This window comes from Streptomyces sp. NPDC005794 (genome assembly GCF_042871445.1).
Lineage (GTDB): Bacteria > Actinomycetota > Actinomycetes > Streptomycetales > Streptomycetaceae > Streptomyces.
Genome location: NZ_JBIAIN010000009.1, coordinates 169,243 through 279,223, shown reverse-complemented (window position 1 = coordinate 279,223; position 109,981 = coordinate 169,243). Strand labels below are relative to the sequence as shown.

General features: G+C 71.3%; 111 protein-coding genes, 1 tRNA gene and 5 pseudogenes (2 of these 117 running past the window's edge). 46 read left to right on the top strand and 71 right to left on the bottom strand.

Annotation, left to right across the window (positions count from 1 at the left end; all coding sequences use genetic code 11):
- The 3 genes in view from ACFYQ5_RS17395 to ACFYQ5_RS17385 are tightly spaced (at most 28 nt apart) and all read right to left on the bottom strand, a layout consistent with a single transcriptional unit that may run on beyond the window.
- A protein-coding gene (locus ACFYQ5_RS17395) for a carboxyl transferase domain-containing protein (RefSeq protein WP_389198291.1) crosses the window boundary here: on the bottom strand, positions 1-983 show its 5' portion. It extends 352 nt beyond the left edge of the window; the window shows 983 of its 1,335 coding nt (coding positions 1-983); it begins with the start codon at positions 981-983; the stop codon falls past the left edge of the window.
- A gap of 16 nt (positions 984-999) precedes the next feature.
- A complete protein-coding gene (locus ACFYQ5_RS17390) occupies positions 1,000-2,463 on the bottom strand; it encodes an acyl-CoA synthetase (protein ID WP_389198244.1) in 1,464 nt (487 codons plus the stop codon).
- A 28-nt stretch (positions 2,464-2,491) separates the two neighbouring features.
- Positions 2,492-3,436: an SDR family oxidoreductase gene (locus ACFYQ5_RS17385; RefSeq protein WP_389198242.1), complete on the bottom strand. Its 945-nt coding sequence runs from the start codon at positions 3,434-3,436 to the stop codon at positions 2,492-2,494.
- A gap of 51 nt (positions 3,437-3,487) precedes the next feature.
- Here ACFYQ5_RS17385 and ACFYQ5_RS17380 point away from each other — a divergent pair, with 51 nt between their 5' ends.
- Positions 3,488-4,063: a TetR/AcrR family transcriptional regulator gene (locus ACFYQ5_RS17380; protein ID WP_389198240.1), complete on the top strand. Its 576-nt coding sequence runs from the start codon at positions 3,488-3,490 to the stop codon at positions 4,061-4,063.
- A 108-nt stretch (positions 4,064-4,171) separates the two neighbouring features.
- Here ACFYQ5_RS17380 and ACFYQ5_RS17375 read toward each other — a convergent pair whose 3' ends face one another.
- A complete protein-coding gene (locus ACFYQ5_RS17375) occupies positions 4,172-4,378 on the bottom strand; it encodes a hypothetical protein (RefSeq protein WP_389198238.1) in 207 nt (68 codons plus the stop codon).
- Positions 4,379-4,532: 154 nt separating this feature from the next.
- On the opposite strand from ACFYQ5_RS17375, the gene ACFYQ5_RS17370 reads away from it, so the two are divergent.
- The gene (locus tag ACFYQ5_RS17370; RefSeq protein ID WP_389198236.1) at positions 4,533-4,964 is read left to right on the top strand and encodes an Lrp/AsnC family transcriptional regulator; all 432 of its coding nucleotides are present in this window, start codon (positions 4,533-4,535) and stop codon (positions 4,962-4,964) included.
- Here ACFYQ5_RS17370 and ACFYQ5_RS17365 read toward each other — a convergent pair.
- From ACFYQ5_RS17365 to ACFYQ5_RS17355, 3 genes are all read right to left on the bottom strand, one after another.
- Positions 4,942-6,447, bottom strand: a complete 1,506-nt coding sequence (locus ACFYQ5_RS17365) for a GAF domain-containing protein (protein WP_389198234.1) — start codon at positions 6,445-6,447, stop codon at positions 4,942-4,944. The two genes, ACFYQ5_RS17370 and ACFYQ5_RS17365, sit on opposite strands and share 23 nt — an antisense overlap.
- A 17-nt stretch (positions 6,448-6,464) precedes the next feature.
- The gene (locus tag ACFYQ5_RS17360; RefSeq protein ID WP_389198232.1) at positions 6,465-7,502 is read right to left on the bottom strand and encodes a rod shape-determining protein; all 1,038 of its coding nucleotides are present in this window, start codon (positions 7,500-7,502) and stop codon (positions 6,465-6,467) included.
- A 133-nt stretch (positions 7,503-7,635) separates the two neighbouring features.
- The gene (locus ACFYQ5_RS17355; RefSeq protein ID WP_389198230.1) at positions 7,636-8,208 is read right to left on the bottom strand and encodes a hypothetical protein; all 573 of its coding nucleotides are present in this window, start codon (positions 8,206-8,208) and stop codon (positions 7,636-7,638) included.
- Between the two features lie 123 nt (positions 8,209-8,331).
- Here ACFYQ5_RS17355 and ACFYQ5_RS17350 point away from each other — a divergent pair, with 123 nt between their 5' ends.
- Positions 8,332-9,042, top strand: coding sequence for a hypothetical protein (locus ACFYQ5_RS17350; protein WP_389198229.1), 711 nt, complete (start codon positions 8,332-8,334; stop codon positions 9,040-9,042).
- Between the two features lie 44 nt (positions 9,043-9,086).
- Here ACFYQ5_RS17350 and ACFYQ5_RS17345 read toward each other — a convergent pair whose 3' ends face one another.
- The gene (locus ACFYQ5_RS17345; protein ID WP_389198227.1) at positions 9,087-9,962 is read right to left on the bottom strand and encodes an alpha/beta fold hydrolase; all 876 of its coding nucleotides are present in this window, start codon (positions 9,960-9,962) and stop codon (positions 9,087-9,089) included.
- A gap of 109 nt (positions 9,963-10,071) precedes the next feature.
- On the opposite strand from ACFYQ5_RS17345, the gene ACFYQ5_RS17340 reads away from it, so the two are divergent.
- Entirely contained in the window at positions 10,072-10,575 is a 504-nt protein-coding gene (locus ACFYQ5_RS17340; RefSeq protein ID WP_389198225.1) for a CGNR zinc finger domain-containing protein, read from the top strand.
- Positions 10,576-10,664: 89 nt separating this feature from the next.
- Here ACFYQ5_RS17340 and ACFYQ5_RS17335 read toward each other — a convergent pair whose 3' ends face one another.
- Complete coding sequence (locus tag ACFYQ5_RS17335; protein ID WP_389198223.1) at positions 10,665-11,126, bottom strand: MarR family winged helix-turn-helix transcriptional regulator; 462 nt, start codon at positions 11,124-11,126, stop codon at positions 10,665-10,667.
- A 112-nt stretch (positions 11,127-11,238) separates the two neighbouring features.
- Between ACFYQ5_RS17335 and ACFYQ5_RS17330 the strand changes: the two genes are divergently transcribed.
- Complete coding sequence (locus ACFYQ5_RS17330) at positions 11,239-12,258, top strand: NADP-dependent oxidoreductase (RefSeq protein ID WP_389198221.1); 1,020 nt, start codon at positions 11,239-11,241, stop codon at positions 12,256-12,258.
- Positions 12,259-12,312: 54 nt separating this feature from the next.
- Here the strand turns inward: ACFYQ5_RS17330 and ACFYQ5_RS17325 are convergent, their stop codons facing one another.
- Positions 12,313-12,783: an MSMEG_6728 family protein gene (locus tag ACFYQ5_RS17325; protein WP_389198219.1), complete on the bottom strand. Its 471-nt coding sequence runs from the start codon at positions 12,781-12,783 to the stop codon at positions 12,313-12,315.
- Positions 12,784-12,832: 49 nt separating this feature from the next.
- On the opposite strand from ACFYQ5_RS17325, the pseudogene ACFYQ5_RS17320 reads away from it, so the two are divergent.
- Positions 12,833-13,096: pseudogene (locus ACFYQ5_RS17320) on the top strand (Ohr family peroxiredoxin); the annotation flags it as partial.
- 184 nt (positions 13,097-13,280) lie between these two features.
- A complete protein-coding gene (locus ACFYQ5_RS17315) occupies positions 13,281-14,798 on the top strand; it encodes an alpha-N-arabinofuranosidase (RefSeq protein ID WP_389198217.1) in 1,518 nt (505 codons plus the stop codon).
- Positions 14,799-14,852: 54 nt separating this feature from the next.
- Here the strand turns inward: ACFYQ5_RS17315 and ACFYQ5_RS17310 are convergent, their stop codons facing one another.
- The 7 genes from ACFYQ5_RS17310 to ACFYQ5_RS17280 all read right to left on the bottom strand — a co-directional run bounded on the left by ACFYQ5_RS17310 (position 14,853) and on the right by ACFYQ5_RS17280 (position 23,377).
- Positions 14,853-16,010 (bottom strand): aldose epimerase family protein, encoded by a 1,158-nt coding sequence (locus tag ACFYQ5_RS17310; protein WP_389198215.1) that lies wholly within the window; start codon positions 16,008-16,010, stop codon positions 14,853-14,855.
- 27 nt (positions 16,011-16,037) lie between these two features.
- Positions 16,038-17,282 carry a multiple monosaccharide ABC transporter permease gene (mmsB, locus tag ACFYQ5_RS17305; RefSeq protein WP_389198213.1) on the bottom strand — a complete coding sequence of 415 codons (1,245 nt, stop codon included), beginning with the start codon at positions 17,280-17,282 and terminating at the stop codon, positions 16,038-16,040.
- Positions 17,279-18,829 carry a multiple monosaccharide ABC transporter ATP-binding protein gene (gene mmsA / locus ACFYQ5_RS17300; RefSeq protein ID WP_389198212.1) on the bottom strand — a complete coding sequence of 517 codons (1,551 nt, stop codon included), beginning with the start codon at positions 18,827-18,829 and terminating at the stop codon, positions 17,279-17,281. The genes mmsB and mmsA overlap by 4 nt, the downstream gene beginning before the upstream one ends.
- A 32-nt stretch (positions 18,830-18,861) precedes the next feature.
- A complete protein-coding gene (gene chvE / locus ACFYQ5_RS17295; protein WP_389198210.1) occupies positions 18,862-19,971 on the bottom strand; it encodes a multiple monosaccharide ABC transporter substrate-binding protein in 1,110 nt (369 codons plus the stop codon).
- Between the two features lie 140 nt (positions 19,972-20,111).
- The gene (locus ACFYQ5_RS17290; protein ID WP_389198208.1) at positions 20,112-21,095 is read right to left on the bottom strand and encodes a hypothetical protein; all 984 of its coding nucleotides are present in this window, start codon (positions 21,093-21,095) and stop codon (positions 20,112-20,114) included.
- 111 nt (positions 21,096-21,206) lie between these two features.
- Complete coding sequence (locus ACFYQ5_RS17285) at positions 21,207-22,226, bottom strand: zinc-binding dehydrogenase (protein ID WP_389198206.1); 1,020 nt, start codon at positions 22,224-22,226, stop codon at positions 21,207-21,209.
- A complete protein-coding gene (locus ACFYQ5_RS17280) occupies positions 22,223-23,377 on the bottom strand; it encodes a mandelate racemase/muconate lactonizing enzyme family protein (protein WP_389198204.1) in 1,155 nt (384 codons plus the stop codon). Before ACFYQ5_RS17280 ends, ACFYQ5_RS17285 begins: the two co-directional genes overlap by 4 nt.
- Before the next feature lie 111 nt (positions 23,378-23,488).
- Between ACFYQ5_RS17280 and ACFYQ5_RS17275 the strand changes: the two genes are divergently transcribed.
- Positions 23,489-24,280, top strand: a complete 792-nt coding sequence (locus ACFYQ5_RS17275) for an EI24 domain-containing protein (RefSeq protein WP_389198202.1) — start codon at positions 23,489-23,491, stop codon at positions 24,278-24,280.
- Between the two features lie 40 nt (positions 24,281-24,320).
- Here the strand turns inward: ACFYQ5_RS17275 and ACFYQ5_RS17270 are convergent, their stop codons facing one another.
- From ACFYQ5_RS17270 to ACFYQ5_RS17260, 3 genes are all read right to left on the bottom strand, one after another.
- Complete coding sequence (locus ACFYQ5_RS17270) at positions 24,321-26,249, bottom strand: flavin monoamine oxidase family protein (RefSeq protein WP_389198200.1); 1,929 nt, start codon at positions 26,247-26,249, stop codon at positions 24,321-24,323.
- 118 nt (positions 26,250-26,367) lie between these two features.
- Complete coding sequence (locus tag ACFYQ5_RS17265) at positions 26,368-27,360, bottom strand: aldose epimerase family protein (protein ID WP_389198198.1); 993 nt, start codon at positions 27,358-27,360, stop codon at positions 26,368-26,370.
- Positions 27,361-27,371: 11 nt separating this feature from the next.
- On the bottom strand, positions 27,372-28,286 hold the full coding sequence (locus ACFYQ5_RS17260) for an SGNH/GDSL hydrolase family protein (RefSeq protein WP_389198196.1): 915 nt from the start codon (positions 28,284-28,286) through the stop codon (positions 27,372-27,374).
- A gap of 360 nt (positions 28,287-28,646) precedes the next feature.
- On the opposite strand from ACFYQ5_RS17260, the gene ACFYQ5_RS17255 reads away from it, so the two are divergent.
- Positions 28,647-29,141 (top strand): DUF3145 domain-containing protein, encoded by a 495-nt coding sequence (locus tag ACFYQ5_RS17255; RefSeq protein ID WP_389198194.1) that lies wholly within the window; start codon positions 28,647-28,649, stop codon positions 29,139-29,141.
- Between the two features lie 94 nt (positions 29,142-29,235).
- Here the strand turns inward: ACFYQ5_RS17255 and ACFYQ5_RS17250 are convergent, their stop codons facing one another.
- The 6 genes from ACFYQ5_RS17250 to ACFYQ5_RS17225 form a co-directional block, all read right to left on the bottom strand.
- The gene (locus tag ACFYQ5_RS17250) at positions 29,236-29,847 is read right to left on the bottom strand and encodes a hypothetical protein (protein ID WP_389198192.1); all 612 of its coding nucleotides are present in this window, start codon (positions 29,845-29,847) and stop codon (positions 29,236-29,238) included.
- Between the two features lie 122 nt (positions 29,848-29,969).
- Positions 29,970-31,232 carry a beta-ketoacyl-ACP synthase II gene (gene fabF, locus ACFYQ5_RS17245; RefSeq protein WP_389198190.1) on the bottom strand — a complete coding sequence of 421 codons (1,263 nt, stop codon included), beginning with the start codon at positions 31,230-31,232 and terminating at the stop codon, positions 29,970-29,972.
- Positions 31,233-31,312: 80 nt separating this feature from the next.
- Complete coding sequence (locus ACFYQ5_RS17240; protein ID WP_014045780.1) at positions 31,313-31,561, bottom strand: acyl carrier protein; 249 nt, start codon at positions 31,559-31,561, stop codon at positions 31,313-31,315.
- A 63-nt stretch (positions 31,562-31,624) separates the two neighbouring features.
- Positions 31,625-32,626, bottom strand: a complete 1,002-nt coding sequence (locus tag ACFYQ5_RS17235) for a ketoacyl-ACP synthase III (RefSeq protein WP_389198188.1) — start codon at positions 32,624-32,626, stop codon at positions 31,625-31,627.
- Between the two features lie 13 nt (positions 32,627-32,639).
- The gene (locus ACFYQ5_RS17230) at positions 32,640-33,554 is read right to left on the bottom strand and encodes an ACP S-malonyltransferase (RefSeq protein ID WP_389198187.1); all 915 of its coding nucleotides are present in this window, start codon (positions 33,552-33,554) and stop codon (positions 32,640-32,642) included.
- Positions 33,555-33,643: 89 nt separating this feature from the next.
- A complete protein-coding gene (locus ACFYQ5_RS17225; protein WP_389198185.1) occupies positions 33,644-34,843 on the bottom strand; it encodes a PucR family transcriptional regulator in 1,200 nt (399 codons plus the stop codon).
- Positions 34,844-34,925: 82 nt separating this feature from the next.
- Here ACFYQ5_RS17225 and ACFYQ5_RS17220 point away from each other — a divergent pair, with 82 nt between their 5' ends.
- Positions 34,926-35,594: a pirin family protein gene (locus ACFYQ5_RS17220; protein WP_389198289.1), complete on the top strand. Its 669-nt coding sequence runs from the start codon at positions 34,926-34,928 to the stop codon at positions 35,592-35,594.
- Between the two features lie 4 nt (positions 35,595-35,598).
- Here the strand turns inward: ACFYQ5_RS17220 and ACFYQ5_RS17215 are convergent, their stop codons facing one another.
- Complete coding sequence (locus ACFYQ5_RS17215; RefSeq protein ID WP_389198184.1) at positions 35,599-36,087, bottom strand: hypothetical protein; 489 nt, start codon at positions 36,085-36,087, stop codon at positions 35,599-35,601.
- Between the two features lie 85 nt (positions 36,088-36,172).
- Here ACFYQ5_RS17215 and ACFYQ5_RS17210 point away from each other — a divergent pair, with 85 nt between their 5' ends.
- A complete protein-coding gene (locus ACFYQ5_RS17210; RefSeq protein ID WP_389198182.1) occupies positions 36,173-36,514 on the top strand; it encodes a PadR family transcriptional regulator in 342 nt (113 codons plus the stop codon).
- Positions 36,511-37,197 (top strand): permease prefix domain 1-containing protein, encoded by a 687-nt coding sequence (locus tag ACFYQ5_RS17205; protein ID WP_389198180.1) that lies wholly within the window; start codon positions 36,511-36,513, stop codon positions 37,195-37,197. The genes ACFYQ5_RS17210 and ACFYQ5_RS17205 overlap by 4 nt, the downstream gene beginning before the upstream one ends.
- A 106-nt stretch (positions 37,198-37,303) precedes the next feature.
- On the opposite strand, the gene ACFYQ5_RS17200 is transcribed toward ACFYQ5_RS17205, so the two are convergent.
- Entirely contained in the window at positions 37,304-37,969 is a 666-nt protein-coding gene (locus ACFYQ5_RS17200) for a DedA family protein (RefSeq protein WP_389198178.1), read from the bottom strand.
- Positions 37,970-38,135: 166 nt separating this feature from the next.
- Positions 38,136-38,540, bottom strand: a complete 405-nt coding sequence (locus ACFYQ5_RS17195) for a hypothetical protein (protein WP_389198176.1) — start codon at positions 38,538-38,540, stop codon at positions 38,136-38,138.
- A 140-nt stretch (positions 38,541-38,680) separates the two neighbouring features.
- Here ACFYQ5_RS17195 and ACFYQ5_RS17190 point away from each other — a divergent pair, with 140 nt between their 5' ends.
- Positions 38,681-39,706 (top strand): hypothetical protein, encoded by a 1,026-nt coding sequence (locus ACFYQ5_RS17190; RefSeq protein WP_389198174.1) that lies wholly within the window; start codon positions 38,681-38,683, stop codon positions 39,704-39,706.
- A 100-nt stretch (positions 39,707-39,806) separates the two neighbouring features.
- Here ACFYQ5_RS17190 and ACFYQ5_RS17185 read toward each other — a convergent pair.
- From ACFYQ5_RS17185 to ACFYQ5_RS17175, 3 genes and pseudogenes are all read right to left on the bottom strand, one after another.
- Positions 39,807-39,998, bottom strand: a pseudogene (locus ACFYQ5_RS17185) (hypothetical protein); the annotation flags it as partial.
- On the bottom strand, positions 39,995-40,261 hold the full coding sequence (locus ACFYQ5_RS17180) for a DUF397 domain-containing protein (protein WP_389198172.1): 267 nt from the start codon (positions 40,259-40,261) through the stop codon (positions 39,995-39,997). The gene ACFYQ5_RS17180 and the pseudogene ACFYQ5_RS17185, both read right to left, overlap by 4 nt.
- On the bottom strand, positions 40,221-41,069 hold the full coding sequence (locus ACFYQ5_RS17175) for a helix-turn-helix domain-containing protein (RefSeq protein WP_389198170.1): 849 nt from the start codon (positions 41,067-41,069) through the stop codon (positions 40,221-40,223). The genes ACFYQ5_RS17180 and ACFYQ5_RS17175 overlap by 41 nt, the downstream gene beginning before the upstream one ends.
- Before the next feature lie 83 nt (positions 41,070-41,152).
- Between ACFYQ5_RS17175 and ACFYQ5_RS17170 the strand changes: the two are divergent.
- Positions 41,153-41,563 (top strand): annotated as a pseudogene (locus ACFYQ5_RS17170) (ATP-binding protein); the annotation flags it as partial.
- Between the two features lie 14 nt (positions 41,564-41,577).
- Here the strand turns inward: ACFYQ5_RS17170 and ACFYQ5_RS17165 are convergent.
- Complete coding sequence (locus ACFYQ5_RS17165; protein WP_389198168.1) at positions 41,578-42,399, bottom strand: serine hydrolase domain-containing protein; 822 nt, start codon at positions 42,397-42,399, stop codon at positions 41,578-41,580.
- Positions 42,400-42,487: 88 nt separating this feature from the next.
- Here ACFYQ5_RS17165 and ACFYQ5_RS17160 point away from each other — a divergent pair, with 88 nt between their 5' ends.
- On the top strand, positions 42,488-42,949 hold the full coding sequence (locus tag ACFYQ5_RS17160; protein ID WP_389198166.1) for a MerR family transcriptional regulator: 462 nt from the start codon (positions 42,488-42,490) through the stop codon (positions 42,947-42,949).
- Positions 42,950-42,953: 4 nt separating this feature from the next.
- Entirely contained in the window at positions 42,954-43,970 is a 1,017-nt protein-coding gene (locus ACFYQ5_RS17155; RefSeq protein ID WP_389198164.1) for an aldo/keto reductase, read from the top strand.
- A gap of 92 nt (positions 43,971-44,062) precedes the next feature.
- On the opposite strand, the gene ACFYQ5_RS17150 is transcribed toward ACFYQ5_RS17155, so the two are convergent.
- Positions 44,063-45,085: an ABC transporter permease subunit gene (locus ACFYQ5_RS17150; protein WP_389198162.1), complete on the bottom strand. Its 1,023-nt coding sequence runs from the start codon at positions 45,083-45,085 to the stop codon at positions 44,063-44,065.
- On the bottom strand, positions 45,082-46,074 hold the full coding sequence (locus ACFYQ5_RS17145) for an ABC transporter ATP-binding protein (protein WP_389198160.1): 993 nt from the start codon (positions 46,072-46,074) through the stop codon (positions 45,082-45,084). The genes ACFYQ5_RS17150 and ACFYQ5_RS17145 overlap by 4 nt, the downstream gene beginning before the upstream one ends.
- 261 nt (positions 46,075-46,335) lie before the next feature.
- On the opposite strand from ACFYQ5_RS17145, the gene ACFYQ5_RS17140 reads away from it, so the two are divergent.
- Complete coding sequence (locus ACFYQ5_RS17140; protein WP_389198158.1) at positions 46,336-47,550, top strand: histidine kinase; 1,215 nt, start codon at positions 46,336-46,338, stop codon at positions 47,548-47,550.
- Positions 47,547-48,203, top strand: coding sequence for a response regulator (locus tag ACFYQ5_RS17135; RefSeq protein ID WP_389198157.1), 657 nt, complete (start codon positions 47,547-47,549; stop codon positions 48,201-48,203). Before ACFYQ5_RS17140 ends, ACFYQ5_RS17135 begins: the two co-directional genes overlap by 4 nt.
- Before the next feature lie 13 nt (positions 48,204-48,216).
- On the opposite strand, the gene ACFYQ5_RS17130 is transcribed toward ACFYQ5_RS17135, so the two are convergent.
- The 8 genes and pseudogenes from ACFYQ5_RS17130 to ACFYQ5_RS17095 all read right to left on the bottom strand — a co-directional run.
- Positions 48,217-48,963 (bottom strand): hypothetical protein, encoded by a 747-nt coding sequence (locus ACFYQ5_RS17130; protein WP_389198155.1) that lies wholly within the window; start codon positions 48,961-48,963, stop codon positions 48,217-48,219.
- Positions 48,964-49,781: 818 nt separating this feature from the next.
- Entirely contained in the window at positions 49,782-50,993 is a 1,212-nt protein-coding gene (locus ACFYQ5_RS17125; protein ID WP_389198153.1) for an acyltransferase, read from the bottom strand.
- Positions 50,990-52,033, bottom strand: coding sequence for an alpha/beta hydrolase (locus ACFYQ5_RS17120; protein ID WP_389198151.1), 1,044 nt, complete (start codon positions 52,031-52,033; stop codon positions 50,990-50,992). Before ACFYQ5_RS17120 ends, ACFYQ5_RS17125 begins: the two co-directional genes overlap by 4 nt.
- A gap of 166 nt (positions 52,034-52,199) precedes the next feature.
- Positions 52,200-52,880, bottom strand: a complete 681-nt coding sequence (locus tag ACFYQ5_RS17115) for a response regulator (RefSeq protein ID WP_389198149.1) — start codon at positions 52,878-52,880, stop codon at positions 52,200-52,202.
- Entirely contained in the window at positions 52,877-54,226 is a 1,350-nt protein-coding gene (locus ACFYQ5_RS17110) for a sensor histidine kinase (RefSeq protein WP_389198147.1), read from the bottom strand. The genes ACFYQ5_RS17115 and ACFYQ5_RS17110 overlap by 4 nt, the downstream gene beginning before the upstream one ends.
- 125 nt (positions 54,227-54,351) lie before the next feature.
- Positions 54,352-55,272, bottom strand: a complete 921-nt coding sequence (locus tag ACFYQ5_RS17105; RefSeq protein WP_389198145.1) for a DUF4429 domain-containing protein — start codon at positions 55,270-55,272, stop codon at positions 54,352-54,354.
- Between the two features lie 117 nt (positions 55,273-55,389).
- On the bottom strand, positions 55,390-56,601 hold the full coding sequence (locus ACFYQ5_RS17100) for an alpha/beta hydrolase (RefSeq protein ID WP_389198143.1): 1,212 nt from the start codon (positions 56,599-56,601) through the stop codon (positions 55,390-55,392).
- Positions 56,602-56,837: 236 nt separating this feature from the next.
- Positions 56,838-57,269: pseudogene (locus ACFYQ5_RS17095) on the bottom strand (TetR family transcriptional regulator); the annotation flags it as partial.
- A 364-nt stretch (positions 57,270-57,633) separates the two neighbouring features.
- Here ACFYQ5_RS17095 and ACFYQ5_RS17090 point away from each other — a divergent pair.
- Positions 57,634-58,062 carry a peptidase inhibitor family I36 protein gene (locus ACFYQ5_RS17090; protein ID WP_389198141.1) on the top strand — a complete coding sequence of 143 codons (429 nt, stop codon included), beginning with the start codon at positions 57,634-57,636 and terminating at the stop codon, positions 58,060-58,062.
- A 71-nt stretch (positions 58,063-58,133) separates the two neighbouring features.
- Here the strand turns inward: ACFYQ5_RS17090 and aceE are convergent, their stop codons facing one another.
- Positions 58,134-60,875, bottom strand: a complete 2,742-nt coding sequence (gene aceE / locus ACFYQ5_RS17085; RefSeq protein WP_389198139.1) for a pyruvate dehydrogenase (acetyl-transferring), homodimeric type — start codon at positions 60,873-60,875, stop codon at positions 58,134-58,136.
- Positions 60,876-61,356: 481 nt separating this feature from the next.
- Here aceE and ACFYQ5_RS17080 point away from each other — a divergent pair, with 481 nt between their 5' ends.
- From ACFYQ5_RS17080 to ACFYQ5_RS17055, 6 genes are all read left to right on the top strand, one after another.
- A complete protein-coding gene (locus ACFYQ5_RS17080; protein WP_031092598.1) occupies positions 61,357-61,794 on the top strand; it encodes a DUF3052 domain-containing protein in 438 nt (145 codons plus the stop codon).
- A gap of 168 nt (positions 61,795-61,962) precedes the next feature.
- Positions 61,963-62,430: a peroxiredoxin gene (locus tag ACFYQ5_RS17075; RefSeq protein WP_389198137.1), complete on the top strand. Its 468-nt coding sequence runs from the start codon at positions 61,963-61,965 to the stop codon at positions 62,428-62,430.
- 240 nt (positions 62,431-62,670) lie between these two features.
- A complete protein-coding gene (locus ACFYQ5_RS17070) occupies positions 62,671-63,246 on the top strand; it encodes a TerD family protein (protein WP_389198135.1) in 576 nt (191 codons plus the stop codon).
- 148 nt (positions 63,247-63,394) lie between these two features.
- Entirely contained in the window at positions 63,395-63,970 is a 576-nt protein-coding gene (locus tag ACFYQ5_RS17065; protein WP_389198133.1) for a TerD family protein, read from the top strand.
- 69 nt (positions 63,971-64,039) lie between these two features.
- Positions 64,040-65,188 carry a DUF475 domain-containing protein gene (locus tag ACFYQ5_RS17060; RefSeq protein WP_389198131.1) on the top strand — a complete coding sequence of 383 codons (1,149 nt, stop codon included), beginning with the start codon at positions 64,040-64,042 and terminating at the stop codon, positions 65,186-65,188.
- A gap of 172 nt (positions 65,189-65,360) precedes the next feature.
- Positions 65,361-66,095 carry a Tellurium resistance gene (locus ACFYQ5_RS17055; protein WP_389198129.1) on the top strand — a complete coding sequence of 245 codons (735 nt, stop codon included), beginning with the start codon at positions 65,361-65,363 and terminating at the stop codon, positions 66,093-66,095.
- Between the two features lie 33 nt (positions 66,096-66,128).
- Here ACFYQ5_RS17055 and ACFYQ5_RS17050 read toward each other — a convergent pair whose 3' ends face one another.
- Positions 66,129-67,022 carry a TerD family protein gene (locus ACFYQ5_RS17050; protein ID WP_389198127.1) on the bottom strand — a complete coding sequence of 298 codons (894 nt, stop codon included), beginning with the start codon at positions 67,020-67,022 and terminating at the stop codon, positions 66,129-66,131.
- Between the two features lie 210 nt (positions 67,023-67,232).
- Between ACFYQ5_RS17050 and ACFYQ5_RS17045 the strand changes: the two genes are divergently transcribed.
- The 4 genes from ACFYQ5_RS17045 (at position 67,233) to ACFYQ5_RS17030 (ending at position 72,505) form a co-directional block, all read left to right on the top strand.
- On the top strand, positions 67,233-68,393 hold the full coding sequence (locus tag ACFYQ5_RS17045; RefSeq protein ID WP_389198125.1) for an HpcH/HpaI aldolase/citrate lyase family protein: 1,161 nt from the start codon (positions 67,233-67,235) through the stop codon (positions 68,391-68,393).
- Between the two features lie 89 nt (positions 68,394-68,482).
- Positions 68,483-70,924 (top strand): phosphoribosyltransferase, encoded by a 2,442-nt coding sequence (locus ACFYQ5_RS17040; protein ID WP_389198287.1) that lies wholly within the window; start codon positions 68,483-68,485, stop codon positions 70,922-70,924.
- A gap of 8 nt (positions 70,925-70,932) precedes the next feature.
- Positions 70,933-71,787 (top strand): HAD family hydrolase, encoded by an 855-nt coding sequence (locus ACFYQ5_RS17035; protein ID WP_389198123.1) that lies wholly within the window; start codon positions 70,933-70,935, stop codon positions 71,785-71,787.
- Between the two features lie 58 nt (positions 71,788-71,845).
- Positions 71,846-72,505, top strand: a complete 660-nt coding sequence (locus ACFYQ5_RS17030) for an O-methyltransferase (RefSeq protein WP_389198121.1) — start codon at positions 71,846-71,848, stop codon at positions 72,503-72,505.
- Between the two features lie 20 nt (positions 72,506-72,525).
- Here the strand turns inward: ACFYQ5_RS17030 and ACFYQ5_RS17025 are convergent, their stop codons facing one another.
- From ACFYQ5_RS17025 to ACFYQ5_RS17010, 4 genes are all read right to left on the bottom strand, one after another.
- Positions 72,526-72,747 carry a zinc ribbon domain-containing protein gene (locus tag ACFYQ5_RS17025; protein ID WP_389198119.1) on the bottom strand — a complete coding sequence of 74 codons (222 nt, stop codon included), beginning with the start codon at positions 72,745-72,747 and terminating at the stop codon, positions 72,526-72,528.
- Between the two features lie 9 nt (positions 72,748-72,756).
- Positions 72,757-73,365 carry a DUF4383 domain-containing protein gene (locus tag ACFYQ5_RS17020; RefSeq protein WP_389198118.1) on the bottom strand — a complete coding sequence of 203 codons (609 nt, stop codon included), beginning with the start codon at positions 73,363-73,365 and terminating at the stop codon, positions 72,757-72,759.
- Positions 73,366-73,517: 152 nt separating this feature from the next.
- Positions 73,518-74,885 (bottom strand): hypothetical protein, encoded by a 1,368-nt coding sequence (locus tag ACFYQ5_RS17015; RefSeq protein ID WP_389198116.1) that lies wholly within the window; start codon positions 74,883-74,885, stop codon positions 73,518-73,520.
- Between the two features lie 70 nt (positions 74,886-74,955).
- Positions 74,956-75,729, bottom strand: coding sequence for a DUF4097 family beta strand repeat-containing protein (locus tag ACFYQ5_RS17010; protein ID WP_389198114.1), 774 nt, complete (start codon positions 75,727-75,729; stop codon positions 74,956-74,958).
- A 199-nt stretch (positions 75,730-75,928) separates the two neighbouring features.
- Between ACFYQ5_RS17010 and ACFYQ5_RS17005 the strand changes: the two genes are divergently transcribed.
- Both ACFYQ5_RS17005 and ACFYQ5_RS17000 read left to right on the top strand, forming a co-directional pair.
- Positions 75,929-76,003, top strand: a tRNA-Val gene (locus tag ACFYQ5_RS17005).
- Positions 76,004-76,373: 370 nt separating this feature from the next.
- Entirely contained in the window at positions 76,374-76,895 is a 522-nt protein-coding gene (locus ACFYQ5_RS17000; protein ID WP_383172400.1) for a pyridoxamine 5'-phosphate oxidase family protein, read from the top strand.
- On the opposite strand, the gene ACFYQ5_RS16995 is transcribed toward ACFYQ5_RS17000, so the two are convergent.
- From ACFYQ5_RS16995 to ACFYQ5_RS16985, 3 genes are all read right to left on the bottom strand, one after another.
- A complete protein-coding gene (locus ACFYQ5_RS16995; RefSeq protein ID WP_244189907.1) occupies positions 76,882-77,052 on the bottom strand; it encodes a hypothetical protein in 171 nt (56 codons plus the stop codon). The genes ACFYQ5_RS17000 and ACFYQ5_RS16995 overlap by 14 nt on opposite strands.
- 228 nt (positions 77,053-77,280) lie before the next feature.
- Entirely contained in the window at positions 77,281-77,721 is a 441-nt protein-coding gene (locus ACFYQ5_RS16990) for a resolvase (protein WP_389198111.1), read from the bottom strand.
- Positions 77,722-77,845: 124 nt separating this feature from the next.
- Complete coding sequence (locus ACFYQ5_RS16985; RefSeq protein ID WP_389198109.1) at positions 77,846-78,196, bottom strand: putative quinol monooxygenase; 351 nt, start codon at positions 78,194-78,196, stop codon at positions 77,846-77,848.
- A 159-nt stretch (positions 78,197-78,355) separates the two neighbouring features.
- Here ACFYQ5_RS16985 and ACFYQ5_RS16980 point away from each other — a divergent pair, with 159 nt between their 5' ends.
- Entirely contained in the window at positions 78,356-78,730 is a 375-nt protein-coding gene (locus ACFYQ5_RS16980) for a MerR family transcriptional regulator (RefSeq protein ID WP_389198107.1), read from the top strand.
- 164 nt (positions 78,731-78,894) lie between these two features.
- On the opposite strand, the gene ACFYQ5_RS16975 is transcribed toward ACFYQ5_RS16980, so the two are convergent.
- The gene (locus tag ACFYQ5_RS16975; protein ID WP_389198105.1) at positions 78,895-79,923 is read right to left on the bottom strand and encodes an endonuclease/exonuclease/phosphatase family protein; all 1,029 of its coding nucleotides are present in this window, start codon (positions 79,921-79,923) and stop codon (positions 78,895-78,897) included.
- 283 nt (positions 79,924-80,206) lie between these two features.
- On the opposite strand from ACFYQ5_RS16975, the gene ACFYQ5_RS16970 reads away from it, so the two are divergent.
- Positions 80,207-80,452 (top strand): hypothetical protein, encoded by a 246-nt coding sequence (locus tag ACFYQ5_RS16970; protein WP_389198103.1) that lies wholly within the window; start codon positions 80,207-80,209, stop codon positions 80,450-80,452.
- Between the two features lie 194 nt (positions 80,453-80,646).
- Here ACFYQ5_RS16970 and ACFYQ5_RS16965 read toward each other — a convergent pair whose 3' ends face one another.
- The gene (locus tag ACFYQ5_RS16965) at positions 80,647-81,198 is read right to left on the bottom strand and encodes a hypothetical protein (RefSeq protein ID WP_389198101.1); all 552 of its coding nucleotides are present in this window, start codon (positions 81,196-81,198) and stop codon (positions 80,647-80,649) included.
- 72 nt (positions 81,199-81,270) lie between these two features.
- Entirely contained in the window at positions 81,271-82,005 is a 735-nt protein-coding gene (locus ACFYQ5_RS16960; RefSeq protein ID WP_389198099.1) for a MerR family transcriptional regulator, read from the bottom strand.
- A gap of 62 nt (positions 82,006-82,067) precedes the next feature.
- On the opposite strand from ACFYQ5_RS16960, the gene ACFYQ5_RS16955 reads away from it, so the two are divergent.
- On the top strand, positions 82,068-82,541 hold the full coding sequence (locus ACFYQ5_RS16955; protein ID WP_389198097.1) for a DUF6194 family protein: 474 nt from the start codon (positions 82,068-82,070) through the stop codon (positions 82,539-82,541).
- Here ACFYQ5_RS16955 and ACFYQ5_RS16950 read toward each other — a convergent pair.
- Positions 82,508-82,860: pseudogene (locus ACFYQ5_RS16950) on the bottom strand (MOSC domain-containing protein); the annotation flags it as partial. The gene ACFYQ5_RS16955 and the pseudogene ACFYQ5_RS16950 overlap by 34 nt on opposite strands.
- Positions 82,861-83,173: 313 nt before the next feature.
- Between ACFYQ5_RS16950 and ACFYQ5_RS16945 the strand changes: the two are divergent.
- The 5 genes from ACFYQ5_RS16945 (at position 83,174) to ACFYQ5_RS16925 (ending at position 85,976) form a co-directional block, all read left to right on the top strand.
- Entirely contained in the window at positions 83,174-83,389 is a 216-nt protein-coding gene (locus ACFYQ5_RS16945) for a hypothetical protein (RefSeq protein WP_389198095.1), read from the top strand.
- Positions 83,390-83,394: 5 nt separating this feature from the next.
- Positions 83,395-83,739, top strand: coding sequence for a hypothetical protein (locus ACFYQ5_RS16940; protein WP_389198093.1), 345 nt, complete (start codon positions 83,395-83,397; stop codon positions 83,737-83,739).
- Between the two features lie 115 nt (positions 83,740-83,854).
- Entirely contained in the window at positions 83,855-84,289 is a 435-nt protein-coding gene (locus ACFYQ5_RS16935) for a hypothetical protein (protein WP_389198091.1), read from the top strand.
- Between the two features lies 1 nt (position 84,290).
- Positions 84,291-85,670, top strand: a complete 1,380-nt coding sequence (locus ACFYQ5_RS16930; protein WP_389198089.1) for a DUF1254 domain-containing protein — start codon at positions 84,291-84,293, stop codon at positions 85,668-85,670.
- A gap of 84 nt (positions 85,671-85,754) precedes the next feature.
- Complete coding sequence (locus ACFYQ5_RS16925; RefSeq protein WP_389198087.1) at positions 85,755-85,976, top strand: DUF2277 domain-containing protein; 222 nt, start codon at positions 85,755-85,757, stop codon at positions 85,974-85,976.
- Between the two features lie 20 nt (positions 85,977-85,996).
- Here ACFYQ5_RS16925 and ACFYQ5_RS16920 read toward each other — a convergent pair whose 3' ends face one another.
- The 5 genes from ACFYQ5_RS16920 to ACFYQ5_RS16900 form a co-directional block, all read right to left on the bottom strand.
- A complete protein-coding gene (locus tag ACFYQ5_RS16920) occupies positions 85,997-86,656 on the bottom strand; it encodes a DedA family protein (RefSeq protein ID WP_389198085.1) in 660 nt (219 codons plus the stop codon).
- 220 nt (positions 86,657-86,876) lie between these two features.
- Entirely contained in the window at positions 86,877-87,335 is a 459-nt protein-coding gene (locus ACFYQ5_RS16915) for a DoxX family protein (RefSeq protein WP_389198083.1), read from the bottom strand.
- A gap of 112 nt (positions 87,336-87,447) precedes the next feature.
- Positions 87,448-89,124 (bottom strand): alkaline phosphatase D family protein, encoded by a 1,677-nt coding sequence (locus ACFYQ5_RS16910; RefSeq protein ID WP_389198081.1) that lies wholly within the window; start codon positions 89,122-89,124, stop codon positions 87,448-87,450.
- Between the two features lie 100 nt (positions 89,125-89,224).
- Positions 89,225-89,740, bottom strand: a complete 516-nt coding sequence (locus ACFYQ5_RS16905) for a DUF4396 domain-containing protein (RefSeq protein WP_389198079.1) — start codon at positions 89,738-89,740, stop codon at positions 89,225-89,227.
- 166 nt (positions 89,741-89,906) lie between these two features.
- A complete protein-coding gene (locus ACFYQ5_RS16900) occupies positions 89,907-90,551 on the bottom strand; it encodes an HNH endonuclease family protein (RefSeq protein ID WP_389198077.1) in 645 nt (214 codons plus the stop codon).
- A gap of 234 nt (positions 90,552-90,785) precedes the next feature.
- On the opposite strand from ACFYQ5_RS16900, the gene ACFYQ5_RS16895 reads away from it, so the two are divergent.
- Positions 90,786-91,520: an ABC transporter permease gene (locus ACFYQ5_RS16895; RefSeq protein ID WP_389198076.1), complete on the top strand. Its 735-nt coding sequence runs from the start codon at positions 90,786-90,788 to the stop codon at positions 91,518-91,520.
- A gap of 18 nt (positions 91,521-91,538) precedes the next feature.
- Here the strand turns inward: ACFYQ5_RS16895 and ACFYQ5_RS16890 are convergent, their stop codons facing one another.
- Both ACFYQ5_RS16890 and ACFYQ5_RS16885 read right to left on the bottom strand, forming a co-directional pair.
- A complete protein-coding gene (locus ACFYQ5_RS16890) occupies positions 91,539-92,201 on the bottom strand; it encodes an HAD-IA family hydrolase (protein WP_389198075.1) in 663 nt (220 codons plus the stop codon).
- Positions 92,202-92,391: 190 nt separating this feature from the next.
- Complete coding sequence (locus ACFYQ5_RS16885) at positions 92,392-93,366, bottom strand: peptidoglycan-binding protein (RefSeq protein WP_389198074.1); 975 nt, start codon at positions 93,364-93,366, stop codon at positions 92,392-92,394.
- A 138-nt stretch (positions 93,367-93,504) separates the two neighbouring features.
- Between ACFYQ5_RS16885 and ACFYQ5_RS16880 the strand changes: the two genes are divergently transcribed.
- Positions 93,505-95,550, top strand: a complete 2,046-nt coding sequence (locus ACFYQ5_RS16880) for a DHA2 family efflux MFS transporter permease subunit (protein WP_389198073.1) — start codon at positions 93,505-93,507, stop codon at positions 95,548-95,550.
- 16 nt (positions 95,551-95,566) lie between these two features.
- On the opposite strand, the gene ACFYQ5_RS16875 is transcribed toward ACFYQ5_RS16880, so the two are convergent.
- On the bottom strand, positions 95,567-96,043 hold the full coding sequence (locus ACFYQ5_RS16875) for a GNAT family N-acetyltransferase (RefSeq protein ID WP_389198072.1): 477 nt from the start codon (positions 96,041-96,043) through the stop codon (positions 95,567-95,569).
- A 50-nt stretch (positions 96,044-96,093) separates the two neighbouring features.
- Here ACFYQ5_RS16875 and ACFYQ5_RS16870 point away from each other — a divergent pair, with 50 nt between their 5' ends.
- On the top strand, positions 96,094-97,188 hold the full coding sequence (locus ACFYQ5_RS16870) for a serpin family protein (protein WP_389198071.1): 1,095 nt from the start codon (positions 96,094-96,096) through the stop codon (positions 97,186-97,188).
- A 190-nt stretch (positions 97,189-97,378) separates the two neighbouring features.
- A complete protein-coding gene (locus tag ACFYQ5_RS16865) occupies positions 97,379-99,433 on the top strand; it encodes a bifunctional glycosyltransferase 87/phosphatase PAP2 family protein (protein ID WP_389198070.1) in 2,055 nt (684 codons plus the stop codon).
- Positions 99,434-99,663: 230 nt separating this feature from the next.
- Here ACFYQ5_RS16865 and ACFYQ5_RS16860 read toward each other — a convergent pair whose 3' ends face one another.
- A complete protein-coding gene (locus ACFYQ5_RS16860) occupies positions 99,664-101,031 on the bottom strand; it encodes an MFS transporter (RefSeq protein WP_389198069.1) in 1,368 nt (455 codons plus the stop codon).
- 229 nt (positions 101,032-101,260) lie between these two features.
- On the bottom strand, positions 101,261-101,923 hold the full coding sequence (locus tag ACFYQ5_RS16855) for a TetR/AcrR family transcriptional regulator (RefSeq protein WP_389198068.1): 663 nt from the start codon (positions 101,921-101,923) through the stop codon (positions 101,261-101,263).
- Between the two features lie 164 nt (positions 101,924-102,087).
- Between ACFYQ5_RS16855 and aroQ the strand changes: the two genes are divergently transcribed.
- From aroQ to ACFYQ5_RS16840, 3 genes are all read left to right on the top strand, one after another.
- Complete coding sequence (aroQ, locus tag ACFYQ5_RS16850; RefSeq protein WP_389198067.1) at positions 102,088-102,558, top strand: type II 3-dehydroquinate dehydratase; 471 nt, start codon at positions 102,088-102,090, stop codon at positions 102,556-102,558.
- On the top strand, positions 102,555-103,418 hold the full coding sequence (locus ACFYQ5_RS16845) for a shikimate dehydrogenase (protein WP_389198066.1): 864 nt from the start codon (positions 102,555-102,557) through the stop codon (positions 103,416-103,418). Before aroQ ends, ACFYQ5_RS16845 begins: the two co-directional genes overlap by 4 nt.
- 102 nt (positions 103,419-103,520) lie before the next feature.
- Entirely contained in the window at positions 103,521-105,350 is a 1,830-nt protein-coding gene (locus ACFYQ5_RS16840) for a bifunctional sugar phosphate isomerase/epimerase/4-hydroxyphenylpyruvate dioxygenase family protein (protein ID WP_389198065.1), read from the top strand.
- Here ACFYQ5_RS16840 and ACFYQ5_RS16835 read toward each other — a convergent pair whose 3' ends face one another.
- The 5 genes in view from ACFYQ5_RS16835 to ACFYQ5_RS16815 are tightly spaced (each overlapping or abutting the next) and all read right to left on the bottom strand, a layout consistent with a single transcriptional unit that may run on beyond the window.
- Positions 105,351-106,169, bottom strand: coding sequence for an ECF transporter S component (locus ACFYQ5_RS16835; RefSeq protein WP_389198064.1), 819 nt, complete (start codon positions 106,167-106,169; stop codon positions 105,351-105,353). It abuts the gene before it with no gap.
- A complete protein-coding gene (locus tag ACFYQ5_RS16830; RefSeq protein WP_389198063.1) occupies positions 106,166-107,881 on the bottom strand; it encodes an ABC transporter ATP-binding protein in 1,716 nt (571 codons plus the stop codon). The genes ACFYQ5_RS16835 and ACFYQ5_RS16830 overlap by 4 nt, the downstream gene beginning before the upstream one ends.
- Positions 107,878-109,023: an energy-coupling factor transporter transmembrane protein EcfT gene (locus tag ACFYQ5_RS16825; RefSeq protein ID WP_389198062.1), complete on the bottom strand. Its 1,146-nt coding sequence runs from the start codon at positions 109,021-109,023 to the stop codon at positions 107,878-107,880. The genes ACFYQ5_RS16830 and ACFYQ5_RS16825 overlap by 4 nt, the downstream gene beginning before the upstream one ends.
- On the bottom strand, positions 109,020-109,694 hold the full coding sequence (locus ACFYQ5_RS16820; protein ID WP_389198061.1) for an SCO2322 family protein: 675 nt from the start codon (positions 109,692-109,694) through the stop codon (positions 109,020-109,022). Before ACFYQ5_RS16820 ends, ACFYQ5_RS16825 begins: the two co-directional genes overlap by 4 nt.
- Positions 109,691-109,981, bottom strand: partial view of a prenyltransferase/squalene oxidase repeat-containing protein gene (locus tag ACFYQ5_RS16815; RefSeq protein WP_389198060.1) — the end only. It continues 963 nt past the right edge of the window; the window shows 291 of its 1,254 coding nt (coding positions 964-1,254); the start codon falls outside the window, past its right edge; its stop codon occupies positions 109,691-109,693. Before ACFYQ5_RS16815 ends, ACFYQ5_RS16820 begins: the two co-directional genes overlap by 4 nt.

The window sequence follows — 109,981 nt, the reverse complement described above, 5'->3', positions numbered from 1 at the left end:
GTGAGCACGGGCAGGCCGAGCCGGTCCGCGAGCCGGATCACCCGGGCCGCCGTGCGGTAGCCCGCCGGGCGGGTCGCGGTGCCGCACTGGGCGGCGTACGCCACGGGCCGTCCGGCGTGCAGACCCACTCCGCAGAGCAGCCCCGGGTCCCTGCCGCCGCAGCGGTCACCGTTCAGCGGCAGCCGGTGCGCGAAGTACGCGTCCAGATAGGCCTCGGCCCGTGGCCGCGCCGTCGACCGGGCCTGCTCCACCGCGTCCCATCCCGTCGCCGGCAGGCCCGTGTCCGACAGCGCGCCCGGCACCGGGGCTGCCTGCGCCGGGCCCGTGACCGTCAGCGCCGTCAGCCAGCGGCCCAGTGTCCCGGGCAGTTCGTCCGGCGCGACGACCGCGTCGATCTGGCCGGCCGCCAACTGCCCCTCGGCGGTGTACGCGTACGGATCCGCGTCGGCGGGCCGCACCCGGGAACCCGCGAACCCGATCTGAGCCCCGGGCAGCGCCAGCACCACGTCGGAGCCCGCCCCCACGGTGGCCCAGCCGCCTCCGGTCGCCGGATCCCGCAGGACGGCGATCTGCGCCTGCCCCGCGGCCCTCAGACGTGCGGACGCGCGGGCCACCCGCTGGAGCTGTATCAGCGCGATCATGCCCTCCTGCATCCGGCTGCCCCCGGTGGCGACGAGCGAGACGAGCGGCAGACACCGCTCACCCGCCAGTGCGTACGCGGCCTCCAGACGGTCCCCGGTGTGTCCTCCCAGCGAGCCGCCCAGGAAGCCGAATTCGAAGGAGACCAGGACGCACTCCCGCTCGCCGACGACGGCGGTCCCGTACAGGACGGACTCCTCCTCGCCGGTCCGCTCCGAGGCGCGCGCCCTGGACTGCGCGTAACCGCTCCAGCCGAGCGGGCCGTCCGGGAGGACCGGGCGCGTGGCCGGACGGTGTTCGGTGAAGCTCGCGGTGACGGCGGCGATCGCCTCCCGCGCCGACATGCGGTGGCACCGGATGTCAGACACCGAGCGACCTCTTCATGATCTTGCCCAGCTCGTTGCGGGGCAGCGCGTCGAGGTGTCGGACGACGCGCGGGCGCTTGTGCGGTGCCAGCAGGTTCGCCACATGGTCCGCCAACTCCCGCTCACCGGGCGGCGACCCGGGGTCGGCCGGCACCACCCAGGCGACGATCCGCTCGCCGAGGTCCGCGTCGGGCTCGCCGGTGACGGCCGCCTCGCGCACGCCCGGATGCTCCAGCAGGGCGTTCTCGATCTCGCCCGCGCCGATCTTGTAGCCGCCGCTCTTGATGAGATCGGTGGCCTTGCGCCCGACGATCCGCACATAGCCGTCGGGGTCGATCGTGGCCATGTCGCCCGTACGGAAGAAGCCGTCCTCGGTGAAGGCGGCGGCGGTGGCGTCCGGCCGGTTCAGATAGCCGGTGAAGAGGTTCGGGCCGCGCACCTGGATCTCGCCGATCGACGTGGTGTCCTGGAGCACGGTGCCGTCCTCCTCGACGAGCCTGAGCTCCACGCCCGACAGCGGCGGGCCGACCGTCCCGGCGCGCGGGGCGCCGTCGGCCCGTACGCCGGTGTTCATCAGGGTCTCCGTCATCCCGTACCGCTCGATGACCCGGCGGCCGGTGGCCGCGGCGATCCGTTCGTGGTCGTGGACCGGCAGCGCGGCTGAGCCGGAGACCAGCAGCCGGGCGCCCGCCAGCGCCTTCGTGAGGCTTTCGGAGGTGGCCGGACCGGCCAGATCGCCGGCCAGCCGGTGGTACATCGTGGGTACCCCGAACAGCATGGTGCCCCCGGAGAGCAGCTCCCGGGCCACGCCCTCCGTGGAGAACCGGCCGAGGTGGCGCACGGAGCCGCCCCGGCGCAGCGGGCCCAGGACGCCCAGGATCAGCCCGTGCACATGGAACAGCGGCAGGGCGTGGACGAGAACGTCCTCGCCGGTCCACTGCCAGGCGTCCTCCAGCGCGTCCAGCGACGCGGCGATCGCCCGGCGGGGGAGGACCGCGCCCTTGGGCGGGCCCGTCGTGCCGGAGGTGTAGACGACGAGGGCGGGGGACCCGTCGGGAGGCTCGGGGAAGTCCCTCTCCGGGGACCGGCCGGTGGTGGCGGTGCGGACGTCCAGTCGCTCCAGGCCGTCGAGGGCGGGCGGAAGCGTGTCCGCCGCCCCGGCCAGCACCGTCGAGGGCTCGCTGTCGGCGACGATGTGGGCGAGTTCGCGCTCGCCGGTCCTCGGGTTGAGCGGTACTGCGGGCACCCCCGCCCGCAGGGCCGCGACGACGGCGACCACCGTCTCGGGGGTGGACGTCGCCCATACGGCGACGCGTCCCGCCTCCGCGATCCGGGCGGCGAGCGAGGCCGATGCCTCGTCCAACTGGGCGTAGGTCAGGACGTGTTCGCCGAACCGGACGGCCTCCGGGGAGTCCGTCCGGCGCGACGCTCCGCTCAGCGCGGGCAGAAGAGAGGTCACGCGTCGAACCCTACGGGCTGCCCCGTGATCACCGGCGGGCGCGCAGCGAAGGCCATGGCATGCGCCGACCCTCCGCCGATACGGCCTCTGCCTCCCGACGCGCCCCACCCGACGGCGCCGGGGAGTGACGGCGCAGGTTGGCGGCGAGGATTCGGTCGAGTGCGCGGTCGGACAGGAACGGTCCCAGACGCATGATCAGGGCGGCATCCCGGCCCGCGGTGTAGCGGGTGCGCGGTCGGCGGGTCGTCACAGCCTTCGCGATGACCCGGGCGGCGGCGTCGGCGGTGAGCCCCGAAGCGGTGCCCGAGGCCATCAACGCGTTGTTGGCCTGGACCAGGTCTCCGTAGCGTTCGCCCTGCTCCGGTGTCATCCGGGCGGCCAGGTCGTTCGCCGTCGCGATGCCGCGTGCCGCGATCTCCGTGCGGACCCCACCGGGCTCGACGACGACGACCTGCACGCCGAGCGGCGCGACCTCCCGGCGGAGCGAGTCGCTGACCGCTTCCAGGGCGAACTTCGCGCCGGCGTACGCGCCATAGGTGGCCATGGCGTACTTGCCGCCTATCGAGCTGATGTTGATCACGCGGCCCTTGCCGCGCAGCAGTGCGGGCAGGAGTGCCTGGGTGACGGCGATGTGGCCGAACAGGTTGACGTCGAAGACCCGCCGCCACTCCGCCATCGGCAGCGCTTCGACCGGGCCGTTCACCTGGATGCCGGCGTTGTTGACGAGTGCGTGCAGCGCGCGCGGGTCGGCGGCGACGCGTGCCGCGATCGCCTCCACCCGCTCGGGCTCGGTGATGTCGAGGATGACCGGCTCGATGCCGGCCGATCGGATGGCGTCGGCGTCATGGTCGCGTCGGACCCCGGCCAGGACATGGAATCCCCGGCGGGCCAGTTCGCGGGCGGTCGACGCGCCCATGCCCGTGGATGCTCCGGTTACGACGATGAGCTTCTGGGCTTCAGATGACGTTGTCACCTGAGTCACGGTAGCAGTTCGGATGACACTGTCAACTATATGATGGGCGTCATGATCTGCCGTGTGGAGTCCGCCGCCGTCACCCGCCGCGCTCTGCTCGACGCAGCCGCAGCCCTTCTCGACCTGGGCGGTCCTGAAGCGGTCACCCTGCGCGAGGTGGGTGCGCGGGCAGGTGTGAGCCGAGGAGCGCCGTACCGGCACTTCGCGGACAAGGACAGTTTGCTGACCGCCGTCGCGGCGGAAGGCTGGGAACGGATCGGCGACCGGGTGCACGCCCTGCGGACCGACCCGGGTCTGTCGGCCTCCGAAAGGCTGCGCGGAGCACTCCGCGCGCTCATCGGCGTCGGCCGGGACCAGCCGCACCTGTACCGGATGATGTTCGGCGCGCCGACGGGCGACCCGGCCGCGACCGTACGAGCGGCCGGGCGCTTCCAGGACGAGTTCCTGGGCGTCGTCGCCGGGCTTGTGGGAGAGCGCGACGCCCGGCACCACGGCGCCCTGCTGTTCACCAGCGCGCATGGCATCGCGGGCATGGAGTTCAGCGGCCACCTGGCGACGGACACGTGGCGCACCACCGCTGACGAACTCGTCGACACCCTCGTCCGCACGGTCGCCGAGGCGGCCTAGCCTCGGATCTTTCAGGTCGGATCAGGTCGGATCGAGGTGCGGCACCAGGCCCCCGCGAGCCCGGCGTGCTCCGGACGAGCGGCCCTGGCACCCGTTCCGTCCGTACGGTCAGCCGTCGCGCCGGACGGTCCGCGTCCGGCCGTACGCGTACACACCGCTCGCGGTGCCGAGCCCGGCCGCCATGCAGAGCAGCGCGATCGTGCCGAGCGGATTCAGCGGCGGGTCGAAGGCCTGGAGGACGGCCGTCAGCGAGGCCGGCAGAAGCGCCCCGGCCGTGACCAGGGCGGGGGCCTCGCTCGGCGGTGGTGTCCACACCGCACGTCAAGGGCGGACGGCCGGGCCGGGCACGGCTGAGCCATCCGGGTAAGCCGTCGCACGGCAGACGCCCCTTGGGCAGAGGCCCTCTCCGCGGTCCCGGGAGGCGCCGCTCGCCCGCCCTTTACGGGCCCGGGCTGAGACAATCGCCGGTATGGACCGGCTGGACAGAGAGATCCTCGGAATCCTCCAGGAAGACGCCCGGATCTCGTACCGCGATCTGGGTGTACGCGTGGGGCTCAGCGCCAACGCGGCGGGCGACCGTGTACGCCGCATGCGCCGCGACGGAGTGATCCGCGGCTTCACGGTCATCGTCGACCCGGCCGCCGACACCCGGTCGGGCCTCGTCGTCTTCATCGACGTGTCGCTGCGTCTCGACACGACGAACGAGGAGTTCGAACGGTCGGTGCTCACCCTGCCCGGCATCACCGAGGTGGTGCACGTGACGGGCCCTCACGACTACCTCGTACGCGCCACGGCGGCCGACCCCGGCTCCCTGGACGCGCTGCTGCGCCGGCTGAAGAAGGACGCGGGCGTCGCCCACTCCACCACCCGCATCGCCCTCAGAGCGGCGCCTGCCAGATGACCGTCGGCGACCGGGCGCCGTTCTCGGCGCGCCCGTCGTCCGCGACCGCCAGCCGTACCGCCGCCCGCCCGTCGGGGAGCCGCGCCGTCGCGTCCACCTCCACCTCGACGGCCGACACCCCGGCCCGCCGCTGCGCGGCGGCCAGGGCGCCGCGCAGCACGTCGAGCAGTTCGCCGTCCACCGGTTCCGTCACCAGGGCGTCCACCGCCCCGGTGAACTGCACCGACGGCTGGAAACCGAGCGCCGACGCCGCGCCGCCCGTCTCGCGCAGGACACGGCCGCGGAACGTCGTGGGGGCGTCGGCGGGCGGCTGCTGGAGGGCGAAGATCGCGGTCCTGACCTCCTGGATGGTGGAGTCCAGCTCGTCGACCGCCTGCCCGAGCAGCTCGGCGGTTCCGGTGTCGCCCGCCAGATCCTTGCGGCGGGTCGACTCCAGCATCATCTCCGTCGCGAACAGCCGCTGTACGACGAGGTCGTGCAGGTCGCGGGCGATGCGGTCGCGGTCCTCGTAGACGGCCAGCTGTTTCCGGTAGTGCTGCGCGTCGGCCAGCACCAGGGCCAGTGCGGCCTGGGAGGCGAACTGGGAGGCCAGCAGCCGGTCCATCGCCGTGTACGGGGCCTCGCCGCGCCGCCGGGGAAGGGCGAGTGTGCCGACGAGCCTGCCCCCGCTCTGCAGGGGCAGCATCATGCTGGGGCCGAACCGGGACCGTACCGGGGTCGTCATCCGGTCGTCCGTCGCGGAGTCCTCGATGTAGACCTCCTCGCCGCCCAGCAACTGGACGAGGACGGGGGAGCCCGGCTCGATGGCGGTGCCGACGAGACCGGCCGGATCGTCGAGGGTGGACGCGGCGACGATCTCCATCCCACCGCCCGGGGTCGGCTGGAGGATCACTCCCGCCGCCGCGCCGGCCAGCATCCGGGCCCGCTCGGCGACGGTCGTCAGGGCGTCCGTCGTCCCCGCTCCGGACAGCAGCGCCCGGGTGACTGCTGCCGCCCCCTCGATCCAGTGCTCCCGCTGCCGGGCCGCCTCGTACAGGTGGGCGCCGCCGATCGCCGCGGCCGCCTGGGAGGCGAGCAGCCGCAGCAGCGCCGGCTCGGTGTCCGTGAAGCGCCCCGGCTCCTCCGCGGTGAGACAGAGGCTGCCGAGCACCTCGGTGTGCACCCGGACGGGCACCCCGAGGAAGGAGCGCGTCGGGAGGAGGGGAGCGGGCATGGCCCGGGGGTGCGGACCCGCCGTCAGATCAGCGACGCGCACGTCCTGCACGTCGTCCACGAGGGCGCCGAGGACTCCCGTGCGCCCGTCCAGGAGCGGGCCCACGGCGCGGCGTTCGCTGTCGGACATGCCCGTGGTGAACAGGTCGGTGACATGGCGGTCCTCGCCGTGGAGGAGGGCCAGGGCGCCGTAGCGCGCCCCGGCCAGCGCCGTGGCGGTGTCCACGATGTGCTGGAGGGTGGTGCTCAGGTCGAGATCCGTACCGTCCACCGGTGAGCCGACGGCTCTCAGCCGGCCAGCGGGGCGAGGACCAGCGGCTGGACCGTGCCGTCCAGCATCGCGCCGAGCCCCAGCACCGAGCACACGTCGGGCCGGTCGGCGATCTGCACCGGGACGCCCGTGGCGTCGCGCAGCATCTGGTCGAGCCCCGGCAGCAGCGCGCTGCCGCCGACCATCATGATCCCGGACTCCGCGATGTCCGCCACCAGGTCGGGCGGGCAGTCACGCAGCACCTTGCCCAGACCGTCGAGCACCGCGGTGAGCGGGGCGTGGATCGCCTGGCGGACGGCGGCGGTGTCGACCTGCACCGAGCGCGCCAGGCCGGTGGCCACGTCACGGCCGTGGATCTCCGTCACCGCCGGTCCGTTGAGCGTGAGCCCGTTGCCCCGGAGCGCGAGCTGCAGGGGGCGCACGGACTGGCTGGGCAGCATCAGTTCGTGGTGCTGGCGCAGATGCTGGATGACCGCGTGGTCGATGGCCTCGCCACCGATCGGGATGCGTACGGCCGTCACGATCGAGCCGAGCGAGAGCACGGCGATCTGGGTGGTGGCGGCCCCGCACACCATGATCATGGTGGCGGTCGGCTGCTCGACCGGGAGTCCGCAGCCGACGGCCGCGGCGATCAGGGTGTCGACCAGCTCCACCCGCCGGGCGCCGAGCCCCACGAGGGTCTCGACGGTCGCCCGCCGGGCCAGCGGATCGGCGTCGTGCGGGGTGCAGGCGGCGGCCCGCAGCCGGGGCTTGCGGCGCAGCTGGCGACGCAGCTTCTCACCGAGCAGATGGCGCAGCATGCGCTGCGCCATGTCGATGTCGACGACGGTTCCGCCGGAGACCGGGCGGGCCACCCGGATGTACGCGGGCGTACGGCCCGTCATCTGTTCGGCGAGCGCGCCGACGGCGATGAGCGAGCCGGTGCGCATGTTGACGGCGGCGACACTGGGCTCGTCGACGACGAGCCCCACTCCCTTGACGTACACACGGGTCCTCGCGGCCCCGAGATCGACGGCGACATGGCAACGGCGCAACTGATCGAGACTGACGGTCACGGCAGGTTCTCCCGAGAGCGCTGGCGGGGGGCACCGGCGGCAGCCGGCTCTCCTGGCATCGTCGCGCCGGTGCGGGGGCGGCGCGCGCTGAGTGAGCCGTAGGAGGGACCCGGAACTGACGGCGTGACAGATCTCAGGCGCCGCTGGGCAGCAGCCGCTGGAACAGCCCCCAGGTGAACTCGGCGACCTGCGGCCGGCCGTCGGCCGGGTCGGTGAAGGCCAGCGCCCAGCGGGTCGGCGCGCTGCCCTCCATGGGGCGCGCCGGGGCGAAGGCCCTTGCCACCTCGTCCACGGTGCAGGACCACGGGCGCAGGTCGGCGGCCGTACGCAGTTCGGGGCCCGCCACACCCGGGGCGCGGACCAGCCATTCGTTCCACACGGCTCCGCCGGGGCCCGCCATCACCTCGAACCGCAGGTCCGGCCAGAGCGGCAGCGGCCACAGCAGCGCGTCGCACTCCAGGTCGCCGACCGTGCGGCGTACGGACGTCTCGGGCTCGCCCAGCACCGAGCGGTAGCGGCGCAGCGCGCCACGGCCGCGCGGGGCGCGCAGCATCGCCTGCCAGCGGCGGTTCGCCTCCCGCGTCTCGGCGAGGGAAGCGCTCAGTTCATGCCGGGCGGCCTCGGCGAGGTCCGGCTGGTGGTCGGCCATCCGGCGCAGCAGGACGAGCTGGAACTGGAGCGGCCCGAACGGGGCGGGAGCGGTCATGGAACCCATCCTGCCGCTTACCGCACGTATCGGGAGGAGTTCACCGGAGTCCCGGATTCCACACAGGATCCTCACGCGTGCGGCTTCCTGCGTGGTTCCCCGCATGTCTACTCTTCGGGCGCCATGGATTACTGCCACCCGTGCCAACGACACCTCAACGGGGCGCTGGCCTGCGCCGGTTGCGGGACTCCCGCCGACGCGCTGCCCCCCTATGCCGTCGCGGACCACCCCGGCCGTGAGGCAGATCCCGCCGGCGAGACGCTGAAGGCCTCCGGGGCCGCCGGACGCCGCCGCCGTGCCCGCGGTGTCACCGAGCGGCGCGGCCGTCGTGCGCACCGGCGGCGCGGCCGCGCGCTGCTGCTGACGGCGGCGGGCGTGGTGCTGGCGCTGGGCGCGCTGAGCCTGGCCGAGCTGGCGATGGAGCCCGGGGGTGACGGCGGCGCGGCGGACTACGTGAGCGAGGCGACGTCCTCCGCCGCTGAAGCCGCTCCGTCCGCCTCGTCGCGCACGGAGCCCGACGATCCCGGGCCGGTGGACGCGCCCACCGTCGTACCGGTCACCGATTCCCACTCCGCGGCGGCGGACGGCCCCGCCACGGCCACGGCCACGACGGCGCCGGAGGCGGCCCCGTCGGCATCCGCACCGGCCGACGAGGTCCCGCCGGCCGCCTCCGCGCCCACGGACCCGGACGGAACCGACACGCCGCCCGAGCCCTCGGGGTCGGGCGGGCCCACCCCGGACCCGCCGTCGCCGGAGCCCCCCGGTGAACCCGCCCCCACTCCGTCGCCCTCGCCGTCGGAGTCCTGCGCGTGGTGGCAGTTCCTCTGCGGCTGACGCGGCCCGGCCGGACGCCGGCGGCGGCCGTCCCTTCGCGGACTTCAGGCCGGTGACGCCGTGGCGGTCAGGAACCCGCGGATGTACCCGGCCACGGTGTCCAGGTGGCTTTCGAGCAGGAAGTGCCCGCCTCCGGGAACCAGGTGGATCTCCGCGTCCGGCAGGTCCCTCGTGAAGGCGCGTGCTCCGTCCGGGCCGAAGATCTCGTCGCCCGCGCCCCAGACCGCGAGGAGGGGAACCTGCCGTTCCCGGAAGTAGGCGTGCACCTGGGGGTAGAGGGGCGGATTGCCGGCGTAGTCGCGGAACAGGGCGAGCTGTACGAGGTCGTTGCCCGGCCGGTCGACCTCGCGGTGGTCGGCTGCCCAGGTGTCGGGATCGACCAGCTCGGGCCGGTCCACTCCGTGCAGGTACTGCCGGCGGATGGCGTCGAGGGAGAGGGCGGCGCGGACGGCGGGTTCGGTCCGGGGGCCCGGATCCTCGGCGTACGCCCATACGGGCTTCCAGAAATCCGGTACGAAGCCGTCCTCGTAGGCATTGCCGTTCTGTGTGATCACCGCGGTGATCGCGTCCGGGGTGCGCAGGGCCAGCCGCCATCCGATGGGTGCGCCGTAGTCCTGGACGTACACGGCGTAGCGGGTGACGTCGAGCTGGGCCAGAAGGGCTTCGGTGATGTCGGTCAGGGAGTCGAAGGTGTAGGTGAACGCGTCCACGGGCGGGGTGTCGGAGTTGCCGAAGCCGAGGTGGTCGGGGGCGATGACGTGGAATCGATCGGCCAGCGCCGGAATGAGGTGGCGGAACATGCGTGAACTGGACGGGAATCCGTGCAGGAGCACGAGCGTGGGCGCCTCGGGGGCTCCCGCCTCGCGGTAGAAGACGCGATGCCCCCGCACGGTCGCGTACCGGTGGTGGACCTCAACCATTGCTAACCCCTTCGATGCCTTGAAATGGTTATCTCGTGGGTGCCCAGTAGACCCTCCTTGGGGTAACCTGTCAAACCACTTGATGGAGTTAGTTGGGAAGGTGAGGTCCGTGCTGGACGACCAAGCCCTGCTGCAGGCGCTGAACAGCACCCCTGTGGTGGACGGCCGCCGCCAGGACCTGTGGCGTGACGACCACGAGCTGGACAGGTGGGTGCGGGAGCACGGGGGTTCCTGCGGCGACGAGGAGCGCCGGTGGCTGCGCGCCGCCCGGGACGCGCTCCAGGCGGCAGGGTCGGGCGCGTCGGCGGAGCCCCGCCTGCGGCACGTCCTCGCAGGGGTGCGCAAGGTCCCGCAGCCCGGCCCGGCAGGCGTCGAGTGGCAGTTGGAGGTGCCTCCGGAGCGGAGGCTCGCCGTGGAGCTCGTGCTCGCGTGGGCGGACGTCGAAGAGCGCATGCCCGGCCGTCTGCGGCCGTGCGGGAACCCCGAATGCCGCCTCTTCCTCCTGGACCGCAGTCGGGCCAACACCGCGCGCTGGTGCTCGATGAAGACCTGCGGGAACCGGCTCAAGGCCCGTCGGCACCAGGCTCGGGCGCGGGAGACCCCGCAATCCTGACAGGGTGTCGGCGGCCGCACGGGCGCGCCGGGGGCAGGGCCCGCCGGGCTGTGGAGCGGAAAGCGAAAGACCCTGGCCCCGGCCCCGGTCTAGCCTTCGGCCCCGGTCCAGCCCTCGGCCTCGTCCTCGCCGAGCATCCGTCGCAGCAGGTCACGCAGCACCGTCCGCTCCGCCTCCGACAGCTCGGCGAGCGGCTCCCGGGCGAAATCCAGCGCGTCCCGCAGCTGCCGGGCCGTCCGGACGCCCTCCTCGGTCGGGGCGGCGAGCTTCACCCGCCGGTCGGCCGGGTCGGGGCGGCGTTCCACCAGGCCCCGGAGCTCCAGCCGGTCGACTATGCCGGTGATGTTGGACGGTTCGCATTTCAGTTTCCGGGCAACCTTGCGCATGGGCATCGGCTCCAGGGAGAGCAGCCCGAGCACCCTGGCCTGCGCGCCGGTCAGCGCGTGTGTGGCCGCGGCCCGGTCGTACTCCTCGTGGTAGCGCGCCACGACTCCGCCGATGAGCTGGATGACGTCGAGGGTGAGCGGGTCCGTGCGCGGGTGGGTGGCCATGACGCCCAGGGTACCGAATTACTTGACAAGGTGAAATATCTCGACGCATGGTTGTTTCATGTCCTGAAGCTTTTCGCTTCCGTCCGTACGAGATCGAGGAGAACCCGAGCCCATGTCTGCACTCCCCACGTCCAGCCGCGAATGGCACCTCGTCGCCCGCCCGCACGGCTGGCCCGAGGCCTCGGATTTCGCGCTGCGCGAGGCGCCGGTGACCGCCCCCGGTGAGGGCCGCGTCCTCGTCCGCAACCTCCACTTCTCGGTCGACCCGTACATGCGCGGCCGGATGAACGACGTGAAGTCGTACACCCCGCCCTTCAAGCTCGACCACCCCATGGAGGGTGGCGCGGTCGGCGAGGTCGTCGCGTCGAACGCCGAGGGCTTCGCCGTGGGTGACCACGTCCTGCACGGCCTCGGCTGGCGCGAGTACGCCGATGTCCCCGCCAAGCACGCGGTCAAGGTCGACGCCTCGCTGGCCCCGCTGTCCGCCTACCTCGGCGTGCTCGGCATGCCCGGGCTCACCGCCTACGCCGGACTGTTCGAGGTCGCCTCCTTCAAGGAGGGCGACGCCGTCTTCGTCTCCGGCGCGGCCGGCGCCGTCGGCAGCCAGGTCGGCCAGCTGGCGAAGATCAAGGGCGCCTCCCGCGTCATCGGCTCCGCCGGCTCCGACGAGAAGGTCAAGCTCCTCGTCGAGGAGTACGGCTTCGACGCGGCCTTCAACTACAAGAACGGCCCCGTCAGGGACCAGCTCCGCGACGCCGCCCCCGACGGCATCGACGTCTACTTCGACAACGTCGGCGGTGAGCACCTGGAGGCCGCGATCTCCTCGTTGAACGTGCACGGCCGCGCCACCATCTGCGGGATGATCGCCCAGTACAACGCCACGGAGCCCACCCCGGCCCCGCGCAACCTGGCGCTCGTCATCGGCAAGCGGCTGCGCCTGCAGGGCATGCTCGTCGGCGACCACTCCGCGCTCCAGCCGCAGTTCGTCCAGGACGTGGCCGGCTGGCTGGCCTCCGGTGAGCTCAAGTACCGCGAGACGGCGGTCCAGGGCATCGAGAACGGCTACGACGCCTTCGTCGGCCTGCTGCGCGGCGAGAACACCGGCAAGATGATCGTCTCGCTGGACGCCTGACCGGCCCAGGCCGTCGGGAAGACCGCCCGTGAAGCCGTCCGTGCGGCCCGCCCCTCACCGTCCCGCGCGGTCCGAGGGAGGCCACACGTACGGCAGATCGGGCGGCGCGTCCGGAAACAGCGGGCGGTAGTACGCCGGATCCTTGCGTACGAGCGCGGAGCGGTGGCTCTCGTGCAGCGCCTCGTCGCCCAGCCACGGGGGCAGTTCGCCCGCCGCCGCGAGCTCCGTGGCCGACCGGACGGTGGTGCGTCGGAGCGATGCGGCGAGGTCCTTGCGCAGGGTCGCCGCGCAGGTGTCCGCCCTGCCCTCGGCCGTCCACGCCTCGCACATGTCCAGGCCGTAGCGCACGAGTGCCTCCTCGTAGCCGGTCCACATGCGGACCGCGGGGTGGTGGCGCCAGCCGTAGCCGGGGACGGTGAGTCCGCGCAGGACCTGGATCGCCTCGACCCGCTGTTTCCCCAGCCGCCGCGGGTCCAGCGTGAGGGCGCTCCGGCGGAAATCGGCGTACGGCAGGAATGTCTGCATGGTCCATGCCTGTCCCGTGTGTGCCGACGGCAGTCCTGCCCACGCCCCGGCCGGCTGCAGCGCCTGCTTCCAGGGGGCGCTCGGCGTGGTCGCCCGGCGGGAGAGGGCCGACATCTCCGGTTCGACGGTGACCGCTTCGGTCTCCCTCGGCAAGACCGAGGCGGGCGGCTTCGGCCTGGAGGTCGCGATCAGCGCCACCGTCCCGAACGTCGACCCCGCCACCGCCCAGGCGCTCATCGAGAAGGCGCACCAGGTGTGCCCGTACTCGAACGCCACCCGGGGCAACATCAAGGTCGAGCTGTCGGTCGCCTGAGCCCCGGCCTGATCGCGTACGTCCGAGGGCCGCATCCCGTCGCAGGGGTGCGGCCCTCCGGCGTGTGTGACCGGCCGCATCCGTAAAAGCGCGCGCGAAGGCATTGACGGCCACGGAGGTTGAACTCTACGGTCCCGTTCGAGGTCACGAGCAGCATTCGAAATATCGAACGAGTAAGGAAGCCATGACCCGCACCGCGCGCTTCACCCTCGACCCGGCCTTCACCGTCGGCGACGTCGACCCCCGGCTCTTCGGCTCGTTCGTCGAGCACCTCGGCCGCTGCGTCTACGACGGCATCTTCGAGCCCGGTCACCCGTCGGCCGACGAGGCCGGACTGCGCACCGACGTCCTGGATCTCGTCCGCGAACTCGGTGTCACCGCCATCCGTTACCCCGGCGGCAACTTCGTCTCCGGCTACCGCTGGGAGGACAGCGTCGGCCCCGCCGACGAACGCCCCCGCCGCCTCGACCTCGCCTGGCGCTCCACCGAGACGAACCGCTTCGGCCTCTCCGAGTACATCGGCTTCCTCAGGAAGGTGGGCCCGCAGGCCGAACCGATGCTCGCGGTGAACCTCGGCACCCGAGGCGTCCAGGAAGCCATCCAGCTCCAGGAGTACGCCAACCACCCCGCCGGCACCGAACTCTCCGACCGCCGGATCGGGCACGGCGACAAGGACCCCTTCGGGATCAAGCTGTGGTGCCTGGGCAACGAGATGGACGGCCCCTGGCAGACCGGCCACAAGACCGCCGAGGAGTACGGCCGGCTCGCGGCGGAGACCGCGCGTGCGATGCGCCAGATCGACCCGTCCGTCCAGCTCGTCGCGTGCGGGTCCTCCAGCCGCGCCATGCCGACGTTCGCCGCCTGGGAGGCGACGGTCCTCGCCGAGACCTACGACCTCGTCGACTACGTCTCGCTGCACGCCTACTACGAGGAGACCGACGGCGACCGGGACTCCTTCCTCGCCTCGGCCGTGGACATGGAGTCCTTCATCGAGAGCGTCGTCGCGACCTGCGACCACGTGGGGGCGCGCCTGAAGTCCACGAAGAAGATCAACCTCTCCTTCGACGAGTGGAACGTCTGGTACCAGGCGCGCTTCCAGCAGGAGACCGAGGAGAACCCCCTCGACTGGCCCGAGGCCCCGCGGCTGCTGGAGGACAACTACAGCGTCACCGACGCCGTCGTCTTCGGCAGCCTGCTCATCGCACTGCTGCGCCACGCGGACCGGGTGACCGTCGCGTGTCTCGCCCAGCTGGTCAATGTGATCGCGCCCATCATGACCGAGCCCGGCGGGCCCGCCTGGCGGCAGACCACCTTCTTCCCCTTCGCCCAGGCCGCGCGGTACGGGCAGGGCCAGGTCCTGGACGTACGGGTGGACTCGCCCACGTACGGGACGGCGAGGTACGGCGAGACGGACCTGCTGCACGCCACCGCCGTACGGGACCCGGAGACCGGAGCCGTCACGGTCTTCGCCGTCAACCGCAGCCAGGACGCCGTGCTGCCGATCGAAGTCGCCCTGGCGGGACTGGACCTGGAGCGGGTCGCGGAGCACCAGGTCGTCGCGGACGCCGACCCGGAGGCCCGTAACACCCTCGCCGAGCCCGAGCGGGTCGTCCCGCATGCCGCCGAGGGCACCGTGCTCGCCGACGGCACGCTGAAGGCGGTCCTGGAACCGCTGTCCTGGAACATGATCCGGCTGGTGTGACGCGAACGGACGGCGCCCTCCCCGCCGGGGGAGGGCGCCGTCCGCTGTGGGTGCTCAGCGTGCCGAGAAGGCGTGCACCGTCGTCGAACGGAAGGTCTCGCCCGGCCGCAGTACCGTCGAGGGGAACGACGGCTGGTTGGGGGAGTCCGGGAAGTGCTGGGACTCCAGGCAGAACGCGTCGCCCTGGCGGTAGACCCGTCCCGAGGTGCCCGTCAGGGTGCCGTCGAGGAAGTTGCCCGTGTAGACCTGCATGCCGGGCTCCGTGGTGTACATCTTCATCACCCGGCCGGAGCCGGGGTCCGTCACGGTCAGCGCGTACTCGGGGCGGGCCGTGAGCCCCTTGTCCAGCGCGTAGTTGTGGTCGATCCCCTGCCCGTAGCCGATCTGCTCGTGCGGGGTGCGCACGGCCTCCCCGATGGCCCGGGACCGCCGGAAGTCGAACGGTGTACGCGCCACCGGTGCGAGCTCACCCGTCGGGATGAGCGTCGCGCCGACCGGCGTGTAGCGCGCCGCCGCCAGCTCCAGCAGGTGCCCGTCGACGCTCCCGCTGCCCTCGCCCGCCAGGTTGAAATAGGTGTGGCTGGTCAGGTTGAGGACGGTGGCCCGGTCGGTGGTCGCCGTGTAGTCGACGCGCCACTCGCCCCGGGAGGTGAGGGTGTAGACGACACGGACGGCGAGCGCGCCCGGATAGCCGGCCTCGCCGTCCGGGCTGGTCCGGGTCAGGACCAGCCCGACGTCACCGCGCTCGGTGAACGGCTGCACGTCCCAGACCCGCTTGTCGAAGCCCTGGTCGCCGCCGTGCAGGCTGTTCGGGCCGTCGTTGACCGGCAGTTGGTGCGTGGCCCCGTCGAGAGTGAAGCGCCCCTCGGCGATGCGGTTGCCGTACCGCCCGATCAGCCCGCCGAAGTACGGGGACTTCGCCACGTAGTCCGGCAGGTTGTCGAAGCCGAGCGAGACGTTCGCCGTCCGGCCCCTGCGGTCGGCGGTCTCCAGGGACTGGACGACACCGCCCCAGGAGAGGACCTTCAGCCGGGTCCCGCCGTTGGCGAGGGTCCAGCGGTGCACCTTCGTCCCGTCGGCGAGCGTGCCGAAGAGCTCCTTGGCCGGGCTGCGTCCGGTGACCGCGGCGTGCGCGGCCGGGGTGCCCGCCGCCACGGCCAGTCCGGCCGCTGCCGTGGCCGCCAGGACGGTGCGTCTGCTGGTTCCGGTCATGAACAACTCCTGTTGCGTCAGAGGATGTTACGAGCCGACCTTGCGCTTGTTCCACACGTCGAAGCCGACCGCTGCCAGCAGGACGAAGCCCTTGATGACCTGCTGGTAGTCGGTGCCGATGCCGACGAGGTTCATACCGTTGTTCAGCACGCCCAGGACCAGACCACCGATGATCGCGCCGAGGACCGTGCCGACGCCGCCGCTCATCGACGCGCCGCCGATGAACGAGGCCGCGATGGCCTCCAGTTCGAAGTTGAGGCCCGCCTTGGGCGAGGCCGCGTTGAAACGGGCGGCGAAGACCAGACCCGCCAGGGCCGCGAGCATGCCCATGTTCAGGAAGACCAGGAAGGTGACCTTCTTGTCCTTCACACCCGACAGCTTGGCCGCGGGCAGGTTGCCGCCGATGGCGTAGATGTGGCGGCCGATGATCGCGTTGCGCATCAGGTAGCCGAAGCCGACGACCAGGACGCCGAGGATGAGCAGCACGACCGGGGCGCCCTTGTAGCTGGCGAGCAGGAGCGTGACGACGAGGACGGCCGAGACCAGGGCGACCAGCTTCAGGACGAACATCTTGGCCGGCAGCACCTCGAGGGCGAACTCCTGCTGCCGCTTGCGGTCGCGGACCTCCTGGATCACCACGAAGGCGATCAGGGCGAAGCCCAGCAGCAGGGTGAGGTTGTGGTAGTTGGTGTCCGGACCGACCTCGGGCAGGAAGCCGTTGGCCAGCTCCTGCAGGTCCTTCGGGAAGGGGCCGAGGGTCTGGCCCTTCAGGAAGATCTCCGTCAGACCGCGGAAGAGCAGCATGCCCGCGAGGGTCACGATGAAGGACGGTATGCCGAGATAGGCGATGAAGAAGCCCTGCACCGCGCCCGCGACGGCACCGATGGCCAGGCACAGCACCACCGCGAGCGGCCAGGAAAGGTTGTTCTCGACCATCAGCACGGCGGCCATCGCGCCGATGAACGCGGTCAGTGAGCCGACCGAGAGGTCGATGTGGCCCGCGATGATGACGAGCATCATGCCGATCGCGAGGATCAGGATGTAGCTGTTCTGCAGCACCAGGTTGGACACGTTGCGCGGCAGCAGCAGGTCACCTCCCGACCACACCGCGAACAGCACCACGATCAGGCCGAGGGCCATCAGCATGCCGTACTGGCGCATGTTGCGGCGCATGCCGTCGAGCATCAGCTGCAGCATGCTGTCGCCGGAAGCCGATCCGGCCTTGCCCGGCGGCGTGGGGGCCGGGGTCTTCGCGGTCAGGTCCGTGCTCATCGGGTTACCTCTTTGTCCTTCGTCATCTGACGCATCAGTGCTTCCTGCGAGGCCTCGGCCCGCGAGAACTCACCCGTCAGCCGTCCCGCGGCCATGGTGTAGATGCGGTCGCACATACCGAGCAGCTCCGGCAGCTCGGAGGAAATGAAGACGACCGCCTTGCCCTGGGCGGCCAGTTGGTCGATGACCGTGTAGATCTCGTACTTGGCGCCCACGTCGATGCCGCGCGTGGGCTCGTCCAGGATCAGCACCTCGGGCCCCGCGAAGATCCACTTGCTGAGGACGACCTTCTGCTGGTTGCCGCCGGACAGCTTGCCCACCGGCTCGAAGACGGTCGGCGCCTTGATGTTCATCGACGTGCGGAAGTCCTCGGCGACCTGACGTTCCCCGTGCTCGTCGACCACACCCCGCTTGGCGACCTTGCCCAGCGCGGTCAGCGAGATGTTCCGGTTGATGGTGTCGATCAGGTTGAGGCCGTAGTGCTTGCGGTCCTCGGTGGCGTACGCGATGCCGTGCTTGATCGCCTCGGGGACGGACTTCGTGTGGATCTCGGTGCCGTCCCTGAGGACTGTACCGCCGGCGTACCGGCCGTAGGAGCGGCCGAAGACGCTCATCGCCAGCTCGGTGCGGCCGGCGCCCATGAGTCCGGCGATACCGACGATCTCGCCCCGCCGCACCTCGATCGAGACGTCGTCGACCACCTTGCGCTGCTGGTCGATGGGGTGGTGCACGGTCCAGTTGCGGATCTCCAGGGCGGGCGCGGTCCCCTCCTCCGGGTGGTGCGGGGTGCGCTCCGGGAAGCGGTGCTCCAGGTCGCGGCCGACCATCCCGCTGATGATCCGGTCCTCGGTCGTCTCCGCGGCCTTCACGTCGAGCGTCTCGATGGAGTGCCCGTCGCGGATGATCGTCACCGAGTCGGCGACCCGGCGGATCTCGTTCAGCTTGTGCGAGATGATGATCGAGGTCATGCCCTGTTCCTTCAACGAAAGGATCAGGTCCAGCAGTTTGCCGCTGTCCTCGTCGTTGAGCGCCGCGGTCGGCTCGTCGAGGATGAGCAGCTTCACCTTCTTCGACAGCGCCTTGGCGATCTCCACCAGCTGCTGCTTGCCCACGCCGATGTCGGCGACCCGGGTCTCCGGATGCTCGTCGAGACCGACCCGGCGCAGCAGTTCACCGGCGTGCCTGAGGGTGTCGTTCCAGTTGATCAGTCCGCGCTTGGCGTGCTCGTTGCCGAGGAAGATGTTCTCCGCGATGGAGAGGTACGGCACCAGCGCCAGCTCCTGGTGGATGATCACGATGCCGCGCTGTTCGCTCGCCCGGATGTCCTTGAACCGGCAGGTCTCGCTCTCGAAGAGGATGTCCCCTTCGTAGCTGCCGTGCGGATGGACGCCGGAGAGCACCTTCATCAGGGTCGACTTGCCGGCGCCGTTCTCTCCGCAGATGGCGTGGACCTCGCCCTGACGGACCGTCAACGTGACGTCCGAAAGCGCTTTGACACCGGGAAAGGTCTTGACGATCGAGCGCATTTCCAGGACGGGTCCCGCCATGGTTGTGCCTTCCAATCCTTGAGGGGGCCCGGTTACTTGAGGTCGTTCTCGGTGTAGTAACCGTCGTCCACGAGCGCCTCTTTGTAGTTGGTCTTGTCGACGCTGACCGGCTGCAGCAGGAAGGCGGGGACGACCTTGACACCGTTGTCGTAGGACTTGGTGTCGTTGAGCTCGGGCTTCTTGTCGTTCAGGGCGGCCTCGACCATGTTCGAGGCGACCTGGGCCAGCTTGCGCAGGTCCTTGTAGACGGTCTGGGTCTGCTCACCCGCGATGATCGACTTCACGGATGCGAGCTCCGCGTCCTGGCCCGTGACCACCGGCATCGGCTTGGCCCCGGTGCCGTAGCCGTCCGACTTCAGGGCGGAGAGGATGCCGATGGAGATGCCGTCGTACGGGGAGAGCACGGCGTCGACCCGGGCGCTCCGGTAGGTGGACGTCAGCAGGTCGTCCATGCGGCGCTGCGCGGCGCCGCCGTCCCAGCGCAGGGTGGTGACCTGGTTGAGCGCGGTCTGCTTGGACTTGACGACCACCTGCTTCTTGTCCACGTACGGCTTCAGGGCGTTCATCGCGCCCTGGAAGAAGTACCGGGTGTTGTTGTCGTCGTTGGAACCGGCGAACAGCTCGACGTTGAAGGGGCCCTTCTCGCCTTCCTTCAGGCCGAGCTTGTCCACGATGTACGAGCCCTGGAGCTCGCCGACCTTCTCGTTGTCGAACGAGGCGTAGTAGTCGACGTTCTCCGTGCCGAGGATCAGCCGGTCGTAGGAGATCACCGGGATGTCGGCGTCCTTGGCCTGCTGCAGCACGTTGTTGAGGGACTTGTTGTCGATCGCGGCGATGATCAGGGCGTCCACGCCCTGCGTGATCATGTTCTCGATCTGGGAGACCTGCTGGTCCGGGTCGTCCTCGCCGTAGACGAGCTTGGTCTTGTAGCCCTTGCCCTTCAGTTCCTTCTCGACGTTGGCGCCGTCGGAGATCCAGCGCTCGGAGGACTTGGTCGGCATCGCGATGCCGATGGTGCCGCCGCCGGCACCACTCTTGTCCTCCTCGCTGCCGCCCTCACCGCTCTGGCCGCAGGCGGTCAGTGTGAGAGCGAGGGTGGTGGCGGAGGCCATGGCGGCGAGTGCGGCTCTGCGGTTACGCATGGTCATCATCCTTGATGGGGGAGCAGGGTTCGGTCCGGTGGCGTCGGCACGCCCGGAAAACTGAGGGCGGTTCGACCGTGAGCAGGTGTGTGGGATTGTGCGCGGCTGTGTCTTCTTTTGGGGAGAGTGTTTCCGGAACGTTATGACGAGATCTCGAACCGGTTGAGCGGGCCCGGCAGGCGGCTGCCGAGCTCGGCCATGCCACCGTCCGCCCCGTGCCGTGCGAGCAGGTCCAGCGCGAGCCTGCCGCGCCGCACCCGCTCCTTCGCGGTGGCCAGCGCCAGGTCGCGCATGTGCCGGCCGTACGGATAGATCCCGGGCGACTTGGAGAGGCCGAACTTCAGGTACAGCGGTGCGCCGCGCCGGATCAGTTCGGCGACCTCGTACATCCGCACATACCCGCCGAGGTCGTCCGGCGCCTCGATGTAGAGGTCCATCGGGGCCCGGGAGACCCGGCGGATCTCCGTGAACTGGGCGAGCGTCAGGTCGGACGGGATGTTGATCGAGTCGGCGCCGAGCTGCTCGAACACGGCGTACGAGGCCGGGTTCACCGGCCCGATGAGCGCCGACACCTTGAAGGTGGTGTCCGCGGGCAGGACGCCCTGCTCGCGCAGCCGGTGCAGGGTCCACAGCACGCCCTCGTCGGCCACGAGCAGGCACTTCACGCCCAGCTCGGTGGCGCGCAGGGCGTCCTCGACACAGCCGGCCAGGGCGTCGTGGCCACGGGAGCGCAGCCCGGCGCCGCCGGAGTCCGTACGGACCGACGCGCCGGTGTCCCAGGTGCCGCGCGGCCCGGTGAACAGGCAGAGCTCGATGTCGCGTTCGGCGCAGCCCTCCACCATCTCGGTGATCTCCGCGTCGGTCAGCATCCAGACACCGCTGCCCTGGCTGATGCGGTGGACCGGGACGTCGAGCCGCGCGGACTCCTTGAGTACGACACCGAGGACTTCCGGCCCCTCCACGGACGGCACCTCGGTGCGCCAGCTCCCGCCGTCGGGGAAGGAGTGCGGGGAGGCGTCGGCCGGGGACAGGGGCGCCGGGCCGAGGCCGAGCGCGGTGAGCGCGGCCTCACCGGGGCGTCGGGGGCCGGCGGCGCCGGGGGAAGAGGCAGGGGCGTCGTTCACGACTGGTCCTTCATGTTCGGTATTTCGGACGACATTCGGGTCTTTGGGAGTGCGCCGGTGCGGAGGCGGTCAGGACGCCGCCGTACCGGCGCACGGATCAGGGCGGGCCTGTCACGGCCGCAGCAGCACCTTCCCGGTCTCCGGGTCCCCGGACCCCACCAGCGCCACAGCGTCGGCGAACCGCTCCAGCGGGAACTCGTGGGTGATCAGGGGTGCCGGGTCGAGCAGCCCGGCCGTGAACGCCCGCACCGCGTGGGACCAGGCCGCCGAGGGCGCCCCGAACACGCTGCGCACGGTGAGCTGGCTCAGCGACAGGTGCACCGGGTCGATGCCCACGGCTCCCGGGGTGAACATCCCGGTCAGCACCACCCGCCCGCCGCGCCGCGCCAGCAGGCACGCGTCGGCCGCGGTGGACGGCGCTCCGGCCGTCTCCACGACCAGGTCGTACCGGCCCCGCACCTCCTCGGCCTCCTTGGGCACCCGTGCCTCGCTCGCCCCGAAGTCCAGGGCCTGGGCGGCCCGTGTCTCCCTCGGGTCGATCACGGTGAGCTCCGCCGGCGACACCGCCGCCAGCAGCTGCACCGCGAGCAGGCCGAGCGTGCCCGCACCCAGCACGGCGATCCGTTCACCCGGTTCGGGTGCCCCGGCCCGCACCGCCGCCGCGATCACCGCGGCCGGCTCCAGCAGGGCCGCGGCCCGCAGATCGGCGTCGTCTGCCAGCGGGTGCAGCAGCCGCGCGGGGACCACCAGGTGGTCGGCGAACGCGCCGGGCCGGGTGAACCCGGTCTCGTCGTATCCCGCCGTGCACAGGGAGGTCTCGCCGTACCGGCACCGGTCGCAGCGCCCGCACGCCCGGAAGCCCTCGGCGACCGTGCGCCGGCCGGTCAGCGCGGGGTCGACGCCCTCGCCGACCGCGTCGACGGTCCCCGACCACTCGTGACCCGGCACCACGGGGTAGCGCACGTAGGCCGGGTCGCGGTGGCCGTCGTACACCTCGCGGTCACTCATGCAGATCCCGGCCGCGGCGACCCGCACCCTGACCTCGCCGGGGCCCGGCTCGGGGAGCGGCCCCTCGGTCAGCCGGTGGCTGCCGGGCCGATCGACGGTCAACGAACGGGAAAGGGCGGTCACTTGGGCTGCCTCTTCTCCCAGCCGTCCGCCCACAGGTCGAAGCGCGCCTGCTGCTGCGGGAACTCGGCCGCCGCGTCCACATCCAGCTCCACGCCGAGCCCGGGGGCGTCGGAGAGCTCGAAGCAGCCGGTCGCGGGGTCGACGGCCGGAGCGCCCTTGACGACCTTCTTGATGTCCGCGTCGGCGAAGTCGTTGAAGTGCTCGAGGATCTTGAAGTTGGGGGTGCAGCCCGCGACCTGGAGGCTGGCCGCCGTCAGCACCGAACCACCCACGTTGTGCGGGGCGATCAGCGTGTAGTGGGTCTCCGCGGTCGCCGCGAGCTTGCGGGTCTCCAGGATGCCGCCGATGTGGCCGACGTCCGGCTGGATGATGTCGGCGGCCTGCGACTCGAAGAGCTCACGGAACTCGATCCGGTCGTGGATGCGTTCACCGGTCGCGATCGGCACGTCGACCTTCTCCGCGACCTTGCTCAGCGCCTTGAGGTTCTCCGGCGGCACCGGCTCCTCCAGCCAGGCGGGCTTGAACGGCGCCATCTCGCGGGCGATCCGCACCGCCGTCGACGGACTGAACCTGCCGTGCATCTCCAGCATCAGCTCGGTGTCGGGGCCGATGGCGTCCCGAACGGCCTCGATGAGGGACACGGCGTACCGGGTCTCCTCCTGGCCCAGCTCGAAGTGCCCCGTACCGAAGGGGTCGATCTTCAGCGCCCGGTAACCGCGCTCGACGACCCCCTGCGCGGCCTTGTGGTACGCCTCCGGGGTGCGCTCGGTGGTGTACCAGCCGTTGGCGTACGCCTTCACCCGGTCGGTGACCTTCCCGCCGAGCAGCTGCCAGACGGGGACGCCGAGCGCCTTGCCCTTGATGTCCCAGCAGGCCATCTCGATGACCGCGATGCCGGACATCACGATCTCCCCGGCCCGCCCGTAGTCGCCGTACTTCATGCGGCGGACGAGGTCCTCGATCGCGAACGGGTCGGAGCCGGTGACGTGGTTGGCCGACGCCTCGTGCAGATAGCCGAGCAGCGCGTCCGTGCGGCCCAGCATCCGGGTCTCACCCACCCCCGTGAGGCCCTCATCGGTGTGAACCTGGACGTAGGTGAGGTTGCGCCACGGCGTGCCGACGACATGCGTGCTGATTCCGGTGATGCGCACGTGTGTTGCCTCTCAACGTGTTCGGTATTTCGTCGCTCGTTCGAAATGCTGGCGTGACCGTAATGACGGGCCAGGGGACGTGTCAATGGTTGACGCAAGTACGCTGACGTCATGAGTGATCTCGGGGCGGGTTTCGGTTACTTGATCAAGGGCCAGCGCTGGGCCTTCGGGCACAGCCGCTGGTTCGGCTTCGGCCTGCTGCCCGCACTGATCACTCTGGTCGTCTACGCGGGCGCGCTGGTGGGACTGGGCTACGGCGCGGACGACTTCGTCGGCTGGGCCACCCCGTTCGCCGACGACTGGTCCTCGCCCTGGCTGGGGCTCCTGCGCAACACCCTGGTCGTCCTGGTCTTCGTCTTCGGGGCGTTCCTCGCGGTCATCACCTTCACCGCGATGACCCTGCTGGTCGGCCAGCCGTTCTACGAGTCGCTGTCCGAGGAGGTCGACCGCAGCGAGGGCGGCGAGGTGCCCGAGTCGGGCCTGCCGCTCTGGCGCGAGCTGTGGATCTCCGCCCGCGACTCCGTCCGCATCCTGCTGCGTGTCGCGCTGTACGGGGTGGTGCTCTTCGCCCTCGGGTTCATCCCCGTCATCGGGCAGACCGTGATCCCCGTCCTCGGCTTCTGCGTCTCCGGCTACTTCCTGTCCGAGGAGCTCACCGCCGTCGCCCTCCAGCGCCGCGGCATGGTGCTCAAGGACCGGCTCGTGCTGCTGCGCGGGCGCCGCATGATGGTGCTCGGCTTCGGCGTCCCGCTCGTGCTCTCCTTCCTCGTCCCCTTCGTCGCGGTGCTCCTGATGCCGGGCGCCGTCGCCGGGGCCACGCTGCTGGCCCGCGACCTCACGGCGACGCCCGGAACCGGCCCGGCTCCGGCCCCCGCGTCGCCGTACACCCTGCGCAAGGGCTGAGGAGGCCACCGGACCGCCCGGTCCGGCGGCCTGCCGCCGGTCAGCCGCTGTGGACCTCCAGCGCGGTCCTGACCGCCGACTCCAGGGCGCCCTCGATCCAGGCCGGCTTGATGGACGTGTGGCAGCCGGCGAAGTGCAGCGGCCCCTCCGGGGTGCGGACGTCGGGGAACAGCTCGGTGTGCTGGCCGGGGAGCAGCACCGACGCCTCGCCGTACGCGTACGGGTCACGCATCCAGGACTGGGTGCGGCCCACGCCCGTGTAGAACACCTCGACGCGCTGCCCGTACACGTCCTGGACACCGCCCAGGGTGCGCGGGTAGCGCTCGTCGTCGTCCAGCGAGTCCCACTTCAGGGCGTCGTCGGCCCAGCTGTAGGAGGCGAGCAGGACCCCGCCCTCGCTGCCCTCGACCGGGTGCGAGGGCTGGTACATGAACCGGTTGGCGTTGTCCGTCACCGAACCGCCGCCGATGACGTGGGCCGCCTCCGGCTGATTGCGGGCGGTGGCCCGGCAAGCGGCGTAGTGCACCCGCTGGTTGGGCGGGATGTGGCCGCGCGGCACGGAGCGGTGCGCGCCCAGCAGCGAACCGTCGGCCGGGGCCTTGCCCAGCCGGTAGGCGTCGTACAGGCCGGGGCGTACGGTCTCCAGCTCACGCTTCCAGTCCGCCTCGTCGAACTCCCACCAGCGGCGGCTGAATTCGAGCAGCACCTTGGTCGCCGCGTCGTAGTGGACCTCGGTGATCGCCCGCCGCTTCCCGTACGAGAGCGCGGGGCTCACCGGGATGTGGCGCAGCCCGGAGAAGGGGACGGTGATGATCGCCCGGTCGCCGGTGAAGGTCTCCCGGACGACGGGGCCGCCCCGGCCCTCGGAGACCGTCTCCACGCGCACGCCGTCCTCGGTGTGGCTGATCCGGGTGGCCCGGCGGTCCAGGTGCACCAGGTCCTTCACCTGCGCGTACATCGCGTCGGCCAGGGTCGCGGTGCCGTCGGGCAGTTCGAAGAAGGAGGTGGCGGGGCTGATCAGAGAGGCCCCGATGAAGCTGTGCAGGAAGGCGAGATGGAGCCGCGAGGTCATGTTCTCGACGGTGCCGACGAGATCGATGGTGCGCTCGTCCAGCTTGGCCGCCTCGGTCAGGTAGCGGTACATCGACCAGTGCCCGTACCGCTGGAGCACCGTCGCCCAGCCTTCGACCAGGGCGCTGCCCTCCTTGCCCTCGATCTCCTTGCGCACCGGGGCGAAGGCGTCCCGCACGATCTGCGAGGCGGGGGTGTTCTCGTAGGCGGCGGGCACACCGAAGGAGCGGTTGACGGCCTGCGGCTTCGCGGCGTAGTCGGCGCGGCGGACGCGGACGCCGTTGACGTGGATCCAGGTGCGGTTGGCGGGGCGCCCCTCGGCGTCCACGTCGACCAGGTGGAAGCGGCGTGTCTTCAGCCCGAGGTGCGCCATCAGCCCGGTGACCAGCGGATGACTGTCCGGGATACGCATCGCGCCGGCCTCGGCGTACTGCTTCGGATCGGCGAAGGGCGGCTCGGACCGCTCGTGGCCGCCGGGCCGGAACGTCTTGATGCGGCCGCCGACGCGGTTGCCGTTGGCCTCGATCACGGTGACCTTGTGACCGGCCTCGTGGAGGAGCCGCGCCGCGGTGAGCCCGGCCGGCCCCGCGCCGACGACCAGTACCTTCCTGCGCGCGGCCCGGGTGCGGGGCAGGCCCTTGCCCAGCAGGACCTCGCGGTAACGGGGGACCAGGTCCCGGTCGTTCCCGTCGCGTACGAGAATGGCGCGGGCGACGGTGAGGCAGGCCTCCCGGTCGGATCCCGGCGCCGCTCCCGGCGCGGCGGCAGCGGCGGCCCGGGGCGCCGCTGCGGACGTGGCGGCGCCCGCCACGGTGAGGGCCGCGGCGCCCGCGGTGGCACCCGCGATCACGGCACGGCGGGACGTCAGGACGGGTGACGATGCATCTGGTGAGATCATGGCGATCACCCTGGTGTGCCGCACCCGTCGCACGCGCCGAATCAGCGCCGAATCACCCGCCGGTGATCTTGGTGTGTCCGGTGTTGACGCAGGTCGTCGCGCCGGGAATCGTGAGTGCTCAGCGCACCGAGAAGCCGTACACCGTCGTGGACGCGAACTCCTCGCCCGGTCGCAGCACCGTGCTCGGGAACTCCGGGTGGTTCGGCGAGTCGGGGAAGTGCTGTGTCTCCAGCGCGATCCCGGCGCACGCCACGAACGGGCCCCCGCCGAGGTGGTCGGCGGTGTACAGCTGGAGGCCCGGTTCTGTCGTACGGACCGTCAGCAGGCGTCCCGACGCCGGGTCGTACAGCTCGGCGACCGGATCCCCGCCGGTCTCCTCCAGCACGTAGTTGGTGTCGTAGCCCGGACCCACCGGCTTCGGCTCCCGGAAGTCGAACCGGGTCCCCTCCACCGGCCGGAGCTCGCCGGTGGGGATCGAGTCCGCGTCGCCGGGGGTGATCCGCCCGGCCGCGAGCCGCAGTTCGTGCCCGAGCGCGCTCCCGCTGTCCGCTCCCGCGAGATTCCAGTACGTGTGATTCGTCAGGTTCACCACGGTCGGCGCGTCCGTCGTCGCCCGGTAGGCGATCCGCAGCGCGCCGTCCTCGTCCAGGGTGTACGTCACCGTCACCGCCAGCCGCCCCGGGAAGCCCTCCTCACCGTCCTCGGCGACCAGGGAGAGCCGCACACCGTCCGGCACCTCCTCGGCGTCCCACACCCGCTTGTCGAAGCCGCGCTCGCCGCCGTGCAGGGTGGTGCGGCCCTCGTTCCGCGTCACCCGGTGCGTACGCCCGTCCAGGACGAACGACCCGCCCGCGATCCGGTTCGCGTACCGGCCGACCACGGCGCCGAAGTAGGGGCCGGCGTACGTCTCGTACCCCTTGACGTCCGGCAGCCCCAGGGCCACCTCGACCCGGCTGCCGTCCCTCCCGGGCACCACGACGGACTGCACCACGGCGCCGTACGTCAGGACCCGCACCCGGGTGCCCTCGCGCTCCAGGGTCCAGCGCCGGACCGGCGTACCGTCCGCAAGCGTGGAGAAGTCTTCGCTGTGTACCGCCGCACCCGTCGTCATGATCAAGAACTTTACGCCGGAGGCCCGGACGCCGTGACGTTGCGGTAAGCGATTTCTGCCAGCCTGGCCTGGCCGTTACGGCCCGGATGGAACCAGTCCCACTCGCTGAGCTGTTCACCGGTGAACCGGTAGTCGAACACCGCCCCGCCGTCGTAGCGGCAGCGCTCGTCCCGTGCGCAGACGTCCCGCAGCACCCCGTTGTACGCGACGACCCGCTCCTGTACCGCGTCGCGCCGGGCGACGGCCGCGGCTCCCATGTCGTCGGCGTCGCCCAGCATCGAGCGGCAGATCCCCAGCTTCCAGATCTGCTTGCCCAGCGGATTCTCCCGCCCGGTCGACCAGAGCCGCTTGAGGTCCGGGACACTCGACACGTACACCTGGGTCTTCGGGGCCGCGGCGCGCAACTGCCGCATCGACGCCTCGAAGGACGCCCGGAAGTCGGCCTCCGGTGTCATCAGCTCCACCGAGTCACGGCAGGCGTCGTTCGCGCCGATCATCACCGTGACCAGTTCCGGTCTCTCCTGCGCCGCCAGCGCCATCTGCTCCGGAAGCTGCGCCATCCTGGCGCCCGACACGGCGTGGTTCCAGCTGTGCGAGGTGGCCTTCGACGCCCCCAGGAGACGTACGGCGAGGCTCTTCACCCCGCCGTCGGTGCCGGTCGCCCAGGACACCTCGGGGCAGTCGGCCAGCACCGCGCAGGCGTCGAAGCCGCGGGTGATGGAATCCCCGACGGCCGCGACGGAGGCGGGGCTCACGTCCCACAGCGGCGTCGGCGAGGGAGAGGGGCTCCGGGCGCCCGCGGTGCTCCGCGTGCCCGGGCCCCCGTCGGAGGTGCAGCCCGCGAGTGCGGCGGCACCGATCACCGCGACCGCCGCCAGGCCGGCTGCGACGCTCCGGACACGGCGACGTGACGAACGCTCGGACATCCCTGTTCCCCTCCGGCCACACGGGTGATCGTGCCCCTGGCGCAACCGGACAGCCCCAGGTGGCGGGCCTCCGGGCCCTCATGGGTGAATGGTCTGCGAATCATGGCCCCGGGACCGACCGTACGTCATACAACCGCCCCCGGGGCACGGTAGCTTTTCCCCGTCGAACCAGTGGCGCCCGCCCGGCCCGCGACGATGCAGCGGGTCCGGTAAGTTATCTCACGTCACATACTGTCCCTTTTCAGGAGATTCACTCCCGATGCTGTTTACTGATGACAACCTCGGTAGCCGGCCGAAAAGAGACGGTACGGGCGCGAGGCCGCTGGGGAAGGCGAACCTCGTCCCACACTGGAGGTCCCGGTGACGACACGTGGAGTCCTTTACGTCCACTCCGCGCCGCGCGCGCTGTGCCCGCATGTCGAATGGGCGGTAGCGAGTGTGCTCGGTGTGCGGGTCCAGCTGGACTGGACCAGACAGCCGGCCGCCCCTGGCACCTGGCGGTCCGAATTCTCCTGGAAGGGCCGTACCGGTACGGCCTCGGAGCTGGCCTCGGCCCTCCGCGGCTGGGACCTGCTGCGCTTCGAGGTGACGGCGGAACCGTGCCCCACGGCGGAGGGCGAGCGCTACAGCTCCACGCCCGGTCTCGGCATCTTCCACGCCGTCACCGGCATGCACGGCGACATCCTGGTCCCGGAGGACCGGCTACGGGCGGCGCTGGCCCGCTCCCTGAACGGCGAGACGGACCTGGAGGCCGAGGTCGCCAAGCTCCTGGGCAAGCCGTGGGACGACGAGCTTGAGTCCTTCCGCCACGCGGGCGAGGGCGCGCCCGTGAGGTGGCTGCACCAGGTGGTGTGACGGCGGCCGACTCTGCTTCGTTCGACAGCTGAGCAGAAACGTTTGTCCTCGGTCGCCCCGGGCCTGGTCCGGGGCGCGGCCACCTGGTCGCGACTCAGGCCTGGGACTCGGCCCAGAAGGTGAAGATCCTCGAGAGGCCCGCCCGTACGGCGCCCCGCCGGGTGAGCACGGACCGGTCGACCCCGGTGAAGAGGACCGCGAGGGTGACATCGGCGGGCAGGACCCGGCCGTACGCCCGTACGGTCATCCTCCTGCCGCCTCCGAGGCCGGACTGCCGCACCGTGACGACGGAGCCGGGGTCCTCGGAGTCGGGCTGCCGGGACAGCTCGTACGCCCGGCGGTTGACCGCCCTGAGCCTGTACACGTCGCCCAGGTACGTCATGCGCAGGGCGCGCCCCCGGTGCGTCGGCGCCCACCGGTTCCGGCTCATCCGTACGAGCCCGTCGCCGACGCGGAGTGTCGAACGGTTGAGGGTCGGCATCGACACGACCTCCGCGTGCGCGCCACGGGTCTCGAACACGGCCGTGGGTATCAGCCCACCGCGCACCTCCGTGGTCATCGTGTGGGGCATGTCCTGGCCCGCCGGGTACACCACCCGGATGTCGCCGAACTCCGGGGAGGTGCCCTGCCAGCCGAACTTCTTGAGCCCGACCGGCTGCTTCTCCCGCAGGTGCGCGAGCGTGAACGGGCTGATCGTCGTGTGCATGTCTTTTCCTCGATGGTCGGACGGGTTGAGGGCGCCGCCCCACGACGGCGCGCACATGCGCGAGGCCCGCCTCCCGGTACGGGAAGCGGGCCTCGCGGCAGGATCAGCAGGTGATCGGCAGGTCAGACCGAACGGAAGGCCAGCACCACGTTGTGGCCACCGAAGCCGAACGAGTTGTTGATCGCCGAGATCGACCCCTCCGGCAGTGCCCGCGGCTCACCGCGCACGATGTCCGCGTCGACCGCCTCGTCGAGGTTCTCGATGTTGGTGGTGGGCGGCGCCATCCGGTTGTACAGCGCCAGGACCGTCGCCACGGTCTCGATACCGCCCGCGCCACCCAGCAGGTGACCCGTCATCGACTTCGTGGCGGAGATCGCGACATGGTCCAGGTCGTCGCCCAGCACCGCACGCAGCGCCTTGATCTCCGCGACGTCACCCTGCGGCGTGGACGTGGCGTGCGCGTTCAGGTGCACGACCTCCGACGGCTTCAGGTCCGTGGAGTCCAGCAGGTTCTGCATCGCGGCGGCGATCCCGCGCCCGGTGGGCTCGGGCTGCGCGATGTGGTGGGCGTCCGCGGACAGGCCCTGGCCGAGCACCTCGCAGTAGACCTTGGCGCCACGCGCGGCGGCGTGCTCCGCGGACTCCAGGATCACGACGCCGGCGCCCTCGCCGAGGACGAAGCCGTCACGGGCCGTGTCGTAGGGACGCGAGGCCTTCTCGGGCTCGTCGTTGCTCTTGGACATCGCCATCATGTTGGCGAACGCCGCGATCGGCAGCGGGTGGATGGCCGCCTCGGTGCCACCGGCGACGACCACGTCGGCACGGCCGGTGCGGATCATCTCGACGGCGTAACCGATGGCCTCGGCACCCGACGCGCAGGCGGAGACCGGGGTGTGGACACCGGCCTGGGCGTTGACCTCCAGGCCGACGTTGGCCGCCGGGCCGTTGGGCATGAGCATGGGAACGGTGTGCGGGGAGACGCGGCGTACGCCCTTCTCCTTCAGCACGTCGTACTGGTCGAGCAGGGTGATCACGCCGCCGATACCGGAGGCGATGACCGAGCCCAGACGCTCGGGCCGGATCTTCTCGTCCTCACCGGCCTTGCCGATGAAACCGGCGTCGGCCCACGCCTCGCGGGCGGCGATCAGCGCGAACTGCGCCGAGCGGTCCAGTTTGCGGGCGAGCGGACGGGGCAGTACCTCGCCGGGGTCGACGGCCGCGAGGGCGGCGATCCGGACGGGAAGTTCGGCGAAACGTTCGCCCTCGAGAGGCTTGATGCCGGACCGGCCGGCCATCAGACCTTCCCAGGTCGATGCGGAGTCGCCACCCAGCGGAGTGGTTGCGCCGATACCGGTGACGACCACGGTGCGATTGGTCGGGCTCACTGGAAAATCTTCTCCACGTGTAGAGGGTCGTGAATCAGCGGCGCCACCGCCGGGTGGCGACACACAGGGATGGGCTGGGATCAGCCCTGGTGCTTCAGGATGTAGTCAGCGGCGTCGCCGACCGTCTTGAGGTTCTTGACGTCCTCGTCGGGGATCTTGACGTCGAAGCGCTCTTCGGCGGCGACGACGACCTCGACCATGGACAGCGAGTCGACGTCCAGGTCGTCGGTGAAGGACTTGTCCAGCTGGACGTCCTCGACCGGGATACCGGCGATCTCGTTGACGATCTCGGCGAGACCGGTGACGATCTCTTCCTGAGTGGCGGCCATGTTGGCGCTCCTTCGATGTGTTTCTGCAGGGTTCGGGCGTGCGGACCGTAAGGCCCGGTGTGCCTAGGGGAGGGTAACGACCGTCGCGGCGTAGACGAGACCCGCCCCGAAGCCGATGATGAGCGCCGTGTCGCCGCTCTTGGCCTGACCGGTCGCCAGAAGCCGCTCCATTGCGAGCGGAATCGAGGCGGCCGACGTGTTGCCGGTGGTTTCCACGTCACGCGCGACCGTGACGTGCTCCGGCAGCTTGAGCGTCTTCACCATCGAGTCGATGATCCGCATGTTGGCCTGGTGCGGAATGAAGACATCCAGATCTTCCGGGGAGATCCCGGCCGCTTCCAGTGCCTGCTGGGCGACCTTGGCCATCTCGAAGACGGCCCAGCGGAAGACCGCCTGGCCCTCCTGCGTGATGGCCGGGAACTTCTCCGGCCGGTCGGCGTGGAAGACGTCCCACGCCACGGTCTGCTTGATCGTCCCGGACTTGTCGCCCTCGGAGCCCCACACCGTGGGGCCGATGGCCGGCTCCTTGGCGGGGCCGACGACGACCGCGCCGGCGCCGTCACCGAACAGGAAGGCCGTCGCACGGTCCTCCAGGTCGGTGAGGTCGCTCAGGCGCTCGACGCCGATGACGAGGACGTACTCCGCGGAACCCTCGACGACCATGCCCTTGGCGAGCGTGAGGCCGTAGCCGAAGCCCGCGCAGCCGGCCGAGATGTCGAAGGCGGCGGGCTTGCCCGCGCCGATCTTGTGGGCGATGTCCGTCGCGATGGCCGGGGTCTGCTGGAAGTGCGAGACGGTGGAGACGATCACTCCGCCGATCTGCTCGGGAGTGATCCCGGCATCGGCGATCGCCTTGCCTGCGGCCTCCACGGACATGGCCGACACGGTCTCCTCGTCGGAGGCCCAGTGGCGGGTGGCGATACCGGAGCGGGAGCGGATCCACTCGTCGGACGAGTCGATCGTCTCGAGGATCACCTCGTTGGGCACCACACGGGTCGGGCGGTAGCCGCCCACACCCATGATCCGTGCGTACGGGGCGCCCTTGCTGGGCTTGATCTTCGACATGCTCTCGGGCTCCTTAGGCGCCTGCGTGCTCGGAGATGAGCGCGCGGGCCGCGTCGAGGTCGTCGGGGGTCTTGAGCGCGAGGGTCCGCACACCGGGCAGCGCGCGCTTGGCGAGCCCGACCAGGGTCCCGCCGGGCGCGGCCTCGATGAGGGCCGTGACACCGAGCGCGGCGAAGGTCTCCATGCACAGGTCCCAGCGGACCGGGCTGGCGATCTGGCCGACGAGCCGCGAGATGACCTCGTCGCCGGTGGCGATCGTCTTCCCGTCGGCGTTCGACACGTACGTCACCTTCGGGTCGGTGACCGTCAGGGCGGTGGCGGCGGCACGCAGCTTCTCCACGGCCGGAGCCATGTGGTGCGTGTGGAACGCGCCGGCCACCTTGAGCGGCACCACGCGGCGTACACCTTCGGGCTTGTCCTCGACCAGCGCGGCGATCTGCTCCGCGGTGCCGGCGGCGACGATCTGCCCGCCGCCGTTGACGTTGGCCGGGGTGAGCCCCAGCTTCTCCAGGTGCGGGACCGTCACGTCGGGGTCCCCGCCGAGGAGCGCGGCCATGCCGGTCTCGGTGACCGCGGCGGCCTCGGCCATGCCGAGCCCCCGGGTGCGTACGAAGCGGAGTGCGGCCTCGTCGTCGATGACGCCGGCGAGCGTCGCGGCGGTGATCTCACCGACGCTGTGGCCTGCGACGACGCCGGGCGCGGCGTCAAGGGCGGCGGCGGAGAGGAGACCTGCGGCGACCAGCAGCGGCTGAGCCACCGCGGTGTCGCGGATCTCGTCCGCGTCGGCCTTCGTGCCGTAGTGGGCAAGGTCGAGCCCGATGGCGTCGGACCATCCCGCGATGCGGTCGGAGGCACCGGGAAGGTCGAGCCAGGGAGTCAGGAAGCCGGGCGTCTGAGCGCCTTGGCCGGGAGCGACGAGTACGAGCACCCTCACACTCTCTCTTGTGGACGGCCCCTGACGCCGGTGGGGACAGGGACGAAGAACCGTCAGGGGAATTGTTGAAGTTCGACAAAAGTCTAGGACTGAGTGTCTCCGGCGGCCAAGCGCCCCAGGATGAGGGCGATCCGCAGCGTGAACGCGGAACGGACGTCGGAGGGCGACCAGCCGGTGACGTCGGTCACACGTCGCAGCCGGTAGCGCACGGTATTGGGGTGTACGAAGAGCATCCGTGCCGCGCCCTCCAGACTGCTCGCCTGCTCCAGATACACACTCAGCGTCTCCAGAAGTGCCGAACCCGCTTCTTCCAGCGGTCTGTAGATCTCCTCCACCAGTTGATCGCGCGCGGCCGGGTCTCCGGCCATCGCACGCTCAGGAAGGAGATCGTCCGACAGGACGGGCCTCGGAGCGTCCTGCCACGCCGAGCAGGCCTTGAGACCGGCTGCCGCGGCCTGCGCGGACCTGGTGGCCGCGAGGAGGTCGGGCACCACGGGACCGGCGACGACCGGCCCGGCCGCATACGGTCCGATCAGTGACTTCGCGACGTTCAGGGGGTTGTCGCTGCCGCCCGCGATCACGACGAGGCGGTGTCCGAGGACCCCGGTCAGGACCTGGAGCTTGGCGTGCCTGGCGGCCCGCCGGATCGCCTCCACGGTGAGCTCGCTGTCCCCGTCGGGGGCGGTGCCGAGGACGACGCACACATGCTCGGGGGAGTTCCAGCCGAGCGCGGCGGCCCGGGACACGGCGCCCTCGTCCGCCTCGCCGGACAGCACCGCGTTCACCACCAGCGACTCCAGCCGGGCGTCCCACGCGCCACGGGCCTCGGCGGCCTGGGCGTACACCTGGGCGGTCGCGAAGGCGATCTCGCGCGCGTAGACGAGCAGCGCCTCGCGCAGCACCGACTCGTCGCCGGGCGCCGCGACCTCCTCGATCGCGGTCTCCATGACCTCGATCGTCGTACGCACCATCTCGACGGTCTGCCGCAGGGTGATCGCCCGGGTCAGCTCGCGCGGAGCCGTGCCGAACACATCGGTGGAGATCGCCTGTGGTGTCTCCGGGTGCCGGAACCACTCGGTGAACGCGGCGATACCGGCCTGGGCGACCAGGCCGATCCAGGACCGGTTCTCCGGTGGCATCGCCCGGTACCACGGCAGCGTCTCGTCCATGCGGGCGATGGCGTTGGCGGCCAGCCGGCCGGAGGACTGCTCCAGCCGTTTCAGGGTCGCGGCGTGGAGGTGGGCGTCATACGCGGCGGGCTGCTCAGGATCGGGTCGGGGCACGCACACAAGACTGCCTTATCGGGACAGGTGCCTGGAGGGGAGGGGCGGAACGCGGGCCGGCGGGGATACCTTTGGGGGTGTGATGGACGTACGCCGGTCCGGGGACCGCTTCCGAGGCGGGGACCCCGCCACGGGTGGCTCCGCGGGCATCGAGACCCTGCACGCATTCTCCTTCGGGCGGTTCTACGATCCGGACAACCTGCGGTTCGGGCCGATCCTGGCCTGCAACGAGGAGCGTCTCGCCCCGGGCGCCGGCTTCGACGAGCATCCGCACAGCCACACCGAGATCGTCACCTGGGTGGTGGAGGGCGAGCTCACCCACCGCGACTCGGCCGCGCACGCCACCGTCGTACGGCCCGGTGACGTCCAGCACCTCAGCTCGGCGGCCGGGGTGCGGCACGTCGAACGCAACGACGGGGAACACCCGCTGACGTTCATCCAGATGTGGCTGGTCCCCCTGGAGCCCGGCGGGGAGCCCTCCTACACGCATGCCGCCGGGATCGCCGACTCCACCCCGTACGCCCTCCCGGAGGCGGGCGCGATGCTCCATGTGCGCCGGCCGTCCGAGGGTGAGCGCACCGGCGTACCGGACGCGGCGGGGGTCTACGTCCACGTCGTACGGGGTGAGGTGGACCTCGACGGCGAGCTGCTGGGGGAGGGCGACTCGGCGCGGATCACGGAGTCCCGGGGCCTGGAACTGGTGGCGCTGCGGGACTCCGAGGTGCTGGTGTGGGAGCTCGGCGCGGTGTGAGGCGTCACGCGCCGGTGGTGGAGCCGGGGCGGACGATCATCAGGACGACGACCACCGCCCAGACGAGGTTGAAGACGCCGGTGAGCATCGTCAGACGGGCCGCCATGGGGCGCGCCGCCTCCACGGTGGGCGCGTCCTCGCCCCCGTCCTCGCCTCCGGCGAGCAGGCGCCGCTGACCGGGCAGTATGGCGAGCCCGAGGATGGCCGCGGCGATCAGGGTGAGGACGAGCGAAGCGATCAGCCAGGCGTCGGTGAGGACCCCGAGCGCGGCACCGGTCGCTATCCCGAACACCGGCACGAAGACGCCCGCGAGCGAGTAGCCGTAACAGACGCGGTGCAGGAGCGCGGCGACCCCGGCGGACCTGTCCGCCTCCCCCTCCGCGCCGTCCAGTGCCCCCAGCGCGTAGCGCGGGAACATCGAGGCGGCGACGGTGATCGACCCGACGGCCACGATCGCGGCGATGACATGGATGGATAGCAGCAGCTTGGTCACTGCGGGTGCCTCCTGCTCGGAACGCGTATATGTTGGCTGCCAATACATACACTGCCTACAGCTCTTTTCGGTAGGCTGCCTACCTATGAAGGCGGATGCGGTGCGAGGGCACCTGGACGGACTGCTGCTGGCCGTGCTGGAACCGGGCCCGCTGCACGGGTACGCGATCATCGCCGCGGTGCAGCGCCGCAGCGGCGGCGTACTCGAACTGCGTACGGGCACGATCTATCCGGCCCTGAACCGGCTGGAACGGATCGGACTCCTGAGCAGCAGCTGGGAGTCCGCCGGTGAACGGCGGCGGCGCTGCTACGAGTTGACCGAGGGGGGGCGGCGCACCCTGGCCGGGGAGCGGACGGCGTGGGACGAGTTCACCACGGCGATCGACTCCGTCCTCAACCCCTCCGCCACGCCCGGGCCGGCGACATGACACCCACGGGCGGGCCGGCCGGCCCCGTCGCCGATCCCATCGCCGGTTACGAGGCATCCCTGACGGCCGTCCTGCACGGCCCCGGTGGGCCGAAGGCCCGCATGATCGAGGAACTGCGCGACGGACTGGCGGACACGGCCGAGGCTCACGTCGCCGAGGGAATGCCCTACGAGCGGGCCGCCCGCGTGGCGGTGCGGGAGTTCGGGACCGTCGAGGAGATCGCCCCGGCCGCCCAGCGCGAACTGACCATCGCCCAAGCCCGGCACACGGCCCGGGCCGTCACGCTCACCGCGCCCTTCCTGATCACCTGCTGGTACCTGGCCCGGACGTCCGGCCTCCCCGAAGCGGCCGGGCAACTGCCGCGTACGGCACAGCTGTTGGCGGTGTACCTGGCCGGTGTCGCGATCGTCGCCGCGTTGCTCGCCGCGGCGCTGCTCGCCGCCACCGGCACCCTCGCCCGCCGGCTTCCCACTCCGCACCGGCTGCCCCTGGCGGTCGCCTGGGCCGGCACCACGACCAGCATCGCCATGGCCGTCGCGACGCCCGCGCTGGCCGTGGCCGCCGCCCTCACCGCGGACTGGCCGCTGCTCGCCCTGGCCGGAGCCCTCTCGGCGGCCTCGCACGCCGTGGTGGCGGCTTCGGCCCGCGCCAGCCGCCGTTGTGCCCGCCTGACCCTGGCGTAGCGGCGGTCGCCGAAGAAGACGGAGCGGCGGATTACAGGGAGCTGACCAGCGCGGTCACGCAGCCGAGCAGCACGCCCACGCCACGGCGCGGGGTCTGTGGCTCCGTTCAAGAGGTGCGGCGGTGCTGTCCGTTCGTGTTGCGGCTCTTGATCCGTACGGTCAGATAGACGGCCAGGGCCACCACGACGACGACCAGGACCGCCTTGCTCAGGAAGCCGACGTAGGTCTCCACCACATCCCAGTGACTGCCCAGCCAGTAGCCGCACATCACCAGGACGCTGTTCCAGACGAGGCTGCCGAGCGTCGTCAGTATGACGAACTGGGGCATCGGCATCCGCTCCAGGCCGGCCGGGACCGAGATGAGGCTGCGGAAGATGGGCACCATCCTGCCGAAGAACACCGCCTTGGTGCCGTGCTTCGCGAACCACGCCTCGGTCCGCTCCAGGTCGGAGGTCTTCACCAGCGGCAGCTTGGCCCACACGGCGAACAGGCGGTCACGGCCGATGAGTACGCCGATCCAGTAGAGGGCCACCGCGCCGACCACCGAACCGAGGGTCGTCCAGAACAGGGCCGAGGCGAGGCTCAGCACGCCTTGGCCGGCCGCGAAACCGGTGAGCGGGAGGATGATCTCGCTGGGCAGCGGAGGGAAGAGGTTCTCCAGGGCGATGGCCAGTCCGGCACCGGGGCCGCCCAGGGTGTCGACGAGGTCGGCGGCCCAGCCCGCGATGCCGTCCGTGGGCTCCTGCGGCAGCGCAAGGGTCATGAGATGCATGGGGGGTCTCCAAGGTGGCGGATCGAACGCCCGGGGCCGGCGCCCCGATGCCCCTGCATTTTAGGAACTCTTTACTCGCCCATGGCATGCGGGTTGCCGTTCGACCGACTGTGGTTCCCCGCAGGTCCGGACCCTGCGGAAAACTGCAGGGTCCGGCCGGCCCCGGTCAGTCGTTCGGCGTGCCCGTCGCCAGCCTGTCCAGTTCGCGCATGGCCTGGCTGTGGGAGCTCATACGGCGCGTCACGGTGCCGATGGTGAAGAGCCCGACGCCGGCTGTCGACACCGGCAGGGACAGGCCGAGCAGGGCCACGGCCTCCGGCCAGTCGCGCTCGTCCTCGCAGTAATCCCCCCGGAGCGAGCCTTCGTTGGCCGTGCCGCGATCGGTGAACAGCCGGGATTCGCACTCCCGGGGGTAGTCGTCGTCGGGCTTCTCGTCGACCGAGTACGGCATGAGCAGCAGCACGGCGCACCAGGCCCACAGCAGTGCGGCCAGGGACAGCAGAGCCAGGCCCCACATGCGTGTCTTCCCGGCTCGGTCCCGGAAGTCGAGGTCGTAATCGCGTGATCGCATAGCGGCCGAACCTATCGGAGCCCGAGTACGGCGGGTCTGCCGGGCGTGAGCAGCGCCACTCTCCCGGGTGGCGCCCGTGCCGGATCTTCGTGGGGCGGCCACGAGGGCCGTTGTCAGAGGTGATTGGCAGGATCGCGGCCATGAATGTCACTCCTGTCACTCCGCCACGGCCGATCGACGTTGCCGCGGTGTTTCCCCAACTGGTACCGCTGGCCCGCACGGCGACCCGCCTGCACCCCCGCCCTGGGGCGCCGACGTGGCACGACAGCTCGATCGGCGGGCCGCTGCTGTGGCCCGCTGAGGAGCCCTGGCCGCACTGCGAGGAACCGCATGTGGTGGATGGCATCAACCCAGCCCGGTCCCCGGCGGATCTGCGGCTGGAACGACGGATCTTCGCCGCCTCGCACGGCCGGGACCTGACTCCGGAGGAACGGGAGACTCTCGAGCGGATCCGGCCCCCTCGGACGTATCCGGTGAGGCCGGCGGTCCAGGCGTACGACGGCCCCATAGCGATGCTGCCCGTCGCGCAGCTGTACGTACGGGATGTGCCCGATCTGAGCCCGCCGGAGGGCAAGGACCTGCTGCAGGTTCTGTGGTGCCCCTTCGATCATCCGATCATGCCCAGGACCCTGCTCTTCTGGCGTTCGGCGGCCGCCGTCACCGACATCGTCGACACGCCCCCCGAGCCGCCCGCAGTGCAGTTCGACGGCTATCTACCGGAACCGTGCGTGCTCGAACCGGAGCAGATCACCGAGTACCCCGACCATCTGGAGCTGAGCGAAGAACTGCGGGAGCAGCTCAAGCAATGGAGTGTGCCGCAGGCAGCAGAGGAAGACATGGACCCGGACACGTACTACGACTGTGTGCTGTCCAACGCACCCGGCTGGAAGGTCGGCGGCTGGCCCGCTTGGAACTCCACCGACCCCAGCTCGCGGCCCTGCTCCGAGTGCGGCACCGGCATGGAGGTCCTGATGACCGTCGCCACGTTCGAGGAAGGGGACGACGCCGGGAACAGCTGGTCTCCGCACCCCCACCCAGGTGCTGGACCGTACCCCGGCCACCGTGGCTACAACGCGACCGGGGTCCAGATAGGCAGCGGCTACCGGCAGCACCTGTTCGTCTGCCCGGCGGAGCCAGAGCATCCGCACATCGAGTTGATGACGTAGCCCGTCCGCAGTGTGCAGCCGGGGCGTCACGGCGCGGCCATGCCGTGACGCCGGGTGGCCGCGAGGCTCAGGGTGCCTACCTGCGGCCCGACATCCGAGGCGCCTTCAGCCGGGGCCCATGGGCCGGATCGATCCGGGCGATCAGCGGATTCGGGCCTGACTCCCCGAAGGCGCGGTATCCGTCGGGGAGTTGCTGCCGCGTCGCGCCGAAGGGGATCAGGGGGCCTTCGACATCGAGGAAGAGCAGAGGCGGCAGGGGTGAGCCGGTCGCGTCTGCTGTCCTGTTCGTCAGCGGAGCCCGTCCACGAACGCCTGCCAGGCGCCGGCACTCAGGACGACCACCGGGCCGGCCGGGTTCTTGCTGTCACGGACGGGGACGGACGCGGAGCAGCCGTCGGCGACCTCGACGCATTCGCCGCCGGTGCTTCCGCTGTAGCTGGACTTCCGCCAGGCGGCGCCACCGGTGACGGTGCACTCGACGCAGTCGCCGCCGGTGCTTCCGCTGTAGCTGGACTTACGCCACGCCGCGCTCTTCAGGTACGGGCCGGTCGCCATAACGCTCCTCCATCACACGGGTGATCAGTGCCGCCGAGTCCTCGATGGAGAGGGCTGCGGCCTGCAAATGAGCGTAACGGCGCAGGGCCTCTCTGATGGTCTCGGGGTTGGCGGTCATGTGGCCGGAGATGAGGTCTTCCGTGTAGATCAGGTCCGGGTCGCTGTCGAAGCGAAGCAGGTTGAACGGTCCATCGAGACTGGTGTGTTCGCCAGCCATGTACGGAAGCACCTGAATCCGCATCCACCGGTGCCTAGTGAACTCCAACAAGCGGGCGAGTTGGTTCCGCATGACCTCGCGGCCACCGATCGGCCGGTGCAGCACCGCCTCGTCCAGGATGGCCCATGCCAGCGGCGGCCGTTCCCGCTCCAGGATGCGCTGGCGCTCCATCCGGGCCGCGACGAGCCCTTCCAGGTCATCGGGCATGCCGGTGGCCAGTACCGCCCGCGCGTACTTCTCCGTCTGCAGCAGCCCGTACACCAACTGCGCCTGATACGTGGAGATGTACGTCGCCTTCGCCTCCATGTCCGCGTACTCCTGGAACCACGTCGGCAACTGGCTCCGCAGAACCAGTCCCACCAGCCGTGAGAACACCCCGTCCGTGCCGAGCGCGGCGTCCAGGCGCTCCGAGAAGTCGCGGGTCGGCACCTTCTTCGTCGTCTCGATCTGGCCGATCAGTGAGCCCGTGCAGAAGATGATCTCTCCGAGCTGGCCCTGCTTGAGACCGTTGGCCTCCCGTCGGCGGCGCAGCTCCCAGCCGTAGAAGTCCAACGGGGAAGCACTGGGGTCGAGTGACTGCACATGGGCCACGGAGGGTGCCTCTCGCTCCAACGCCCTGCGGCGTTCGTTTCAGGTCGTGGCCGAGAGTAATCAGAGCACTGCATTCTGGTGACATGAATCACGTACCCGGCACCCGAACCGGTGACATCGAAGCGGTCTACCGTGCCGATCTCGCGATGGGCGCGCACTCCGCCCGTCATCTGCGCCGCATCCTGCGTCTGTACCTCACCCGCTGGGACCTGCTCGACGTGGCCGACGCTGCGGAGCTCGCGCTCACCGAGCTGATCGCCAACGTCGTGCGGCATGTTCCCGGCCGCCGCTGCCAGACCTTCGTCTTCCCGCTGCCCGCCGGCGGCGTGCGCGTCGAAGTCGCGGACGCCTGCCCCCGGTTGCCCCGCGCGGTCGCAGGGGGCGTGCTCGACGAGGGCGGGCGGGGGCTGCTCCTGGTGGACGCCGTCACTGACTCCTGGGGCGTGGAAGAGCGCCGCGACGGGCGGGGGAAGACGGTGTGGTTCGAGTGCCTCGGCCGCAGGGCCTCTCAGCGGGAGGCGGCGAGCTCCGTCAGCACCGCGTCGGTGAACGGCGTCCAGACCTCGGCGGCCCACGGTCCGAAGGCCCGGTCCGTCAGTGCGACACAGGCCGCTCCCGCCACCGGGTCGATCCAGAGGAACGTGCCGGACTGGCCGAAATGGCCGAAGGTGGCGGGGGAGGAGGAAAGCCCGGTCCAGTGCGGTGACTTGGAGTCACGGATCTCGAAACCGAGCCCCCAGTCGTTGGGGTTCTGGTGGCCGTAACCGGGGAGTACGCCCTTGAGGCCGGGGTGCACGACGGTCTGCGCCTCCAGGACCGTACGCGGGTCGAGGAGGCGGGGGGCCTGGACCTCCGCCGCGAAGCGGACCAGGTCGTCCACGGTCGAGACGCCGTCCTTGGCCGGGGAGCCGTCCACCGTCGTCGAGGTCATGCCCAGGGGTTCCAGGACCGCCTGTCGCACGTACTCCGGGAACGGGATCTCCGTGGCCTTCGCGATGTGGTCGCCGAGCACCTCGAAGCCCGCGTTGGAATACAGCCGGCGGGTGCCGGCGGGCGCTGTGACCCGGTGTTCGTCGAAGGCGAGACCGCTGGTGTGCGCGAGGAGGTGGCGGACGGTCGAGCCCTCCGGGCCTGCGGGCTCGTCCAGCTCGACGGCACCCTCCTCGTACGCCACCAGCGCCGCGTAGGCCGCGAGCGGCTTGGTCACCGAGGCCAGCGGGAAGCGGTGCGCGGTGGGACCATGGGTACCCAGGAGCGTGCCGTCCGAGGTGACGACGGCGGCTGCCGCGGTGGGGACGGGCCAGTTCTCGATCATCGCCAGGCTCTGCATGGGTACGAGCCTAACGGGGGCCCGAATCCGGGTTCGCCCCCCTGTATCGCTTGCTTGGAGTGCACTCCAAGGTCCTAGCGTGGAGGTCATGACGGTGATGGAAAGCATTTCCGCACGGACGGACACCTGCGCTTCGGCTCCGGCGGCGCATCCGCGCCCCGAGGGCCAGGACCGCTACACCATCAGCGAGGTCGTCGCCTTCAGCGGGCTCACCGCGCACACCCTGCGCTGGTACGAGCGGATCGGGCTGATGCCGCACGTGGACCGTTCGCACACGGGACAGCGCCGTTTCAGCAACCGCGACCTGGACTGGCTGGCGTTCGTCGGCAAGCTGAGGCTGACGGGCATGCCGGTCGCCGACATGGTCAGGTACGCGGAGCTCGTCCGGGAGGGCGAGCACACCTTCGCCGAACGGCAGGAACTGCTGGAGTCGACCCGGCGCGACGTGCGGACCCGGATCGCGGAACTCCAGGGGACCCTCGCCGTGCTCGACCTCAAGATCGACTTCTATGGCGGCGCCCGTACGGTGCCGGAATCGGAAAGGGCCTGACCACATGAGCGAGACCGGAAAGATCGCGACCGTACAGCTCGGCGGCGGGGGCCCGCAGGTCGGTGTGCAGGGGCTCGGCTGCATGGGGATCAGCGAGTTCTACGGGGACACCGACGAGGCCGCGGCCCGGGACACCCTGGAAGCCGCGCTGGAAGCGGGTGTCACGCTCTTCGACACGGCGGACGTCTACGGACGCGGGGCCAACGAGACGTTCCTCGCGCCGTTCGTCGGGGCGCACCGGGACGAGATCACGCTGGCCACGAAGTTCGCCATCGAGCGGACCGACGACCCGCACTACCGGGGCGTGCGCAACGATCCCGCGTACATCCGCGGGGCCGTCGAGGGCAGTTTGCGCCGGCTGAACACCGACGTCATCGACCTGTACTACATGCACCGCCGCGACCCGCTCGTCCCGCTCGCCGAGTCGGTGGGCGCGATGGCCGAGCTGGTGCGGCAGGGCAAGGTGAAGCAGCTCGGGCTGAGCGAGGTGACCGGGGACGAGCTCCGTGAGGCGCACGCCGTGCACCCGATCGCGGCCCTCCAGTCCGAGTGGTCGCTCTTCAGCCGGGACGTGGAGCGCAGCGCCGTGCCGGCCGCCGCCGAGCTCGGGGTGACCCTGGTGCCGTACTCGCCGCTCGGCCGTGGGTTCCTGACCGGGGCGTTCGCGGACGCGGTCAAGGACCTGGCGCCCGACGACTTCCGTAAGCACCAGCCGCGCTTCACCGGCGAGAACGCGAAGACCAACGCCGCGCTGCTGGAGCCCGTGCACGAGATCGCGGCGGCACACGGGGCGACGGCCGCGCAGGTGGCCCTGGCCTGGGTGCAGCAGCGGGCGGAGGCGCACGGCCTGACCGTGGTGCCGATCCCCGGCACCCGTAAGCGCAGCCGCCTGCTGGAGAACCTCGGGGCGACCCGGCTGACCCTGACCCCGCAGGAGCTGGAACTGCTGGAACCCATCGCGGGCCAGGTGGCGGGGGACCGGTACCCGGACATGAGCAACACGGCCACCGCGCGCGAGTAGAGAAGCCTCGCAGCCGCGCGTGCGCCGGTGTCGACGACGCGACGGAACCACGTCGCTTCGGGGCTGCTCCGGCTGTTCCCGGGGGCCGCAGGTCACAGGAGTCGCTTGCGGCCCCAGAGGATGACGAAGGCGGCGACGGCGGCGGTGACGGCGAGCATGATGCCGGCTCCGAGCCACTGCATCGTCTGCATCTGGGAGACGGGGAGGTAGTCGATGGACCAGCCGATGACGTGCTCGGACTCCAGGCAGGCGGCGTGCGCCCGGTCGCTCTCCGTCTGATCGAGACAGGTGGTCCAGTCCAGGCGGTCTCCGGAGCTGGTGAGGAAGTAGGTGCCCTGCCCCTGCTGCTCGGCCTGGGTGGGCAGCTCCGGCGGTACCGCACCGGGTCCGACGCCCTTGTCGGTGCTGACCGACATGACGTTCCCGAGGCTCCGCCAGACCTCGTCCCAGACGAACCCGATCGCCACGACGATGCCGAGCGTGACCACCATCGACACCAGCGTGCGGCGCAGGAGCATGCCGACCGCCACGCCCACGGTGAACGTGAGGAGGGCGTAGGCCACCGGCGTGACCCCCGTGACACTGAAGAAGGAGGTCCAGATGAGGCCGTCGGAAAGCCCCTTGACCGGGTTCCACCACCAGGTGAGGGCGGCGGTGAGCGTGGCGGTGGACAGGGTGAGCATCGCGGCGGGAACGGCGAGTTTCACGGTGAGCCACCGCACACGGCTGACGGACTGCGAGGTCGCCAGCTTGGCGGTGCCGGATTCCAGGTCGCCCGCGATGAGCGGGGCCCCGAGGAAGACGCCGGCCAGGACGGGGATGTAACCGAGGTAGCTGCCGATGCTGAACAGACGGCTGGCGTACGCCTCGAACTCGGGCGGCAAGCCGCCGGACCTCCGTGAGGACGCGTCCTGGGCGGCCAGGTAGTCCATCATCTGCCCGCGCAGGTGGAGCATGACGAGTGTGCCGAGGAGGGTGACGGCGATGAGCGTCCAGAACGCGGCGCGGTGCTGGCGCCGGACGAGCCAGACCGGACCGCCGAGCCGGAGGCCCCAGTCGCTTCGCGCGGGTCCGGCGGGCGCCGTACGAGCCGGGTCACGAGTGAGGGGGGTCATGCGGTCACAGCCTTCGTCCGGTCGCGGGTGATGATGTCGTGGATGTCGCCGGCCCTCGCGCTGGGGGCGATCAGCGGCGGAGCGTCGGGTGACCGCAGATAGGCGAGCAGAAGCTCCTCCAGGGTCGGAGACTCGGCGGCCGGCCCGTCGTACTCGACCGGTCCGCCGAGGCGCACCAGGACGCCCGGCCGGCCCTCGCCGCGGTGGGACTCGATGACCCGGTGCGGGGTGACGGCGGGGGAGGCGGCGCCTCCCGGGACATCGAGCAGGGCGTGTGCGGCGCGCAGTTCGTGTACCTCGCCCGCGAGACGCAGCCCGCCGTTCGCGACGACGAGGAGGTAGTCGCAGATGTACTCCAGTTCGGCGAGCATGTGCGAGGACACCAGCACCGTCGTGCCGTGTTCGGCGGCCTCCGCCGTCAGTGTGGTCATGAGCTCGCGGCGGACCAGTGGGTCCAGATCGGCCATCGGCTCGTCGAGGATGAGCAGATCAGGGCGCTTCCCGAAAGCCAGGGCGAAGGCGACGCGGGTGCGCTGCCCGCCGGACAGCGTTCCGACCTTCGCCTCCAGCGGCACCTGGCCCGCGCGGACGATGCCCTCGGCGACCTCCTGATCCCAGCGGGGGTTGAACTCGCGGCCCAGACGCAGGGTTTCCGCCACGGTGAAGCGCCGGAACAGCGGCTTCTCCTGGGTCAGGTACGCGGTCCGCAGGACGGCCTCCGTCGACCCCGGCGTCGCCCCGAACACCCGCAGGGCGCCGGTGGTCGGCCGGATCATGTGTGTGGCCAGGCCCATCAGGGTGCTCTTGCCGGCGCCGTTGGGGCCGACGAGACCGCATACCCGCCCGGCAGGCAGCCGGAAGGAGACGTCTTGCAGCGCCCAGCCGCGTCGGTACTTCTTCCCGAGCCCTTGGGCCTCGATCGCCGCCGCGCCGGCGGGCAGCCGCGCGAACTCCGTTCCGCCTCCGTGGTGCGGCTGTGTGTGATTCATCTGTGGCTCCTGGGCGTGGGGGAGGGGGCCGGCCCTGTACGTGGGGGAGGCCGGCTGTCGTGCGGCCCGGCAGCTGGGCCCGGGTCCCGCGTCGAGGCGAGGCCGGCCGCGAGCGTGACATCCTCCTGGTGTGACGAACGGCGAACGCCGCCCGGTGGAGACCACTCTTCTCCGCCGCGCCCCGCGGCGGATCGGGCGAAAGACAGATCATGCGCGGCCGACTCCGACTTTCGGCCGGTCGGCGGGAGGACGGTGAGAGAGGTGCTGGAGAGGCTGGCCGCACCCACAGCCACCCGAGGGAAGGACCACCCGCAGCTCCTCGCTGCCGCGGTCCGGCTGCTGCTGGTCGTGGCCCTGGCCGCCCTCGTCGTGCTGGACTGGGTGGGCGGCGATTTCTACCGGATCCGGAGCAACGGCCCCTCCGTGCTGGGCCCCGCCAAGCTGGGTGGCGCCCTGCTGGGCATCGCTCTCGTCGTCGCTTCTCCCCGGCTCGGCAGCAGGGCGCTGCCGCTGGCCGCATGCTCGCTCGCCGTCGTGTCACTGTGTCTTTCGGTGGTGCTGCACCTGGAGGTGTCGATCGGCGCGCAGGCGCTCGGATTCGCCGAACCGGCGGCTCTGGTGTGGCTCCTGCTGGTCGTCGCCCGACGCGGGGCGCCGTCCTGGGCGGCGGTGGCCGTGCCCGTGCTGTTCCTGGCGATCGTGCTGCGGCCGGTGTCGATCTCGGTGAAGCAGTCCACCACCATCATGGCGCTGCTCTGCGCCTTGGCTGCGGTCACGGCGTTGGGCATCGGCCTCGGTATGCGTCTGCTCCTGGTGGACCGGCGGCGGCAGGCGGCCGCCCTCCGGATGGAACAGCGGACGGAGTTCGCCAGGGACCTGCACGACTTCGTCGCGCACCACGTGACGGGCATCGTCGTACAGGCACAGGGAGCCCATGCGATCGCGGACCGGAGGCCCGAACTGGTGCCCCCCGCGCTGCGGCGGATCGAACAGGCGGGCTCGGAAGCCCTGACGTCCATGCGGCACATGGTCGGGATGCTGCGTGACGCCGACGGAGAAGTGGCACTGACGCCGCTCGCGGGCATCGGCGAAGTGCGTTCGCTCGTCGAGGAGTTCTCGGCTGTCGGCGGCGCCAAGGCCCGGCTCGATCTGGACGGGGCCTTCGACGACCTGCCGGTGGAGGTGACCACCACCGCACACCGGGTGGTCATGGAGGCGCTCACCAACGTACGCAAGCACGCCCACGGATGCACCGAAGTGCGGGTGCGCGTGGGTCGTTCGGGGAACCTGCTCACCGTGCGGGTCAGCGACGACGGACGGCCGCGCCATGTCTCGCAGAGCGGCTTCGGGCTGAAGGGCCTGTCCGAGCGGGTGGGCCTGATCGGCGGAAGCGTCCAGGCGGGCCCGGTGACGGCCGGCGGCTGGGGCGTCGAGGCGACGCTCCCGGTGGCCACGGTGGGGGTGACGGCGTCATGACGATCCGGGTGCTGATCGCCGACGACCAGGCCATGGTCCGCGCCGGGTTCGCGATGATCCTCGCCGCGGAGGACGACATCGACGTCGTCGCGGAGGCCCCGGACGGGGTGCATGCCGTGGAACTCGCCGAGCGCCACCGGCCCGACGTGGTGCTGATGGACATCCGCATGCCCCGCATGGACGGGCTGGAGGCACTGCGCAGACTCACTCGCCCCGGCACCGTGAATCCGCCGAAGGTCGTCGTCGTCACGACGTTCGACGACGACGAGTACGTCCAGCGCGCCCTGAGCGAAGGAGCCTCCGGTTTCCTGATCAAGGACTCCGGCCCCGCCCTCCTGGTCGAGGCCATCCGGGCGGCCGCCTCCGGCGAGGCGCTGGTGAGCCCGGCCATCACCGTCCGGCTGCTGCGGCGCCTCAACAGTGCCGCGCCCACCCCTCGGAGGCCGAACACCGTGCTGTCCGCGCGGGAGGGGGACCTGGTGCGCCTGGTGGCCAGGGGGCTGACCAACGCCGAGATCGCCACCGAACTGACCATCACGGTGGGCACGGTGAAGACCCACCTGAGCAACGTGCAGATCAAACTGTCCGCCCGCAACCGCGTGGAGATCGCCGCCTGGGCTTGGGAGTCCGGCCTGGTCGACGGGCGCCGATGAGACCGGCCCGGTGTCAGCGCTGGGCCGGATAGTCGTGAGCCCACCTCTGCGGAACCGGGTACCCGGTGTTCCCGAGCGTCGGATCAAGGTGGGAGGGGAGAAAACCGTTGCCGTGCTGGCTGTAGGGCGGGTACTGCGCGGATTCGTCCTGTCCGGAGGTGTCGGTCGGCATCGGCCATGAATGGTTCTCGCCCGAGCTCGAGTACAGGGCACGGTCGTAGTCGTGGGCGGTCTCGACGGCCCGGTTGAATTCGCCCGTGATGCGCCGGTGACGGCCCCGGTCGCGGCGTACCTGGGCGAGGCGGCCTTCCGCGAAGAGCAACTGGGCCCGGGAGACCAGCTGCGTCAGCCCGATGCCGAGTTGGGCGGCGAGGGTTGCGGCGTCCGTGCCCGTGTTCCAGCCGTCCACGAGCAAGGAGTCACGCGCGTGTGACCAGTCCTTCTCCTTCAGTCCCAGGGGCCCCGCAGGTGTTGCCTGCCGAGTGGCGAACTGTCCCACGCGGGGTGACGGAATAGCGGAGTGCGTGGACTCCGGTCGCACTTTGACCGCGGGATTCCCGCCCTGGTGAGCGGGCGAGGGGCTGCTGTCGTCGGGCGTGGCCTCCGCCGCCGCGCCGATGTCCGGAGCATCGGTCGGCAGACGGTTGAGCAGTGCCCCGGCGAGCGAGCGGGCGTCGCTCTTTCCCACGGTACGGCGGGCAATTCGCACCTCGCGTTCGTTCAGCCCCAGCAACTCGGCAACCGCGGCGTCATTACCCACAGTGACAGCGAAAGCGGCAAGAGTTCTTGCACGCTCCGCCTGGGCCCCGTCGAATACCGACTGGGCCTCACGTACACGGTCGTCCGCACCGCAGAAGGCGTCAGCCAAAACGGCGTGCCGCTTCCACATCTCCCTGGCTTCCACGGTCGGTCAACGTCGTTGCGGCTGAATAGGCTTCAGCGAGTTCATGAAATGACCCGATTGGACCTGTGGGGTCATACCTGACGACAATCGTCTCGCATCATGTCCTCGGCCGTTCGTGCTTTTTGTTCGCGAACTATAATGGAGTTCGGCTGCCACATCATCCGATCGGCGTGCATTTTTGAAGGTGGAGTATCCGCAACGTCCGCTCTGTTTCCTCCTGGTGGTGCCGGTAGGAGACAAGCCGGTGCCACTCCGGATCCGGGATGCCGGGGAGCGTGCGACCGCGAGCAGCCCAGAGACTGAACAATTTCCCGAACATCGGTGTTTCTGTTCTCTCCTGGACGGCTGTCCGGGAAGTCGTATGCGGTTGCAACTCGGTTCGGGGCTCCGCAGTCCTGGGGCCGGGCACACCTCTCGCTCTTCTCGGTGCATGATTCGAAATAAAAGATGCGTAGCCGGTGCCCGTTGTCGTCGGAGCATCAGATGTACTCATGCTTCAGGAACGAACGCCCGCCCCACTTGTCACTACTCGTGCAACTGTCCCATGGCATGGGTGGATTCCTGTGCGGCAGTTCGAGCGAGCGTTGAGCGAAGCCGGGGAGTGACGCCGGGGAGTGACGCCGGGGGTGCTCACACCGTGGGCCGGCACGGAGTGCACGCGGTGCCCGGAGGCCTCAGGCCAGCCGGAGCGCGAAGACCGCGAAGGCCGCCGCGAGTAGTCCGGCCGCCGCCCGGCGGGCGTTCCCGGCGCGGCCGCCCGTGGTGTCCCAGGGTGCCTCGAACCGGCGGGCGTACCGGGAGATGAGGACGAGCAGGGCGGCGAACAACGGCATCCAGGCAAGTCGGGCCAGGATCCAGCCGATCGAGTCCGGGTCCGTCGTGAGCCCGGGCACCACACCGGCGAACGACGCGGGGACGGCCGCGGCCAGCATCGCCGTCTGGTGCCAGCACAGGATCGTCATCGCCGACAGGTTGATCACCACCACGGGGGCCCACAGAACGGGGCGCCGCAGCGCCCGGCCGATCCGGCCGTGCAGCAAAACCGCCGCACCGCTCTGCGCCGCGGCCAGCGCGAGGACCAACAGCGACGGCGGATGCGAGTTGGTCCGCGCCTCGCCCGGTACGCCGACCATCGACGCCGGGTAGTGGAAGACGAGCAGCAGCACGGCGAACAGCGCCGTACCCCCGACGAGCAGGATCCGGGCGCCGCGCCGGCCGATGCGGCCCTCCCCCCAGGAGACACCGAGCTGGTAGGCGAAGAGCCAGCCGGGCAGGATGTTCAGCAGGCTCAGCCAGGACGGCACGGCGTCCGCGTACGGCCCGTAGCGCAGGAAGTCGACCACGGCGACCGAGCCGATCAGCGGGGCCGCCGCCCAGCCGCCGAGTCGCCGGGCCAGACGTACGCAGTACGGCGTGAGCGCCGTGACGACGGCGTACACCCCGACGAACCAGAGCGGCTGGATCACCAGCTTCGCGCCCGTACGCAAAGTGGCCTCGGGCACCCCGGCCGCGTACAGGACCGGGATCATCAGCGCCCACACGGCGGTCACGCCGAGCACCGGCCTGCCCAGCCTGACCATCCGGGCGCGCAGCCAGGCGCCGGTGGTGGACGGCCTGCGGTGGTAGGAGAGGACGGAGGCGTAGCCGCCGACCAGGAAGAAGACGCCCAGCATCTGGAGCACCCAGCTCACCGGCGAGAACACGGCGAACGTGGAGAGGGGGCTGGCGTTGTGCAGGGCGCCGTCGCCGTCCAGGGTGAATCCGCCGAGCAGCCAGTGACCGGCCGGCACGGCCAGCAGGGCGAGGGCGCGCAGTCCGTCGACCGCGCGGTCGCGGTGGGCGGGCGTCCGTTCGTCGATCCGGGAGACCAGCTGACGCACGCTCATCGGGAGGCCCCCTCGGCGATGGCGGCGAAGGCGCGGAGCGAGTCCGTGCCGGGGACGAAGTAGCCGGTGTGGCCCTTCGCGTCCTCGGCGGGCACCCGGCGGGCCCCGAAGTCCTCGTCGGCCGGGTCGGCGCCGTGTCCGAGACCCGCCACCTCGACATGCGGTACGCCGTCGATCCAGTCGGTGTCGTCCTTGGCCGCCCAGACCCGGGCGGTGGTGCGCAGCCCGTCCACGTCGTCGGCGCGCATCCCGGGGGAGCCGAGCACGACCAGATCCGTGGCACCGAGCCCGGAGGCCGCGAGTCCGCACACCACCGAGCCGTAGCTGTGGCAGAACACCACCGGCGCGGGCAGCCCGTCGGCCGCCAGTCCCGCCGTGAACCGGGTCAGCCGCTCCGCCCCCGCCCCGGCCAGCGTGCCGGTCGCCGCGTCCAGGCCGACACCGACCGGGGTGGTGTAACCGGCCCAGGCGATCACCGCGTGGCCCGGACCCGTCTCGGCGTGCAGCGACTTCGCCATGCCCGCCGGGGTGCCGTACACATGGTCACGCCGGTCGAAGGTCCCGGCGTCGATGTCCGAGCCGGGCACGACGACGGACACATGACGCGCGGAGCGCAGGTCCCCGAACACCTCGGCGGCCTGGCCGCGCCCACGCGGGTCGAACGCGAGGATCTGCCGTCCGGATGCGGCGAGACGGGCCCACCGGGGATCGTGTGAGGCCCGCAGCGCACGGGCGTTGGCGCGGTAGCGGAGCTCCAGCGGCGCGCCGTCCAGATTGCCGACCACCGACGGATGCCGCTCCAGCAGCACCTGCTGCTCCGCCGCCCCCAGTCCCCGGAAGAACCGCTGGACCTGTTCCGGCGTCGCGCGGGCCGGGTCGGGCAGCTCCCGCCCCAGCACCCCGTCGGCACTCCATGAGGCGCTGCCGGGCGGCGGCCCCGTCACCGCCCGCTGGGTGTTCCCGGACGCCCACCCGGCTGTGCCCGCCACCATGGTGGCCGCCAGTGCGACCGCGGCCAGTGTCCTCGTGAATCGGCGCATCGTGCCCTCCCCGTCCCGCTCGCGCACACCGTTCGGTGTGCAGGGGAGGAAGGTAGGAAGACGACGGGTGACAGGGCATCACCCCACGGAGCCAACCGTCCGGTGCTACCGGAGTAGGGGGCGTACGGGGGGACAGCCCTACGCCGCACCGGGGGACACCGGGACGCTACGCCTCGCCCGGAGCCACCAGCCCCGACTCGTAGGCGAAGATCACGGCCTGCGCCCGGTCCCGGAGGCCGAGCTTGGCCAGCACCTTGCCGATGTGGGTCTTCACCGTCTGCTCGGCCAGCACCAGCCGCGCCGCGATCTCCTGGTTCGACAGGCCCCGGGCGATCAGCTCAAGGACCTCCGTCTCGCGCGGTGTCAGACCGTTCAGCCGCAGCGCCGGCCCGCCCGACGGTGCTGCCGGACGCTGACGCGCGAAGTCGGCGATGAGCCGCCGGGTCACGGACGGCGCGAGCAGCGCGTCCCCCGCCGCCACGACCCGTACCGCCGAGATCAGGTCCGCCGGCGGGGCGTCCTTCAGCAGGAACCCGGACGCACCGGCGCGCAGCGCCTCGTAGACGTAGTCGTCGACGTCGAACGTGGTGAGCATCAGCACCTTCGGCCGGTGGATCACCCCCACGGGCGGGCTCAACAGCTCGCGGGCGGCGGCCAGTCCGTCCATCTCCGGCATCCGGACGTCCATCAGGACGACATCGGGATGCACCGTCCTGCTGACCTCGACGCCCTTACGTCCGTCCGGGGCCTCGCCCACCACGTCGATGTCGCTCTGCGCGGCCAGCAGCGCGGCGAACCCGGCCCGCACCATGGCCTGGTCGTCGACGATGATCACGCGGATGGTCACGGTTCCTCCGGAGTCACGGATGCCGAGGGCGGCTGGGGCGGCGGCAGCGGGAGCCGCGCGGCCACCCGGAAGCCCCCGTCGGGCAGGGGGCCGGTGTCGAGTGTGCCGCCGGTCAACCGTACGCGTTCCCGCATGCCGACCAGCCCGTGTCCCGTGCCCGACGTCTCCAGCGGTGAACCCGGCTTCTGCGCGCTGCCGTTGACGACCAGCACCGTCAGATGGCCGTCGCGCGCCGTGACCGACACCCGGGCCCGCGCCCCCGGTGCGTGCCGCACCACATTGGCGAGCGCCTCCTGCACGATGCGGTACGCCGACAGCTCCACCGCCTGCGGTACACCACCCCGCTCCACCGCCTCCTGTACGTCCGCCGCCAGCGACAACTCGGCCGGGAGCCCCGCCCGCACCGTCGCCTCCACCAACTGCTGCAGCCGGTCGAGGCCCGGCTGCGGGGCCAGCTCGCCCCGGCTGCCGTCGCTGCGCAGCACCGACAGCAGCCGTCGCATCTCGGCCAGCGACTCCCGGGCGGAGGCAGCGATCGACGCGAACTCGGCCCGTGCCTCCTCGGAGAGCCCGCTGACCCGGTACGGAGCCGAGTCGGCCTGCACGGTGATCACCGACATGTGGTGCGCGACCACGTCGTGGAGCTCGCGGGCGATCCGGGTGCGCTCCTCCAGCAGCGTCCGCTGTGCCCGCTCGGCCTCACTGATGGTCCATTGCTCGACGAGCCGGCTCTGGGCCTCGCTCCGCTCCCGTACCGAAGCCCCGATCACCAGCACCACCGCGCCGAGGACGAACAGCAGGAGCGCGCCGCCGTCGCTGCGCACGGGCGCGACGAGGTGCAGCAGCAGCCCGGCCGCACCCGTCGCCAGCCAGACGCCGATCACGGTGTGCCGGCTCTCGCGCAGTCCCAGGGCCAGCAGCACGAAGAGGTAGCCGACGATGACCGGAGGGGGCCAGGGCCAGATGGTGCCCTGCTGCTCGGGCCGCGCCAGCAGCACCAGGGCGCCCACGACGTCGGCGGCGAAGACGATCCACCAGGCCTGCAGCGGCCGGTGTGCCAGCAGCAGCAGGGGCACGGCCTGTCCGACGGCCAGCGCCCCGGCGACCACGCCGTTCACCCCGTAGTCGTCGGTCAGCACCTGGATCGTGACGGGGATGAAGACGGCGGCGAGGGCGAGCACCACCGCGTACGGCAGCGGCCGCAGCCAGCGTCTCGGGGAGTCGGCGAACAGCGGGGTCGGCGGATGGGACGCGTGGGACAGCCCGTGGGCGAGCTCGCGCAGATTGCGGCGGGCGGCGCTCAGCAGACCGTCGGCGGGCGAGGGCCCGGCGGGAGAGGGAGGCATGATCGGGTCAGAGTAGGCGCGCGGGGTGCCGGGCGGCGTCATACCGGGGGGTGGACCACGAGGCCTCGGCCCCGTACCGGGGTAGCGGGCCCGCAGCCCGTCGCCGGGCACCCTCACCGCCCGCCCTACAGCTCGGCGAGGAGCTCCGCCTTCTTCGCGCTGTACTCCGAGTCCGTCACCAGACCCGCCTGGTGCAGGTCCCCGAGGTGCCGCATCCGCTCGGCGATGTCCGCGGGGTCGCGCCGCGCGCCGCCGACCAGGACCGGTGCGGTCGTGACCGGCACCGACTGGGTCCGGCGGACGGACTCGAGGACCGCCGCGGCGAAGGGCAGCGACTCGTGCACCGGCCCGTAGCCCAGGCCGAACACGACAGCGGCAGGATCCTGGTCCGGCTGGACACGCCCCACGGCCGGCTGCCCCGCGCCGGGCACCGGGTCCGGGCAGCCGGCCTCGGAATCCGCCGCCGCGCCGCGCGGCACCAGCCGGAGATACCCCTCCAGGGCCTCGGGCGAACGCCACTCGATCCCGCCCAGCTCCGCCACGGGAAACGTCTGGTCGCCCGCTTTCCACTTGGCGCTCGACGCCCCCGTCCAGAACCAGCGGAAGGAGACCAGGGACCCGTCGAAGCCGGCCCGGCCGTCGTACGCCTTGAAGTGCATCGGCGCCTCGGGGGCCGTGACCAGGAAGCGCTCGGCGGGCACGGAGGCCTCGGGGCCGAGCACGGCGCGCAACTCGTCGGCGTAGTACTCGGCGAGCGTCTCGCGTTCGGCCGGCAGCACCAGACGGTAGGGGTCGATGCCCTCCTTGAGCTGCCCGGCCGCAGCCTCCAGCAGTGGATCGGCACCTGGTCTCGGCACCGCGTGCAGGACCACCGTGCCCCGCTTGCCCGGGGTCAGCGTCACCGAAGACAACGCCGCGTACGGTATGCGGCGTTCACGCAGACTCTGGAAGAGCCTCGGCGTGCGGATTCCCCGTTCGAAGCGGATGAGCACGGAGTCGGTGTCGAACTCCCAGGTGGCATGAATTCCGGCCAGCACATCACCCATGTGCCTCATCGTATGTGGCACAGGCCCGCACGTCCCCCTTCGGTACAGGCAGAATCGCGACCAGGCAGACAGGCCGTTCGCCGTTCTCTACGCGCGTCAGACGTCCCTCTACGCGCGTCAGGCCTCTGCGTCACCGGAGATATCCCCGTGACACGCACCATCGGTGGTTGCGCAACTGACCGAGTCATAGGCACCCACGCCGATCGCGGCGAAGTTACTGAGGCTCTCCGTGCCCGGCTCGAAATAGCCGCTGTGCCCGACCGCGCCGTCTGCCGACACGATCCGGGCGCCGAAGGCCGGGTCGACCGGATCGGCGCCGTGTCCGAGCCCGCCGACCGCCATGTTCGGCACATCCTCGATCCAGTCGTCACCGTCCCGCATCGCCCACACCCTCGCCCCGGTGTGCAGGGCCGCGGCGCTGTCCACCCGCATCCCGGGACTGCCCGCGACCGCGATGTCGGACACCCTGGCCGGCAGGTCGTGCGCGGCCAGGCCGCACAGCACGGAGCCGTAGCTGTGGCAGAACAGCGAGACGTCCGACGTACCGGGCAGGGCCTTCACGAGGGCGTTCAGCCGCACCGCCCCCTCCGCCGCGAGTCCGCCCAGCGCGGCGTCCATGCCGATGCCCGCGGGCGCCGTGTAGTCCGCCCACGCGATGACCGCGGTACGGGAACCAGGGCGCGCCGAGCGCTCGGCGCCGTACAGCGACTGCGCCATGCCGACGGGCGCCGCGTTCTTCTTGATGCCTCTGCGCTCCAGCGTCAGAAGATTCGTGTCGACCCCGGGCACGACCACCGAGACCCGCTCGGCCCGCTCCAGGTCGCCGAAGACCTCGGCCGCCCGGCCACGGCCCGACGGGTCGAAGGTGAGGATCTGCCGGTCACCGGCGAGCAGGGAACGGAAGCGTTCGAGCCGGAGTACGGCCTGCCGGTGCCCGTCCGGGGAGAGCCGTACGTCCCGCGTCCGCTGTTCCTCGGCGGATTCCGCCTGCGCCAGGGCGTGCCGGTTGGCCCGGTAGCGCAGGGAGACCGGCACGCCGTTCAGATTCCCCACCACCAGCGGGTACTTGTCGGCCAGGGCGACCTGCTGGCCCGACGTGAGCGTCGCGAAGAAGTGCGTCAGCCGGTCCGCCGGGGCGCTCACGTCCGGGAGCGCGTGACCGGCTATCCGGTCCTTCGCCCAGGAAGCGAGGGCGGTCTCGCGCGGCCCGGCGGAGTGCTGATGACGTACGGCGGTCCATCCGGTGGTCGCCAGCATCACGAACACGACCGCGATGGCGAGCAGCGCGCGCCATGCGGTGAGAGTGGGGGAGGAGTCGAAGGAAGTCACTGCGCCCCACCCTAGGAGACGCGCACGTGACGTCGTTGCAGGGGTGACGCGGATCACTCGACCGCGAGGAATTGGCCGTCCGTCTCTTACGCTGTGTGTGCGACGGATGCACGCTCCGGCGCGCCGGGACACCGCCGACTGCCCGAAATGGCCTGAGCGGCCGGGGCATTGTGAGTTCGGCCATGTGGGAGCGGCGAGGGATGCGGCACACCTGTGCGGTCCGCGTAAGGACGTGCCTACGCGACACGACAGTTCTCGGACAGTGCAGGTCCGAGCTGGTCCAGGTGGATTTCGGTCAGCTCCCGGAGCGCGCCCACTCCCGCGTCCTTCCGGCGGCCCCACTGCTGTCCGGTCAGCCGCATCACCCCGGAGAAGGCGGCGACGGCCACCCGGGGGCGGGGATCCGCCTCCAGGTCGAGCCCTTCACGCTCCGCGATCAGCAGGGCGGTCTGCTGCTCCAGGCCGATGTGGCGCCGCATGTGGGCGGCGTGCAGTGCGGGGGTGGATTCGACCACCCGGTAGGCACGCACCTGGAGTTCGACCGTGACCTCGTCGGCTTCGGCTACCGCGGCGGTGCTCCAGGCGTGCAGAGCGGCCCGGCGCAATGCCTCGAAAGGGGCCTCCCCGGTGGGACGTTGACGCAGCTCCGCGATGAAGCGCACGTCCACCGGGCGTCGCCCATGACACGTTCGTGTCGGGTATGAGCGCGGCCTTCATGGTCGCCGGGATCGTCGCGGTGGTGGCGGCCCTGTTCGCCACGCTCACCAAGCGCGGCGCGAACGCCGAGGCAGGGGCGGGCGCCGGCCACATCTGATCCCTCCGCGACATCTGGCCCGCCTCGGGCAGCGCCTGGGGCCCGGGCGTCAACACGGCGCATCCGACAGCCCCGCCGGACGGTTCAGGCGGGGCTGTCGCCTATCAGGGTGGTCCGCCGTCCGGCCCCTTCCGGGTTCGTACTTCCGCAGGTCAGAGTGCGTACATGGCGAGCCGACCGGCTCACTCGACCACGGGGGTTGAACCACCATGCGCACCATGCGTACGACCGTCCTTGCCGCCACCCTGGCGGCCACCGCACTCGTCCCGGCCACCGCTCCGTCCTCGGGCGCCGCACCGGCCGCCCACCACGGGCCCGCCGGGCAGGAGCGCTCCCGCAGCGCCCCGCACGCCGCACCGGCCGGGCTCGCCCCGTGTGGAGCGGGGCAGCTCTGCTTCTGGGCGAAGGCCGACTTCACCGGGGGCAGGCAGGTCCACGAACTGTCCACCGTCGACATCGAGAGCTGCGTCCCGCTGCCGGCCGGCCGCCACGCCCAGGCGCTCGTCAACCGCACCGGGCGGCCCGTCACCACCTACCAGTCGGCCGAGTGCGCCGAGACCGGCGAATTCGAGACGTACCCGGGCGGCGGCACCTGGGTGCCCCGGTCGCCGTACGCGGTGAGGGCCTTCAAGATCTGGGAGAGCTGAGCGGGCCGGCGAACACCGAAGGGCGGCGGAGCCGTGAAGCTCCGCCGCCCTCCTCGAGGAACCCGTGTTCCTTACGCGTCACCGCCGGCCGGGCCGGGGCCGGCGGCGGCCACGTCCAGCAGCTCGTAGCGGTCGAGCGCCGTCTTCAGTGCCGAACGGTCGACCTTGCCTTCCTTCGCCAGCTCGGTCAGCACCGCCAGCACGATCGACTGTGCGTCGATGTGGAAGAAGCGGCGCGCCGCACCCCGGGTGTCGGCGAAGCCGAAGCCGTCCGCACCCAGTGACTGGTACGCGCCGGGCACCCAGCGCGCGATCTGGTCGGGCACGGAACGCATCCAGTCCGAGACCGCCACGAACGGGCCCTCGGAGCCGGAGAGCTTCTGCGTCACGTAGGGGACGCGCTGCTCCTCCTCCGGGTGGAGCAGGTTGTGACGCTCCACCTCCACGGCCTCACGGCGCAGCTCGTTCCAGGAGGTCGCCGACCAGACGTCCGCCTTCACGTTCCACTCGTCGGCGAGGATCCGCTGGGCCTCGACCGCCCACGGGACCGCCACACCGGACGCCATGATCTGGGCCGGGATCTGGCCCTTCTCGCCGGTGCGGTAGCGGTGCACGCCCTTGAGGATGCCCTCGACATCCACATCGGCGGGCTCGGCCGGGTGCTGGATCGGCTCGTTGTAGACGGTGAGGTAGTAGAAGACGTCCTCGTTCTCGTCCGGTGTCCCGCCGTACATCCGGCGCAGACCATCCTTGACGATGTGCGCGATCTCGTACCCGAACGCCGGGTCGTAGGAGACGCAGGCCGGGTTCGTCGACGCGAGCAGCTGCGAGTGGCCGTCCGCGTGCTGGAGACCCTCACCGGTCAGAGTCGTACGGCCGGCGGTCGCGCCCAGGACGAAACCGCGCGACAGCTGGTCGGCCATCTGCCAGAACTGGTCACCGGTGCGCTGAAAACCGAACATCGAGTAGAAGACGTACACCGGGATCAGCGGCTCGCCGTGCGTGGCGTACGCCGAACCCGCGGCGATCAGAGAGGCCGTGCAGCCGGCCTCGGAGATGCCGTCGTGCAGCATCTGGCCCGTCGGCGACTCCTTGTACGCAAGGAGGAGCTCGCGGTCCACCGACTCGTACTGCTGGCCGAGCGGGTTATAGATCTTCGCACTCGGGAAGAACGCGTCCATGCCGAAGGTGCGGTACTCATCGGGTGCGATCAGCACGAAACGCTTGCCGATCTCCTTGTCCCGCATGAGGTCCTTCAGGACGCGGACGAATGCCATGGTCGTGGCGATCGACTGCTGACCCGAACCCTTCTTCGCGGTCGCGTACACCTTGTCGTCCGGCAGGGGCAGCGGCTTCGCCCGCACGACGCGGGTCGGGACGTAACCGCCCAGGCCCTGGCGGCGGTCGTGCATGTACTGGATCTCTTCCGAGTCGCGGCCCGGGTGGTAGTACGGCGGGTTGCCGTCCTCCAGCTGCTTGTCCGCGACCGGGATGTGCAGCCGGTCACGGAAGCGCTTCAGGTCGTCGGCCGTGAGCTTCTTCATCTGGTGGGTCGCGTTGCGGCCCTCGAAGTTCGGCCCGAGGGTCCAGCCCTTGACCGTCTGCGCCAGGATCACGGTCGGCTGGCCCTTGTGGGCCTTGGCCGCCGCGTACGCCGCGTAGACCTTCCGGTGGTCGTGACCGCCGCGGCCCAGGTGCAGGATCTGGTCGTCGGACATGTCCTTGACCATGTCGCGCAGTCGCGGGTCGTCGCCGAAGAAGTGATCACGGATGTACGCCCCGGTCTCGGTGGCGTACGTCTGGAACTGGCCGTCCGGCGTGGTGTTCAGTCTGTTGACCAGGATGCCGGTGCGGTCCTGCGCGAGCAGCGGGTCCCAGGTGCGGTCCCAGACCAGCTTGATGACGTTCCAGCCGGCGCCGCGGAACTGCGACTCCAGCTCCTGGATGATCTTGCCGTTGCCGCGCACCGGGCCGTCCAGGCGCTGCAGGTTGCAGTTGACCACGAACGTGAGGTTGTCCAGGCCCTCGCGGGCGGCGATGGAGAGCTGGCCGAGCGACTCCGGCTCGTCCATCTCGCCGTCGCCGAGGTAGGCCCAGACGTGTGACTTGGAGGTGTCGGCGATGCCGCGCGCCTCCATGTAGCGGTTCATCCGCGCCTGGTAGATCGCGCCGAGCGGACCGAGGCCCATCGAGACGGTCGGGAACTCCCAGAAGTCCGGCATCGAGCGCGGGTGCGGGTAGCTGGACAGCGCGTGCCCGGCCTTCGACTTCTCCTGGCGGAAGCCGTCGAGCTGGGCCTCGCTCAGCCGGTCGAGCAGGAAGGCGCGGGCGTAGATCCCCGGGGACGCGTGCCCCTGGAAGAAGATCTGGTCGCCGCCCAGGCCGTCGTCCTTGCCGCGGAAGAAGTGGTTGAAGCCCACGTCGTACAGCGAGGCCGAGGAGGCGAAGGTGGCGATGTGGCCGCCGACGCCGATCCCGGGGCGCTGGGCGCGGGAGACCATCACCGCGGCGTTCCACCGCGTCGCGTTGAGGACCTTGCGCTCGATCTCCTCGTCGCCGGGGAAGAACGGCTCGTCCTTCGTGGCGATCGTGTTGACGTAGTCGGTACTGCGCATCTCGGGCACGGCCACGCGCTTCTCTCGCGCGCGCTCGATGAGCCGGAGCATCAGGTAGCGGGCCCGCTCGCGGCCGCGCTCGTCGACGGCGGCGTCGAGGGAGTCGAGCCATTCCTGGGTCTCTTCGGGATCGAAGTCCGGGACCTGGCTCGGAAGGCCGCCAATGATGATCGGGTTGCGATCGGATCCGGAAGCCACGCTGTTCCTTCGCTGTTCGGTGGTGCTCTTCGGGGCATGGTCGCGGGGAACGTACCCCCGGGGTGGCGGCTGTACGCCGTCTCCATCGTGTACCGCGAGGACCTGGACGTCATCTTTACTGTGGGGTAACACGAGGTTCCCGGACGCCGCGTCCGGGCGCGAGTACCAGCAGCGCGAGGGCGACCCTGCCCAAACCGCAACCATACGCCCAACCCGGCCAAGCGTTCCCAAAGCCCGTTCGAATCCGAATGGCGGAGCGAAACGGCATAAGCTGAGGAAGGACGTAAAGGGTCCGGACACCGTTTCCGGCCCCGCAGGAGACATGCCGGGAGTTGCGGCGACGTGGCAGGGAACGTCACCGTTTAGGCGGTCTCGGACGCCGGGTACTTGCGCGATTCGCCGAGCCCGTGTGGACTACGGCCAACGCCCCGCGCACGCGCGTGGCTGAAGCATTTTCCGAAACATGATCAGGAGGCAACCCGTGAGCGCGACCGCGGACCACGCGGAGGAACGGACCAACACGGCCGCAAGGCTTGGGTTCGAGCCCGGACAGGTGGTCCAGGAGATCGGCTACGACGACGACGTCGAGCAGGAGCTCCGTGAGGGCATTGAGGCCACAATCGGCCAGGAACTCGTCGACGAGGACTACGACGACGTCGCTGACGTCGTCCTGCTCTGGTTCCGCGACGAGGACGGCGACCTTACGGACGCGCTGGTGGATGCCATTGGTCTGATCGAGGACGGTGGGGCGGTCTGGCTGCTGACGCCCAAGACCGGCCGAGACGGATACGTCGAGCCGAGCGACATCAACGAGGCTGCCCAGACAGCTGGTCTCGCCCAGACCAAGAGCATCAGCGCGGGCAAGGACTGGACGGGCAGCCGTCTGGTCACCCCCAAGGGGGCCCCGGCCAAGCGCTGAGAGCACCTTCATCACCCGAGGCCCCCGACGGCACCACGCGCCGCCGGGGGCCTTCGTACGCCCCGGTGCGGGCCCGCCCGGGTCGCGGAGGGGACGCTGCGTAGGGTGGGTGTCACCCGGACGGCTCAGGCCGGGGAAGTGCGACGTTTGTGAAGGGACGCGTTTTACATGGCGATCGAGGTCGGCACGAAGGCTCCGGATTTCGAGCTGAAGGACAACCACGGGCGGACCGTGAAGCTCTCCGACTTCCAGGGCCCTCACGGCGCCAAGAACGTGGTGCTGCTCTTCTACCCCTTCGCCTTCACCGGCGTCTGCACCGGGGAACTGTGCGCGCTCCGCGACGAGCTGCCGAAGTTCGAGAACGACGACACCCAGCTGCTCGCCGTCTCCAACGACTCGATCCACACCCTGCGCGTCTTCGCCGAGCAGGAGGGCCTCGAGTACCCGCTGCTCTCGGACTTCTGGCCGCACGGGGAGACCTCGCGGGCGTACGGCGTCTTCGACGAGGACAAGGGCTGCGCGGTGCGCGGCACGTTCATCATCGACAAGGAGGGCGTGGTCCGCTGGGCCGTCGTCAACGGCCTGCCGGACGCGCGTGACCTGAACGACTACCTCAAGGCACTCGACTCGATCTGATCGCGGAGGTCCCGGTCAGGGGCCGTGGCGGCGCCCGTGGGGCGGCCCCGCGCCGATCCGGGTCCGTGCTCTGCGAGATCCGGGTTCGCGACTCGCTGGATCCGGGGATCTCCTGGCCGGGACCGGTCAAAAGCCTGTTTTGGTCGGGAACCGGTCACTAGGATCCAATCGTTGATCCTATGCCAACGCACGACGGGGGCGCTGGTGTCTGCCGGCCCTCTCAAAACTTTTGGAGGACTCGTGGGAGTCAGCCTCAGCAAGGGCGGCAACGTCTCGCTGACCAAGGCCGCGCCGAACCTGACCGCGGTCATCGTCGGTCTGGGCTGGGATGCCCGTACGACCACCGGCGGTGACTTCGACCTCGACGCCAGCGCGCTGCTGACGAATGTCGAGGGCAAGGTCGGCGGCGACGGGAATTTCGTCTTCTTCAACAACCTCAAGAGCCCCGACGGCTCGGTCGAGCACACCGGTGACAACCTCACCGGTGAGGGCGAGGGCGACGACGAGGTCATCAAGGTCAACCTGGCCGGCGTCCCGGCCGACGTCGACAAGATCGTCTTCCCGGTCTCGATCTACGAGGCCGAGAGCCGTCAGCAGAGCTTCGGCCAGGTGCGCAACGCGTACATCCGCGTGGTCAACCAGGCGGACAACACCGAGCTCGCCCGCTACGACCTGAGCGAGGACGCCTCGACGGAGACCGCCATGGTCTTCGGCGAGCTCTACCGCAACGGCGCGGAGTGGAAGTTCCGTGCCATCGGCCAGGGGTATGCCTCGGGTCTGCGCGGCATCGCGCAGGACTTCGGCGTCAACGTCTGAGCCGGTCCGGAGGGTCCTCCGGACATCGCCGGTTCCATCGCGTCCGGCGCCGATCATGTGCGGCGCCGGACGCGCTCGGCAGAGCGCCCGCGTCCGTAGGCGCCCGTGCCGGGCCCAAGACCGTCCATCGACACGGGGAGGACACACCATGGGCGTCACGCTCGCCAAGGGAGGCAACGTCTCCCTCTCCAAGGCCGCACCCAATCTCACTCAGGTGCTGGTCGGGCTCGGCTGGGACGCGCGATCCACGACGGGAGCCGCCTTCGACCTCGACGCCAGCGCACTGCTGTGCCAGTCGGGCCGGGTCCTCGGCGACGAGTGGTTCGTGTTCTACAACAACCTCACCAGCCCCGACGGTTCCGTCGAGCACACCGGCGACAACCTCACGGGTGAGGGCGACGGCGACGACGAGTCCCTCATCGTGAACCTCACGCAGGTGCCGGCGCACTGCGACAAGATCTGTTTCCCGGTGTCGATCCATGAAGCCGACAATCGCGGGCAGACCTTCGGGCAGGTCAGCAATGCCTTCATTCGCGTGGTGAACCAGGCGGACGGTCAGGAGCTGGCACGGTACGACCTGAGCGAGGACGCCTCGACGGAGACGGCGATGATCTTCGGTGAGCTCTACCGATATGGCGGGGAGTGGAAATTCCGTGCAGTCGGGCAGGGGTACGCGTCCGGGCTTCGAGGCATCGCTCTAGACTTCGGGGTCAACGTTTCGTAAAGCCGCGCACGGCGCGGGGGAGCCCCGTACTCACCGGGGGAGACCCTTACACACATGATGGGGTAGCCAGTGGTTCTGAAAACCTTCGGCTGGTCGTTCGCGGTTACCGCGCTCGGTCTGGTCGCAGCGCTGTTCTACGGGGGGTGGCAGGCATTCGGCATCGTCGCGATCCTGTCGATCCTGGAGATCTCGCTGTCCTTCGACAACGCGGTGATCAACGCCGGAATCCTGAAGAAGATGAGTGCCTTCTGGCAGAAGATCTTCCTCACCATCGGTGTGCTCATCGCGGTCTTCGGTATGCGGCTGGTCTTCCCCGTCGTGATCGTGGCCGTCAGCGCCCAACTCGGACCCATCGAGGCCATTGATCTCTCGTTCAATGACCCCGATCGCTACAAGGAACTGGTGACGGACGCCCACCCGTCCATCGCCGCCTTCGGTGGCATGTTCCTGCTCATGATCTTCCTCGACTTCATCTTCGAGGACCGTGACATCAAGTGGCTCGGCTGGCTGGAGCGTCCGCTCGCCAAGCTCGGCAAGGTCGACATGCTGTCGGTCTGCGTCGCGCTCATCGTCCTGCTGGTCTCGGCCATGACGTTCGCGACCCAGGCCCACCAGCACGGTGGGGGGCACGCCGACAAGGCGTCGACCGTCATGCTCTCCGGCATCGCCGGTCTGATCACCTACCTCGTGGTCGGCGGTCTCTCCGGATTCTTCGAGAACAAGCTCGAGGAGGAGGAGGAGCGCGAACACGAGGCCGAGGAAGAGGCCAAGAAGGCCGGGAAGCCGGTCTCCGCGGTGGTCCTCGCCGGCAAGGCCGCGTTCTTCATGTTCCTCTACCTCGAGGTCCTCGACGCGTCCTTCTCGTTCGACGGCGTCATCGGCGCCTTCGCCATCACCAACGAGATCGTGCTGATGGCCCTCGGCCTCGGTATCGGCGCCATGTACGTCCGTTCGCTCACCGTGTACCTGGTCCGCCAGGGCACGCTGGACGACTACGTCTACCTGGAGCACGGCGCGCACTACGCGATCGGCGCGCTGGCGATCATCCTGCTCGTCACCATCCAGTACGAGATCAACGAGTTGATCACCGGTCTCGTCGGAGTCGTGCTGATCGGCTGGTCCTTCTGGTCCTCCGTGCGCCGCAACAAGGCGCTCGCAGCGGCCGACGGCGACGGCGGCGGTTCCGATTCCAAGGCGGAAGTCTCCTCCGGGGTGTGACCCGGTAAGGAATGAGGAACGCTCTCTCTGCGGGGCGGCCCACGCGGCGGTTCTCCGGGAACACCCGGAACCCGGCCGGGTGGCCGCCCCGCAGTGACGTGTGGAGCGTGTGGGCCGTGTGGGCCGTGTGTGCGGGGTCGGGGTACTACCGAAAGAAAATATGGGGGTTGGGATGGCCTTCTGGGACGGCCTTTTTCCGTTGCGGTCGGCGCAGTTCGAGTCGGGCAACTCCGCGACGAACTCGATCGTGCTCTCCAAACGCAACGCGACGGTCTCGCTGAACAAACAGGGCGCGCTGTCGGGCAACCTGCGCGTCAACCTGTCGTGGCGGATGCGTACGTCGGACATCGGCGGCAGGTCGCGGCAGAGCGGCAGGCTGCTGCGTCCGCTGAAGCTCTTCCAGCCGGACGTGGTCCAGGCGCACACCCAGGGCATGGTCAACGTCGACCTGGACCTGGGCTGCATGTACGAACTGGCGGACGGGACCAAGGGCGTGGTGCAGCCCCTGGGCAACTTCATCGGCGACCTGAACACGGCGCCGTACGTCAGGCTCAGCGGGGACGACCGTTTCGGGGCGCCGTCGGGCGAGACCGTCTACGTGAACCTCGACAAGCGTGACGAGATCAAGCGCCTGCTGTTCTTCGTGTACATCTACGACCAGACCCCGGCCTTCGACCGTACGCACGCCAAGGTGACGCTCTATCCGGGCAACGGTCCGCGCATCGAGATCGAGCTGGACGAACGGGCCCCGCAGGCCCGCTCCTGCGCGGTGTTCACGGTGGACAACGTCAAGGGCGAGCTGATCGTGCGCCGCGAGGTGAAGTTCGTGTACGGCTTCCAGTCGGAACTGGACCGGATGTACGGCTTCGGTATGCAGTGGGGACGCGGCTACAAGACACGAGCCTGAGTGCGCGCCGTGGAGGGCGGCCGCGCCCCCGGTTCACGACCGGAGGAACTGCGGGCCCTGCGGGGGGAGCACGAAATTCGGGTCGGCGGAATGCGCCGCCGCCGCGGCAGGCTGCGGGTAGCCGTACGCCGGCTGGGCCGCGGCGGGCTGTGGATAGCCGTAGGCGGGCTGAGGGGCCGCGGTGGGCGGCTGGGGGTAGCCGTAGGCCGGCTGGGGCGCCACGGACGGCTGGGGGTAGCCGTACGCGGGCTGCTGGTGCTGGACCGTGGCCTGGGAGTCGGGCGAGGGCGCGGTGGGCTCCGGCGCGGACGGGGCGGACGTAAACGTGTCGGGGGTGCTGGGCACGGCCGGGGGGCCGGGCTCGGAGGCCGCCTCGGCCTCGTCCACGGAGATGCCGAAGGCGGTGGCCAGTCCGACGAGCCCCGTCGGGTATCCCTGTCCCACCGCCCGGAACTTCCAGCCGTCACCGCGCCGGTACAGCTCGCCGCAGATGACGGCGGTCTCCTCGCCGGTCTCCGCGCGCACATCGAAGACCGCGAGCGGCTCCCCGTCGGCGGATGCCGCGTCGTACAGCGATATCCGCAGGTCCGTCACGCGCTCGAACGGCCCCTCGTCGCAGGACGCGGCGATGACCACCTGGTCCACGGAGGGGTCGAGCGAGGAGAGGTCCGCCTCGATCGTGTCCGTGAGCCCCTCGGGGGCGCTGCGCTTGGGCAGGCGCCGGACGAGGCCCGAAGGATGCCGCGGCTGGTTGTAGAAGACGAAGTCCTCGTCGGAACGCACCCGGCCGGTGGGGTCGATCAGCAGGGCGGAGGCGTCCACATCCGGGACACCGGCGCCCGGGGTCCAGCGCAGCACGGCCCGTACGGCCATGGCATCGAGTGGGACGTTCGAGCCCTTCAGCATCGCGTGCGTCATGGCGGTCATCCTGCCTGCTGGGGGGGCGTCCGGACAACGCGGGGGTACGAAACAGTAGGCCAGGCACGGTTCGCGGGGAGCACGCAGGCGCGCCGCGCGGGTGTGAGATACGTCGGGGACACCCGAAGTTCACGGGGACGGGGAACCGACGACACCTGCCCGAACGTACTATTACCGGCCATACGTTGTCCGGCCTCTATGGCAGTACGGGGGAATCACATGCGTCATTTCGGGCATATCTCGCCCGCTGTCCGGGAGAGTCTGTTCTTCAGGGAACCGTGCGAATTCGGCGCGCGTTCCTCCTCCCGCATGCTGTCCGTGGCCTTGGGGGCCACGCTCTACAGTCCCGCGACCCGGCCCAGGCTGGCCGACGACGTGATCAAGCAGACCGGGCAGGGCGTCGTCTCCATGGTGCTCTGCCTGGAGGATTCCATCGACGACTCCGAAGTGGTCGGTGCCGAGGCCAATCTGGTCCGGCAGTTCGCCGACCTCGAGGTGCGGGACGCCGAGGTGCCGCTGCTCTTCATCAGGGTCCGTGAACCGAGGCAGATCTCCGACCTCGTACGGCGGCTCGGAAGCTCCGTCCGATTCTTGTCCGGATTCGTACTTCCGAAATTCACGGAGGAGCGGGGCGAGCTCTTCCTGGAGGCCCTCACTGCGGCCGAAGCGGACAGCGGACACCGGCTGTTCGCGATGCCCGTGCTCGAATCACCCGAGCTGCTGCATCTGGAGACCCGGGGCGAAACCCTCCGGGGAATCGCCCGCACCGTCGAAAAGTACCGCGAGCGCGTCCTGGCGCTGCGGCTCGGTGTCACCGACTTCTGCTCCGCCTACGGTCTGCGCCGGGCCCCCGACATGACGGCGTACGACGTCCAGATCGTCGGCGCCGTCATCGGCGACGTCGTCAATGTGCTGGGCCGGGCGGACGGCACCGGCTTCACCATCACCGGGCCCGTATGGGAGTACTTCCGCCTCCAGGAGCGGATGTTCAAGCCCCAGCTGCGCCGCAGCCCCTTCATGGGGCAGGCGGAGGAACTGCGCACCGCGCTCATCGAGCACGACCTCGACGGGCTGCTGCGCGAGATCGAGCTCGACCGGGCCAACGGGCTGCTCGGCAAGACCTGCATCCATCCGTCCCACGTCCTGCCCGTGCACGCGCTGTCGGTCGTCAGCCACGAGGAGTACAGCGACGCGCAGGACATCCTGCGGCCCGAGCGCGGCGGTGGCGGAGTGCTGCGCTCCGCCTACACGAACAAGATGAACGAAGTGAAGCCGCACCGTGCCTGGGCCGAGCGGACCCTGCAGCGGGCCGAGGTCTTCGGCGTGGCGCGCGAGGACGTCGGCTTCGTGGAGCTCCTGGCCGCCGGCCTGGCGCGTTGAGCGTGGACAGGGGCGAGGCGGCGGGCACGGGCGAGGCGGACCTGCGCGGGCACGGGCCGGTACACGAGCACATACGGGAAGAAGAGGCAGTGGACGTGGAGTGGTCGGGTAACTGGGTCGCCGGGCGGCTCGGGGTCGAGCTCGCCGGTGACGGGGAGATCCGGGAACTGCTAGGCCTCGCCCTGCGCCGCAACCCGAAGCGGGCCCACCTGCTCGTGTCGAACGTCCTGGGCAAGCACGTGCCGCAGCGGCCGTCCGTCGTCCACGGCGTGGGCTACGAGCTCGGCGAACGGGTACGACACCTGCTGGGCGAGACGGAGGCCCGCCGCGCGGTCGTCCTCGGTTACGCGGAGACGGCGACGGGCCTCGGCCACGCCGTCGCGGACGGGCTCGGGGTGGCTCCGTACCTCCACTCGACCCGGCGCCCCGTCACCGGCGTCGCGCAGGCGGGCGGCTTCGAGGAGGCGCACTCGCACGCCACCTCCCATCTGCTGCTGCCCGAGGACCCGGACCTGCTGAACGCCACCGGGGAGGGCGCGCCGCTGGTCCTGGTCGACGACGAGTTCTCCACCGGCAACACCGTGCTCAACACCATCCGCGCCCTCCACGCGCGCTACCCCCGGGACCGGTACGTCATCGTCGCCCTGGTGGACATGCGGTCCGAGGCCGACCAGGGGCGGCTCGCCGCGTTCGCCGAGGAGATCGGCGCCCGCGTCGACCTGGTGGCCCGGGCCCGTGGCACCGTGCGCCTGCCGGACGGCGTCCTGGAGAAGGGCCGGAGCCTGGTGGCCGCGCAGGAGGCGGCCACCACCGAGGGCGAGCCCCCGGCTCCGCGCTCCGTCCCCGCCCGCGTCGCCCTCGACTGGCCGGCCGGCGTACCCGACGGCGGACGCCACGGCTTCACCCCCGTCCACCGGGCGGCCCTGGAAGCCGCCCTCCCGGCCATGGCGGGCCGTGTCGCCGAGGCCCTGGGCGAGGCCCGCAGGGTGCTCGTCCTCGGCTTCGAGGAGCTGATGTACGCGCCCCTGCGCCTCGCCACCGCGCTGGAGGCCGCCACCACGGCCGAGGTCCGCTACTCCACCACCACCCGCTCGCCCGTGCTCGCCGTCGACGACCCCGGCTACGCCATACGCAGCCGCCTCGTCTTCCCCGCCCACGACGACCCCGCCGACGGGCCGGGCGACCGGTACGCCTACAACGTCGCGGGCGCGGGATTCGACGCCGTCGTCGCCGTCGTCGACTCCACCGCCGACACCCCCGCACTGCACGCCCCCGACGGACTGCTGGCCCGGCTCGCCGCGCACACCGACCGGGTCCTGCTCGCGGTCGTCCCCTCGTACGTCCCGTCGCCGGCCTCCCACAGGGCCTCCCACAGGCAGGAAGCCGCCATGCTGCCCGAACCCCTCCGGGGCCCCGCCTTCTCCTCGTACGCGGCGGACGACGTCGGCTGGCTGCTCCAGGACCTCTCGGACACCCCCCTGGAGGCCCCCACCGAGGAGCGCGAGGAGGCGATCCAGAGCGGCGGCGCGCACTACGCCGAATCGCTGCCCGTCGAATACCAGCCCAGCCCGCAGTACCAGGCGCTGTTCAAGACCGCGCTGGACACCTCGGCGGCCCGTATCGCCCGTGCCGTCGGCACCGTCACCGAGACCGTCCTCGCGGAGAGGGGGCCCCGCCCCGTCCTGGTCTCCCTCGCCCGGGCCGGCACCCCCGTCGGCGTCCTCATGCGCCGCTGGGCCCAGCACCGGCACGGCCTCGACCTCCCGCACTACGCCGTCTCCATCGTCCGGGGCCGCGGCATCGACGCCAACGCCCTGCGCTGGCTGGCCGCCCACCACGACCCGGCGGACATCGTCTTCGTCGACGGCTGGACCGGGAAGGGCGCCATCACCCGCGAACTCGCGGCGGCGTTGGAGGAGTTCGAGGGCTTCGACCCGGAGATCGCCGTCCTGGCCGACCCGGGCGGCTGCGTGCGGACGTACGGGACACGTGAGGACTTCCTCATCCCGTCCGCCTGCCTCAACTCCACGGTGTCCGGGCTGATCTCCCGCACGGTCCTGCGTTCCGACCTGGTGGGCCCGCACGACTTCCACGGCGGGAAGTTCTACCGCGAACTCGCGGACTCCGACGTCTCCGGCCTGTTCCTGGACACGGTCGCCGCACGCTTCGACGAGGTCGCCGACGCCGTGGACACCGAGGCCAAGGCACTGCTCGCCGCGGACCGCGCCCCCACCTGGGAGGGCTGGGCCGCCGTCGAGCGGATCAGCGAGGAGTACGGCATCCACGACGTGAACCTGGTCAAGCCGGGCGTCGGCGAGACGACCCGCGTGCTGCTGCGCCGAGTGCCCTGGAAGATCCTCGCCAAGCGGGGGGCGGGCGCCGACCTCGACCACGTACGGCTGCTCGCCGAGCAGCGCGGTGTCCCGGTCGAGGAGGTCGGGGAACTCCCGTACTCCTGCGTCGGGTTGATCCACCCCAAGTACACCCGCGGCGCCACCGGCGCGGACGGCACGGCGGTGACGGCGAAGTGAGCGACATCGTGAACACACCTGCGCACGCTGCCGCGAACGCCCCCGTGACGTTGGTGGCCAGTGACCTCGACCGCACCCTCATCTACTCGGCGGCGTCCCTCCAGCTGACCATGCCCGACGAGCAGGCCCCACGCCTGCTCTGCGTGGAGGTGTACGGCGGGGCACCCCTCTGCTACATGACGGAGACGGCCGCCGCGCTGCTCGACGAACTGGCCCGCAGCACGGTGTTCGTCCCGACCACCACCCGGACCCGGGAGCAGTACCACCGCATCCACCTGCCCGGCCCCGCCCCCCGGTACGCGATCTGCGCCAACGGCGGTCACATCCTGGTCGACGGGGTCTCCGACCCGGACTGGCAGGACCACGTGGTCCGCCGCATCGACGGCGAGTGTGCCTCCCTCGCCGAGGTCAGCGCACACCTCCAGGCCGCGGGAGACCCCTCGTGGCTGCTCAAGGAACGGGTCGCCGAAGACCTCTTCGCCTACCTCGTCGTCGACCGCGCCGCGCTCCCCGAGGGCTGGGTGAAGGAGCTGTCCGCCTGGGCGGACCCCCGGGGCTGGACCGTCTCCCTCCAGGGCCGCAAGATCTACGCCGTACCCAAGCCGCTCACCAAGAGCGCCGCGATGCGCGAGGTGGCCCGCCGCTGCGGCGCCACACTGACGCTCGCCGCCGGTGACTCGCTCCTGGACGCCGACCTGCTGGTCGCCGCCGACCGGGCCTGGCGCCCGGGCCACGGAGAGCTCGCCGACTGCGGCTGGGGGGCGCCCGGCACCGAGGTGCTCCGGGAGCGGGGCGGCGCCGCCGGGGAGGAGATCCTGCGCCGCTTCCTGCGTGCCGCCGACCCGCGGCGGGCGGGTCGCTGAGCACGCCCGAGCGATCTTCGGCAAGCTTGCCGCGCCACCCCTGACGGAGGAGACGCGCATGACCAAGGGCAACGACACCAAGATCACCGACGAGCTGTACGCGTACGCGCTGGCCCACAACCCGCCGCTGGACGTGGTGCAGCGCGAGCTCGTGGAGACCACCTACGCCGAGCTGCCCGCCCACGCGGGCATGCAGTCCGCGCAGGAGCAGGGGCCGCTGCTCGCCTTCCTCGTCCGGCTGACCGGTGCCCGGCACATCGTGGAGGTCGGAACCTTCACCGGCTTCTCGGCGCTGTCGATGGCCCAGGCACTTCCCTCGGACGGGGTGCTGATCGCCTGCGACATCTCGGAGGAGTGGACGGCGTACGGCCGGGAGGCATGGGAGAAGGCGGGCGTCGCCGACCGCGTCGACCTGCGGATCGCGCCCGCACTCGACACCCTGCGCGCGATGCCGGCCGAGCCGCACATCGACATGGCCTACCTGGACGCGGACAAGGGCAACTACATCGCGTACTGGGAGGAGCTGGTCCCCAGGATGCGCCCCGGCGGGCTCGTCGTCACCGACAACGTCCTCTTCCACGGGAGCGTCACCGATCCGCGGGCCACCGGGAACGCGGACGCCATCAGGGAGTTCAACGACCATGTGGTCGCCGACGCCCGGATGGACAGCGTGCTGCTGACCGTGGCGGACGGGCTGACGCTCTCGCGCAGGAAGTAGCGGCGGCGCCCTGTTCGGGGTCAGCCGCAGCAGCCCCCGCCGCAGCAGCCGCCACCGCCACCGCCCGCAGGGGCGGAGGCCGGGGCGGAGGCGGCCGAGCCGCCCACGGCCACGGTGGAGAGCAGCTTCACGGTGTCCTCGTGCCCGGCGGGGCAGGAGGCAGAATCGGACGACTCGGCCATCGGGCGGCTGAGCTCGAACGTCTCACCACAGGGGCGGCAGCGGTACTCGTAACGAGGCATGGCCCCAGATTAGAGCCTCTTCCCCCTGGCGCTTCCCCTCGCGACCTCGGGCATCGGGGCGACCGTGCGGCGCTCCTCCCGTGCGGCCTGCTCGGGGTGGCGGGCGCGCCAGTACGGATTGTCGTGGGGGAGGCCGCCGCTGACCCTCCCGTACATGCCGAACATCATCAGCAGCAGCCCGACCACGAAGCTGAACAGTACGTTCTGCATGTGGAAGGCCAGGAAGTTCATACTGCTGTCCAGCAGGGCCAGATTCACGAACCCGCTGAGGACGAAGGCGACGCCCAGGACCATGTTCAGCGTCGAGGCGAAGTTCCCGCCGATGACCATGCCGACGAAGAGCAGCAGCCCGACACAGATCGACAGGATGCTCAGCGCACCGTTGGTGTTGAGGCCCGCCACCGTGTCGCCGCCGGTGTCGAAGAAGCCGATACGGTCGATGAGCCCCAGGATGCCGAAGGCGAGGAGCACCAGGCCCATCAGGCCCGCGCCCACCCGGTAGAACCGGCTGAGGCTGTGGTCGACGGGCAGGTGCTCGTCGAGCCGGATCGCCTGGCGGCGGGTGGGTTCGTCGGGCCGGTGGGCGGGATGCGGACGGTGCAGGACGTGTGCGGCCATGACGGCCTCCTTCGGCCGTGTGCGGCCAGGAACGCCTCAGCGGAAACCACTGCGTGCTTTGCGTATTTTGCGCACTTCCAGGATCGACCCACCGGCTGCCAGGGACAAATCAGCCCTTCCGGGCCAGCTCCTTCTCGCGTGGCCGGACGCGCTCAGGCGCCGCCGCCCAGCTCCTCGCGGATCGCGGACACCACCCGGTTCGTGGTCTGCCGCACGGCCTCGGCCTCGGTGAGGAAGTGCCAGTAGTCGGGGTGGCGCCCGTCGAGCCCGGCGATCGCCCGGTCCAGCCGCGCCACGGCGTCGTCCAGCGGACGGGCGTGACGCGGGTCGGGCGTGTTGCGTCCGGCCATGGCGAGACGCTGGGCGTCCCGGATCGCGAACCGGGTGCGGTCGATCTCCGCCTGCGGATTCTTGGCCACCGCGTCGAGCCGCTGCAGCCGGTCCCCGGCGGCGGACACCGCCTCGTCGGTCGCGTTGAGCAGCGCCCGGACCGTACTCAGGCGGGATGTGGCATCGGGCCAGCGCTGCTCGGACCGCGCCTGGGCGGCCTCCGCCAGCTTCGCCTCGGCCTGCCGGACATTGACAGCCGCCTGCTCGGGAACCGGCTGCAGGTCCTGCCAGCAGGCTGCCGAGAACCGCCGCCGGAGCTCGCTGAGCACGGGCTCGACCTGCCCGGCGCGCGTCGTCAGAGCCTGGGCCCGGGTGCGCAGCGACACCAGTCGGCGGTCGATCTCGGCGGCCCGCTCGGGAAGCTGTTCCGCCTCCGCCCGGACCGCCTCGGCGTCCCGCAGCACCCGATCGGCACGTTGCAGCGTCCCGGCCACGCCGTGCTGCCCCGCGCCCTGGTTGAGCTTGGTCAGCTCCGGGGCGAGGGCGGCGAGCCGGGCCGCGAGATCGTCCGCCCGCAGCCCGGAGGCCCGGACCGCGTCCAGGGCGTTGGTCGCGGCGAGCAAGGTCTGCCGGGCCCGCTCCACGGCGGGAGCGAGCCGCGCGAGCTGGGTCTCCGCACTGCTGAGCAGGGTCCCGAGCCCCTGGGCGAACCGGGCGAGCTCACCCTGCACCCGTACGAGGTCGTCCTTGGCCCGCGTCAGCTCGGTCCGCGCACCGGCCGCCGCCGAGGGCTCCAGATCGTCCCGGTCGAGGTCATGGGCGTCGACCGCGGTGATGTACGCGTGGCTGACCTCGTCGATCCGCCGGCCCAGCGCAGCGAAGTCCTCCGCCGCCTTACGGGCGCGGGGTGAACTGTCCACGGCGGTGATCGTCTCGATGGAGATCCGCAGATCGCGCTGAGCGGTGTCCAGCTCGTAGAACGCGGCGGCCGCAGCGTCCTTCGCCGCCTGCGCGTCGGCACGCTCATTCTCGCCGCGGCCCCCGAACCAGCGGCGTGTACCCCCGCCGGCGAACGCGCCCGGCAAGGCCGCGACGACCAGCGGAACCGGCAGCAGCATCAGCACCAGGACATCCCTGACGGTGGAGCCAACACCCGCTTTCGCCTGCGGCCGCGTGTGTGTCGCCGTCACATCCCTCTCCCGTGCCGATTCGCCCTGCCCGGTTCATTCTCGCACCAGTTAGGACGAACGCACGGGCCGGTTAGTTCGCAGTTCGGACGGTGACTTCGCCGTTGTCGCTGCGCGCCTTCACCACGTGCTTGCTGCTGTCGCTGCGGGGCACCTTGACGGAGACGTCACCGTTGTCGGCCTCGGCGGACACCGCGTACGTACTCTTCCCGGCCGGCAGGTCGATGGTCACGCTCCCGTTGTCACTGACGGTGTCCACCAGATCGGGGACCCGGGTGAGCCCGATCCGGACCTCCCCGTTGTCCGACCGGGCGATCACGGACCTCCCCGAAACCCGCTCGGCGTCGACCGAACCGTTGTCGGCGCTCAGCTCCAGCGGCCCGGACGCGTCACGCACCCTGATCCCGCCGTTGTCGGCGGTGATCCTGAGCGGGGCGGTGAAGCCGGCCGCGGTGACCTTGCCGTTGTCCCCCTGCACGGTCAGGGCCAGCCCCCGGGGCACCTTCACCTCGTGGCGCGCCTCGCAGTTGCTGATCAACGCCCGGCACTTCACCTCGAGGCTCAGCTCGTCCCCCTCGAGCTTCCACACGGGATCCGGCCCGCTGCCCAGCATGACCCACCCGTCGATCCGACGGGTCACCTCGATCTGCTCCACGTCGGCGGGCACGAGATCCAGGGTCGAGTTCTCGGCGTCGATGGTGAGTGCCTTCCCGCTGAAGGCGAACGACTTGTACTCGGCGGGGGCATCCTCCGCATCCGTACTGCCACAGCCACTGAGCCCGGCGACGAGAAGCACGGTCCCGGCGGTGGCCACGAGTGCCTGGGTACGTCGTGTACGGATGGTCATGATGTCGAGTCCCCCTGAGAGCGCTGCCGATGTGGCACCACCGTATGTACGGCCCCACCCGCGAACGATCCGGACGGCTACCGTCTTCGGGGTGGGGATACCCCCCGTACCGGCTTCGTGGGAGGTGGGGCGGAGGGCGGGGCGGGCAACCGGATTGCGGCGGGGGGCCTGGGGCCATGTAATCTGTTGCCTCATCCACGGGTGCGTAGCTCAGGGGTAGAGCGCTGCTCTTACAAAGCAGATGTCGGCGGTTCGAAACCGTCCGCGCCCACCAGCCAGAACGCCCCCGCAGCGAGCCGCTGCGGGGGCGTTGACGGTAGTAGCTGCCCGCGCCCCGACAACCGCTCCCAAGCCGGTTGCCACCAACCCGATCACTGCGATGGCGAGAGGAACCACGAAATCCGTCACGGCGGCACATCATGGCTGCTCAATCAGTTCAAGGGAACACCGCGTCGTGCGGCCTGACAGCAGGACCAACGGCATCACAGCTCGTCAATCAACCGCGAATACATGAACATGTCCCGGCATTCGTCCCCCACCTGTTGCCATCCACGCAGCACCGAGCGCAACCCGCGCGGAGCAACCTCACCGCTGCTTCATCAATGACGACAGAGGGTGTCGGGTTTACGGCCGACGATGGACGTATGCGCGAAACCCCAGAAGAACTCAACAAGCTCCAGTCCCTCCTCGGCTCCTCCCTCTCCGGCTCGACCGCACACCTCCGCTCGATCGTCGAGGGCCGCACCATCACGGCGGCGCAGCTCACCGGGGTCCTCACCGGCATGTGCACGCTCGCCCTCTCCACGGTGACCGCAAAGGGCGAACCGCGGATCAGCGGCGCCGACGGGCACTTCCTGCACGGCCGGTGGCACTTCGGCACGGCGCGCAACGCCGCCAAGGCCCGCCATCTCGCGGCCCGTCCGGCCGCCAGCGTCGCGCACATGCGCGGCGAGGACCTCGGCGTGTTCACCCACGGCACGGTGGAGGAGCTGAACCCCGAGGACGCCGAGACCACGGCCGACTGGCAGGAACTCCTCGCCTACTTGAAGGACTTCTACGGCGACGACGACGCCTTCGACTGGAACCGCGAGGTCGTCTACTACCGGCTGAACCCGCACTGGATGACCGTCTACGCCCCCGACCTCGACAAGCTCACCGGCACGTGACGCCGGGCCCGTCGACGAGGGCCTGCACCTGCGCGTACGTGGGTGCGGGGCCGGTCGACGGCGCGCCGTCGCGTACCGCCAGCGCCGTGGCGACGGCCTCGCCCAGCGCCCGCCGGTACAGCAGCGACCCGAGGCTGCCCCGCCCCCAAGCTCTCAACTCCTTTCCCAAGCCCTCAACTCCGCTTCGCTGCGTTCGAGCAGGGGGCCGCTCGGCGTCTTGCCGGTCCAGGGGACCAGGAACGGCAAGGTCGCGAGTTGGCCCCGAACGCACGGAAGCAACTCCGCAGAGCACGACGACGGACCCTTGAGTTCCCACCGAGAACCCTTCAGTTTGCGTGAACTTACGGGCCTCTTCGGCCTCGGGACGGGTTGGCGCTGAGAACGATCATGGGCAGGGCGTGAGTGTGCTGACCCGGTTCTCGTACTCGCGGCGGGCCTTGCGCTGGGCAGGGTCCGCGGGGAGGCCCTGGTCGCCGTCGAGCGGCTGGCAGCGGGCGAGGAGCTGGCGGTGGACGGCCGGGGTGGTGCTGACGCCCAGGGTGTAGCCCTGGCCGCGCCGTACGGTGACCCCCTGGTCGAGCGCGGCCCGCTCGGCGGGTTCCAGGTCGGCCGCGTGGAGGAAGCCGGCGACCTTGCCGGGCATGTCGAGGGTGACCGGCAGCTCCGGGGCGGGCGCGCCCTTCTCGACGGCGGTGTGGTCGGGTAGAAGGTCGGCGACGGCTGTGCGGATCGCGCCGCGGCTGACGCCGTGGTCGCGGGCGAGCGCGGCAATGGAGCGGTTCTCCAGGTACGCAGTGCGGACGGCGCCGGTCTTGTCTGCCGCCACAGCGGGGCGGCGTCCGCCCTTGCTGCCCTAGGAGCCGTACCTCTGCCCGCATGCCGCGCCATCGCGGACGGCGATCCGGATGCGGCTGGCCCCGCGTGGCGCGGGGCCAGCCGTGCGCCGTGGGTCAGGAGAGGGGGTGCAGCCAGTGGGCCTCCAGTTCCCCATCGAGGAGGCCCGCGATGGCGGCGAAGTACGTCTGCATGAACGGCTGCGAGACGTGCGCCAGCAGGTGGGCGCCGGAGGACCAGCGCTCGTAGAAGGCGAAGGCGCCCGGCTGGTCCGGCGTGGTGTGCACCACGTACTGCTCGCATCCGTCCTCCTTGCGGGTGAGGCCGATGATCGCCTGGATCTCGCCCAGCATCCGGCCCTCCCCGCCCGCCTTGGCCCGGGCGTATCCATATACCGCGACTGGCGTGTCCGAGGCGAGGATGGCGGCTGGGATGAGGCCGTCGGGTGTCGTGTCGTCAGTGCTCATGAGGTCCTACTCCGTCATGGTCGGTTCCGCCGGTGCTGATGGCCGGCTACCGGAGTGTAAAAGTTGACGTTAACGTCAAAGGCAAGTCGGGTGACGAAACCCGGGACGGCCCGACAACAACCGGGACCCAGCGGCATGCGGAGCAGAGGGAGCGACGGGATGCGAATCGGCGAGGTGGCATCGGCCGCGGGAGTGAGCACGCGGGCGCTGCGCTACTACGAGCAGCAGCAGCTCATCGCGTCGAGCCGCAGCACAGGCGGGCAGCGCCTCTACACCCCGGACACGGTCGAGCGAGTGCGGTGGATCCAGCTCCTCTACGCTGCCGGGCTGAGCAGCCGGACGATCGTGGAGTTCCTGCCGTGCGTGCACACCGGTATCGCCGGCCCGGAGATGATCGCCCGGCTTCGCGCGGAGCGGGACCGCCTCGACGATCACATGCGGGACCTTGCCGCCACGCGAGCCCGACTGGACTCTGTCCTCGCCGCCGCCGAGTTCGGCACGACACGGCCGGCCGGCGAGGCCGCGGGGGTCTGAGGCTCGACCAGCACGCGCACGCCTTGACCCGGTAGCGGTCGACACCCTTGGCCGGGTCGTGGGTCGGGCCTGTTATCGGCGCACCCTGGAGGAGCGTGAGGTCTGCTGGACGGATGCCCGGCCAGGAGGTCGGGCATCCGTCCAGGAAGCTCGTCCGTTCCTGGTCAGTCGGCCCGGCTCTTCTCCGGCAGCAGCGCCAGTACCGCCACGACGGCCCGGTGGTCCGTACCCGGTACGGTGCGCGCGCCGGTGGAGACCCCGACCAGGCCGGGGCCGTGCAGGACGTGGTCCAGCTGGATCAGAGGTGGGACGGGGGCAAGGCCGACGGGCCAGGTGCGGACCCAGCCGTGGCCGAGTTCCGCATGGGTGTCCGTGAGGCCGGCCGCGATCAGCTCCCGCATCGGGGCGTGGTCGAGGGAAGCGTTGAAGTCGCCCAGGAACACGGTGTCCGGGCCGCTGCGCCGGGCCAGGGAGGCAAGGGCGGTCATGTCCCGGGTCCAGCGCTTCGCGTCTCCGAGCGGGTAGTAGGTGTGAACGGCCACGAACTGCACCCTGTGCCCGCCGACCGTGACCTCGGCGGTGGTCTGGGGCCAGGCGGTGTCGATCTGCGTCGTGCCGGCGTGAGACAGCGGGTGCCGTGAGTAGATCGAGGAGTCGTACTCGGGGTGCAGTTCCCGGTACGGCATCAGCGCGCTCATGCCCGCCTCGTCGAGCGCGTCCAGACCTCCCGACGGCATCTGCTCCACAGCCAGCACATCGATTCGCTCGGTGCGGACCAACTCCACCACTGCACGGGGATCGGCGCCGCCGCCGTCGGCGTTGATGGTGGCGACACGCAACTCGACCGATCCCGGCGGCACGTTCCGGCCCTCAGGTGTGAACCGTGGTGCGAGCAGCGCCACGTGGGCGAGCACCAGAGCCGCGACGACGGCCACAGCCCATCGGGACCGCAGGGCAGGAACGGTGACCATCGTGCCCAGGACGAGCACGACGAGAACCGCCGAATAGGGGAAGAGGGCCATGGGTATCGCGAGCGGCGTTCCCGTGTCGAGCCCCGTCAGCCGTACGACGAGCAGCGCGGCGGGTGCGGCGAGCACGAGGCCACAGCCCAGCAGTCCCCATGTCCGTCGGCGTCGGCCGAGTGTCCGCCGTCGGTCCGCATCGCGCGGGGCGCCGGTAACCGTGCCTGTCATTCGTCCCCACCCTGGATTCGTGCCCGTTCCGATGACAGTGATCATCTGTCCCCGGTACCGAGACGTCCGCACGGGCGCGCACGGTTCCTGGTGCGGACGGCGGCCGGGCCGCTGCAGAGCCCTGACCATCGCCCCGACCTGCGGCAGCGAGGGGATGTGGGCCGCAGAACCGGCCGGGCCACGATCGCGGCGGGGGACGCGTCCGCCCTCGGCCGAGGCGCTCCGGGCGCGGCCATCTGCGCTGCGGGCGTCGGGGCAGCCGGAACAGGAGCACACTGGCCGTATGGCCCTACCGAAAACGCACCACTGCTCGACCTGCCCGGAAGGTGCCACGCCGGACTCGGTCCTTCACGAAGACCTCGTCGTCGGAGCACCGCTGTCCATGGAAGAACTCACCGACGCGCAGCGTCTCGACCGGTTCGCCCGCAAGTACGCCCACGACGGTTGCGAGGTCAGAGAAGTCCGGCGCGTCCCGCAGGACAACTTGAGCGGATACGCCTGGTCCGTACGCTTCACCGAAAGCTCATGACCCGCGCCCACCCGTGCGGAGGCCTCCGATCGATCATGGTCGGGGGCCTTCGGCCTCTGCTTCCGACAGGACGCAGCGGGCTGAAGAGGGTGGAGGGGCCGTCCGTAGCTCGTAGGTGACCGACTCGCGGATCTCGTCCGGCAGACCTTCGTACGTGGGCGTTTCGTCGTCGGCGGACACGTGACTCCCAGGTCTCAGGGCATGGTGTACGTGACGATCGCGCGCGCCGGATTCCGGAAGCGTTCGGCGGTGAACGGTGAACGTTCGACCAGTACGGTGCAGGCCGTGCCCGTGTAGGACGCGACGGGGCCCCGGATGCCGGAGCCGCACAGGCCGTCCGGGAGTTCGGTTTCGCCTTCGCCGAGCGCGTAGGCGCCGCCGTCCTGCCCGTCGAGCGGGGACTCCCCTTCGGGGACGAGGCCCGCGCGGTGGAGGTAGTCCGGTATCCGACCGCTGAGGAAGGAGACCTGGGCGCGACCGTCCTGGGTGAAGTAGTGGACGTCGGAGGCGTCCGAGGGCAGCGCCGTGCCGATTTCGCCCGACAGCCGGACGTCGCTGCCCTCGCAGGCCTGTGGGTCGCCGAACGGGTGGAACAGCTCGTCCTGGAACAGCCAGGTGATCGCTCCGGCCGGTATCGCCAGGACGAGGACGGCGATCCCGAGGCGCGACAGCACGCGCCGTCCTCGGGGCCTGTCGGCGGGCGTGCCGCCGTCGGCCCGTGCGTCGTCTCGCCAGGAATCAGTCATGAACGCCCCCTCGGTCATGCATGCGAACACGCGGAGCCTATGCCAGTGGTCCAGCGGTGGCCGCTGGACCCGTCATCGCGCTGTCATGCCTCCGGAGCGCGCGGCCAGGACCGCGCTGAGCGGGACGGCCGCGTCGAGGAGCGCGCGGGAGCGGGCCTCGATGCTCGAGTCCCGGACGGCCAGCGCGGCTTCGATGTCCTCCCGCCCGTGCCCGCGTCGCAGACTCGGCATCAGGGCCCGGAGCGGGGCGACGCGATAGCCGGCGCCGCGTAGTTGGTGCACGATCCGCGCGTCCCGGGTCTGGGCCGGTGAGTACCGTCGCGTGCCGCGCGGCGGGACCCGGTCAGGGACTGCGAGCCCTTCGGCGTCCCAGTGCCGCAACGTCGAAGGGCGCACACCGAGCGCGGCGGCGAGTTCGGAGACGCTCATCGAGTCCGACGGGCGTACGTCTTCGATCAGCTCGGCGGAGATCACCGCGGCGGCTTCCTCGGCCAGTTCGAGGTCCGTACGCTCCCGGTGGATTCGGGCGTGTGCCGCGTCGAGCAGTGCCAGAACCTCGGTGGCCGGGCGTTCGTGGGCGGCGCGAACGATCCGCTTGGCCTCGACCGGGCCGGTGGCGCTCGCGAGGGCTCGGTAGGCCAGAGCGGACCGCAGGTGGCTCTCCCCGTAGATCCGGTAGCCCGAAGCGGTGCGCGCGGCCGGCGGCAGGACCCCGTCCCGTTCGAGGTTGCGGACCTGCTGGACGGAGTACCCGGCACGTCGTGCGACGTCGGCCGTGCGCAGGGACGACGACTTGAGGGTTGGCACCGCCACTCCTTCGTATTCAGGATCGAAGTCTCCACAAGCACCTTAATGAAACGCTTGAGCACATGACCATCGACGAGATCATCGCTTTCGTGGAAGACCTCGATGGGGTCCTGGCCGTCAGGCCGGCACCCGACGACGGCTCACCGGAGATCAGCTGGGGGGACACCTTTTTCTTCCACGCACCCGACGGCGTCATGCCGACAGCGACCCAACCCTTCGCGACGCTCGTGACGAAGAACTATCCGGGCGACGAGAGGTCGCGCCTGGACCGCGCGGACACCTTCCGCGTCAACGTCGCCGCCGGGAAGGAGGCGTTCAGGGAGTGGACCGGCCACGCGCCGCGCGAGAGCGCCCCCGACGACGACCCCGGCGTCACCGACACCGTGATGGCGCACCCCGTCCACGGCCCCGCCGGCTGGCTCGCGGTGGTGAATCCGGGACGGCGGACCGATGAGGCCGTGCGCCGGCTGCTCCGCGAAGCCCATCACCTCGCGCGTGCGCGTCACGAGCGACGGACGGACTCCGCTCGGGGCTGACAGGAGCCCCTCAGACGCGTTCCAGGGGGGTGGTGCGGGGGCGGTGGGAGTTCGACCTCGATGGTGTCGTACGGCGGACCGGGCCGCCGTGGCGGACCACGGCCATGATGCCGGACCTGAACGTGAAGTCTCCCGAGACGGGATCGAGGGCGAACATCTCTGCGAGCAGGCCCTGCCGGAAGACGTTGATCTTGGCGCACGGGTTGCGCAGGCCCGTCACCTCCACCACCGCCTGCTCGCCGAGGTGCAGCAGGGTGCCGGTCGGGAGACCGAGCAGGTCGATGCCGCGGGTGGTGACGTTCTCGCCGAGCAGGCCCGCGACGGCGAAGACGGCTGCGGGATCCATCAGGTATTCCGCCGAATGCCTGGACTGTGGTGGGGAGTTGGAGTGCTGGGGTGTCCATGCCCTGGTGGGTGGCTCCCTGCGCTGCGACCGGGTCCACGTGCCCGGTCTGTGGAGCGACGCTGTTCTCGTGTGGGGACGACCTGCCGGCTGAGCTACGAGGCCGGCTGCGCTAGCTGCGGGCGGCGGGGATCGACGCCGTGGCCGTGCGGCCGCAGGACCTGTCCGAAGCCGCTCCGGCCGCCGGCCCCGGGATGCGAGCCGACGAGGCACGGGGGACCGTGGAGGCATGTCAGGACACCCCCCTGTGATCGTGTATCCGCCCTCGCCGACCGGTGGGCGGCGGGTGACCGTGCGCGGGCAGATCGTCGGGCTGGCGCACGGGCGTGGGGACGTCGCCTCGTTCCTCCGGCGGGCCGGGCTCGCCCAGGGGGCCGAGGAGATCGACCTGGGCCGGCCGGAGCTGATCGAGTGGCGGGGCGGAAATCTCGACACCTGGAGGTGAGCGCCGTGAAGCGTCATGGGGCACAGCGGCGCGAGGTGTCACTCGAACCTCCCCCCGGTTACTACGGGGCGGGCGGAGGGACCCCCGATGCCACACAGCGTGGCCTGATCCTCGACTGGGTGGTGGGGCGGCGGGTCGCGGCGGGGTGGCGGGTGGAGTCCCGGTCCGGGAGCCAGGCCGTGCTGGTGCGCGGGCAGCCGGTCAACCATGTGCTGCACGCCTTCCTGACAGTGTTCTCGTGCTGCCTGTGGGGCGTCGTGTGGGCGGTCCTGGCACTGACGAACAGGGTCGAACGGGTGGTGATCACCGTCGACGCCCAGGGGCAGGTCGTGACCGTGGGAGGGCCCTGAGCGAGCCGGGGTCCATCACCCGTTCGGGCGCGTCCGGGTCGTGGCGGGTGGGGCCGTCGCACAGGGTCGGATCTGCCCGCCGCGATGCGGGGTGCTTCGTCGAATGGAGAGTTCCATGTCCCAGTCAGCATCCGCGCCCGGCTCCTCACGACCCTCTGCCCCCGGCCCCGTCAGCCCCTGGGCGGCGAGCGGGGTGATGTTCGCGGGCGTCGTGCTCCTCGTCGACGGCATTCTCGCCGTCGTCAAGGGGATCGCGGGCATCGCGTCCGACGACGTGTACACGCGCATCAGCAACTACACGTTCAAGTTCGACATCACCGCCTGGGGATGGATCCACGTGATCCTCGGGGTGTTCCTGGTGCTCGTCGGATGGGGAGTCCTCACGGGCGCGGCCTGGGCCGTGGGCGTGGGCATCGTGCTGGCCGCGCTGAACCTGATCGCCAACTTCATCTGGCTGCCGTACCAACCGCTGTGGGCGATCATCTCCATCGCGCTCGACACCTTCGTGATCTGGGCCCTGTGCGCCCACCGGGCGAAGCCGGTCATCTGACGTGAACCCGCGACGAGGCGGTCCGGAGCCGGACGCGATCACGGCGCTGGCCGCCGACGCGTATGTCTACGGGTCCCCGCTCGTCCGCCGGCTGTCGGCCGTCCAGACCCGTCTCCAGGAACGCGGCGGGGCGCCGGCACCGTTCAACGACTTCGCCCACGCGGACGGGCCGGCCGCGCCCGGCACCCACACCCCCTACGCCCCGGCCGACCTCGTCGACGCGCTCGCCCAGCTCGACCTCTCCGGCGGGCCGGTCAGGCTGCATGTCCCGGACACCGGCGGGGCGTACTACGTCCTCCAGTTCGTGGACGCGTGGAGCAACGCCTTCGCCTACCTCGGCAGCAGGGCCACCGGCACGGTCGAGGGGGACTGGCTGATCGTGCCGCCCGGCTGGGCCGGCACCGTGCCCGAAGGGGTGTCGGGGGTGATCGACGCGCCCACGTCCGTCGTCTCCGTCGTCGGCCGCCTCGCGTGCGGCGGCCCCGAGGACCTGCCCCGCGTCAGGGCGCTCCAGCAGGAGCTCACGCTCACACATCTGGGGGACCGGGCCCACCGGACCGGGCTCCCGGCGACCGAGGCCGGGGTGCCGGGGGAGCTGCGGTTCTTCGAGGAGCTCCGGGTGTGGATGGGCGACTTCCCGCCCGCCGCCGCCGATCGCGCGTACCAGGACCGCTTCCAGCCCCTGGGGCTCCTGGAGGAGGGGATCTCGCCGTACGTGTCGGCCGGGCCCGGCCTCGTACGCGCGCTGCGGCGGGGGCTCGCGCTGGGCAGGCTCCGGGTGGAGGAGGCGGCGCGCCGGCCCGCGCTCCACGCCGACGGCCCGCCGGACGCCTGGCAGGCGACTCCGCACCTGCGCGACTACAACCTGGACCACTTCGGCGTCGGCACGCTCGGCACGCCGGAGTGGACGATCCCCGACCGGGAGGCGTCGTACCTGGTCAGGGCGGTCGCGGCCCGGCGGGGGCACTGGCTGCCCCACGGGTACGAGGCGGTGTACGCCCACACGGTCCGGGACGCCCGGGGCCGCCCGCTCGACGGATCCCACCGCTACGTCCTGCGTCTCGCACCGCCGCCGCCGGTGCGGGCGTTCTGGTCGCTGACCGTGTACGACAGCCCAGGGGGCCACCTGGTCGCGCATGAGGCGGACCGGTACGCGATCGGGGACCGGACCCCTGGGCTCGCCCACGGCGCCGACGGCTCGCTGACGCTGCGCCTGTCCGCGCAACGGCCGACGGACCCGGCGGGGGAGGCGAACTGGCTGCCGGTACCCGCCGGTCGCTTCCGGCCGGTGCTGCGGCTCCACCTGCCCGACCAGGCCCTTCTCGACGGGAGCTACGTCATCCCGGCGCTCGAGAGGCTCGGGGACCGGCGGGGAGCGTAGGCCCCGAGCCGTGTTGCCGGTGGTGCGTTGCCGGTGGTGCGTTGTCAGTGGTGCGTTGTCAGTGGTGCGTCGCACACTTGAGACATGTGCCGCAGCATCAAGACGCTTCGTCCGCCAGCCATCCCCGAAGAGGCCACCGAGGAGGAGATGAGAGCAGCCGCCCTGCAGTACGTGCGCAAGGTGTCGGGCTTCCGTGCGCCCGCCGCGCACAATCAGGAGGTCTTCGACCGCGCCGTGGCCGAGATCGCCGAGTCGACCCAGCGGCTGCTGGACGGCCTGGAGATACGGGGCGGCGCCCGGGTCTGAGCGCGCGGTCGCGCGGGCCGTCAGCTTCCGGCCGGGGCTCCGGCGGCCGGAACCGCGAGGGTGTGAGCGGGGCGGCGGACCACGAGGGCCGCGAGGGCGCCCGCCAGGAACAGGGCGAGGACGGAGACGGCCGTGCCCAGCCAGCCCGCGCCCAGCCACTGGCCGCCGAAATAGCCGAGGCCCACGCTGTAGACCGCCCAGGCCACTCCGGCCACGGCCGACCAGGGCAGGAATTCCTTCACCCTGCGGTGAGCGGCGCCCGCGCCCAGGGACACGACGGAGCGGCCGGCCGGAGCGAAACGGGCGATGACCACGAGCATCCCTCCGCCACGGCTCAGCGCCGCGCCGAGGCGCTCCTGCGCGGAGGTGAGGCGGCGGGACCGGGCGATGGCCCGGTCGAGACGGTCGCCACCGCGCCAGGCGAGGCGGTAGGCCACGAGGTCGCCGAGGACCGACGCGGTGGCCGCGCAGAGGGTCAGCACCAGGAGTGAGGGCACCTGCCGGGTGGCCTCACCGGCCGCGGCGGTGACCGTGGTCGTGCTCGCGGCCGCGGCGGTGGCCGCGGCGATCACCAGCACGCCGCTGGGGAGCACGGGCAGGAAGACGTCCAGGAGTACCGAGAGGGCGACCACTGCGTAGATCCATGGGCTGCCGGTCAGCGCACCCACACTCTCGAGCACTTTCTACTCCCCGTTCCGGTGTTCCGTGTCAACGCCGCGACGTCGCAGGGGAGCGGCAGGAGCGGCAGGGCCAGCTGTACAGCGTACGCCTGCCGTTCACCCGGTTCACCTGGTATTCACCGGGTGGGCGGCCGATGTCGCACAGGTCACGTACGACCCCGGCCCCCCTCGGGAGGAGGGGGGCCGGGGCGTGGGGGAACGGGTGGGTCCGGAGCGGGGGTCAGGCCGAGACGGCCTGCGCCTTCTCGTGGGCGGGCTCGCTCCCGCGCGCGGCGCCGCCGCGCGAGGAGAACAGCCGGTCCAGGGCCACGGCGCCGGAGCCGGTGAAGACCAGCAGCAGGAAGGACCAGCAGAAGACGACCGAAGCCTCACCGCCGTTCTGCAGGGGGAAGAGTGACTCGGGCTGGTGCACATTGAAGTAGGCGTAGGCCATGGAGCCGGAGGAGACGAGGGCGGCGACGCGGGTGCCGAGGCCGAGCGCGACCAGGGTGCCGCCGACGAGCTGGATCACTGCGGCGTACCAGCCCGGCCAGGTGCCGGCCGGTACGGTGCCGCCGTTCATGGTGCCGCCGAGGACTCCGAAGAGCGAGGCGGCGCCATGGCAGGCGAACAGGAATCCGATGACTATGCGGAAGAGGCCGAGCGCGTAGGGCTGGGCCCGGTTCAGGCGTATGAACATGGGGGGTGGGGCTCCTTCGGTCTGGGGACGGGAACCGATCGGGGCCCCTCAGGTTAGGGTCACCTCATTATTGCTTGCAAGTTCAACATTCTGTCGGCTGGCTGAAAATTGGTCATCTGTTCGAAGTCAGCGTGCGCTCCAGAACGGTCTCGAGCTGTGCCCCCGTTGGCCTGGCCCTGGCCTGAACCAATGTCAGCGCAGCTTTCCGGCCGTGCAGAGTGAGGGTCATGAGCTGATTGCCGAACCACGGTCCGCCCGCCTTCCGCCAGCGCATCGGAGGGCTCCCCGTCCGCCCGTGCCACGCCAGCGCACGCCCGAGCCAGCGGCCCGCCCGGCTCCATCCGAAGCGGAAGCCCGTGCGTATGTATCCGGGGATGGAGTTGTGGACGGGAGAGCAGGTCAGTTGCAGGACGTGTGCGGTCGGAGCGCCCTCCCGTGCGGCATCGGGCCACTGGGGTTCGGCGATGTACGCATGGTGCACATCGCCCGACAGCACGCATACCGTCGCCGGTGCGCCGGGTCCGCTCCCCGCCTCCCTGAGAAGCTCCGACAACCAGCGGAAGGAAGCCGGGAACGCGGCCCAATGCTCCAGGTCACCGGCCCTGCGCACCTTTTCCCCGAAGCGCGCCCAGCGCTCACCCCGCTCGCCGCCGCACAGGGCCGCGTTCCAGGTCTCCGCGTCGTGCACGAGGGGCGGCAGCAGCCACGGCAGTGAAGTGCCGATCAGCAGGTGGTCGTACGCGCCGCGGTCCGCGAGCATCTCCTCGCGCAGCCACCGGGCCTCCTCGTCGCGGAGCATCGACCGCTGCTGTTCCTCGAGGGTCCGGGCCGCCCGGGTGTCCACCATCAGCAGCCGTACTCGGCCGAAAACACGCCGGTAGCTCCACCGGGCCCGCGTGGGGTCGGCGTCCGCGGACGCCGCATGGCCGCGCAACGTCTCGGTGCCGTCCGGGGCGGCACGTACGGCCGCGTAGACCGGGTCGGCTTCCAGGGCGTCGGGGGAGAGGTTGCCGAGGTGCTGATAGACCCAGTACGACATGAGCCCGCTGACGATCCGCTCGTGCCACCACGGTGTGCTGCGCATGTCCTGGACCCAGGCGGCGCTCGTGTTCCAGTCGTCGATGACGTCGTGGTCGTCGAAGATCATGCAACTGGGGACCGTGGAGAGCAGCCATCGCACGTCCGGGTCGAGCCAGGACTCGTCGTAGAGGTGGGTGTACTCCTCGTAGTCCGCGACCTCCGCTCCGGGGGCCTCGTCCAGGTCGCGGCGGGCGGCGATCCGCCGCTCGGTGGCCGGCGACGTCTCGTCCGCGTACACCTGGTCGCCGAGGAGCAGGAGGACGTCGGGGCGTATCGCTTCGGGGTCGGAGGCGAGGCGGGTGGCCAGCGCGTCGAGCGCGTCGGGGCCGATGGCGTCGTGCCCGTGCGCCGGAGGGGCCGCCCAGCGGCAGGAGCCGAAGGCCACCCGGACCGGGCCTGCCTCCTCCGGCTGCGGTACGGCGGGTGTGGTGATGCTGCTCGGCGGGAAGCGGGAGTCCTCGGGCGGCCATACGCGGTGGCCGTCGAGCAGCACCTCGTAGGGCGTGGTCGAGCCGGGTGTCAGACCCGTCACCACCACCAGGGCGTAATGGTGCCCCTCGACGGCGAACGTGGGGGAGGCGCCGGCCGCCCCGTCCGCGCAGCGGACCTCCGCCGTGCAGGGTCTGGAGGCCTCCACCCAGACTGTCGCCCGTGAACCGGACTCCCAGTCGACGTACCTCAGCAGTGGTCCCAGGCGTAGCCCGGCCATGTGTGCCCTCCTAGCGTCGGCGTGACCGATGGCTCCGTAGGTTACGGAACGACGGGGGAGGGCTGCTCGGTTCCGCCGGGGGGAACGTGCCGACGGGCGGTCAGCGGTGGTGCGCGTGCACGACGGCGTGCCCCTTGCCGCGGCTGATCAGCCACTTGTTGACCGGGGCGGTCAGCAGGAGGGCGATGACGAACCCGCCCAGCAGAGAGGTCCAGAACAGGGCGTCGGCGAGGTGCGCGTCCATCGCGCCGGGCACCAGGGCGATGATGCCGTTGTCGACGAGCTCCATCACCGCGATGGAGACGGTGTCGGCGGCCAGCGCGACCTTGATGGCGGTCTTGAAGTCCAGTCCGGCCCTGCGCACCGCGAACAGTGTGAACGAGTAGCCGAACACGAACGCCAGCGCGATCGCCAGGACCATGGTGGGCACGTTGCCCCACATCAGGGCGGTGCCGATGGCCATGCCGAGGATCTCGCCGACGGCGCACCCGGTCAGGCAGTGCAGCGTCGCCCTGGCGGCGGCCGCCCAGGTCGCCCCGCCCGTCCCGTGCCCGGGGTGACCCGTGTGCGCGTCGTGATCGTGAGTGGTGCCGCCGTGAGGGGCTCTGTGCTCCATGGCCGTCATCCCTCATCCCGTCCGGTGCGGGCTGTCCCTGCGTGCCCACGCCAGGACCGTATACCCGGGTCCCTGGGGTGGGCGCGCGGAAAACGGCGGAGGGCCGCGCACGCCGTTCGGCGTGCGCGGCCCTCCGCCAGGTGGTCCCGCCGGGGCGGGAGGGCGGTCAGCAGCCGTTGAGTACGGATTGCAGGGCACTCTTCTCGGTGGAGTCGACGGTGAGGTCGTAGTGGTGCTTCACGTGGACCCAGGCGCGTGCGTAGGTGCAGCGGTAGGCGGTGCGTGACGGGAGCCACTCGCCCGGGTCCTGGTCGCTCTTGGACTGGTTGACGTTGTCGGTGACCGCGATGAGCTGAGGGCGGGTCAGGTCGTTGGCGAAGGACTGGCGCTGGGTGTTGGTCCAGCTGCTGGCCCCGGAGCGCCAGGCCTCGGCGAGCGGGACCATGTGGTCGATGTCCAGATCGGACGCCGCGGTCCAGGTGGCGCCGTCGTACTCCGAGTACCAACTGCCGCTGGTCGCGGCGCATGAGGAGTCCTGGACGACGCCGGTGCCGTCGCGCTTCAGCACCACTTCGCGGGTGTTGCAGGCCCCCGACTGGGTGATCCAGTGCGGGAACTTGTCGCGGCTGTAGCCGGACGAGGAGCCCTCGGTGGAGACGGTGAGCTGGCTCAGATACGTACGGGCGGTCGAGGCGCTGACCGGGGTGGGCATCGCGGCCTGGGCGGTCGGGGCCGTGAGGAGCCCGGTGGTGGCGGCGAGCGCGGCCGTGGCGGCGAGGGCTGCTATGCGACGCGCGTAGATACCTGACATGCGAACTCCCTTGATGTGGGGGGGCGTTGGGCTGGCGACCTACGGAGCCAGGCCATCGTGGCGGCGCCGGGTTTCGGTGGGGTGGTCGCCAGGTAACAGAGTGACGACATGCGCACGTCACATCAAGGGGTAGACGGTTAGGTCTGACGTCCCGTCCGAGAGTTGTTCGAGGACGGGAGTTGACGGGGCGGCGGTTCTCCGGGGCGGGAGTGGGGTGCGCCCTAGGGTGGCAGCGTGCTGCTTCCGGTCACTCCCACGCTCGGTGTCGTGCTCGCCCTGCTCCTGGTGTTCGCCGCCGCCGTCGCCGCGTGGGCTTCGCTGGGCCGGTCCCGTGAGATCGCCGTCGCGGGGCTGCGCGCCGGGGTGCAGCTCGCCGTGGTCTCCCTGCTCATCGGCTGGGTGGTGCGCTCGCCGGTGCCCCTGCTCGGCTTCCTGGCGCTGATGTTCGCGGTCGCCGTGCGCACCGCGGGCAGGCGGCTCACCCGTAACCGCACCTGGTGGTGGGCCGCGCTGCCGATCGGTGTGGGTGTCGTGCCGGTGGTCGTCGCGCTGTTGCTGACCGGGCTCCTCCCGGTACGCGGTATCGCGCTGATCCCGGTCACCGGCATCCTCGTCGGGGGCGCGCTCACCGCGACCGTGCTCGGCGGGCGGCGCGCGCTGGACGAGCTCGCGACGCGGAGGGGGGAGGTGGAGGCCGGAATGGCGCTCGGTCTGCTCGACCGGGACGCCCGGCTGGAGATCGCCCGCCCCGCGGCGTCGGATGCGCTGCTGCCGGGGCTGGACCAGACGCGGACGGTGGGGCTCGTCACCCTGCCCGGGGCCTTCGTGGGCATGCTGCTGGGCGGCGCCTCACCCGTGGAGGCGGGCGCCGTGCAGCTGTTCGTCCTGGTGGCGCTCATGGCGGTGCAGGCGGTCGCCGTCGCGCTGGTGCTGGAGCTGGTCGCGCGGGGGCTGCTGCACCGGGGGTGAGGGTGAGGCGGGGACGGGTTACAGGGCGTCGACGTGCAGGCGGATCGAACCGTCCGCAGCCGTTTCCACCCGGAGCCGCGTCAGGTCCTCGACGTGGGCGTCGGGGGAGAGTGCCGCCGCGCGCGGGCCGACGCCCACGACGCGCATGCCGGCTGCCCGGCCCGCCGCGACGCCTGCCTCGGAGTCCTCGAACACCACGCAGTCCGCCGGGTCGAAGCCCAGCTCGGCCGCGCCCTTGAGGAAGCCCTCGGGGTCGGGCTTGCTGGCGCCGACCATCTCGGCGGTGACGCGGGTCTCCGGGATCGGCAGGGCCGCAGCCGTCATCCTCGCCTGGGCGAGCGCCTCGTCGGCCGAGGTCACGAGCGCGTGCGGGAGGCCGGCGATCGACGCCATGAACGCGGGCGCGCCGCCGATGGGCACCACGCCGTCCGTGTCCGCGGTCTCCTCGGCGAGCATGATCCGGTTCTCCGCGTGGTTCTGCTCCATGGGGCGGTCCGGCAGCAGGGCGGCCATCGTGGCGTAACCCTGGCGGCCGTGGACCACCTTGAGTGCCGCCTCGGGGTCGAGGCCCTGTGCGATCGCCCAGCGGCGCCAGCAGCGCTCCACCACCGCGTCGGAATTCACGAGGGTGCCGTCCATGTCCAGCAGGAGGGCGCGGGCTTCGAGGACGGTGGCCGACATCGGCATGCTCCAGAGCGCGGGGGAACAGCTCGTAGCTGCGGTGAAGAAAACAAGCAGCCCCGCCCGCCGGTCAGGGAGAACGGGCGGAGGCTACTTTGTTCCTCCACGATACAAAAACCTCCGCCAAAACGCCAGTCCGCGAGTCCGCCCCTCCGTGAGTCGACAGCCCGTCGGCCGCCGGTCCGGCGCCTCAGGACCGGTGCTCCCTGCCGTCGCCCGTCTGTGCCTCCAGCGCCTGGCGGGTCTCCGGCCCGTAGACCCCCGGGGGATCACCCTTGACCGACACCCACCGCTGGTACTCGGCGACGGCACGCTCCACCTGTTCCGAGTAGGTGCCGTCCTCCGGCCCCCGGTAGACCCAGACCTCCTGCAGCCGCCGCTGGAGCTCCGAGACCTCCGCGCCACGGTCCCCGCGCCGCAGTGTGGCCCCGGACTCCTCCTCCGCGGGTGGTGGTGCAGCTGTCGTGGCGGGGGCCTTCGTCGCGGACACCGAGGGTGTCGGCGATGCCGAAGCGACAGCCGAACGCGATGCGGACGGAGTGGGGGATGCCGAGGCCGACGCCGACGCCGAGGCCGACGCCGACCGGGACGGCGTGGCCGAGGGGGATGCGGACGGAGACGTGGACACGGATGCGGCCGGCCCGGTGCCGGCGTCCGGCGCGCTCGTCGTGGCCTCGGGCAGCGCCGCGTCCCGGCCGTCCTCGTCGTCGAACAATCCGCTCACGAAAGCGGCCGTGCCCACCACCGCGGCCACCGCCGCCCCCGCGGCGACAACGGCGAACGGCCGTCGACGGCGCGGTTGCACGGGGTCGGGGCCGCCGCCCACGTAAGCCGCGGCCGTACGCCGACGGGACTCGTCCGCGACGGCGGTTTCGGGCAGCGCGCCCGGCGCGCCCACACCCCCCGGCCCGGTGCCCGGCGCGCCGTCCAGGAAGAGCGGCATCGTCGTGTCCGTCGCAGGACCGGCGTGGTCCTCCTGCGCGTCGTCGCTGTTCAGCGTGACGTACGGCCGGATCCGCAGCGGGTCGAAGTCCTCGGCCGCCGCGATCTCCGCCGTACGGGCCTCGCTCCCGGCCCGCGCGGCCCTGCCGGCTCCGCAGGCGCACCCCGCCCCGGGTCTCACGCCCTGCTCGCCGCCGCACTCCGGGCACATATGTCCGGTCATCGTGGGTTCCCCTCCCCTTTGCACTGCCTGCGATTATGCAGCCCTCCGCAACGAAGCCCAACGCCCCTGGTGACGCTCGGCAGGCCATAACGTCACAGAGCGGCAAGGATGGGGTGAAGCGGACCCGAGGAGATGTTCATGGCCCAGCAGCTGAGCCCGCCACCCCTTGCACCCGGTGAGGGACGGTCCCGGCGGAGTGTCCTCGTCTCCATCGGCGCGCTGCTTCTCGGCATGCTGCTCGCCGCACTCGATCAGACGATCGTCTCCACCGCGCTGCCCACGATCGTCAGCGAACTGGGCGGACTGGACCATCTGTCGTGGGTGGTCACCGCCTACCTGCTGGCGGCGACCGCGGCCACTCCGCTGTGGGGCAAACTCGGCGACCAGTACGGGCGCAAGAAGCTCTTCCAGACGGCCATCGTCATCTTCCTCATCGGCTCCGCGCTCTGCGGCATGGCCCAGAACATGCCGCAGCTGATCGGTTTCCGCGCCCTCCAGGGGCTCGGCGGCGGCGGGCTGATGGTGCTGTCGATGGCGATCGTCGGCGACATCGTCACCCCGCGCGAACGGGGCAAGTACCAAGGCCTGTTCGGCGCGGTGTTCGGCGTGACCAGCGTGCTGGGCCCGCTGCTCGGCGGCTTCTTCACCGAGCACCTCAGCTGGCGCTGGGTCTTCTACATCAACCTGCCCGTCGGCGTCGTCGCCCTGCTCGTCATCGCCGCCGCCCTGCACATCCCGGTCCGCCGCACCCGGCACACCATCGACTACCTGGGCACCTTCCTCATCGCCTCCGTCGCCACCTGCCTGATCCTCGTCGCCTCACTCGGCGGTACCACCTGGGCCTGGGGCTCCGCGCAGATCGTCGTCCTCGCGGTCCTCGCCGTGGTGCTGCTCGTGGCCTTCGTCGCGGCCGAGCGCCGGGCGGCCGAACCGGTCCTGCCGCTGAAACTGTTCCGGATGAGGACCTTCGCCCTCGTCGCCGTCATCAGCTTCGTCATCGGTTTCGCGATGTTCGGCGCCATGACCTATCTGCCGACCTTCCTCCAGGTCGTGCACGGCATCACCCCGACCATGTCCGGTGTGCACATGCTGCCGATGGTCCTCGGCCTGCTGCTCACCTCGACCGGCTCCGGCCAGATCGTCAGCCGGACGGGCCGCTGGAAGGTCTTCCCGATCGCCGGTACCGCCCTCACCGTGGTCGGTCTGCTGCTGCTCCACACGCTCTCGGAGAACAGCTCCACCTGGACGATGAGCCTCTGCTTCTTCGTCTTCGGCGCCGGACTCGGCCTGGTGATGCAGGTGCTCGTGCTGATCGTGCAGAACTCCGTGGGGTACGAGGACCTCGGCGTCGCCACATCCGGGGCGACCTTCTTCCGGTCCATCGGCGCGTCGTTCGGCGTGGCCGTCTTCGGCACCATCTTCACCAACCGGCTGACCGGCAAACTCGAAGAGGCGCTCAGCGGCCGTTCGCTCCCGCCCGGTGTGGACGCCGGGGCACTGGCCGCCGACCCCCGGGCCATCGGCCGGCTCCCGGCGGACCTGCGCCCCTCGGTCCTCAACGCCTACGCGACCTCGATCACCGATGTCTTCCTCTACGCGGCGCCCGTCGTCCTCGTCGCGTTCCTCTTCGCCTGGTTCCTCAAGGAGGAACCCCTGCGCGGGTCGGTGACGGCGCCCGACACCACCGAGACCCTGGCCTCGAACCCGGTCCAGCGTTCCTCGTACGACGAATGCGCCCGCGCCCTGTCGGTGCTCGCCACGCGTGAGGGGCGCCGGCAGATCTACGAGAAGATCACCGAGACGGCCGGGTACGACCTGCAGCCGGCGGCCAGCTGGCTGCTGCTGCGCATCAAACGGCACGGCGCCGTCGAGCCCGGCCGGCTGGCCGAGGTCGCCCCCGTGCCGCTGAGGGTGATCACCTCCGCCGCCCGTCAGGTGGAGGGACACGGTTTCGCCCGGCGCGAGGGGATGCAACTGGTCCTCACCGAGAAGGGCGCGGAGGCCGTGGTCCGGCTGTCCCGGGCCCGTGAGGAGTCCCTGGCCGAGCTGCTGGGCGACTGGTGGGACCCGGACCGGCCCACCGACCTGGTCCGTCTGGTGACGGAGCTGTCGGCCGAGGTGAGCGGGTCGAGCCAGGAACAGCCGCACATGCCCGAACCGCGCCGCGACCACTCGGTGGGCTGATACACCGGCGGGTGGATCAGAGCTCCTTGGCGAACCAGTGCTCCGCGTAAGGGCCTTGGTTGAACGCCGGAACCTCCCGGTACCCGTGCTTCGCGTACAGACCGCGGGCCTCCACCAGGTCGTTGCGGGTGTCCAGGCGGATCCGGCGCACCCCGTAGGCCCGTGCGGCGCTCTCGATGCCCGTGAGCAGCAGGCCGCCGCCGCCCGACGAGCGGAAGGCGGGCCGGACGAACACCCGGGTCAGCTCCGCCGTCACCGCGTCGACCAGCCGCAGGCCCGCGCAGCTCGCCGCCTCGCCCTCGTACCGTCCCACCAGGAACTCCCCCGTGGGCGTGGCGAGTTGGTCGACGCCGTCGTCCCTCAGACCGTCGTCGATCTCCGCCGTGGTCGCCGGGCGCCCCCAGTAGCGGCTCGCCACCTCGTCGTAGTAGTCCCGTCGCAGCAGGGTCGCCTCGGGGCTGCCGAAGTGTTCGGGGGTCACGGTCCACGTCATTGGTTCATTCTGTCCAGGGTGTGACGGGACGAGAACCATGAGGGGAAGCGATGACGCGGGACACGGACAGGACGGCAGCCGTCCAGCGGCTCGGAGAGCAGTGGATACGGGAGCTGGAGCGGCCCGGCGGGGGCGGCTTCGTGTGCTCGCCCGCCGGGCTGTGGCTGGCCCTGACCGCCCTCGCGGCAGGCGCCCGTACGGAGACGGCCGAGGAGCTGCGCGCACTGCTCGGCGTGGCCGGCGAGGAGGCCGCGGCCGTGGTGACGGAGACCGCGCGGGACTGGCGGCGCACCGCGGCGCTGAACGTGGCGACCCGGGTGTGGAACGGTGTGCCGCTCCACTCCGCGTACGAACACTCGCTGCCCGACGTCGCGTTCGGCCCGGTCGACGTCGCGGAGATCGACGCGTGGGTCCGCGAGGAGACCGGCGGCCTGATCGAGAGGCTGCCGCTGGACCTCGGCGGGGACGTCGCGCTCGCCCTGGTCAACGTGCTGGCCCTGAAGGCGCTCTGGGAGGTGCCGTTCGACATGACCCGCACCCGTGACGTCCCCTTCACCGACGCGGCGGGTACGAGCCTGCCGGTGCCGACGATGCACGCGCCGGTCAGGCGCGGCGACGTGTGGACGACGGCGGGCGCGTACGTCGTCGAACTGCGCTGCCGTTCGGACCGGGACGGTGCGGTACCGGCACGGGTCAGGTTCGTGCTGGGGGAGCCGGGCCAGGGGGCCGCGCAGGTCCTTCCGCTGGCGTGGGCCCCCGGGGAACCGCGGTCCGCGCTCGACGCCGACGCGGTGACCTTCTCGCTGCCGCGCTTCACCCTGCGGACAGAGGTCCGGATCACGGAACAGTTGCCGGCACTCGGTGTGCGGCTCGCGACCGACCCCGCCGTGGCGGACTTCTCCGGTCTCTCGCCCGTGCGCCTCCATCTCTCCGAGGCGGTCCAGGAGGCGGTCGTGAAGATCGCCGAGAAGGGCGTGGAGGCCGCGGCGGTCACGGTCGTCGCGGCGAGGTCCGCCGCCCCGAGGCCGCGGGTGGTGCGGCACGTCGCCTTCGACCGGCCCTTCGGCATCGTCGTCCTGGACGGCTCGTCGGACGTCCCCCTCTTCGCGGGCTGGCAGGCGGACGTACCCGTGTACGAGAGCTGAGGCCCGGTGCGTGTGACGAGCGGCCCGTGGGCAGCCGCCACCGGTATTCGGGCCTGCTTTCGGCGAATCCGTGGTGACAGTCAGGCGAAGAGGGGGTTGATTGTGTCTACCTCATAGGGCAATGCGAGGCTTCATCCGCACGTACCCGGCCGATGGGGCAGTGCATGGAAAACGAGAGGGTCGGCGCAGCGTGACAGATGTGGAGCGCAGTGTGCGGGGGGACGCGGCGGCGGATCCGGGGGCGAGGGCCGCGACGGTCAGAGCGGTTCTCTGGCTGCTCATCGGTGTCCTGGCGGTGCGGCAGGTGGCGGTGGTGCTGAGACGGCCGCCCGGCGAACGGCTCACCGATCTGGAGACCTGGACCGGTGCGACCGGGGTCCTGCACATGGCGGGATCCCTGTACGACCCGGGCCGGTTCACCGGTACGCCGTTCGCCGGGCTGGTGCTGAAACCGCTGACGGTCTCGGCCGAACAGGCCCTCGGCGTCGTGTGGACGTTCGGTTCTCTGCTGCTCGTCGTCCTGCTCGGGTTCGTCGCCGTCCGCGCCCTGCCCGCACCCGTGAGCCGGCGCACCGCGTTCCTGGCGGCGCCCGTCGCGATCGCGCTGCTCATGGTGTCGCTGCCCGTCCGTAACACCCTGCACCTGGGCCAGACCAGCATCCTGCCGGTCCTGCTGGTGCTCCTCGCCTGTTTCGCCGTACGCGGTGAGCGCCTTCCGGGCGTGCTGACCGGTGTCGCCGCGGCGCTCCAGCCCGCCGTCCTGCTCTTCGCGGTCCTGTTCTGGCTCACCGGCAGACGCCGGGCCGCCGTCAGCGGCGGTGCCACCTTCGCCGTCTGCACCGCGCTGGCGGGGGTGATGATGCCCCGTGACTCCTGGGCGTACTGGGTGCACCACCTCGCGGGTGCCGGACTCGGCGAGCGCCCGGACAGCCTGGCGAACCAGTCCCTGCACGGGGCGCTGCTGCGGTTCGGGCTCCAGGGCCCGCTCGAGATCGCGCTGTTCCTGGTCCTGGCCGTCGCCGTCGCCTTCCTCGGGCTGCGCCGCGCGGCCCGCTACGCACGGGACGGGCAGTTGCTCCTGGCCGTCGCCGTCACGGGCTGCGTCGCCGTGGCCGTGTCGCCCACCGCCTGGCAGCACCAGTTGCTCTGGGTGCTGCTCGCCGTCGTCGGCCGCGTCGGCACCCGGGCCTCGGACCGGCTGGTCTGGCCGGCGGTCGTGGTGCTCGTCCTCACCCTGCCCGGGAAGATGCTGCTGCCGAACGTCGGCGTGGTCCTTCCCGTGCGTGACAACGCGCTGCTCGTCACCGCGCTCGCCGCGGCCTGCGCGGTGCCGTTCCTGTCCCGTACCTCGCCGCACTGGCAGCGGCCGGTCCCCACGGACCACGCGAAGCCGGTGCCGGCGCGCTACGCGTGGGTGCCGCTGCTGCCGTTCTGGCGCCGGGTGCTCAGCCGCCCCAACCTGCTGCTGGAACTCCTGCTCATCCGGGTCGTCTACTCCGCGTACGCGCAGGTCCGGCTGGCGGCGACCGCCGGGCGTTCCACCGCCGAGGCGCACGGCCGGCAGATCCACTCCGCCGAGCAGTGGCTGCACATCGACATCGAGCACTGGGTCAACCACACCGTCGTCGGCATCCCCTGGCTGCGTGAGTTCTTCGACTACTACTACTCGACGTTCCACTTCATCGTGCCGCTGGCGATCCTCGGGGTGCTGTACGTGCGCCGGCCCTCCGACTACCGCTGGGCCCGCACCACCATCGGCTTCGCCACGGTCCTCGCCCTGCTCGGCTTCTGGCTCTACCCGCTGGCACCGCCGCGCCTGATGCCGGGACTCGGCTTCATCGACACGGTCCACGGGGTGCAGGACCTCGACAGCCCCGACTTCGGAGCGCTGACCGCGATGACCAACCAGTACGCGGCGATGCCGTCGCTGCACTTCGGCTGGTCGCTGTGGTGCGGTGTGGTGATCGCGCTGCTCGCGCCGAAGGCGTGGATGAAGGTTCTTGGTCTGCTGCACCCGCTGTTCACGGTCTCCGCCATCGTCGCCACGGGCAATCACTGGGTGCTGGACGCGGTCGGCGGCGCGACGGTGGTGGCCGCGGGCTTCGGGCTGGCGTACGTACTGTCCGGCCCGCGCGGGCTGCGGACCCCCTCCCCGGCGGCCGGCACGGCTGAACGGCCCGGCCACGAGGCGGGGGACACCGCCGCCGGGGGGCCCGTACCGGAACCTGCGAGCAGCAAGGCGTAACCGGCCCGGGACGGGCCGAAGGGGTGCGGGGCAGGCTCTCCCGAGCCGGTCCCGCACCCCTTCGCCATGGATCGCCGCGTCCCTCAAGGGTCCGCCCGGGACGGGTGCTCCGCCACTCGGCGGACCCTCACGACGAGATGCTGGTCCCGGTCGGGAACGCCGACGGCCAGGAGGGGGGGCGGCTGAGCTCGCGCTCCGGGGACCCGCTGCCGGCAGCGGCCGTGCGAGGGTCAGGTTTTGACCGGAACCCCGGCCTCCGGGGCCACCTCGCCGCCCCGCTCCCCGAGCCGCTCCGTCTCCACATGAGCCGTCTCGCGGGCGGAGAGCGCCGCGACGACCGGCGGCACGCAGAGCGCGGCGGCGAAGAGGGCGACGCCGGCCCAGTTGTCGCCGTCGGGGCCGGCGATCTGCGAGGCGAAGGCCACGGCGAAGCCGGCGATGGCGAAGCCGGTCTGGGTGCCGATCGCCATGCCCGAGAGCCTGACCCGGGTGGGGAACATCTCGGCGTAGAAGGCGGGCCAGATGCCGTTGGCCGCGCTGTAGACGACGCCGAAGACCAGCACACCCAGGATCAGCACCAGCGGGTAGCTGCCGGTGGAGATCGCCCACAGGTACAGAGGCATCGCCACCGCGCTGCCGACGGCCCCGACGAGGAAGACCGGGCGGCGTCCGACGCGGTCGGAGAGCCGGGCCCACAGCGGGATGGTGAACAGGGCGACCACGTTGGCCACGGCGCCCACCCAGAGCATGCCGGTGCGGCTCATGCCGACGGCGTCGCTGGTCGCGTACGACAGGGCCCAGACGGTGAAGATCGTGCTGACCGTGGCGATCACGGCGGCCGCGACGACCCGCAGTACGTCGGCCCAGTGGTCGCGCACCAGCACGGCCAGCGGCAGCTTCGCCACGCCCTCGGTCGCCGCCTGCTTGGTGAAGACCGGGGTCTCCTCCAGGGTGCGGCGGATGACGTAGCCGGTGACCGCGACGACGACACTCAGCCAGAAGGGGATGCGCCAGCCCCAGGAGAGGAGCTGTTCCTCGGGCAGAGCGGCGACCGGGATGAAGGCCAGGGTCGCGATCAGCTGACCGGCCTGCGTCCCGTTGATGGTGAAGCTGGTGAAGTAGCCGCGCCGGTGCTGCGGCGCGTGTTCCAGGCTCATCGAATTGGCACTGGCCTGCTCGCCCGCCGCGGAAATGCCCTGCAGGATCCGCAGGAGGACGAGCAGGACGGGTGCGGCCCCGCCGATCTGGTCCCGGGTGGGCAGACAGCCGATGAGGAACGTCGAGATTCCCATCAGCATCAGGGTGAAGACCATGATCTTCTTGCGGCCGAGCCGGTCCCCGACATGCCCGAGGAAGAGCGCGCCGACCGGGCGGGCCGCGTAGGCCACACCGAAGGTGGCCAGCGACAGCAGGGTCGCGTTCGCCGGATCGGACTCGTCGAAGAAGACCTCGGGGAAGATCAGGGCCGCCGCGCTGCCGTAGATGAAGAAGTCGTAGTACTCCAGCGCGCTGCCGATCCAGGCGGCGAGCGCGGCTTTGCGGGGCTGGGCCTGCGACTGCTGGGGCGGGGGACCGGCGGAAGGGTCGTGAGCGGTCACGTCGGGCTCCTTCGGGGACGTTCCGTGCGGGGGACAGGCGAGCGGCCCGGATAATTAACGCACTAGGTAGTTAGTTGCGGATGGCTACGGATGGTGCGAGCAGTTGACGCCCCTGTCAAGAGTTCGCACGGAATCCGGCCCGGGCCGCACCCGATCCGCCCCGGCCCGCACGGAGCCCGGCCCCGGTCCCTCGGGCGTCCGGGCCCGTCCGCTCCCGGAACGTCCGGCCCTACGCCGCGCGGTCGGCCGTGAGGTAGGCGATGATCATGTCGCCCAGCATGGTGCGGTAGTGCTCGCGCCGGCCGGTGTCCACCAGGTCGCGGCCGAAGAGCGCCCCGAAGGTGTGCCTGTTCGCTATGCGGAAGAAGCAGAACGAGCTGATCATCGCGTGCAGGTCCACGGCGTCGACGTCCGCCGTGAACAGGCCCGACGCGCGCCCCGTGTCGAGGATGCGCCGCAGGACCTCGATCGCCGGTGACCCGATACGGCTCAACTCGGCGGAGGCGGCGATGTGTTCGGCCTCGTGGATGTTCTCGATGCTGACCAGGCGGATGAAGTCGGGGTGTTCCTCATGGTGGTCGAAGGTCACCTCGGCCAGCCGGCGGACCGCTGCCACGGGGTCGAGGTGCTCGACGTCCAGCAGCTGTTCCGCCTCCCGGATCCTGGTGTAGGCCCGCTCCAGGACCGCGGTGAACAGCTGCTCCTTGCCGCCGAAGTAGTAATAGATCATCCGCTTCGTGGTGCGGGTGCGGGCGGCGATCTCGTCGACCCGGGCGCCGGTGTAGCCGAGGCGGGCGAACTCTCGCGTCGCCACGTCGAGGATCTCGGCCCTGGTGCGCGCCGCGTCGCGGGTCCGCGCGGCGGGCTGGGCGGGTCCTTCGGTGCTGGTCATCCGGATCCTTCACGGCAGGCGGTGCGTGCTCGCGATTCTAGATCCGGCGCCCGGAGCGGCCGATCCGGCCCGGGGTCTTCCCTGGGCGGGTTTCCTTCGGTATGACTAACTAACCAGTCCGTACATTACGTCCCATCGAGCCGCCTCATCAACGGGAGTGAACGATGCCGAACCCTCCGGCCCCGCCCCCAGGCGTCCCCGTCCTCGTGCTGAACGGGCCCAATCTCGATCTGCTCGGCCTGCGTGAGCCCGGGGTGTACGGCACGGACACCCTGGCGGACATCGACGAGCTCTGCCGGAGCGCCGCGGCGGCCCACGGGCTGCGCGCCGACTGCCGCCGGAGCAACCATGAGGGCGTCCTCATCGACGCCGTCCACGAAGCCCGCACCGCACACCGCGGCATCGTGATCAATCCCGCCGGGTACAGCCACACCTCGGTCGCCTTGCGTGACGCGCTCGCCGCCGTGGAGCTGCCCGTCGTGGAGGTCCACCTCTCGAACATCCACCGGCGGGAGGCCTTCCGCCACCACAGCTACGTCTCGGCTGTCGCCGACACGGTCATCTGCGGGGCGGGCGCCCATGGATACGCCCTGGCGCTCACCCACCTCGCCCAGCTCCTGGAGGAGAACCGGTGAGCCCGGACTCGTATCTCGTCGGCCTGATCGGCTCCGGCATCGGCCCCTCGCTCAGCCCCGCGCTCCACGAACGCGAAGCGGACCGTCAGGGGCTGCGCTACCTCTACCGCCTCATCGACATCGGCACGCTCGGTGTCCCGCCGGAGAAGACCGGTGAACTCGTCCGTTCCGCCCGCGACATGGGCTACGACGGCCTCAACGTCACCCACCCCTGCAAGCAGCAGGTCCTCGCCCACCTCGACGCGCTCTCGCCGCAGGCCGAGGCGCTCGGCGCGGTCAACACCGTGGTCTTCGAGGGCGATCGAGCGATCGGCCACAACACCGATGCGACCGGCTTCGCCGCCTCCTTCGCGCGCGGTCTGCCCGACGCGCCGCTGGAGCGGGTCGTGCAGCTGGGGGCGGGCGGTGCCGGAGCCGCCGTCGCCCACGCCCTCCTCGCCCTCGGTGCCGGCCGGCTCACCGTGCTGGACGCCCTGCCCGACCGGGCGGCGGCCCTCGCGGACTCCCTGAACCACCACTTCGGCCCCGGCCGTGCCGAAGCCGCGGACCTCCTGGACATCGCCGCACGGACGGAGAGCGCCGACGGCCTGGTCCACGCCACACCCATCGGGATGGCCGCCCACCCGGGGCTTCCGCTCCCGGCGGAACTGCTGCACCCCGGGCTGTGGGTCGCCGAGGTCGTCTACCGGCCGCTGGAGACCACCCTCGTGCGCACCGCCCGCGCCCTCGGCTGCCCCACCCTCGACGGCGGAGGCATGGCCGTCTACCAGGCCGCCGACTCCTTCCGGCTCTTCACCGGCCGTGAACCCGACACCGCCCGCATGCTCGCCGACATCGCCGAGCTCACGTCCGCGCACTGAAAGCCGTACAGGAAAGCCGCACCGAAAGCCCCACCGGAGCGCTGAGCCGAAGCCGCACCACGGCCGCGCCCAAGCCGCGCCGAAGCCCGCAGGAGGACCGACATGCGTACGTCCATCGCCACCGTCTCGCTCAGCGGAACGCTCACCGAGAAGCTCACCGCGGCGGCGCGCGCGGGCTTCGACGGCGTCGAGATCTTCGAGAACGACCTGATCGGGAGTCCGCTCGGCCCGGAGGAGATCAGGGAGCGGGTGGCCGACCTCGGCCTGACGATCGACCTCTTCCAGCCGATGCGCGACATCGAGGCCGTCCCCGCCGACGAGTTCGCCCGCAACCTGCGGCGCGCCGAGCACAAGTTCCGGCTGATGCGGCGGCTCGGCGCCGACACCGTCCTGGTCTGCTCCAGCGTGTCGCCGTACGCGGCCGACGACGACGCCCTCGCCACCGACCAGCTGCGCCGACTGGCGGACCTCGCGCAGGAGTCCGGCGTCCGGGTCGCGTACGAGGCACTGGCGTGGGGCCGCCACGTCAGTACGTACGAGCACGCCTGGCGCATCGTCGAGGCCGCGGACCATCCCGCCCTCGGGATCTGCCTGGACAGCTTCCACATCCTGGCCAGGGGCTCCGACGTCACGGGGATCGAGGCCATCCCCGGCGACAAGATCTTCTTCCTGCAGCTCGCCGACGCCCCGCAGATGGCCCTGGACGTCCTGCAGTGGAGCCGCCACCACCGCTGTTTCCCCGGTCAGGGCGACCTCGACGTCACCGGGCTGGTGCGGGCCGCCGTACGCGCCGGATACGACGGACCCCTCTCGCTGGAGGTGTTCAACGACGTCTTCCGCCAGGCGGACGCGGGCCGCACCGCGATCGACGCCCGGCGCTCGCTGACGCTGCTCCAGGAGTCGGCGGGACTGACCGCGCCCCCGGCGCCGGTCGTTCCGACCGGGTTCGCCTTCGTCGAGATCGCCACGGCCGACACGGCCAGGATCGCGCCCCTGCTGACCGCGCTGGGCTTCTCCCGTACGGCCAGGCACTCCGGGAAGCCGGTGGACCTCTGGGAACAGGGCGAGGCCCGCATCCTGCTCAACACCGACACCGGCAGTCACCGGACGGAACCCGCGCTCACCGCCGTGGGCCTGGAGAGCCCCGACCCCGCAGGGGCCTCCGCGCGGGCCGAGTCGCTGCTCGCCCCCGTCCTGCCCCGGCGCCGCGCCCCCGGCGACGCCCCGCTGGACGCGGTGGCCGCGCCCGACGGCACCGAGTTCTTCTTCTGCGTCACCGAGCGGACCGAACGCTCCGGGGACTCCGCCCGTCCTGGAGACGCCGGCCGCGCCGGCTGGACCGGTGACTTCGCGCCCGCCCCGCACACCCCCGACCCCTTCGGGATCACCCGCATCGACCATGTCGCGCTGACCCAGCCCTGGCACCACTTCGACGAGGCGACCCTCTTCCACCGCGGCGTGCTCGGCCTGCGACCGCACGCGAGCGTCGACCTCGCCGACCCGTACGGCCTGCTCCGCAGCCGCGCCGCCAGCAACGAGGACGGCACCGTGCGCATCGCCCTGGGCGTGGGGGCGTCGCCCACGGAGGACCCGGCCCGCGGCGGACGCCCCCAGCACGTGGCCCTGGTCACCGACGACCTCGTCACCACGGTCCGCCGAGCCCGCGCGGCAGGTGCCCGGCTGCTGCCCGTCCCCGCCAACTACTACGACGACCTGGCCGCGCGCCATACGTTCGCCCCGGGCGAGCTGGAGACCTACCGCGAACTCGGCATCCTCTACGACCGCGACGAGAAGGGGGAGTTCCGGCACTGCTACACCGTGACGACCGGCCGCGTCTTCTTCGAACTCGTCGAGCGCAGCGGCGGATACGACGGATACGGCGCCCGGAACGCCCCCGTCAGGCTCGCCGCGCAGCACGCGCTGGCCGAGTGATCAGGTCCTGGGGGCCTGGAAGTCCGCCCGCGCGTCGAACGCGGCGCGGCGGGTGGCCCGGCGCAGGGCTCTCAGCAGGGTGGGACCGACGGTCACCGTCAGCGCCACGGTGAGGACGGCGCGGCCCAGGTCCCAGCCGAGCGAGGTGGCGGCGCAGTAGGCGAGGAAGCGGACCAGGTTCTCGTGCAGCGGGTCACCCGCGACGAAGGAGATCCCGGAACCGAGCCCCGGCACGATCGTCCAGCCGTACAGATTCATCACCGTGCCGTACGCGAACGCCGCGAGGAACCCGTACCCCGCCAGCACCAGCAGCTCCCCCCGGCCGCGCAGCCGGTCCGCGCCCGGCAGCAGGCCCGCGCCCATGGTGAACCAGCCCATCGACAGCATCTGGAACGGCATCCAGGGCCCGACCCCGCCCGTGAGCAGGGCCGAGGCGAACATCGTGACCGAGCCGAGTACGAATCCGAAGCCGGGGCCCAGCACCCGGCCGCTCAGCACCATCAGGAAGAACATCGGCTCCAGGCCGGCCGTCCCCGCGCCCAGCGGACGCAGCGCCGCCCCGACCGCCGCGAGGACGCCGAGCATCGCGACGGCCTTCGCGTCCAGACCGGAGTCCGCGACCGTCGCGAGGACCACCCCGACGAGCAGGACGAGCAGGACGGCGAACAGCCACGGCGCGTCCTGCGCGTGGGCGAGACCGGAGTCGGCTCCCGCCAGCAGCGGCCAGCCGAACGCGACGAGTCCGACGGCGCTGATCAGGACGAGCGCGGCGACGGCGTGCGGACCGAGCCGCACCGGGCGGGCGGACCCGGCCGTCATACGAGGCCCTCCAGCGCCGTCTTCACCTGCGACACGGTCAGCCACTCCCGTGGCGCCAGGATCTTCGACGTCTGCGGGGCGAACGCGGGGGAGGAGACCACGACCTGCCGGGTCGGCCCGTCGGCGACGGCCTCGCCGTCGGCGAGGATCACCACCCGGTCGGCCAGCTCCGCCGTCAGCTCCACGTCGTGCGTGGCCAGGACGATGGCGTGCCCCTCCACGGCCAGCCTCCGCAGCACGCCGACGAGCCTGGCCTTCGCCGCGTAGTCCAGGCCGCGCGTCGGCTCGTCCAGGAGGAGGAGCGGAGGACGGGCGGTCAGCACCAGGGCGAGGGCGAGGGCGAGCCGCTGCCCCTCGGACAGGTCACGGGGGTGGGTGTCGTCCGGCACACCCGGCAGCAGCTCGGAGACCAGGGCCCGGCAACTGCCCGCGGGCGCGCCCGCGTCGGAGTCCGCCGCCGCGCACTCGGCGGCGACGGTGTCGGCGTACAGCAGATCGCGTGGCTCCTGCGGTACGAGTCCGACCCGGCGTGCCATGGTGCGCGGCGCCGTACGGGACGGGTGCAGCCCGCCGACGAGCACCGAACCCGTGGTCGGTTCGGTCATCCCGACCAGGGTCCTCAGCAGGGTCGACTTGCCCGCGCCGTTGCGGCCCATCAAAGCCACCGTCTCGCCCGGTGCGACGGACAGCGTCACCCCGCGCAGCGCCTGGACCCGCCCGTGCCGCACCCCGAGCCCCTCCACCCGGGTGGCGGCGTCCTGGACCGGGGGCTCCACGGGCGCCGCGCCGGGACGGCGGCCGAACAGCCGGCCCAGGAGTCCGGGGCGGGCGGGGGCCGGGGCGGGGAGCGGGGTGACGGCGGCGTCCGCCGGTGCCTCCCGGGCCGGCGGTTCGACGTCGGCCAGGCGTTCCCGCAGGTCCACGGCCCGGCGTCGGGCGTCGCGCACGGACAGCGGCAACGGATCCCAGCCCACCAGCCGGCCCAGGGCCACCACCGGCGGCCGGACGGGCGAGACCGCCATGATGTCCGCGGGCAATCCCATCACCGGGGCGGCGCCGGGTGCGGGCAGCAGGAGGACCTGGTCCGCGTACTGCACGACGCGTTCCAGGCGGTGCTCGGCCATCAGGACCGTCGTCCCCAGGTCGTGCACCAGCCGCTGGAGCACCGCCAGCACGTCCTCGGCCGCCGCCGGGTCGAGGGCGGACGTCGGCTCGTCCAGGACCAGGACCTTCGGGTGCGGGGTGAGGACCGAGCCGATCGCGACCCGCTGCCGCTGGCCCCCGGAGAGCGTGGCGATCGGCCGGTCCCGCAGCTCGGCGAGCCCCAGCAGGTCCAGCGTCTCCTCGACGCGGCGCCGCATCACGTCCGGGGCGAGGCCCAGCGACTCCATGCCGTAGGCCAGCTCGTCCTCGACGGTGTCCGTCACGAAGTGGGCGAGCGGGTCCTGGCCCACCGTGCCGACCAGGTCGGCGAGTTCACGCGGCTTGTGGGTGCGGGTGTCACGGCCGCCGACCGTGACCCGGCCGCCGAGCACCCCTCCGGTGAAATGCGGTACGAGGCCCGACACCGCACTCAGCAAAGTCGATTTGCCGACACCGGACGGGCCGACGACCAGCACCAGTTCGCCCTCGGGGATCGTGAGGTCGACCCCGGACAGGGTGGGGCGCTCGGCGCCCTCGTACCGCACCGAGACCTGCTCGAACCGGATCATGCGTGCTCCTTGGAGTCCGAGGGGGAAGCGGGCAGCGGCGCCACCACGGCGGGCAGCAGTCCGACCAGCACGGCGGCGGCCGGCCACAACGGCAGGACGGGGGCGGTCAGCGGTACCACGCCGGGGCGCAGGGCCTCCGGGTCGGCCGCGCCCGCCCAGATCATCGCGGCCGCGACGACCGCGCCCGAGGCCGCGACGAGCCAGGCCCGTACGTCCCAGCGGTCCGGGCGGTAGCGGGTACGGACCGAGCGGCGCCCGCCGAGCCTGAGCCCGGCCATCGCCGCGGCCAGCCCGGCCAGCAGCACCGGCAGCCCGTGCACGGCGCCCTGCGCGGCCAGCAGCCCGTACGTCCCCGCGCACACACCCAGCAGCCCGCCCAGCGTGAGCACATGCGTGGTGCGGCGGACGGCGGGCGGAACCTGCGCGGTACGGCCGTACCCCCGCGCGTCCATCGACGCCGCGACGGCCACCGAACGCTCCAGCGCGCCCTCCAGCACCGGCAGCCCGATCTGGAGCACCGCCCTGATCCCGCCGGTCGGACGGCCGCGCAGCCTGCGGGCCGTCCGCAGCCGCGCCACGTCGGCGACCATGTTCGGAGCGAACGTCATCGCGACGACGACGGCGACCCCCACCTCGTACAGGGCGCCGGGCAGGGACTTCAGCAGCCGGGCCGGGTTGGCCAGCGAGTTCGCCGCACCGATGCAGATCAGCAGGGTGGCCAGCTTCGCGCCGTCGTACAGCGCGAAGACCAGTTGCTCCGCCGTGACGCGGCCGCCGATCCTGACCCCCTGCGCCCAGTCGGGCAACGGCACCTCGGGCAGCGTGAACAGGGCGTGCGTACCGGGGACGGAGGAGCCGAGGACGACGGAGAACACCAGCCGTACGGCGACGACGAACAGCCCGATCCTGATGAACGTTCCGTACGAACGGGCCCACGGCGCGTCCGTGCGGCGCGCCGCCACCACGTAGCCGGCCACGCCCACCAGCAGGCCGAGCAGCAGCGGGTTGGTCGTACGGGACGCGGCGGTCGCCAGCCCGAGTGCCCACAGCCACCAGGCACCGGCCGGCAGCGCGTTGCCGCGGGTGGCCTCCGGGGCACGCAGAGCAGGGGGGAGCCGGGCCGGGCCGGTGGAGGGGGTCATCGGCGGCGGCGGGCCCGCAGCACAGCGGCGGCACCCAGGACGAGCACCGCGCCGACGCCGGTGAGCACACCGGCCGACGGGCCGCCACCGCCACCCCCACCGCCGCCGCCGTCGGTCGACGCCGTGGCCGGATCGTCGGGCCCCGCGGTGGGGGAGTCCCCGCCGGTCTGTCCACCGCAGCCCGAGCGCGGATAGCCCGTGATCGCGCAGAGCATCGCGGAGCTGTCGTACCGCAGCGGCTTCGCCACCGCGGCGAGGGCGTCCGCCGTGCTCGCGTCCGGCGCCACCTGGGCGCAGGCGGCGCGCAGCGGGGGCGGCTTCTCGCCGTCCGGCGCGTCCGCCGCCGTACCCGGGTCGATGACCAGCGCGATCCGCTTGAGGCCGTCCTTCGCCGGGGTGTCCGCGCAGATGGTCCCGAAGTCGGGTGCGCGGCGCGGCTGCGCCGAGTCCTGGGAGTCCTCGCTCACCGAGAAGCGGAAACCCTGCACCGCGCCGTCGTCCGGCCGGACCACGGAAGGCCCCTGGGTGGCGTACGTCCAGCCCTTCCCGCCGTCGCTCTCCCAGAACGACCAGTAGCGGTAAGCGGCTGCCTGCGCGCTCCCCGCGCCCGGCACCGCCAGGACGGCACCGACGAGGAGGAGCAGCGCCGCCGTGCCCAGCGGGCGCCTCACAGCTGCTGGTTCTTCCGGCGTCCGCTGAGCAGGAAGCCGATGCCCGCGCCGAGGGCGAGACCGATGCCGATGATCCACCAGAGGCCGAGCCCCTCGTCGTCGCTGCTCGTGTCCGCGGGCTTCTCCGGCGCCGTCGCGGTGGGCGAGGGCACGGCGGTGGCGGCGGGCGCCGGGCCCGTCGCGTTGAGCTGCCTGACGAGGTCGACGCCGCCGAAGTCGCGGGCGTCGGTGCCGGTCGCGTGGGCGGCGAGTACCAGCTGGGCGGTGGCGGCGGGGCCGCCCTCCTT

What these genes read in the sequence shown, in the direction of transcription:
- ACFYQ5_RS17380 (WP_389198240.1), top strand. Translation starts at nt 3,488, where the DNA reads ATGATCTGCCGTGTGGAGTCCGCCGCCGTCACCCGCCGCGCTCTGCTC.
- ACFYQ5_RS17370 (WP_389198236.1), top strand. Translation starts at nt 4,533, where the DNA reads ATGGACCGGCTGGACAGAGAGATCCTCGGAATCCTCCAGGAAGACGCC.
- ACFYQ5_RS17355 (WP_389198230.1), bottom strand. Translation starts at nt 8,208, where the DNA reads ATGACCGCTCCCGCCCCGTTCGGGCCGCTCCAGTTCCAGCTCGTCCTG.
- ACFYQ5_RS17350 (WP_389198229.1), top strand. Translation starts at nt 8,332, where the DNA reads ATGGATTACTGCCACCCGTGCCAACGACACCTCAACGGGGCGCTGGCC.
- ACFYQ5_RS17345 (WP_389198227.1), bottom strand. Translation starts at nt 9,962, where the DNA reads ATGGTTGAGGTCCACCACCGGTACGCGACCGTGCGGGGGCATCGCGTC.
- ACFYQ5_RS17335 (WP_389198223.1), bottom strand. Translation starts at nt 11,126, where the DNA reads ATGGCCACCCACCCGCGCACGGACCCGCTCACCCTCGACGTCATCCAG.
- ACFYQ5_RS17330 (WP_389198221.1), top strand. Translation starts at nt 11,239, where the DNA reads ATGTCTGCACTCCCCACGTCCAGCCGCGAATGGCACCTCGTCGCCCGC.
- ACFYQ5_RS17325 (WP_389198219.1), bottom strand. Translation starts at nt 12,783, where the DNA reads ATGCAGACATTCCTGCCGTACGCCGATTTCCGCCGGAGCGCCCTCACG.
- ACFYQ5_RS17315 (WP_389198217.1), top strand. Translation starts at nt 13,281, where the DNA reads ATGACCCGCACCGCGCGCTTCACCCTCGACCCGGCCTTCACCGTCGGC.
- ACFYQ5_RS17310 (WP_389198215.1), bottom strand. Translation starts at nt 16,010, where the DNA reads ATGACCGGAACCAGCAGACGCACCGTCCTGGCGGCCACGGCAGCGGCC.
- mmsB (WP_389198213.1), bottom strand. Translation starts at nt 17,282, where the DNA reads ATGAGCACGGACCTGACCGCGAAGACCCCGGCCCCCACGCCGCCGGGC.
- mmsA (WP_389198212.1), bottom strand. Translation starts at nt 18,829, where the DNA reads ATGGCGGGACCCGTCCTGGAAATGCGCTCGATCGTCAAGACCTTTCCC.
- chvE (WP_389198210.1), bottom strand. Translation starts at nt 19,971, where the DNA reads ATGCGTAACCGCAGAGCCGCACTCGCCGCCATGGCCTCCGCCACCACC.
- ACFYQ5_RS17275 (WP_389198202.1), top strand. Translation starts at nt 23,489, where the DNA reads ATGAGTGATCTCGGGGCGGGTTTCGGTTACTTGATCAAGGGCCAGCGC.
- ACFYQ5_RS17270 (WP_389198200.1), bottom strand. Translation starts at nt 26,249, where the DNA reads ATGATCTCACCAGATGCATCGTCACCCGTCCTGACGTCCCGCCGTGCC.
- ACFYQ5_RS17265 (WP_389198198.1), bottom strand. Translation starts at nt 27,360, where the DNA reads ATGACGACGGGTGCGGCGGTACACAGCGAAGACTTCTCCACGCTTGCG.
- ACFYQ5_RS17260 (WP_389198196.1), bottom strand. Translation starts at nt 28,286, where the DNA reads ATGTCCGAGCGTTCGTCACGTCGCCGTGTCCGGAGCGTCGCAGCCGGC.
- ACFYQ5_RS17250 (WP_389198192.1), bottom strand. Translation starts at nt 29,847, where the DNA reads ATGCACACGACGATCAGCCCGTTCACGCTCGCGCACCTGCGGGAGAAG.
- ACFYQ5_RS17240 (WP_014045780.1), bottom strand. Translation starts at nt 31,561, where the DNA reads ATGGCCGCCACTCAGGAAGAGATCGTCACCGGTCTCGCCGAGATCGTC.
- ACFYQ5_RS17235 (WP_389198188.1), bottom strand. Translation starts at nt 32,626, where the DNA reads ATGTCGAAGATCAAGCCCAGCAAGGGCGCCCCGTACGCACGGATCATG.
- ACFYQ5_RS17220 (WP_389198289.1), top strand. Translation starts at nt 34,926, where the DNA reads ATGGACGTACGCCGGTCCGGGGACCGCTTCCGAGGCGGGGACCCCGCC.
- ACFYQ5_RS17210 (WP_389198182.1), top strand. Translation starts at nt 36,173, where the DNA reads ATGAAGGCGGATGCGGTGCGAGGGCACCTGGACGGACTGCTGCTGGCC.
- ACFYQ5_RS17205 (WP_389198180.1), top strand. Translation starts at nt 36,511, where the DNA reads ATGACACCCACGGGCGGGCCGGCCGGCCCCGTCGCCGATCCCATCGCC.
- ACFYQ5_RS17200 (WP_389198178.1), bottom strand. Translation starts at nt 37,969, where the DNA reads ATGCATCTCATGACCCTTGCGCTGCCGCAGGAGCCCACGGACGGCATC.
- ACFYQ5_RS17195 (WP_389198176.1), bottom strand. Translation starts at nt 38,540, where the DNA reads ATGCGATCACGCGATTACGACCTCGACTTCCGGGACCGAGCCGGGAAG.
- ACFYQ5_RS17190 (WP_389198174.1), top strand. Translation starts at nt 38,681, where the DNA reads ATGAATGTCACTCCTGTCACTCCGCCACGGCCGATCGACGTTGCCGCG.
- ACFYQ5_RS17180 (WP_389198172.1), bottom strand. Translation starts at nt 40,261, where the DNA reads ATGGCGACCGGCCCGTACCTGAAGAGCGCGGCGTGGCGTAAGTCCAGC.
- ACFYQ5_RS17165 (WP_389198168.1), bottom strand. Translation starts at nt 42,399, where the DNA reads ATGCAGAGCCTGGCGATGATCGAGAACTGGCCCGTCCCCACCGCGGCA.
- ACFYQ5_RS17160 (WP_389198166.1), top strand. Translation starts at nt 42,488, where the DNA reads ATGACGGTGATGGAAAGCATTTCCGCACGGACGGACACCTGCGCTTCG.
- ACFYQ5_RS17155 (WP_389198164.1), top strand. Translation starts at nt 42,954, where the DNA reads ATGAGCGAGACCGGAAAGATCGCGACCGTACAGCTCGGCGGCGGGGGC.
- ACFYQ5_RS17150 (WP_389198162.1), bottom strand. Translation starts at nt 45,085, where the DNA reads ATGACCCCCCTCACTCGTGACCCGGCTCGTACGGCGCCCGCCGGACCC.
- ACFYQ5_RS17145 (WP_389198160.1), bottom strand. Translation starts at nt 46,074, where the DNA reads ATGAATCACACACAGCCGCACCACGGAGGCGGAACGGAGTTCGCGCGG.
- ACFYQ5_RS17135 (WP_389198157.1), top strand. Translation starts at nt 47,547, where the DNA reads ATGACGATCCGGGTGCTGATCGCCGACGACCAGGCCATGGTCCGCGCC.
- ACFYQ5_RS17125 (WP_389198153.1), bottom strand. Translation starts at nt 50,993, where the DNA reads ATGAGCGTGCGTCAGCTGGTCTCCCGGATCGACGAACGGACGCCCGCC.
- ACFYQ5_RS17120 (WP_389198151.1), bottom strand. Translation starts at nt 52,033, where the DNA reads ATGCGCCGATTCACGAGGACACTGGCCGCGGTCGCACTGGCGGCCACC.
- ACFYQ5_RS17110 (WP_389198147.1), bottom strand. Translation starts at nt 54,226, where the DNA reads ATGCCTCCCTCTCCCGCCGGGCCCTCGCCCGCCGACGGTCTGCTGAGC.
- ACFYQ5_RS17105 (WP_389198145.1), bottom strand. Translation starts at nt 55,272, where the DNA reads ATGGGTGATGTGCTGGCCGGAATTCATGCCACCTGGGAGTTCGACACC.
- ACFYQ5_RS17090 (WP_389198141.1), top strand. Translation starts at nt 57,634, where the DNA reads ATGCGTACGACCGTCCTTGCCGCCACCCTGGCGGCCACCGCACTCGTC.
- ACFYQ5_RS17075 (WP_389198137.1), top strand. Translation starts at nt 61,963, where the DNA reads ATGGCGATCGAGGTCGGCACGAAGGCTCCGGATTTCGAGCTGAAGGAC.
- ACFYQ5_RS17065 (WP_389198133.1), top strand. Translation starts at nt 63,395, where the DNA reads ATGGGCGTCACGCTCGCCAAGGGAGGCAACGTCTCCCTCTCCAAGGCC.
- ACFYQ5_RS17055 (WP_389198129.1), top strand. Translation starts at nt 65,361, where the DNA reads ATGGCCTTCTGGGACGGCCTTTTTCCGTTGCGGTCGGCGCAGTTCGAG.
- ACFYQ5_RS17050 (WP_389198127.1), bottom strand. Translation starts at nt 67,022, where the DNA reads ATGACCGCCATGACGCACGCGATGCTGAAGGGCTCGAACGTCCCACTC.
- ACFYQ5_RS17045 (WP_389198125.1), top strand. Translation starts at nt 67,233, where the DNA reads ATGCGTCATTTCGGGCATATCTCGCCCGCTGTCCGGGAGAGTCTGTTC.
- ACFYQ5_RS17030 (WP_389198121.1), top strand. Translation starts at nt 71,846, where the DNA reads ATGACCAAGGGCAACGACACCAAGATCACCGACGAGCTGTACGCGTAC.
- ACFYQ5_RS17025 (WP_389198119.1), bottom strand. Translation starts at nt 72,747, where the DNA reads ATGCCTCGTTACGAGTACCGCTGCCGCCCCTGTGGTGAGACGTTCGAG.
- ACFYQ5_RS17020 (WP_389198118.1), bottom strand. Translation starts at nt 73,365, where the DNA reads ATGGCCGCACACGTCCTGCACCGTCCGCATCCCGCCCACCGGCCCGAC.
- ACFYQ5_RS17010 (WP_389198114.1), bottom strand. Translation starts at nt 75,729, where the DNA reads ATGACCATCCGTACACGACGTACCCAGGCACTCGTGGCCACCGCCGGG.
- ACFYQ5_RS17000 (WP_383172400.1), top strand. Translation starts at nt 76,374, where the DNA reads ATGCGCGAAACCCCAGAAGAACTCAACAAGCTCCAGTCCCTCCTCGGC.
- ACFYQ5_RS16985 (WP_389198109.1), bottom strand. Translation starts at nt 78,196, where the DNA reads ATGAGCACTGACGACACGACACCCGACGGCCTCATCCCAGCCGCCATC.
- ACFYQ5_RS16980 (WP_389198107.1), top strand. Translation starts at nt 78,356, where the DNA reads ATGCGAATCGGCGAGGTGGCATCGGCCGCGGGAGTGAGCACGCGGGCG.
- ACFYQ5_RS16975 (WP_389198105.1), bottom strand. Translation starts at nt 79,923, where the DNA reads ATGACAGGCACGGTTACCGGCGCCCCGCGCGATGCGGACCGACGGCGG.
- ACFYQ5_RS16970 (WP_389198103.1), top strand. Translation starts at nt 80,207, where the DNA reads ATGGCCCTACCGAAAACGCACCACTGCTCGACCTGCCCGGAAGGTGCC.
- ACFYQ5_RS16965 (WP_389198101.1), bottom strand. Translation starts at nt 81,198, where the DNA reads ATGACTGATTCCTGGCGAGACGACGCACGGGCCGACGGCGGCACGCCC.
- ACFYQ5_RS16955 (WP_389198097.1), top strand. Translation starts at nt 82,068, where the DNA reads ATGACCATCGACGAGATCATCGCTTTCGTGGAAGACCTCGATGGGGTC.
- ACFYQ5_RS16945 (WP_389198095.1), top strand. Translation starts at nt 83,174, where the DNA reads ATGTCAGGACACCCCCCTGTGATCGTGTATCCGCCCTCGCCGACCGGT.
- ACFYQ5_RS16935 (WP_389198091.1), top strand. Translation starts at nt 83,855, where the DNA reads ATGTCCCAGTCAGCATCCGCGCCCGGCTCCTCACGACCCTCTGCCCCC.
- ACFYQ5_RS16925 (WP_389198087.1), top strand. Translation starts at nt 85,755, where the DNA reads ATGTGCCGCAGCATCAAGACGCTTCGTCCGCCAGCCATCCCCGAAGAG.
- ACFYQ5_RS16915 (WP_389198083.1), bottom strand. Translation starts at nt 87,335, where the DNA reads ATGTTCATACGCCTGAACCGGGCCCAGCCCTACGCGCTCGGCCTCTTC.
- ACFYQ5_RS16910 (WP_389198081.1), bottom strand. Translation starts at nt 89,124, where the DNA reads ATGGCCGGGCTACGCCTGGGACCACTGCTGAGGTACGTCGACTGGGAG.
- ACFYQ5_RS16905 (WP_389198079.1), bottom strand. Translation starts at nt 89,740, where the DNA reads ATGGAGCACAGAGCCCCTCACGGCGGCACCACTCACGATCACGACGCG.
- ACFYQ5_RS16900 (WP_389198077.1), bottom strand. Translation starts at nt 90,551, where the DNA reads ATGTCAGGTATCTACGCGCGTCGCATAGCAGCCCTCGCCGCCACGGCC.
- ACFYQ5_RS16890 (WP_389198075.1), bottom strand. Translation starts at nt 92,201, where the DNA reads ATGTCGGCCACCGTCCTCGAAGCCCGCGCCCTCCTGCTGGACATGGAC.
- ACFYQ5_RS16885 (WP_389198074.1), bottom strand. Translation starts at nt 93,366, where the DNA reads ATGACCGGACATATGTGCCCGGAGTGCGGCGGCGAGCAGGGCGTGAGA.
- ACFYQ5_RS16880 (WP_389198073.1), top strand. Translation starts at nt 93,505, where the DNA reads ATGGCCCAGCAGCTGAGCCCGCCACCCCTTGCACCCGGTGAGGGACGG.
- ACFYQ5_RS16875 (WP_389198072.1), bottom strand. Translation starts at nt 96,043, where the DNA reads ATGACGTGGACCGTGACCCCCGAACACTTCGGCAGCCCCGAGGCGACC.
- ACFYQ5_RS16870 (WP_389198071.1), top strand. Translation starts at nt 96,094, where the DNA reads ATGACGCGGGACACGGACAGGACGGCAGCCGTCCAGCGGCTCGGAGAG.
- ACFYQ5_RS16855 (WP_389198068.1), bottom strand. Translation starts at nt 101,923, where the DNA reads ATGACCAGCACCGAAGGACCCGCCCAGCCCGCCGCGCGGACCCGCGAC.
- aroQ (WP_389198067.1), top strand. Translation starts at nt 102,088, where the DNA reads ATGCCGAACCCTCCGGCCCCGCCCCCAGGCGTCCCCGTCCTCGTGCTG.
- ACFYQ5_RS16840 (WP_389198065.1), top strand. Translation starts at nt 103,521, where the DNA reads ATGCGTACGTCCATCGCCACCGTCTCGCTCAGCGGAACGCTCACCGAG.
- ACFYQ5_RS16835 (WP_389198064.1), bottom strand. Translation starts at nt 106,169, where the DNA reads ATGACGGCCGGGTCCGCCCGCCCGGTGCGGCTCGGTCCGCACGCCGTC.
- ACFYQ5_RS16830 (WP_389198063.1), bottom strand. Translation starts at nt 107,881, where the DNA reads ATGATCCGGTTCGAGCAGGTCTCGGTGCGGTACGAGGGCGCCGAGCGC.
- ACFYQ5_RS16825 (WP_389198062.1), bottom strand. Translation starts at nt 109,023, where the DNA reads ATGACCCCCTCCACCGGCCCGGCCCGGCTCCCCCCTGCTCTGCGTGCC.